The following is a 115,343-nucleotide window of genomic DNA, read 5'->3' on the forward strand; positions in this document are numbered from 1 at the left end:
CCAAAAAGGGACAGGTTTATTTTGGTCGGTTTTATCTGGGAAGATGCTGCTGCGGCTATCTACAGATCTGAAATCTGACTACTGAATAGACTGTCTAACTAAATAGCGAGCGGCACTAACCAGTCCTTTTGCTTGCGCCCGGGAGGGCCGCATATGAAGTTTATCGCGAGTTCCGCACGCAAAGGAAAGCACTTAATGTGCTTTCCATCTTGCGCAGGACTGTAGAGCAGGAAACTTCATATGCGGCCCTCCCGGGCGCAAGCAAAAGGGCGACCCCTGTCCGGAGTCGCCCTTGCGGTGCTGGTTATGTACGGCTGTTACTCGGCGTCGTGGTGGCGGCGGGGCTTGCGGCCTCCGTTGTCACCGGGACGGCGCGGACGGTCGCTGCGCTCGGAGCGCTCGCGACGCGGACGCTCACGACGCTGGAAGTGCTCGCCGTCGCCCTCGGAGGCACCCTCGGCGCGAGCCGGGGCCTCAGGCTTGTCAAGACGATCGAGCGAGATCTTGCCACGGTCGTCGACCTCGATGACGACGACCTTGACCTCGTCGCCCACGTTGAGGACGTCCTCGACCTTCTCCACGCGGCCCTTGGCGACGCGGGAGATGTGGAGCAGGCCGTCCTTACCGGGCAGAAGGTTCACGAAGGCACCGAAGGGCTGGATGGAGACAACGCGACCGGTGTACTCCTCGCCCGGCTCGGGAACCTTGATGATGAGCTTGATGCGCTCGACAGCCTGGTCGACGGACTCGCCGGTGCCGCCGACAAAGACGGTGCCGTCCTCCTGGATGTCGACCGAGGCACCGGTCTCGTCCTGGATGCCGCGGATGACCTTACCACCAGAACCGATAACGTCGCGGATCTTGTCGGTCGGAACCTGGATGGAGACGATGCGCGGAGCGGTGCTGCGCGTGGTGTGGCGCGGCTCGGGGATCACATCGAGCATCTTCTGCAGGATGAAGGCGCGACCCTCCTTGGCCTGCTGCAGGGCGCGGGCCAAGATGTCGAAGGTAAGACCGGTGGCCTTGTTGTCCATCTGCAGGGCGGTGATGCCCTCGGTGGTGCCGGTGACCTTAAAGTCCATGTCGCCCAGGAAGTCCTCGAGACCCTGGATATCGGACAGGACCACGGTCTTGCCCTCCTCCTGGATCAGGCCCATGGCGATACCGGAGACCGGGCGCTTAATAGGCACGCCGCCGTCCATAAGGGCGAGCGTGGAGCCGCAGGTCGAAGCCATCGAAGAGGAGCCGTTGGACTCCATGACCTCGGAGACCACGCGAATAGCGTAGGGGAACTCGTTCTCGTCGGGGAGCACCGGGAGCAGGGCGCGCTCGGCCAGGTTGCCGTGGCCGATCTCGCGGCGCTTGGGGCTGCCCATGCGGCCAGTCTCGCCGGTGCAGAACGGCGGGAAGTTGTAGTGGTGCATATAGCGCTTGCCCTCGGTGGGCTCGATGGTATCCAGACGCTGACCCTCGTTGAGCATACCGAGCGACAGGACGGAAAGCACCTGGGTCTGGCCACGCTGGAACAGACCGGAGCCGTGAACGAGCGGCAGGTAGTTATCCTTCACCATGATGGGGCGAATCTCATCGGCGGCACGGCCGTCGACGCGCTCGCCGGTCTCGACGACCATGGTGCGCATAGCCTTCTTCTCGAGCTTCTTGAGCGCCACGGGGATCTCGCGCTCCCAAGCGGCCTGCTCCTCCTCGGTGAACTCGGCACGGATGGACTCCTTCAGAGCCTCGACCTTACCGATACGGGAGAGCTTGTCGGCATCGCGAAGGGCGGCGGCCATCTCGTCGTAGTGGGCGAAGATGCGCTCCTGGACCCCCTCGACGGGCTGGTCGAGCGGGTACTCCTTCTTGACGATGGCGCCATTGACCTGCTCCCACTCGGCAACGAACTCGTCTTGGGCCTGGCAGAAGGCAGCGAGGGCCTCCTGGCCAAACTTCATAGCGGCGAGCATGTCGTCCTCGGAGATCTCCTCGGCGCCGGCCTCGACCATCGAGATGAAGTCGGCGGATCCGCCCAGCTCCAGGTCCAGATCGGAGTTCTCGCGCTCCTCATAGGTGGGGTTGACGATAAACTCGCCGGTCTCCACGTTGCGGCCGATGCGCACGCAGGCAAGCGGGCCCTCGAAGGGCACGCCGCCGAGCGTCATGGCCAGGGATGCACCCATGACGTTGATGACATCGAAGGGGTTGACCTGGTCGGCGACGAGCGAGGTGGCGACGATGTGTACCTCGTTACGGAAGCCGTCCGGGAAGCTCGGGCGAATCGGACGGTCGATCATGCGGGCCGTGAGCGTGGCCTTCTCGCTGGGACGGCCCTCACGCTTGAGGTAGCCACCCGGGATGCGGCCTGCGGCGTACATCTTCTCGTTGAAGTCGACGGTCAGCGGGAAGAAGTCGTAGTTCTTGCGCTCCTTGGAGACGACCACGGTGTCGAGCATCGTGGTGTCGCCCTGCTTGACAAGACAGGCGCCGGTAGCCTGCTTGGCAAGCTCGCCCGACTCGAAGGTGTAGGTCTTGCCGTACAGCTCAAAGGTCTTGGATACGAGTGTCATTGTTCTCCTTTACCCCACAGGCCCCTTGCCTGCGGGCTTCTCATGTAACGCGGGCCCCCTGCCCCCGCCACGCTTCAGAGCGTGATTGTTCGCGCCCTTACACAAAAAGAGCGCCCCGCTGCGCAGGACGCTCTTAGCATGTACAAATCCTACTGGATGTTGTCGCGGATGCCCAGAGCCTTGATGAGCTCACGGTACTCGACGATGTCGTTCTTCTTGATGTAGGAGAGAAGACGACGACGACGGCCGACGAGCATGAGCAGGCCACGACGGGTGTGGAAGTCCTTCTGGTGGGACTTCATGTGCTCGGTCAGCTCCTTGATGCGCTCGGACAGGATGGCGACCTGAACCTTGGGGTTGCCGGTGTCGACCGGGGTGTTACCGAACTGGGCAGTCAGCTCCGCCTTGCGCTCTTTGGAAACAGTCATTGTTTCACCTTTCGTTTTGCGTCGCCATCGGGCGACTCCATTCGCCTCGGACTGGGAAGCCGCCGGTGGAGCGAACATCCAAGGTCGAGGTACCAACAGGTCGGTATGTTACCACAAGCGGCGCGCGCCTGCGCATCATCACCGACCCAACATGAATTCCATCGCACGGAGCCGCTGATCGGTGTGCGTGGCGGCCCAAACATGCGAAAGCCCCAGCAAAAACGTAGCCGTATGCGGATCGATCAGCTCGTCCATAAGGGCATCGAATGTCATGGACATCAGAGCGCGCAGCCATGCGACCTCGCCGACCGATACCAACTCGGCGCCAGGCACGCTCGAGGCGCACGACCCGCACAGAAGCCCGCCGGCCTGGGCCGAGAAATGCGAGAGCATGGGATCGCCGCACGAGACGCATGCCGAGAAATCGGGGCGGTAACCAACGTGCGACAGCAGTTTAAAGACAAAGGCTGCCACGAGCAGGTCCATATGTGCCGAGTCGAGCCCGCAGCCGACAAGCGTGAGCGCCCGCTGCGTGATGGCAAAGGTAAATGGATCCTCGGCATCCTCGAAAGAGCACACGCGCGCAACCTCGGCAATCGCGCTGGCGGCACAGATCGTCTCGTAGTCAGGAGCGGCACCGAGTGGCGCCTCCATAAGCTCCGCCTGAGAAACCACGTCAAGCGAGCGACCACGCGCGAGCAGCATATCGACGGTACAGAAAAGCTCACAGCGGGCCGCAAGGCGACCGCCGGGCTTACGCGCGCCCTTAGCCACGGCACGCACCTGCCGTCCCCGTTCGTCGAGCATGGTCAAGATCAGGTCGGTTTCCTTGAGCTTCGTCTTGTCGAGGACGAGCACCTTTGTGCGATATGTGCGAGAGCCTGCCATGAACGCCGAGGCTTAATCTTCGGCATTGTAGCCAAAGCGGCGGATCTGTGCCTCGTCATCGCGCCAGCCGGCCTTGACCTTCACGTCGAGCTCCAAAAAGACCTGCGTGCCAAAGATACGCTCAAGGTCGCGACGGGCATCGATGCCGATATGCTTAATCATCTCGCCGCCCTTGCCGATGATGATGCCCTTCTGCCCCTCGCGCTCGACGTAAATCGTGGCGTGCACGCGCAGCACCTTCTTAGTCTGCTCGAGCGCGTCACAGATGACGCCCACGGAGTGGGGGATCTCGTCGCGGGTGCGACGCAGAACCTTCTCGCGTACAAACTCGGCCACGAGGGTCTCGTCGGACGCGTCGGTGCCCATGTCCTCAGGGAACCAGCGCGGGCCCTCGGGCAAAAAGTGAGCGACGGTCTCGATAAACGCATCGACGTTGAAGTTCTTGACCGACGACGTCACGATCTCGTCGTCATATTCCATGAGCTCGTGAGCGGCCTTGAGCTGTTCCATAACCTGGGCGGGATCGGCCTCGTCGGCCTTCGTAAGCACCAGGACCTTTTTGGAACGGGCGCTCTTGACACGCTCGGCAACCCAGGCGTCTCCCCTGCCGATGGGTTTGGTGGCGTCGATCAGAAACGCGACGACGTCTACGTCATTGAGCTCAAACAGGGCGCTCTTGTTGAGCTCGGATCCCAGGCCGTCCTTGGGCTTGTGGATACCCGGAGTGTCAACGAAGACCAGCTGGTAACCGGGGCGGTTGACCACGGCGCGCATACGGCGGCGGGTCGTCTGGGCCACCGGAGAGGTGATGGCGACCTTCTTGCCGTAACAGGCATTGAGCAGCGTGGACTTGCCGGCGTTGGGGCGACCGACCAGGGCCACAAAGCCGCTGCGGAAACCGGGTTCCACGTCGCCAAAGCCCACGAGGCTCTCATCCTCGTCGCACAGGGCATCGAGTTCCTCGTCGCTCATACCCTCAAACGGATCGAACTCCTCGACCTCGTCAAACAAATCGGCACCTTCAGCCTCGTCCAGGACCTCGTCATCCAAAACTCCATCGGTAGGCTGCATATTGTCGGACATGGGAATCCCTTTCTAAATAAAGTCGAGCGCGTGGGCAAAGACAAGCAAGCCAACGATCGCGGCTGTAATGGAAAGAACGTATACAGAGGCAGCGGCGATATCCTTCGCGCGCTTGGCCAGCGGATGCAGCTCCTGGGTCGCCAGGTCCACAATCGCCTCCATGGCGGTATTGCACAACTCGCCGTGAATCACCAGGCCACAGCAGATGATGACCGTAGCCCACTCGGCAATATCGAGCCCCACGATGCAGCCGGCAATGACGGTGCACACGCCCGCCACGAGCATGACCTTAATGTTGCGCTCGGTCTTGACGGCAGTGACGAAGCCCTCCATCGCGTATGAGAACGACTTTAAAAAGGACGGATGGTCCTTGTTCGATCCGGGAATCATAGACGGCTCCTAGTCGTGGGCATGATTGGTTATGGGGCCGACGTGGACGAGTTTGGGGTCCTCGCCGCGCTCAAGCGCCAGGTCGCGCAGGATGGCATCCTCGCGGGCCTCCATGACCTCGGCCTCATCGTCCTCGATGTGGTCGTAACCCAGCAGGTGCAGCATTCCGTGCACGAGCATCAGTCGGCACTCATCGGCGGGGCTGTTGCCAAAGCCGGGGGCCTGGCGGGCAATAACCTGCGGGGCCAGGATAATATCGCCGAGCTCGAGCGTCTCGTCGGCGGGAATGTCCTCGTCAAAGGCCGAGTCACATTCAAACGAGAGCACGTCGGTCGTGCGATCGATGCCGCGCCACTCGTGGTTGAGCTCGTGCATCTCGTCCTCATCGACATACGAAAGGGAAATCTCGACCTCACGCTCAACACCCTCGGCGGCAAGCACAACTGAGCAGATGTGCTCCACCTCCTGGGCATCGAGCAGCGTATCGAGCTCGGCATCGTTGCTGATCAATACACTCAACGGGACTCCTTTCGATCGTGTGCGCGCTGCTCACGCGCATCGTCGTATGCATCATAGGCCTCAACAATACGGCCCACCAGGGCATGGCGCACCACATCGGCGCGCTCCAGGTGAGAAAACGCCACATCGTCGACGCGACCCAGAATCCTTTCGGCATCGGCAAGACCGCCGCGACGACCCACCAGGTCACGCTGGCTCAGGTCGCCGGTAATCACAAACTTGGAATTAAAACCTAGACGCGTCAGGAACATCTTCATCTGCTCGGGCGTCGTGTTTTGCGCCTCATCGAGCACCACAAAGGCATCACTCAGCGTTCGACCGCGCATGTAGGCGAGCGGCGCGATCTCGATCACGCCACGCTCCATAAGCTCATCGGTGCGTTCGCGATCCATCATGTCAAAGAGGGCATCATAGAGCGGGCGCATATACGGGTCGATCTTTTCCTCGAGGGTACCGGGCAAAAAGCCCAGGTTCTCCCCCGCCTCGACAACCGGGCGCGTCAGGATCAGGCGGCCCACCTCATGGCGCTTGAGCGCGGCAACGGCGAGCGCCATGGCCAGATAGGTTTTACCGGTACCGGCGGGACCGAGGCCAAACGTGATGGTGGAAGAGCGGATGGCATCCACATAGCGCTTTTGACCGAGCGTCTTGGGGCGGATAACGCGACCGCGGTACGATAGCAGCACATCATCGCGAAGCGATGTGGCCTCATGCTCGCCGTCGCGCAAGACGGCCAGGCAACGCGAGACATCGTCGGAAGAAAGGGTACGGCCGGCCGCCGCCTCGCGAAAAGCATGTTCGAAAAAGCGCGCCACGAGCTCGACCTCGTCCGGGTCACCGCTCACGGCGATGCTATCGCCACGGGCGACCACATGGGCGCGAACCAAGCTCTCGAGCGCACGAAGGACGCCGTCGCCGGCGCCCAAAACGCGCGAGGGATCAATCCCCTCGGGAACGGTAAGTCTAATCTTCGAGGCTTCCATGAACCTCCCTGCGTGCATGGACCAAGCCGGAATCATCGACTCCGATGATAGCAACATCGAGCAGGCACGGGGCTGTGAGTCCACAGGTATCATCAAGACGGGCATGATGGAACGAGCCAAGCGTCAAATTATCACCGTACTCAAGCACGGCGCGCTCGACGGTACCCACGCGACGGCGGGCATCGGCAACCGCGAGCTCCTGAGCCGCCGCGCGCATGCGACGGCTGCGCTCGGCCATGACCTCAGGCGGTACCTGGTCGGGCATGTCGGCGGCGAGGGTGCCGGGGCGCTTGCTATAGCGAAACACGTGCATGCGCGAAAAGCCCACGCGACGGCACAGCGCCAGCGACTCCTCGAACTCCTCGTCCGTCTCGCCAGGAAAACCGACGATAACGTCGCACGAAAGTGCGGCCTGTGGCAGGTTCGCACGGATCATGCGCACCGTATCCTCAAAGGCCTCGGCACTATAGGGACGGCCCATGCGATGCAGCGTCGCCGTGCAGCCAGACTGCACGGGCAGGTGCAAAAACGGGGCGATACGCTGCGGATAGCGCGCCATAACCTTAAGCAGGCGCTCAGAGATATCCATGGGCTCGACCGAGGAAATGCGCACATGCGCAATAGTCGTGCGCTCCATAATGGCCTCGAGCAGCTCATCGATTTCGACATGCTCGTCGGTCGCGCTCTTGCCGTCATAGGCACCCAGATTCACGCCGGTCAACACGACCTCGGGCACGCCGGCCTCCTGGGCCTCGCGAACTTGCTCGAGCACGGACTCGACGGGCACGGAGCGCTCGGGGCCGCGTGCCTTCCACACAATGCAATAGGTGCAGCGATGGTTGCAGCCGTCCTGAATCTTCACGCCCAGGCGAGAGCGACCGAGCGCATCGACAACCTCGCCATCACTGCAGGCGGGAACGCTATCGGACTCAACGCCCAACACCTCGCAGACACGTTCGGCGACATCGATCTTGGACGGCTCGGCGATCACGCGGTCGGATAGCTCCAGCAGCTCCTCGGGATGCAGGTTGACCACGCAGCCGGTCACGACCACATAGGGCTCGTTTTGATGGGCCAGCGCATGGCGGACGGCCTTACGGGTCTTGGCCTCGGCCTCGCCCGTAACGGCACAGGTGTTAATGACGATCAAGTCGGCATCCTGGGGCTCCACAATAGCAAAGCCCAGGCGCATAAGATCGGCAGTGATACGGTCAGACTCAACCCGGTTGACACGGCAGCCGAGGTTGACGACGGAAATATGGGGTGCGAGCACGCGGGCTCCTTAATCGAGGATATCGTCGAGGGCACTCTTGATACGGTCGGTCACCGACTTCTTACCGGAAGCGACGTCATCGCCCATCTCATCGGCAAAAGCACGGAGCAGCTCGCGCTGCTTATTGGAAAGATTGGTGGGAACGACCACGCGCAGTTGCACGATCAGGCGGCCACGCGAACCGCCACCGCCAATGCGCGGCATGCCGTAATTATTGACGCTCACGGTGTCGCCGTACTGGGCGCCGGCGGGAACCGTCACCTTAACGACCTCGTCGGGCATAATGCCCTCGACCTCGATCTCGCAGCCGAGCGCAGCCTGTGCAATCGAGATATCGCTCACCAGGTACAAGTCGTCACCGTTGCGCTTAAAGCGCTCATGGTCGGCAACGCGCACGTTGACAATCAAGTCGCCCGAAGGCTCGCCGCGAAGGCCGGCCTCGCCAAAGCCGCTCACACGCAGCTGTCGACCGGTCGAAACGCCGGCGGGAATATCGATGTCGATCTTTTCATGCGAAGGCGTGCGACCCTGACCGTCGCAGGTCTCGCAGGGATGGTCGATAACCGTACCCTCGCCATGGCAGTCGGGGCAAGGCGAGGAAGACTGAACCTGGCCCAGGAACGAACGCTGAACCGTCGTGACGTAGCCCGTACCGTGGCAGCGGCCGCACTGCTTTTCCTGTGCGCCCTCTGCCCTACCGGTGCCATTGCAGTCCTCGCAAGGAGCAAGGCGGTCATAGCTGATAGTCTTTTTGCAGCCGAGCGCCGCCTCCTCGAGCGTCACCGAAAGCGAGATGGCCATGTCACGACCGCGACGACGCTCGCGACGGCCGCGGGCACCACCGCCGGCGCCGCCGCCAAAGAACGACGAGAAAAGGTCGTCCATGCCCATGCCGCCAAAGATGTCGTTAATGTCGACATAGCCAGAGCCACCGGGGCCGTCAGGAGAGCCAAAGCGATCGTAGTTTGCACGCTTCTGCTCATCGGAAAGAACGGAATATGCCTCGTTGAGCTCTTTGAACTTGGCCTCGGCCTCGGGGTCGTCCGAAACGTCCGGGTGTACGGTACGGGCCTTCTTTAGAAACGCGCGCTTAATCGTCCGCGCGTCGGCATCCTTTTCGACGCCAAGTACCTCGTAGTAATCCCTATTTTCCGACACGACCGAATCCTTCCGACTTTCATTATTGTCACAGTGCGTCCTATACCCAAGCTGGGGCGGCCGCAAACAGAGGGTTTGATGTTAGTACATTCCGTACGGCGAAAGCATGGCACGCTGCGAGCAGCTCGCAAACCAAACCGACACGAGTGCAAACATAAATCCGTTGGCAAAACCGTTGGCAAACTGCATCGCGCCGCGTTTCCACCACAGCAGGCTGCGATGAAGCACGCCGTCCGAGAGCACCATGAACAGGCCCATGGCAAACGGAATAAAGCACATCATGGCAAAGGCCGAGAACACGCCCGAGATGGCCGACAGCACCAAAAACGGCGCCACGATGCCCATCAGGTAAAAACCGGTACGGGCCTTGCCTTCCAGGCGCTCGGCCTCGACATGGGCACGGCCGACCAGGTCGCCGCCCGCGGCACCGTTGGTGCCGGCGTGACCCATGCCGCCAATACGAACCTCGTCGCCATCGTGCGTGCCGGCAGGAAACTCAATCGTCTGCTCGGAGGTCACGCGGGTTCGACCGCTGCCACCGCAATCGGGACAGGGGTCGGCGACGACCTTACCGGAACCGCCGCACTCGGGGCAGACCGACTGGAACGTGCCGGCGCCAAACAGGAAGGACAGGTCGACATCGATGTGGCCGCGACCGCCGCAGCTCGGGCAGGTATGCGCATGCTCGGACGAGACGGAGCCCGAGCCGCCACAGTGACCACAGGTATCAAAACGCGTATAGCGGACGGTCTTACGGGCACCGCCCTTGGCCTCCTTGGCGTCGAGCTTGATGTCGACGACCACGTTGGCGCCGTTCTCGGGATTGTAGGCAGCCTGCCCACGACGCTGCTGGCCCCAGGCGCCACCAAAGGGGAAGCCGCCCTCAAAGGGATTGCCATAACCCGTGCTGCCGGCGTAGCCGCCACCATAGGGCGAAGCCGTAGGAGCACCGGCAAAGGGATTGCCCGAGCGCATGGCGTCATAGCGAGCACGCTTCTGCTCGTCCGAAAGCACGGCGTAGGCCTCGGAAACCTCTTTGAACTTTTCCTCGGCATCCGGCTCTTTATTGACGTCCGGATGGAGCTTGCGGGCCTTTTGCTGGAAAGCCTTTTGTATATCACGCGAGGTGGCGTCCTTGGAGACGCCCAGGATCTCGTAGTAATCTTTTTCGTTCATCGTCGCCATGCGCGGCAACCTCCTGCTCACAGCAGCGTATATAATGCGGTCATTCTACCCGAGCGGCCTAAGCTAGACCCCAAAACAGCTCGAACAGCACATTTCCATCGAGCCAACCCAAGTGGGTGGGAGCCAGACGGGCGCGAGTGCGACCTTCGATAACATCTTTCGATGTAACGCGCCCCGCATGCCCTTTAGCATCATCGGACACCCAGGAGGCAAGGCCCAACTCGAGCGCGCGGTCGCAAGCCGCCGCCAGCTCGTCCTCGGGGATAATGTTTGCCGAGCGAACCAACAGGTCAGACCCAACGCCGCGCGTCATGCGACAGGCGAGCATCAAATCCTCGGCTGCTGCCTCGCGCTGCGACAGACACTCGGCATCAAACGTCGTCGCAGCATCGTCGCGCTGTACCAGACGCACGCGATACGCGTCGCCTCGAGCAAGTGCGCCGCAAAACAGCCCGGCCAAGCGAGCGAAGTCCCCAGCATCGAGCATGCCGGCGGCAGAGCGGCCCAGACCCAGGTAACCCTGTCCGGTCCAGTAGGCAATGTTATGGGCGCATTCATGGCCGTCGAGCGCGTAGCTCGCCACCTCATACGGGTGATAGCCGGCGGCACCCAGGAGCTCGCGCGCCACGTCCATGCAGGCGGCCTGAAAATCCTCGTCGGGCTCGAGCGACTCGTCACGGCACGCCATGCGATAGAGGGGCGTCCCCACCTCGAGCGTGAGCGGGTAAACCGACACATGATGCGGAACCGCCGCCAGCACGCCCTCGAGCGTACGCTTCCAACTCGCTGCGGTCTGCCCGGGAAGTCCGCACATAAGGTCGCACGACACGTCAAGCCCAGCGTCCTTGACCGTCGCGATGGCGGCGAGCGCCCGATCGGCATCGTGAATGCGGCCGATGGCGGTAAGTTCGGTGTTATCGAGCGTTTGCACGCCCAGAGAAACGCGTGTGACACCAACCTTGGCAAGCGCAGTAGCAAGCTCGGCGGTCAGCGACTCGGGATTGGCCTCGCAGGTAAACTCAACGGGGGCGCACCACGCACGAATACGCCGCGCCAGCTCCACCAGGCGCTCCCCCGCCAGCGACGGCGTGCCGCCGCCAACATAGACGGTGCGGATCTGGTCGAGGGCCCCAGCCTTGCCAAAAGCATCGAGACGCGCGAACAACTGCTCAAAATAGGAATCGAGCGCGGCATCCAAATCACACGAAGCAAAGCTGCGCGAGTCGAAGTCGCAGTAGCGGCACTTTTGGGCACAGAACGGCACGTGCACGTACAGCGCGGTAACGGCCACCCTTAAGCCTCCAGCGGATGAGGGGGCACCGATTCGCCGGCGGCAAGGGCAGCCTCGCAGGCCACCACATCATGCTCGATCTCATCGACCAGCGCCATAAACTCCTCATACGTGGAGCAGCGCACCACATGGGCACGCCAAGCGGCGGCATGGGGCATGCCTTTTAAGTACCAGCTTGCGTACGTACGGGCACGCGACATGAGCGGCAGGAGCTCATGCGTCAGCGTTAGGTGCTCACGCAGGGCGTCCAGGCGCTCGACAGAGCTGCGCGCCGGCACCGGTGTGCCATCGAGCGCAAGAGCGCGAGCATCGCCAAACACCCACGGGTTCCCGTAGATGCCGCGCGCGATAAACACCGCGCTGGCACCCGAGTTTCGCAGATGCACCGCGGCATCCTCGGCGGTGAACACATCACCCGAACCGATCACGGGAATCTCAACGGCATCTGCGACCTCATCGACGACCGACCAATCGGCCTGGCCGGTGTAGAGCTGCGTGGCGCAACGACCATGCACGGCGACTGCGGCAGCCCCTGCGCCCTCAAGCATCTGGGCAAATGTCGCGGCATTGCGGTCCTCGGCATAAAAGCCTTTGCGAATCTTGACGGTCACGGGCACGTGCGCCGCGCCCACCGTGGCCTCGACGATCTTCTCCGCCAGGTCGGGCGTGCGCATGAGCGCCGAGCCCTCGCCCTTGGTAACAACCTTGCGGGCGGGGCATGCCATATTGATATCGATGAGCGACAGGCGATCGCCAACGCGCTCCTCGACGGCAGCGACGGCGCTCGCAAACTGATCGGGCTTGGAGCCGAAGAGTTGCACGCAAATCTGCTGCTCCTCGTCGGCCGGTAGCACCAGGCGCCAGGTCTTGTTGCTGGCATAGGCAAGGCCCGCCACGCTCACCATCTCGCTGTAGGCAAGGTTGGCACCGCGACGGCGGCACATGATGCGGTAGGCAGGGTCGGTCACGCCCGCCATGGGAGCCATAAGGAACGGCTGCTCGGCATAGGCGCCCAGCAGCCGCTTGCTGTATTCAGAAAGCGCCATAGACCTACTCGTCCACCTTGAGGATCGCCATAAAGGCCTCCTGCGGGACCTCGACCGATCCGATGGCCTTCATGCGCTTCTTGCCCTCTTTCTGCTTCTCGAGCAGCTTGCGCTTACGCGAGATATCGCCGCCGTAGCACTTAGCAAGCACGTCCTTGCGACGCGCCTTGACGGTGGAGCGGGCAATGATCTTATTGCCGATAGCACCCTGGATGGGCACCTCGAACAGCTGACGCGGGATGATCTCCTTAAGCTTGTCGCACAGGCCACGGGCCAGGCCATAGGCCTTGTCCTTGTGGACGATAAACGACAGCGCGTCCACCTCATCGCCCGAAAGCAAGATATCGAGCTTAACGAGCTCGGAGGGACGGTACTCGTTGAACTCGTAGTCGAGCGAGGCATAGCCCTTGGTACGACTCTTGAGCTGGTCAAAGAAGTCCAGGATGAGCTCGGCGAGCGGCATGTCAAAGCGCATCTCGACCGATTTGCTCGTGAGATGGATCATGTCGGTTGTAATGCCACGGTGCTCGATAGCGAGCTGCATGACGGCACCCGTATACTCGGGCGGGCAGATGATCTTAGCCTTGAGGTAGGGTTCCTCGATACGCTCGATGCGCGTGGCCTCGGGAAGATCCTGCGGGCTACGGACATCAATCATCTCTCCGTCAGTCTTGTAGACGTGATAGTCAACCGAGGGGCTCGTGGCAATGAGGTCCAGATTGAACTCGCGCTCCAGGCGTTCCTTGACGACTTCCATGTGCAGCAGGCCCAGGAAGCCCACACGGAAGCCAAAGCCGAGCGCCACCGAGGTCTCGGGCTCCCACACCAACGACGGGTCGTTGACGTGCAGCTTATCGAGCGCGTCACGCAGGTTCTCATAGTCCTTGTTATCGATCGGGAACAGGCCCGTATAGACCATGGGCTTAGCCTCGCGGTAGCCGGGAAGCGGCTCGGGGCAGGGATTCGACGCCCACGTGAGGGTATCGCCCACGCGCACGGCCTCGGGGTCCTTCAGGCCCGTGACCACGTAGCCCACCTCGCCGACCGTCAGCGCATCGACCGGAGTCTCGGCGGGACGCTTGACGCCCACGCCATCGACCAAAAAGTCGCCCTTTGCCTGCATCATGCGCAGGGTATCGCCCTTTTTGATGGAACCGTCAAAGATGCGCACCGTGGCGACGACGCCGCGATACTCGTCGAAATACGAATCCAGGATGAGTGCCTTGAGCGGCGCGTTCGCATCGCCCTTGGGCGGAGAGATCAAAAAGACAATGGACTCCAGCAGATCGTGGATGCCCTCGCCGGTCTTGCCCGAGACACACACAGCATCATCGGCAGGGATCGCCAAGTCATCCTCGATCTCGGTCTTGACCTCATCGGGATGGGCCGAGGGCAGGTCGATCTTGTTGATGGCCGGCACAATGTCCAGATTGGCGTTCATGGCGAGCGTCGCGTTGGAGACGGTCTGCGCTTCGACGCCCTGCGTAGCGTCGACGACGAGTACCGCACCCTCGCAAGCAGCCAGCGAACGCGAGACCTCGTAGGTGAAGTCCACGTGGCCCGGCGTATCGATCAGATTGAACTGATACGTCTCACCATCGTCGGCGTCATAGGAAACGCGGACGGCATTGGACTTGATCGTAATGCCGCGCTCGCGCTCGATATCCATGGTGTCGAGCAGCTGCGACTCCATGTCGCGCTCGTCGACGGTATGGGTGAGCTCGAGGATGCGGTCGCTGATCGTGGACTTGCCATGGTCAATGTGCGCAACGATCGAGAAGTTGCGGATGTGGGAAATGTCAATTGAAGTATTCATGCGGACTATCTTACCCGAGCGGTACAAAAAATGGAGCCTGTTCCATAAAACAGGCTCCATTTATGCGCGTAATCTGTGTGGTGTGAAATTTACAACTTAGGCGTTGATGCTGTTCACGAGCTTGGCAAGACCGGACTTGCGGTTGGAAGCCTGGTTCTTGTGGATAACATGCTTGGCAGCAGCCATGTCGAGACGCTTGGTGACGGTCTTGAGGGCAGCCTGGGCCTTCTCGGCGTCGCCCTCGGCGACGGCGGACTGGACGTGCTTGGTCAGCGTCTTGAGCTCGGACTTGACAGCCTTGTTACGCATGCGAGCTGCCTCATTGGTGCGGATACGCTTCTTCTGAGACTTGATGTTTGCCACTTCTGGAGTTCCTTTCGAGTTCCTTGCAAAAAATGTATGACACCTCTGAGACACGGTGAGGTCATGCAAGCGCCTACTATAGCACGCTCCCCCTCAAAGGGATAGAACGAATTTGTCAAATAGGCAGGTATCATCACGATTTTCTCAAGATGTTCGTAATCCAGAGCAAAAGCGCGGTCTCCGAATCGGCCGAACCCTTGAGCGCGAGCTCCACATCGACGGCACCCTCGAGCGCGGCAACGAGCTCGGTCATCGAAAAACGACGTGCCCAGGTCAGGTGATTCTTAACCTGCCAGGACTGGAGCTTGAGCGTCGCGGCAAGCTCGCGACCCTGTCCACGTGCATCGAGCGCCTTGGCGACGATCAGCTCGCGAATGCGTCCGCACAGCAGCGTGTAGGTCCACACATAGCTCTTGGCGGGCAGCAGCCCAAAGAGCTCAAGCGAGCGACGCATATCACGAGCCGAAACCGCATTGAGAAAGTCCCAGGGCTGGACTTCGGCCGTGCGCACGATCCAGCGCTCCACATCGGCAAGCTCAATTTGGGGAGCCTCGACCATCTGGGCAAGCTTGGCCAAGTCGTTATCGAGCATGCGGGTGTTCTCGCCCGAGCGCGAAACGAGCTCCTCGGCGGCGGCCGTCGAGATGGACTTTCCATGCTGCGTCGCCATCTGCTGCACGCGGCGCGGGAGCTCCCAGCGCTTGGTGCCCGAACAGTCGATCACGGCCTTCTTGTCAATCTTGGCGATCGCCTTGTAGAGGCGCGTGTTCTTGGCGAGTGAATCGGCTATGACAAGGCAAACCGTCGTCGGGCTGGGACTCGCCAGATACTCGACAAGCGGCTCGGAGATCGCTTTGGCGAGTTTTGAGCAGCCGTCAAGAATTACCAGGCGAAACTCACTGCCCATGGGAAAGGTATTGAGCGAGCCAATGATCGACTCGATATCGGGGTCTTTGGTCATGTCGCGTTCATCGAGGTTGAACTCAACCATACCCGACTTTTCCAAGCGAGCTTTCATACGCGAGACGGCGTGGTCGCGCTTGACCCCATCGGTACCAACGATCAGATATGCCGGCAGCAGACCGGTTTCGGGCATTGCGCTCCCCTCTCGCAGACTCTCGAATTCGTACTGTGCCATTTTAGCCCAGGGGCCAGCCGCGCGCCAACGATGTCATCACGGTCGCTGGCATCTCATCGCAAAGCCATTCGCAGTCGGCGCGACGGTAATGTCGCCGTGTTCGATGGTGCACGCGAACACACCACCCGCTTCCTTCACGGCATCGACGCAGGCATCGGACGGATGGCCGTATCGATTCCCCTCGCCCGCGCTCGCAAGGGAAAGCTCGGGCTTCAGGACGTCCAGCAACTCACCATCGACTGAAACCTTGGAGCCGTGATGCCCAAGTTTAAGGACATCGATATCCCCCACCTCCTGCACGAATTCCCGTTCTTGGTCGAGCTCGGCATCACCGGTGAGGAGCATGCGCAGGCCCTTGCCTTCCTGAACATAAGAGAGCAGCAGGACAAGGGAGTCCTCATTTCCCTCGCCATCCACGGACTCGAATGGCCACATCACGTGGGCGCAAAATGAGCCGATGTCGACCGTATCCCCACGGCGCACCTGCCGATACTCCACGCCAGGTCGGTTCAATACCTCGGCAGGAGCATCCTCCAGCGCATCCGCCGCCACGGCAATCGTTCCGACCGAAAACTGTTCGAGCACGGCAGGCAGACCACCCCAGTGGTCCTCATCCCAATGCGTCACAAAGACGGCATCGATATGGTGCACGTTATTGCGGACCAACGCCGCCACCACGCGCTCGTCGAGTCCGCAATCGACGAGTGCTACTGCGCCGCCCTGGCGGATAAGAATCGCATCGGCCTGGCCCACATCGAGCACCGTCACCGAAGGCGGAGCGAATCGATCCCAGTAGACGTACGGAATCGCAGCCAAGAGCACAAGGCATGCAAGCCCCACCGCCATAGGACGCGCACGGGGACGCGGCCACCGGACAAGCAGAACCGCCAGCAAACACGGCACTAGGTAAATCCACATGCTATCGGGCGGCACGCTCACGGATGCACCCGGCACGGCGGCAAACAGCTGCTCGAAGAACAGCGCGCAACGGGCGGCAATCATGGGCACAACGAGCGCCCAAGTCCGCAACGGTCCCACGAGCGAAAAGGGAACCAGCACGATGGACACAGCAAGCAGTACGCTCACCACCGGACCGATGACCGCATTTGCCAGCGGAGCAATGAGCGAGAACGTACCGAAGGCAGGAATGGTAATGGGAAATGTCGCCAACTGCGAGCACAGCGTGACGGAAAGCATGCTGGCAACGCCCGATGGCACGCCCAGCTCACCCAAAGCGAAGGTCGCATAGGGGCAAAAGCACAGAATGGCTAAGACGCTGGCACATGAAAGCTGAAAGCCCATCTCGAACAGCACCGTCGGCCGCAGTAGCACAAAGATGGACATGGTAACAAAGAGTGCCGATGCGCCGTGCCGGCGACGCCCCGCGCCGTTTACGACAAGCGTCGCGAACACCATGCAGCACGCGCGCACGGCAGAGGGAGACGCGCCCGTAAAGGTAGCGTAGCCCACAAGCGTTATCGCCAGTATCGCCCGCTGAAGACCACGTGAGCACCGAGTCTTTTGCAATAAACCCTCGATTAAAAACCCCACGATAGCCAAATGGCTGCCCGAGACGGCGATAAGATGCGCCGTTCCCGTCACCGAAAACCAGTCGCCCGCCGGCTGGGCGCGCAGCTCGGCCGAACGACCGCAGACGACACCGGCTATGAGCGCACGCGCCGGGTCGGTCGCAGGCGCGATAGACGCAAGCAGCCCATTTCGCAGTCGAAGCAGCGGCTCCGGAGAGCCCTCATCGACCGACACAATCCGAACGGCTTTAACCTTGCGCGCCTCGCCTCGAAGCACGCGTGAGCGCCCATACGCATCGTTCTCAAAGCGCGAAATTCGACCGATAGCACGTACATGCGAACCGGCGTCGAGCTCGCGATCACACGACAGCCGCACCTGACCCAAACGCTTTTCGCCCGCATACGCATCGCAGGCATAGGAGTACGCACCGTCACTGATGGACGGGTCGCCGTGCACAACAAACTCGAGACTGCTCGCAGCCCGATTATCCAGTGCGCTCGAAGCACGCAGTGTCCCGATCGCCCAACCCGCGGACACGACCGCCCCCGCCAAGAAGCCAAGGCCCGCGGCATAAAGCCATCGTCTCCACCGCACAAGGCGCATACAGGACCGAGCCAATACGATACAAGCCGCAGCCGCAACGGGAATGGCCATAAGCGACGCGACGGGCGCTGCCCGCTCTCCCAACAGCAAATCAGCCGCCATGTTAAGTACCAAGCCACAGCTCACACACAAGCCGGCACAAAGCGCCATCGTCCACGGCATCAATGGTCGTGGTGGCATCACTTGCTCGCGCTCGGTCGCACTCATACGCAGATGCAATCTTTGATTTTGGCAAGCTTCTTCTCGCCGATTCCCGACACACGCATCAGATCGTCAACCGAGGCAAAAGCACCGTTCTTTGTCCGCTCATCGATAATCGACTGGGCCATGGAGGGACCGATGCCCGAGAGCGTCTGTAGCTCTTCTGCGCTTGCCGTATTGATGTTTACTAGGCCTGTTGCGCCACTCACGCCCGATGATGCGGAAGCCCCACCATCAACACCGGCTTCCGCAATGGACGCCTGCTGCCCCCCTATCGTTGGAACGTGAATCTTCTGTCCATCGACGACCTTAGATGCCCGATTGAGCCCCGTAACGTCTGCCTCGGGCGCCAGCCCGCCGGCGGCATCAATCGCCTGAGCCACCCGCGCGCCGTCCTTGAGACGATATACGCCGGGCGACACAACGGCGCCATCGACATCGACATAGACCTCTGCCGCGGCAGAAGCCTTAGTCGAAGAACCTTCGGATGTCTTTCCGCTCGAGGTATCACCGGATCCCGGCTCCACCAACGAGCCCGAACCGTCAGTGCGCTCAAACGACACGCCACCGGCACCGCCGCCAAGGTTCGCCATCGCCAGTCCACTCGCCATCGCAATGACGACCAGTATCGCCATCACCACTGCCTTATGACCGAACAGCTTGTCCGCCAAGCGGTCCATCCGTTTGACTCGTTCGTGTTGTTCGCGCTGCGCCATAGCAAAACCTCCCAACACCATCGTGTCAGGAAAGGAGCTCCGCAACAGCCACGCTCCAAAACCGGTTTTAGCGGTCAAACCAAAAACCAACCAAAACCTTGCACAAATCTGTCCATTTATTCAGACATACGTCAGCAAATGAACACTTAGCCGCAAAATACCCAGATACCAAAAGACCGACGATGCAGGCGCATCGTCGGTCTATACACAAATTTACTCGTGATCTTGGTAAATCTCACGCGGAGCAAGCTCCGAATGTTTGCGTTTTAAGGTCTTAGGGGCCTTATACGTGTTGCTCTCGAAGTCGATGTACTCGGTCTGCTTGAGCAGGCGCTCGATCATCTCCTCATGATCGAGCAACTCCCAGGCCTCATGCACGGCATCGAGCTTAGCGTGCGTCTCGGGACGGCGCGGCATAAACAGCGTGCAGCAGTCGGGAGCGGCCTCAGTCGAGATATCGAACGTACCGATCTCCTCGGCACGCGCGATGATCTCCTGCTTGTCCGAACCGATGAGCGGACGGAACACGGGAATCTTCACGGCCTCGTTGACGGCCATGATGTTCTCAAGCGTTTGGGAGGCAACCTGCCCAAGCGATTCGCCCGTAACGATGGCCTTGGCGCCCTCGATGTGCGCAATGCGCTCGGCAACCGAATACATAATGCGACGATACATGATCACACGCAGGTTGCTGGGGCAGGTGACCGAAATCTCACGCTGGCAGTCGCCAAACGGAACCACGTACAGACGACCGATCTGGACACCCGGCTCAAGCGCACGGATGATGTCCTGCACCAAATACTCGCTCGTATCGGGCGTCTGCGGACGACCGGAGAAATGCACCGGCACGCACACCGCGCCGCGACGCGCGAGCATCCAGGTCGCCACCGGAGAATCGATACCCGACGACAGCAGCGTCACGACCTTGCCGGCAGAACCCACCGGCAGACCGCCCACGCCGCGCTCGGAGCGCGCGTACACATAAACGCTACCCTGGACCACCAGTACGTGCACCATCACATCGGGGTCGTGCATTTGAACCTTTTTATCGGGGAAGGCCTCACACAGCACCTCGCCAACCTGTCGATTGATATCGATCGAGGTGAGCTCATAGTCAGTATTGGAGCGCTTGGCGTGCACCTTAAACGAATCGAAGGAACCAAACTCGCGCAGCGCCTTCACAGCGGCGGCGCAGTACTCCTGCGGGTCGCGGTTGGTGTGATACGCCAGGGAAACACGGGCAACGCCGGGGACGGTGCGAATGACACGCGCCGCCTCGTCGGCCTGATGCTCGTTAAAGGTCACGAGGATATAACCGGAAATTCGAGACACGGCGTTCACGGAAAAGGCGGCCAAGGCCGCCTTGATGTTATCCATGAGGATATGCTCAAAATGTGCGCGGTTCTTGCCCTTCAGTCCAACCTCGTGATAGTGGACCAGGCAGACGCGAGCTGCCATTTAGGCTTCAGCAACCTTGTGGCCGAGCGCCTTCTCGTAACGGGCCTCGTCGTAAGAGATGTCGCCGTCGACAATCTCGTCCATAGCCATCGAGATGGTATCGGCACCGGAAAGCCCGATGGTGATGTCATCGACATCCTGGACGGCAAGCACGCGGTTGTGCTGGCCACGCAGCATGCTATTGATGTCGCAGGCGCGCTTGGAGGCAAGCGAAGCGAGCAGGAAGCGGTTGTGATCGGTCTTCTCCAGAAGATCGTCAATGCAAGGCTTTACAACGGACACGGACCTCAGATCCTTTCATGCATATCGAGAACGCGAACGAGCTCATCGGTCGCGCGGTCGAGATCGTCATTCACCACGACGTCGTCGTAGCGGTCGGCAAGGGCAAGCTCATCGGCGGCGTTTGCCATACGCAGCTCAATCGTCTCGGGCGTCTCGGTACCGCGACCGACTAGACGCTCGCGGAGCACCTCAAGCGAAGGCGGCTTGATAAAGATCAGCACGGCCTCGGGGAAACGCTCCTTCACCTGCAGGGCGCCCTGGACATCGATCTCCAAAATCAGAGACGAGCCCGAGGCGAGCTTGGATGTGACCTCGCTCACCAACGTGCCGTAGCAGTTACCGTGGACCTCGGCCCACTCAACAAACTCACCGTTTGCCACGCGGCGGTCGAACTCCTCGCGCGTCAGAAAAAAGTAGTTGACGCCGTCGACCTCACCTTTGCGTGGTGCTCGCGTGGTAGCCGAAACCGTCAGACCCAGGTTCGAGCGGCGCTCGCGCACACGAGTGACGAGCGTACCCTTGCCTGCGCCTGACGGTCCAGAAATCACAAAGAGCTTGGAATCCTGAGCGCTCACTTATTTGGTCAGCTGCTCGAGGAGCTGCTCGCGCTGACGGACACCGAGGCCCTGGACGCGACGAGTAGCGGAGATACCGAGCTCCTCCATGATCTTGGCGGCCTTGGCCTTGCCATAACCGGGGAGAGACTCGATGAGGGTGGAAACCTTCATGCGGGAAGCGATGGGGTCATCGGAGTTGAGCACGGACTCGAGGGACTTCTCGCCCTTCTTGATCTGCTCGCGAAGCTCAGCGCGGGCGTGACGTGCGGCAGCAGCCTTCTCAAGAGCCTGCTTGCGCTGCTCGTCGGTAAGCTGAGGGAGTGCCATTCGTACCTCCAAATAGTTGGGTTATATCTGATTCAATAATTGGCATTTTAGCACGTAGAACGTACAAAATGCCTAATCGCGGCTCCATAGGTTAGACGATACCCGCAAAAAGTGCAATATACTGCGCCCAAAGTTAAGCCCCTGACCTGCGATTCCACACAAAGGATGGGAAAGTTTACGCAGGCACAGGGGCTATTTTGTGCTAATGAGACCCAAAAGTGGTGACTTAGGGGAATCTTTTACGCAACGTTTTCGACCAGCTCGGCGACGATGGCGTCAAAGGCGGCAACCGGATCGTCGGCACCGGTGATGGGACGGCCCACCACAATGTGGCTTGCGCCACGCTCGATAGCCTGGGAAGGCGTCGCCACGCGGGACTGGTCACCAAGGGCGGCACCCACCGAACGCACACCCGGAGTCACGATCAGGGCATCAGGACCCAGCAGCTCACGCATGTCGTGAGCCTCCATCGGTGAGCACACGATGCCATCGATGCCGTTGGCCTGAGCAAGCTTTGCCAAGCGGGCGGCCTCCTCGGCCACGGGAGACTCGACGCCGATCTCGCTCAAAGTATCCTGATTCATGCTCGTGAGCACGGTGATGGCGACGAGCTTGGCGCGGTCCTCACGCGCCTCCTCGGCACCCTCGCGGCAGGCAGCGAGCATAGCACCCGAGCCCAGGCCGTGGACCGAAAGCAGGTCGGCACCGGCAAGCGAGGCCGAGCGGGCAGCGCCGCGCACCTGATGCGGAATGTCATGGAACTTAAGGTCGAGGAAGACCTTAAAGCCAAGGTCCTTAAAGGTCTTGACGATCTGGGGACCCTCAGCGTAATAGAGCGTCATGCCGACCTTGAGCCAGGCGGCATGGCCCGAAAGCTCGTGGGCGAGCTCGAGCGCGCGCTCACGGTCGCAGTCGAGGGCGACGATAACACGGTCGCGGGCATCATTCTCTAGCATTCGAAAGCACCCACCAGCTCGTTGATGTCCTTTACGCCCTGGGACTCGGCCCAGGCCTCGAGCTCATGCGCGATCTTAAGCGAAGCGCACGGATCGACGAAGTTGGCCATGCCGACCGACACGCAGGTGGCGCCGGCCAGGATAAACTCAGCCGCATCCTCGCCAGTCATGACACCGCCGACACCGTTGATGGGGATATCGACGGCCTGGGCAACCTCCCAGACCATGCGCACGGCGATGTGGTGGCACAGCGGGCCCGAAAGGCCGCCCTTGGGCTTGGCCACGCGAGACTTGCGGGTATGGACGTCGATGGCCATGCCCTGGATGGAGTTGATGACCGAAAGGCCGTCGGCGCCGGCAGCCTCGAGGGCCTTGGCGATCTCGGCGACGTTGACCGGCGCCATCTTCACGAACAGCGGCTTATCGGTCACCTTGCGGCAAGCAGCCATAACGGAAGAGGCGCCCTCGGGCGTGGAGCCCATGGCGGCACCGCCGGCGGCGATATTAGGGCAGCTCACGTTGATCTCGTAGCCGGCAGCCCAGGGGCACAGCTCGACATACATCTCGAGTGCGCGGACAAACTCGTCAACGGAGTGCCCGGCAACCTGGCAAATGACCTGGCAACCGTCCTTGGACAGCTGCTCGAGCCACGGGCCGGACTCACGGGCAAAGGCGGCGACACCGGGGTTCTGCAGTCCCACGGAGTTGATCATACCGCCAGGAATCTCGGCCATGCGAGGCGCAGGGTTGCCCGGCCAGGGTTCGGCGGCACAGCCCTTGGTGGTAATGGCGCCCAGCTGGGAAACATCGAAGAAATTCTGGAACTGCCAACCGTAGCCAAAGGTACCGGCTGCGGTGTTGATGGGGTTCTGCATCTTGACGCCGCCGAAATCGACGGCCATGTTAACGGTACCCACTAGAAGACCACCACCTTGGAAGCATCGAACACGGGGCCGCACATGCAAGCACCCTTCATACCGTCGACCGTCTCGACATTGCAGGTGTTGCAGGCGCCAAAGCCACAGCTCATCATGCGCTCGAGGGACACCTCGCAGTACGCACCGGCCTCGGCGGCAGCGGCGGCGACTTTCTTCATCATGACAGCGGGGCCGCAGCTGGCGATGTAGTCGTAGCCGCCCTCGCCAAGCAGCTCAGCGGCAGGATCGGTGCAAAAACCGTGCGTGCCGAGCGAGCCGTCGTCGGTGCACACGTTGACCGTATCGCACAGCGCGCGGAACTCATCGACTCCCACGGCCTTGGACGCGGTGCCAAAGCCCAGGCACACGTCGACGGCCACACCCTGCTCGACGAGCATGCCGGCAAGGCACAGCACGGGCGGAACACCGATGCCGCCCGCAACGAGCAGCGCCTTCCTGGTGCCCTCGGGAACAAGCCAGCCGCGGCCGCCAGGGCCCAGCAGGTTAGAAGTGGAACCGGGGGCCATCTGCGACAGACGGCGGGTGTCGTCGCCCACGACGGCGTACCACAGCTCGACGGTGCCGGCCTGGGCGTCGGCGCGATAGAAGCTCAGGGGCACGCGAAGCAGCGAAGAGGCATCGCCGGGCACGGCGATGTTCACAAACTGACCGGGCTTGAGCGCACTTGCAAGCTTGGGGGCCGAGATTACGAGCGAGAAGATGCCCTCGGCGATCTCCTTGTTCGAGACGACCTCGAAGTCGTGCATGCGTGCAGTGGAAGGTGTGGGCATAGACGCTCCAATCCCCCATGCGGTTGCATGGTTCAGGCGAACAGAAAGCGCGGCACCGCAAGGGCGCCGCGCACAAAAGCGATAAGGCTATGCTAGCAGATGCAGCCGTCGGCGAGCGTCTGCTTGCCGCCGACAAACACATCGGTGGCACGACCGGTGAGCGTGCGGCCGGCAAAACCGGAATTCTCGGCACGCGACTCGTAGCCATCCTCGCCGACCGTCCAGGTGGCAGACGCGTCGAAGACAGTCAGGTCGGCAACGGAGCCCGCCTTGACCTGAACCTGGTCGAGGCCCAGGATCTCACGAGGCTTGATGGCCATGAGCTCGACCATGCGACCCATGCTCATCTTGCCCGTGTTGACCAGCTCGGTGAGCACGAGCGACAGCGAAGTCTCGAGGCCGATCATGCCGAAGGGCGCCAGCTCGAACTCGCGGGCCTTCTCCCACGGAGTATGGGGAGCGTGATCGGTGACGATAGCGTCGACGGTACCGTCGATGACGCCCTGACGGATAGCCTCGGCGTCCTCGTCGGTACGCAGCGGCGGGTTGACCTTGAGCGAGGTGTTGTAGGTCTCGTCCAGGTCGTTCTCGGTCAGGAACATGTGGTGCGGCGTGGCCTCGCAGGTGACCTGCACGCCAGCTGCCTTACCGGCACGCACGAGCTCCAGGCCATGGGCGGTGGAGATGTGCTGGATGTGCAGCTTGGCACCGGTCAGCTTGGCGATCTCGATGTCGCGGGCGATCTGGAGCTCCTCGCCGGCAGCCGGCCAGCCCTCGAGAGCCAGACGGGTCGAGACCTTGCCCTCGTTGATCTGGCCGTGGCCGACCAGGTCCTCGTCCTGGCAGTGGCTCATAAAGACCTTGCCGAACATCTTGCCGTAGTCCATGCAGCGACGGAGCATGCCCGCGCCCTGCACGCCACGACCGTCGTCAGTGAAGGCGACGGCGCCGTGGGCGACCATATCGCCCATCTCGGACATGGCCTCGCCCTTAAGACCGCGGGTCATGGCTCCCGACGGATAGACGCGGCAGTGGCCGACCTCGGCAGCGCGGGACTTGACGAACTCCACGACGGTGCCGTTATCGGTGACGGGATCGGTGTTGGGCATGGCGCACACGCCGGTAAAGCCGCCCTTGGCAGCTGCACGGGTGCCGCTCTCGATGTCCTCTTTGACCTCGTAGCCGGGCTCGCGAAGGTGAACGTGCATATCCACCAGGCCGGGGACGAGATATTTGCCGGAAAGGTCGCGGACCTCGGCTCCCTCGACGGCGAGATTCTCGCCGACCTCGGCGATCTTATCGCCGTCAATCAGGACGTCAACGACACCGTCAAGCTCGACGGACGGGTCGACGACGTGGGCATTCTTAAGAAGCAAGGCCATTATCGGCACCTCCAAGCAGCAGATACAGGATAGCCATACGCACGCAGATACCGGCGTAGACCTGCTCCAGGATGACGGAGCGTTGCGGGTGGTCGGCCATATAGGAGTCGAACTCGACGCCGCGGTTGATGGGGCCCGGGTGACAGATGATCGCGTCGGGCTTCATGAGCTTCTCGCGGTCCTTGGTCAGGCCGAAGAGCTTGTGGTACTCACGAATGGTCGGGAACGGAGCGCCCTCGAGGCGCTCCTGCTGCACGCGCAGCATGTAGACGACGTCCAGCTCGGGGAGTACCGAATCGAGGTCGCTCGTCACGTGGTCGCAGCCCAGGACCTCGGGCGCCGGCGGCAGCAGCGTGCCGGGGGCGACGGCGTAGGTCTCGCAGCCCATGATCTTAAGGGCGGGGATCAGCGAGCCGCAGACGCGGGAGTGCGCGATATCGCCGACGACGGCGGCCTTAAGACCGTGGAAGTCGCCCTTGTGCTCCCAGATGGTGTACAGGTCGAGCAGGGCCTGCGTGGGATGGTTGTGCTTGCCGTCGCCGGCGCAGATGACGCTCGCGGGCGAGTTCTGCGTGACGATGTAGGGAGCACCGGCGTGCTTATCGCGAACGACGATGCAATCAATCTTGTAGGCGTTGAGGGTCTCGACGGTGTCGACGAGGCTCTCGCCCTTGACCGTGGAGGTCGAGGAGCCGCCAAAGTTGAGGCTGTCGGCCGAAAGACGCTTCTCGGCGAGCTCGAAGGAGCTGCGGGTGCGCGTCGAAGGCTCGTTGAACATGTTGACGATGGTCTTGCCCTTGAGCGTGGGGACCTTCTTGATCGCACGCTCATTGACCTCGGAGAACGCCTTGGCGGTCTCGAGGATGAGCTTGATGTCCTCTTCGGAGTACTCGGTAATGTCGATCAGGTGCTTATGGTTGAACGCCACGGTACTACTCACCTCCCAGCGGCGCGGAGCCCACGTGGGAACCCGGCGCGACGTCGTTAATCTCGACGGCGGTGTGGCCGTCGACTTCCTTCATATATAGGTGCACGTTCTCCTCATGCGACGAGGGAACGTTCTTGCCGACAAAGTCCGGCGAGATGGGGAGCTCACGGTGACCGCGGTCAACGAGAACTGCCAGCTCGATGCGGCTCGGACGGCCCAGGTCCATGACGGCATCCAGAGCGGCGCGGATAGTACGGCCCGTATACAGGATGTCGTCCACCAGCACGACGCGCTTGCCGTCGACGCTGAAGGGAATGTTGGTAGCGTGGATCGCGGGAGCGAAATTGGTCGCATAGTCATCGCGGTAGAAGCTGATGTCCAGGCTGCCGAGCGGAACGTCGACGCCCTCGATCTCCTTGATCTCCTCGGCGAGCTTCTTTGCCAGAAGGTCGCCGCGCGTGACGATGCCGACCAGAGCGAGGTCTTCACAGCCCTCGTTGCGCTCGAGAATCTCGTGCGCGATACGGGTCATCGCTCGATTGACGGCGGTCTCGTCCATGATGACCGCCTTGGGGGAAGTCGTGCCCATCGATCTCCTTCCTCACATGTCTTGACTGCTGACACAGTCAAAAAAAAATAGATGCCCGACCGCTTAAAGCGGACCAGACACCCACAGGAAGGGCTGCTCTTTGGCAGCTATGTAATTCCATGTGGGTATCTCGTACCCCTTTAATGGTCAAGGGATAGTGTAGCCAACCTCGAGCTTAATTGCGAGCATAAATACAGGGCAATCCGTAAACGGGCGCAGGTGCTCCATAAACCTATATATATTTGTGGGACGAGCTTGAAAACGCACGCACGAGCTGGCATAATCCCCTCTGCTGCACGCAAATCGGATCTACGTCCAGGGCCGTGGCGTGAGCACTATCGCCAAAAGAGGAATATCTCTGTGTAGATTACGCACAGGGAGCTGCTTCTGTGCTATAGTTCAGGCTTGTTTGTTAACGCGACATGTTCGTTTGTCGCCCAAGGAGGGTCAGTTATGTCCAAAGTTTGCGAAGTTTGCGGTAAGCACCCCGTTGCCGGTCGCTCCATCAGCCACTCTCACCGCGTCACCAACCGTAAGTTCCGCCCCAACATCCAGCGCGTCTACGTCGTCGTCGATGGTCACCGTCGCAAGATGAACGTTTGCTCCACCTGCCTCAAGTCTGGCAAGGTTGCGCGCTCCTAAATAAGGTCTTACCAACAAGTACCTCGGACTCTCCGGGTCAAAGACCTCGCGTTCACATAGAACTTACCAAAGGCGCCCTCCCCTAAGGAGGGCGCCTTTTGCACTCATTGGGGACAGACTTACATGAGTGTTTGCAGATGTCAAAGGAATCATAGCCTAGCTGATATGCCTTAAAGCTTGACCAACGGTACGTCTCGAGTGAGTCGATTGCACTTTTCACAGGATTGAGATGGATATAATCGAGAAGCTGCACCGCCTGCGTGTCCGACTCAACAGCGACCCGCGAATAGCGATTATCAAACAGATGCCCCGTTCTCCCCGTTTTCCCATTGAAATACTTGTTTTAGTCTGTCCCTAATGAGCGGGGCGATGCACTGGCAGATAGTTTTAGTTAAAACGCTTCAGTATATTGAAGCGTTTTAGTATGCCTTTTACGGGAATCTTGCCGTTCGCCGAATATTTTCTTGCTATCATGCAAGTCGTAGGGTAAATCTCCGATCGCAAGGAGACACAAATGGTGAAAAAGTCACCGGAAAACACTACTCCCGCAATTGTGGACAACGTAGAGGCGCTTGAGGCTAAGCTCGCTCAGATGCGAGAGGCCCAGGCGCTTTTTGCTACGTACACGCAGGAGCAGGTCGACAAGATCTTCTATGAGGCCGCCATGGCCGCCAACAAGGCTCGTATCCCGTTGGCGAAGATGGCCATCGAGGAGACCGGCCGCGGCGTTCTTGAGGACAAGGTCATCAAGAACCACTACGCCGCAGAGTACATCTACAACGCTTACAAGAACACCAAGACCTGTGGCGTTCTGGAGCGCGACGAGGCTTACGGCATCACCAAGATCGCCGAGCCCATCGGCATCGTGGGCGCCGTCATCCCGACGACCAACCCCACCTCCACCGCGATCTTCAAGACGCTGATCAGCCTGAAGACCCGCAACGGCATCATCATCTCCCCGCACCCGGCAGCCGCCAAGTGCACCATCGCCGCCGCCAAGCTCGTGCTTGACGCCGCCGTCAAGGCCGGCGCCCCCGAGGGCATCATCGGCTGGGTCGATGTCCCCTCCATCGAGCTGACCAACATGGTCATGCGCGACGTCGACATCATCCTCGCCACCGGTGGCCCGGGCATGGTCAAGGCCGCCTACTCCTCGGGCAAGCCCGCCCTGGGCGTTGGCGCCGGTAACACCCCGGTCATCATCGACGACACCGCCGACGTGCTGCTCGCCGTCAACTCCATCATCCACTCCAAGACCTTCGACAACGGCATGATCTGCGCTTCCGAGCAGTCCGTGACCGTCATCGACACCATCTATGACCAGGTCAAAGCCGAGTTCCAGAAGCGCGGCTGCTACTTCGTCAAGCAGGGTGCCGAGATGGAGGCCCTGCGTGCCGCCATGTTCAAGAACGGCGCTCTCGATCACCGCATTCCCGGCATGGCTGCCGCCAAGATCGCCGAGCTCGCCGGCATCGAGGTTCCTGCCAAGACCAAGATCCTGATCGCCGAGGTCACCTCCACCGACCCCGCCAAGGAGGAGTTCTCCCACGAGAAGCTCTCCCCGGTCCTGGCCATGTATCACGCCAAGGACTTCCAGGAGGCCGTCGACAAGGCCGAGCACCTGGTGCTCGCCGGTGGCCCGGGCCACACCGCCTCTCTGTACGTGCACCCCGCCCAGGCCGAGAAGATCAGCCTGTTCGAGCACGTCATGAAGGCCTGCCGTATCGTCATCAACACCCCGTCCTCGCACGGCGGCATCGGTGATCTGTACAACTTTGGCATGAAGCCGTCTCTGACCCTGGGCTGCGGCTCCTGGGGCGGCAACTCCGTCTCCGAGAACGTTGGGGTGAAGCACTTGATCAACGTTAAGACTGTGGCCGAGCGCCGTGAGAACATGCTGTGGTTCCGCGCTCCCGAGAAGGTCTACTTCAAGAAGGGTTCCACGCCCGTCGCTCTCGACGAGCTCGGTACCGTCATGGGCAAGAAGCGCGCCTTCATCGTCACCGACCAGTTCCTCTTCAAGAATGGCAACACCCGCGCCATCGAGGCCAAGCTCGACGAGATGGGCATCGCCCACGACTGCTTCTACGACGTCGAGCCCGATCCGTCGCTGCAGTGCGCACGTCGCGGCGCCAAGCAGATGGCTCTCTTTGAGCCGGACGTCATCATCGCCGTCGGCGGTGGCTCCGCTATGGACGCCGGCAAGATCATGTGGATGATGTACGAGCACCCCGAGTGCAAGTTTGAGGACATGGCCATGGACTTCATGGACATCCGCAAGCGTATCTTCACTTTCCCCGAGATGGGCAAGAAGGCCTACTTCGTCGCCGTCCCGACCTCTTCGGGTACCGGCTCCGAGTGCACGCCGTTCGCCATCATCACCGACAAGGAGACCGGCATCAAGTGGCCGCTCGCCGACTACGCGCTGCTCCCCAACATGGCTATCGTCGACGCCGACAACTGCATGACCGCCCCGCGCGGCCTGACCGCTGCCTCCGGCATCGACGTCATGACCCACGCCATCGAGTCCTACGTCTCCATCATGGCTTCCGACTACACCAAGGGCCTCTCCGAGCGCGCTGCCAAGCTCGTCTTCGAGAACCTGCCCTCCAGCTTCACGAACGGCGCCAAGGACCCGCACGCCCGCGAGGAGATGCACAACGCCTCCTGCATGGCCGGTATGGCCTTCGCCAACGCCTTCCTGGGCCTCAACCACTCCATGGCCCACAAGCTCGGCGCTTTCCATCACCTGCCCCACGGCATCGCCAACGCCGTCATCCTGACCCGCGTTATGCGCTACAACGCCGCCGAGGCTCCCGTCAAGATGGGTACCTTCTCTCAGTATCCTTACCCCAACGCGCTGCACAACTACGCCGAGATGGCCAAGTACTGCGGCATTGAGGGCAAGGACGACAAGGAGGTCTTCGAGAACTTCATCACGAAGCTCGAGGAACTCAAGGACTTCATCGGCGTCAAGAAGACCATCGCCGACTACGGTGTCGACGAGCAGTACTTCCTCGACACCCTCGACGAGATGACCGAGCAGGCATTCAACGACCAGTGCACCGGCGCTAACCCGCGCTACCCGCTCATGAGCGAGATCAAGGAGCTCTATCTGGACGCCTACTACGGCCGCGAGCCTCAGGATTACGCCGTCTGCTAGTTCTAGCACGGTTTTTAACGGCGGGGGTGCACGGGTGTTTCACACACCCCCGCCGTCGCTTCTATCGCATCGTTGAAAGGATGCAACCATGCTGCTACCCGATTCCAAGACCGAGCTCGTCCGCCGTGGCAACAAGGTCGTTTACGACCTGGGCGACAAGATCGTCAAGGTCTTTAACGAGACCAAGCCCGTCTCCGACGTGTTCAACGAGGCTTTGAATCTTGCCCGCATCAATGAGTGCGGCATCCGCAGCCCCAAGGCTCTCGAGGTTTCCCAGCTCGAGAACGCCAACGGCTGGGCGCTCGTGACCGAGAAGGTCCCGGGTACCACCCTTGCCGAGAAGATGACTGCCGAGCCCCAGCGCTTCGGTGAGTACCTCGAGATGTTCGTCGACCTCCAGATCGAGATCCACGGCTACACCTCCCCGCTGCTCAACCGTCAGCGCGACAAGTTCGCCCGCATGATCGACAGCCTTGATCAGCTCAATGCCACCACGCGCTACAACCTTCAGGAGCGCTTGGACGGCATGACCAAGGAGTTCAAGGTCTGCCACGGCGATTTCAACCCCTCCAACGTCATCGTCGGCGATGACGGCCAGCTGTACGTCTGCGACTGGGCACACGCCACCCAGGGCTCCCCTGCTGCCGACGTTGCCACCACCTACCTGCTCTTTGCCCTCAACAGCAAGGATCAGGCCGAGGCCTACCTGGAGCTCTACTGCGACCGCGCCGACATGCCCATGCAGGTCGTGCGTCAGTGGACGAGCATCGTAGCCGCTTCCGAGCTCGCTCGTAAGCGCAACGTGAACGATGAGTTCCTTAAGAACTGGATCGACGTCGTCGATTATCAGTAATATCTGAGCGATTTATTTCGCATCGGAGGCACAAAGAGAACCCCGCAGCTCACATGGGCTGTGGGGTTTTCCTTTTAGCGATTGAGCACGCCGAGAAGACAAAAGGACGGCCCCGCATCTCCCCTATCTGGAGAAATGCGGGGCCGTCCCGTATATCGAACTACAAGCGAAATCGCCAATTAACGGCGTGCCGCCTTCACAAGCTTGGAAACCTTGGCAACGACCTCGTCGATCGCCACGTCCTCGCGCTCGCCCGTGGCACGGTCCTTGAGCTCGACGGTGCCGTTCTTAAGGCCACGCTTGCCGAGCACCACCTGATACGGGAAGCCCATAAGGTCGTTGTCGGCAAACTTAAAGCCGGGACGCTCATCGCGATCGTCGACGACGACCTCGATACCCTCGCTGCACAGGCCATCAACGATCTGCTCGCAGACAGAAGCGCACTCCTCCTTCTTGGGGTCGAGCGGAATCACCGCAACCTCGTACGGGGCAACGGAGACCGGCCAAACGATGCCGTGCTCGTCGTTGTGCTGCTCCACGACGGCAGCGAGCGAGCGAGACACGCCAACGCCGTAGCAACCCATGATAAGCGGCTTCTCCTTGCCGTCCTCGTCCATAAAGGTGGCACCCATGGCCTCGGAGTACTTGGTGCCCAGCTGGAAGACCTGGGAAACCTCGATGCCGCGGGCAGCAGAGAGCGGCTTGCCGCAGTGCGGACAGGGATCGCCGGCAACGACAGTAACCAGGTCGGCCCACTCATCGACGGTAAAGTCGCGATCGGGGCAGGCACCGGTAAAGTGATAGTCGACCTCGTTGGCACCGCAGGCCCACTGCCTGGACTCGCGCAGGCTCTCGTCGCACACCAGACGGATGCCCTCGGGCAGGTTGACCGGTCCGATAAAGCCCTTGTGCAGCCCGTTCGCCTGAAGCTCCTCGTCGGTCATCATGCGATAGCCCTTGCCAAAGACATGCTCGGCCTTGCAGTCATTGAGCTCGTGGTCGCCCGGGACAATGGCAGCGACCGGCTTGCCCTCGGCGTCGATCAACGCCAGCGACTTGCGCGTACCGTTCTCGGGGAAGCCGAAAAACTTGGCGACGGCCTCGATGGTGCCCATACCCGGAGTCTCGACCTTGGTAAGCGTGCCGTCGCCGGGGCCCTCGGTCACAACGACCTTGGTGCTTGCAGCCTCGTCATCGGCAGCAAAGCCGCAATCGTCGCAGTAGACGAGCGAGGCCTCGCCGGCGTCGGCCAGAGCCATGTACTCGACAGAGGTGTCGCCGCCGATCTCGCCAGAGTCGGCGACAACGGGCAGAGCCTTGATGTAGCAGCGCTCGCAGATGTTGGCGTAGGCCTGCTTCATCTTGTCATACTCCTCCTGCAGGCTCTCCTGCGTGGCAGAGAAGCTGTAGGCGTCCTTCATGATGAACTCGCGACCGCGCATCAGGCCAAAGCGGGGACGGAACTCATCGCGGAACTTGTCCTGAATGTGGTACAGGTTGACGGGCAGCTGCTTATAGGAGCGCAGCTCGTTGCGCACCAGGGCCGTGACGGTTTCCTCATGCGTGGGGCCCAGCACAAACTCGCGACCATGACGGTCGTCAAAGCGCACGAGCTCCTTGCCATAGGCATCGATGCGGCCGGACTCACGCCACAGCTCGGCATCGACCATAATGGGCATCATGAGCTCCTGGGCGCCGGCGGCGTCCATCTCGTCGCGCACGATGTTCTCGATCTTACGAATCGAGCGCCAAGCGAGCGGCAGATAGGAATAGAGACCGGCGGCCTCCTTGCGGATCATACCGGCACGAAGCAGCAGACGATGGCTTGCAAGCTCGGCGTCGGCCGGATCCTCTTTGAGCGTCGGCGCATAGAGCTTAGACATATACATTGCTCGGGTCATTTATTTCTCCTCAATTAGTTTGTCGACCTCGGCCATAAGCGCGTCGACAATTTGATCCTCAGCTACTTTACCAATGATCTGGCCATGCGAAAAGAGCAGGGCCAGACCACGTCCGCAAGCAACGCCCAGGTCGGCATCGGAAGCCTCACCGGGGCCATTAACGGCACATCCCATGACGGCAATCGAGAGCGGCGCGGTATAGTTCTTAAGCCGCTCGGTTACTTCCTCGGCGATAGGAATCAGGTTAACCTGACAGCGGGCGCACGTAGGGCACGAGACAATCTCGGGGCCGCGGCGACGCAGGCCCAACGACTGCAAAATTCCCCAGGCGACCGGCGGCTCCTCAACCGGATCGGCCGTGAGCGAGACGCGCATGGTGTCACCGATACCCTCAGACAGCAGGATACCAAGACCCACTGAGCTCTTGATGGTGCCCTGCAGCTTGGTACCTGCCTCAGTTACGCCCAGGTGAAGCGGAACGTGGGGAATCTCACGCGACAGGGCTCGATAGGTATCGAGCGTCGTCTGCACGCTATGGGCCTTGGCCGAAAGCACAATGTTCTTAAAGCCGCGGTCCTCAAAGTGCCGCACAAAGCGCTCGCTAGACATCACGAGCTTCTCGGGCTGCGTGAGGTCTTCGCGCTCGGCGATATCCTGCTCAAGCGAGCCCGCGTTCACGCCAATGCGAATCGCGCACCCAGCAGCGCCCGCGGCATCGATCACGGCATCGACCTTGGCCCAATCGCCAATGTTGCCGGGATTGATGCGGAGCTTGGCGGCACCGGCCTCAACGGCACCAATGGCGAGCTTATGGTTAAAGTGGATATCAGCGACGATCGGCACCGGGGACTCAGCACAGATGGTACGAAAGCCCTCGAGCGCGGCCTCGGTGGGTACACTCACGCGCACGATATCGCAGCCCGCCTGCGCCAACGCGCGAACCTGCCCAAGCGTTGCCTGGGCATCGGCGGTATCAGTGCAGGTCATAGACTGGACCACGACCGGCGCGCCGCCGCCGATCTGCACGCCGCCCACATGCACGGGGCGCGTCAGCTCGCGCGGCAAAGGATGGGATAAAGACAATCCAAACACTCCCCTACAGAATAAAACGAAGGATGTCGGAACGAAGCATATAGACAAACAGCAGTGCAAAGAGCGCGATGCCGACATAGCTGACGATTGTCTGCACTTTGAGCGGCAGCTCGCGGCCCGCAATCTTTTGAATGATCTCGATGACCAGCTTGCCGCCATCGAGTGGTGGGATGGGCAGCAGGTTCATAAAGCCAAGCGAGAACGAAATGAGGGCGGCAAACGAAAGGAACGTGGCAGGGCCGGCAGCAGCGGCCTGTGAGGACATAACGCTAATACCCACGATCGAAGAAGACTGATCGAGAATCTCCATCGTATGCTGCGGCTGGAGCAGGCGCATCACGCCATCCGCTGTCTGCACGACATAGGAGAACGACAGGCGAGCCGACGTGATGGGGTCTAAACGGACCACCTGCGTAGAGGCATACACACCTAGGCGCTCGTCCTCTTTGAGCGCAACCGTGGTCGAATGCTGCTTGCCGTCACGCTCGTACTCGATGGCGATATCGTCCTTACCGGCAGCCTTGCCGATGGCATCGTAGACATCCATCCAAGTGGAACATGAGACACCGTCAACCGAAAGGATCGCGTCACCGCCCTCGATACCCGCCTTGGCGGCAATAGACCCCTCGTCAACCTGACCGATCACGTTGGTATCCATCGGCACGGTGACACCCGCAATGGAATAGATGCTCATAAGGAGCAAAAAACCCGTCAAGATATTGACGATAATGCCCGCGAGCAGCATAAAGGCGCGCTTGAGAAAGCCTTGGCCAAGATAGGTGTGCGAGCGCTCTTGCGCAAGGAACTCGGCCTCGCCGCACGGCAGCTCCCACACATCGCCCTCGGCAGTCGCATGTTCGCGATCGAAACGGCGACCATCAAAGGTGGTATAGCCTGCCTTGTCTCGCGGCAACGTCTGATATTTGGTGGGATAGTAGCTCGGCGAGGGCTTCTCCCCTTCCTCATACCAGGGCGCGATGGAGCCCCAGCCCAGCAAAAGGGCGCATGCCTCGAGCACATCCTCCTCGGAAAGCTCGAGCTCGACAGCAAGGTCGGCCACGGTCACGCGACCATGACGATAGATAGCCGCGAGCACGCGGTCGGCGCACGAAACATCGGTCGGATCCATACCGCAGATGGCAGCGTAGCCACCCAGCAGCAGCGGGGTCACGCCAAACTTGGTTCCAATGCGACGCGACGTGTAATGGATGTCAAAGCGGCACGGCAGACCCAAAAAGAACTCGGTCACACGGACGCCGCAGGCGCGCGCCGCCAAAAAGTGGCCGCCCTCGTGCAAAAACACGAGGACGGAAAGCATCAGCAGGCCCCAAAAGACCGATGAGAGAACGCTCAGAACAGTATCCATAAAACGAAAAAGCAATCCTTATGGGTTAGGAACGGGTTGCGGCGAGCACCTGCGCAGCCTTTTCACGCGCCCACGCATCGATGTCGCGAAGCTGCTCAAACGAATCGACCACCTGCATATCGTGGGCGTCCATGCAGGATTCCACAATGCGATCGATATCGGTAAAGCTGCAGCCATCGTGCAGGAAGGCATCGACGGCGACCTCGTTGGCGGCATTGAGCACGCACGGCATGGTGCCACCCGTCTTGCCGGCACGCTCGGCCAGTGCCAGACAGCGGAAGGTATCCATGTCGGCAGCATCAAACGTGAGCTGCCCCAGCTCGCGGAAATCGATACGAGGCGCCGGAGTATCCCAACGCTCGGGATACGAGAACGCGAACTGGATGGGAATACGCATGTCGGATGCACCGAGATGCGCCATCACGGAGCCGTCGGCGAACTCGACCATAGAGTGAATCTTGGACTGACGCTGCACGACCACGTTAATGAAATCGAGGTCGCAGTTAAACAGATGCATGGCCTCAATGCGCTCCAGGCCCTTGTTCATGAGGGTGGCGGAGTCAATGGTGATCTTGGCACCCATGGCCCACGTGGGATGCGCGAGGGCATCGGCACGCGTCACGCGATCGAGCTCGTCGCGCGTGCGGCCAAAGAACGGACCGCCCGAGCAGGTGAGCCAAATGCAGTGGGCCTCGCGCGGGTTCTCCCCCAGATAGCACTGGTAGATGGCGGAATGCTCAGAGTCGACCGGAATAAGCTGGCCCGGTTGCGCCAACGGCATAAGCAAGTCGCCACCGACGACAAGGGACTCCTTGTTGGCAAGGGCAAGGCGCTTATTCGAGGTCAAGGCCGCATGGCTCGCCTCGAGACCGGCGGCGCCCACAATAGCGACGAGCACACAGTCGACATCGTCGCGACGCGCGAGCTCGCAAACCGCCTGCGCGCCAACGCCGAGCTGTGTGCCCTCGGGCAACTCCTGCAGCACGGCGTCATCGCCATGAGCGACATCGGCAACGGCAACCGCCGGAACCGAGAACTCGCGGGCAGCGGCAACGAGCTCCGAGGTGCTGGAATTAACGGACAGCGCCGTCACCTGCAGGCGATCGGCATGCTGGCGGCACACATCGAGCGCCTGGGTGCCGATAGAGCCCGTACAACCCAGGATGGCAACGCGAAGGCGTCCATCGGGGCCATACGTCGTCTGGAAGGACATTACAGCACGCCTCCGATCATCAGCAACAGCTGTGCGGTGATGCAACCGAAGATAAGCGAATCGCTACGATCGAGCATTCCGCCGTGGCCCGGGATAAGGTTGCCGGAATCCTTGACGCCCACACCGCGCTTGATGCGCGACTCGATAAGGTCGCCGATAACGCCCAGAATGGACACGACCACGCCGCATAGCAGCGCATAGGGCAGGCTGAGCTTGTAGAAGTGCGTCGCCCACAGGATGAGCCAAATCAAAACCGAGCCCAAGATGCCGCCGGCAAACCCCTCCCAGCTCTTTTTGGGGGAGATCTTGGGAACCATCTTGTGCTTGCCGATACGGCTGCCCACGATGTAGGCAAACGAATCGGAGACCCAAAGGGACGCGCAAACGCCCACTGAAAGCAGGGCGCCGGCAAAACCGGGCACGGCATCGCGCAGCAGCACGATAGCCGACAGCATAAAGCCAGTGTAGATGGGACCCATGAGCGTCACGGCCACATCAGAGATGCGGGTACGCGGCGACCAGACATACCAAATGCCCACAGCGAGCATCAAGGCAAAAAGCAGGGCATTCAGCAACATCGAATCGCCCAACGCCGACAGCGGAAAGAGTACGGCGGCAGCGATACCCATGCGTTCGTTAGCCATCTTGCCATCGAGCCTTGTCATACGGAAAAACTCATAGCAGCACAGACCGCTCATGACAGAAACAAAGATGGCCGTGGGCACGATACCCAAAACCAGGCACAGGATAAAGACAACGGCGTAGACGATACCGGCGGCGGCACGGGTAATAAAGCCCGCCAGCCACGAACCGGTGCCGCTCTTCGCTGCAGGCGCTCCCGCAGTGGCAGCCTTGCGCGCAGGCGCCGCGGAAACTGGCGTCTTGGGAGCAGATGCCTTGGGACGATCGGACACGATTAAGCCTCCTCGGTCTTGCTCAGTCCACCAAACCTACGGTCACGGCCCTGATAGGCCAAAATGGCGTCGACAAGGCCCCAACGATCAAAGTCGGGCCAATAGGTATCGGTGATGTAGAATTCGGAATAAGCCACCTGCCACAGCAGATAGTTCGAAAGGCGCAGCTCACCAGAGGTGCGAATCACAAGTTCGGGATCGGGAAGACCGGCGGTATAGAGGTGGGAAGCCACCATGTCGTCATCAATTGCGGCAGGATCGATCTTACCGGCGGCAGCGTCGGATGCGATCTGACGGACAGCGCGGGTAATCTCGGCACGCGCGCCGTAGTTGACGGCAAGCGCCAGCGTCATACCGGTGTGATCGGCGCACTCGGCAAGACCGCGCTCAAAAACGTCGCGAGTCTTCTTGGGCAGCGCGGAAATGTCACCCAAAAAGACTACGCGCACATTTTCGCGCTTCAGAAGCGGCAGCTCGTCGATAAACGTCTTGGCAAACAGGTGCATCAGAACGTTGACTTCGTGCTGCGGTCGATTCCAGTTTTCGGTCGAAAATGCATAGGCCGAAAGCACGTCGACGCCCAGGCGCACGCAGGCGGTAATGATCTCGCGCAGCGAGACGATACCCGCCTTGTGGCCCTCGGTGCGTGCAAGACCGCGCGACGTGGCCCAACGACCGTTGCCGTCCATGATGCACGAGATATGGTGCGGAATGTTATTGAGGTCAAGGTCGGAAAAACCGACGCCCGCAGGGGCGTCGGCAAAGTACTCGACCAGTTTATGCTCGTCGTATTGCACCTTAGATCTCCATGACCTCGGCTTCTTTTTCCTTCAGAAGCTCCTCGACCTTGGCGACATATTCATCGGTATGCTTCTGGACCTTGGCCTGCTCGCGACGTACGTCGTCCTCGGTGAGCTCCTCATCGCGCTCGAGCTTGTTGTTGAAGTCGCGACGGATGTTACGGATAGACACCTTGGCCTGCTCGGCGTACTCGCGGCACTCCTTGACGAGCTCGCGACGGCGCTCCTCAGTGGGAGCCGGGAACGGAAGACGAACGACGGTGCCATCGGAGTTGGGGGTAATACCCAGATCGGAAGCGCCGATGGCCTTGACGATAGCATTGATGAGCGCCTTATCCCACGGCTCGATGAGCAGCATGTGAGCCTCGGGGGTCTTGACGGCGGCAACCTGCGTGACCGGCGTGGGGACACCGTAATAATCGACGGTGATGTCGGACAGAATGTTGGCGTTGGCACGACCGGTACGGACCTTGGAGAAGTTATGCTTGAGGGACTCGAGCGACTTGTCCATATGGGCGGTGATGTTCTCTGCCATGCTTAATCCTCCTGATAGACGAGCGTGCCGACGGGCTCACCCGCGAGCGCGCGCTTGACGGTGTCCTCGCCATCGATGTTGAGGACCAAAATAGGCATACGGTTATCCTGGCACAGGGCCGTAGCTGTGGAATCCATAACCTGCAGACCGCGAACGAGAACCTCGTGATAGGTAATCTTGTCAAAACGGACGGCATCGGCGCACTTGACGGGATCCTTGTCGTAGATGCCGTCAACCTTGGTGGCTTTAATCAGAATCTCGGCGCCGATCTCGCACGCACGAAGAGCCGCGGCGGTGTCGGTCGTAAAGTACGGATTGCCCGAACCGGCGGCAAAAATAACGACGTTGCCCTTGGAAAGGTGGTTGATGGCGCGACGGCGAATATAGGGCTCGCAGATCTCGTTCATCTGGATAGCGCTCATCACACGGCAAGGAACGTCGTTATGCTCGAAAGCATCCTGCAGGGCGAGCGCGTTCATAACGGTCGCGAGCATGCCCATGTAGTCGGCCTGAGCACGCTCCATGCCACCGGCAGCGCCTGCCATGCCGCGGAAAATATTGCCGCCGCCGACAACGACGCCGACCTCATGGCCAACGGCGAGCAGCTCCTTGACCTGCTTGGCAAGATGATCGGTAACCTTGGGGTCGATGCCATATTGGCCGTCGCCCATCAGCGCTTCGCCGGAAAGCTTCAGAAGCACGCGTTTATATCGGATGTCGGACAAAGCGATCCTCCTTTAGATTGAACTCTCAACATTCTATCAAAGGCACTAAGAAGAGCCATGAAAAAGCAGGCTGTGAGTAAAACCCACAGCCTGCTCATTACCAGCTACAAGAGCTTATTTACTCGCCACGGACCAGACGGTCAAAGGCAACGACGGTAATGGTGTCGCCGAGCTCCTTGGAGACTTGCTCAGCGTACTTCTTGATGGTGAGGGAGCTGTCCTTGATGAACTCCTGCTCGGTGAGCACGGACTGCTTGTAGAACTTCTCCAGACGGCCGACAGCCATCTTCTCCTGAATGGCCTCGGGCTTACCGGACTCGGCAGCCTGAGCCATGTAGATCTGCTTCTCGTGCTCGACGGTCTCGGCCGGGACCTGATCGCGGGTAGCGCAGATCGGGGCGACGGCGGCAACCTGAAGAGCAACGTCGTGAGCGAAGGTCTTGAAGGACTCAGCCTGAGCGGTCTCAGCCTTCTCGAAGGCAAACTCGACGAGGACGCCGATCTTACCACCCATGTGGATGTAAGAAGCGAGCGCGCCGTTCTCGGCCTTGCGGGCGGCGAAACGGGAGATCTTCATGTTCTCGCCCATGATGTGAATCATCTCGGTGAGCTCGGAGGAAACGGTCTCCTCGCCCATCGGCTTCTCGAGCAGAGCGTCGACGTCAGCAGGCTCGGTGGTAGCGACAACCTCAGCGACCTTGGAAGCAAAGCCGGTGAACTTGGCGTTGGAGCCAACGAAGTCGGTCTCGCAGGAGAGCTCGAGCAGAGCGCCGGTCTTGCCATCCTCGGAGACGAACGCGGCGACAGCGCCCTCGTTGGTCTCACGACCAGCCTTCTTGGCAGCCTTGGCAAGGCCGTTCTTACGCAGAACGTCGACAGCGGCGTCCATGTCGCCGTCAGCCTCGACGAGAGCCTTCTTGCACTCCATCATCGGGGAGTCGGTCATCTCGCGGAGCTGCTTGACCATAGCGGCGGTAATCTGGGCCATTGTGGTTCCTTTCAAAGAGATGAAAAAGAATTAACTAAGACTGATTTACTCGGCCTTGGGCTCAGCGGCCATCTCGGCCTCGGAGACCTGCTCCTTGCCGGAGCCAGCGAGGCAGGCGTCAGCCATGAGCTCGCACATAAGGGTGACAGCGGAGATAGCGTCATCGTTGCAGGGGATGCCGTACTCGACCTCGTCGGGATCGGAGTTGGTGTCGATCAGGGCGACGACGGGGATGTTCAGGCGCTGGGCCTCCTTGATGGCGTTCTCCTCGCGCTTGGTGTCGATGACGAAGAGAGCCTGGGGCAGGCCCTTCATGTCGCGGGCGCCACCGAGGTTGGTCTGGAGCTTGGTGAGCTCCTTGCCGAGCACAGCCTGCTCCTTCTTGGGGAGCACTGCCATGCGGCCGTCCTCGACCATGGCCTCGAGCTCCTCCATGCGGTTGATGCGGGAGCGGATGGTGACGAAGTTGGTCAGCATGCCGCCGAGCCAACGCTGATTGATGTAGGGCATGTTGGCGCGCTCAGCAGCGTTCTTGACGGCCTCCTGAGCCTGCTTCTTGGTGCCGACGAACAGCACGTTGCCACCCTTGGCGACGTTCTTGACGAAGGTGTAGGCCTGGTCGGCGTCGAGGATGGTCTGCTTGAGGTCGAGGATGTAGATGCCGTTGCGCTCACCGAAGATGAACGGCTTCATCTTGGGGTTCCAGCGACGGGTCTGGTGACCGAAGTGGCAGCCGGCCTCGAGCAGGGTGCGGATATTAATCTTGGTAGCCATGTTAAACCTCCTGTGGTTTGCCTCCGCGCGGGGTCATCCTCCAAAACCAACCCGGACATGTGCTACCAAAGCCCGGGCACCACGGTATGAAGTAGCCGCGCGTGCGTGATAAAAACCTGTTGCCGTGAAGCAACCCGATGAATGATAGCAGGAATGCATCTTCCTGCCAACCCGCAATCAAAACCACACACCTGAGTGCGGCGCAGGACGTCCCAGCCACTATTCGCCGCGGGGATGGGCTTGAGCCACGGCCCGCTTAAGCCGATCGGGCGTGAGATGCGTGTAGATCTGCGTCGTGGACAGGCTCGCATGACCCAGCAGCTCTTGAACCGAGCGCAGGTCCGCACCGCCCTCGAGCAAGTCGGTCGCAAAGGTATGGCGCATCGCATGCGGGGCGATGTCGGCCGGAATGCCGGCGAGCGTCGCCAGCGTATGGAACCGCCGCCGAAGCATGGCAGCGCTCATGCGATTGCCGCGCGCCGATATAAGCAGCGGATGCGGCCCGGTAGCGGGGTCACGGCGCTTTGCCCGAGCGAGCAACTCCGGCCTCCCCTCCTCAATATAGAGGCGCGTCGCCTCGAGCGCACGACGATACAGAGGGACGATACGTTCTTTGCTCCCCTTGCCCCACAGGCGCAGCGTGCATTCGGACCAAGAGATGGACTCCACATTGAGTGCTGCGAGCTCAGAGATACGGGCGCCGGATGCATAGAGCAGTTCGAGCATCGCCGCATCGCGCAGTCCCGCGGGAGTTGAGGTATCGGGGGCTTTGAGGAGCGCCTCCACCTGTTGGTTCGTCAGCACACCGGGCAGATCGCGCGGGAGCTTGGGCGAGGAAATTGCCGAGACCGCATCGCCCTCCACGACCCCCTCGGCAGCCATCCATCGATAGAGCGATCGGATAGCCGACAGATGCGCCGCAAGCGTTCGGGGAGCAACCTGCTCACGCGAAAGCTCGGCAAGATAGCGACGAATGGTGCGCACGTCGGCAGCGAAAGCATCGATATCCTCGCGCTCGCACCAGGCAGCAAAGCGCTCCAGCCTCGAGCCATAGGCCGTCACCGTGTTGGGAGAAAGTCCCTCGACACGTGCGATATAGGCGATAAACGAGTCGACGGTGTCGTACAGGTCAAAGGCTATGAACGGTCGCCTCCAAACAGATCGGGGCGAGTTGCCAGATAGGCATCAAGAGCCTCGAGCGCACGGTCCGCATAGGCCTGGTAGCGGTCGCGCTTACTGCGGCGCTTGCCGTCCTCGAGCGGCGGCACCAAGCCAAAGTTGACGTGCATGGGCTGATAGCCCACCGTTGCCGGATCGGTCGCATAGCCCACGAGCGCGCCCAGGGCGCCCACGCGCGGCAGCTCGACGCCCGCGGCACCGATAGCCTCGGCATAGGTGTTGAGCGCCGCGAGCAGACCGGTCGCCACGGCCTCCATATAGCCCTCGGTGCCGGTGATCTGACCGGCCAGGCGCACGCCGGTACCGGGCACGGCAAAGGTGCCATCGAGCACGTGCGGGGCGTCGACAAAGGTATTGCGGTGCATGACACCGTAGCGGAAGAACTCAGCGTTCTCCAGGCCCGGCACCATATGGAAGACGCGCTTCTGCTCGCCAAAGGTCAAGTTGGTCTGGAAGCCCACCAGGTTATAGGCGGTCTTCTCCTTATTCTCGGCACGCAGCTGAATCGCCGCCCAGGGACGACGACCGGTTCGCGGATCGGTGAGGCCGACAGGCTTCATGGCGCCAAAGCGAATGGCGTCCTTGCCGGTGCGCGCAACTTCCTCGGCAGGCTGGCAGGCCTGGAACAGATCGCCGCCCTCAAAGTCCTTGAGCACCACGCGGTCGGCCGTGGTAAGCGCCTCGATAAAGGCCTCGTACTCCTCCTTATTGAGCGGAGCGTTGAGATAGTCGCCGCTCCCCTGCTCCTCGTAGCGCGACTGCGAGAACAGCACGTCCATATCGAGCGTGGAGGCATCGACGATCGGCGCCGCGGCATCGAAGAACGCAAGGGCGTCGCCACCGACGAGCTTCATGACCTCTTCGCTCAGCGCCGGCGAGCACAAGGGGCCGGCGGCAATGACCACGTGACCTTCGGGAATCTGCGTGACCTCGCCGTGAATGATCTCGATATTGGGACGGGCGGCAACCTCGGCCTCGACAAACTCGGAAAACTTGACGCGGTCGACCGCCAAGGCGCCACCGGCGGGAACAGCCGCGCGATGGGCGCAATCGAGCAGGACTGAACCCATGCGCTCAAGCTCGGCCTTCAGCAATCCAGCCGCGGAATCCGGACGGGTCGACTTAAACGAATTGGAACAGACGAGCTCTGCCAGGTGATCGGTATGGTGGGCCGGGGAGCTAACCTGGGGGCGCATCTCGCACAGCCTTACGGCGAACCCGCGATCTGCCAGCTGAATCGCGCACTCCGAACCCGCCAGACCGCCACCGATAACCGTCACCTGATCAAACAGCATCTGCAAACACCTTTCTAATTGACATGTTTTCCATTGTGACCGAAGGGTGTCTGAGCGTGAAGGGCAAACTTGGAGGGCGCATACCTTCCATCCATCATGCGCTCGATAAGACCATCGAGCTCAAGCGAACCCAGGAGTTTGAGTACGCCGACGGCATCGAGCGAGACGAGCGCCGCGATGTCGTCGACCTTGAGCGGAGAGGCTATGAGCGCATGCATCACGGTCTGCTGTGTTTGATCCAGGTCGGCAATGCCGGGAGCATCGGGGCGCGAGTAGCGCAGGGTGCCGTAGATGCGTGAAATAGCCATCTCGATAGATTCCTCGTCGATGATGCAGCAGGCACCGTTCGCAATGAGGTAATTCGTGCCACGCGACTCGGGCGATAGGATCGACCCTGGCACGGCAAGAAGTTCTCGCCCCAAATCCATAGCAGCCTCGGCTGTAGAAAACGTCCCGGAAGGCATACCCGCCTCGGATACAAAGAGGGCTTGCGACAGGGCCGCGATTACGCGATTGCGGCGCGGAAAGGCAAACTTGCGCGGACCCATGCCCCACGGAGAGATCGACACGACCGCGCCACCCGTATCGAGCGTGCGCGTAATAAGCCCCGCGCTCGAACGCGGGTAGACCACGTCGGCGCCCGTCCCCAGCACCACGACGTGTTTGCCGCCGGCATTGACCGCAGCCCAACCCGAGGCCTGGTCACAACCGACCGCGCCGCCCGAAACTACCGTCACGCCCGCCTCGACCGCAACCTTTGCCGCAAGCTCTGCCACGGCAAGACCATACGGAGAGGCCTTGCGCGCGCCGATGATGGAGAGCGCGGGCGTCGAAAGCACCTCGGGGTTGCCGCGCACATAGAGTGTCTGGGGTACATCAGAAAGCTCCAAAACGGTCTCGGGATACAACGCGTCACCTGGATGCAGCTCGAAGGTCCCCTCGGCCATCATTGGTCCCTCCTTCCCTGGTACATCGCCGCCTCGAGCACGTGGTCCTGCGTCACTTGCTCGCTCTCGGCGACGTCGGCGATGGTACGCGCGATACGCACCAGGCGCACGATGCCGCGGCCCGTGAGATGCGTGCGCTTCGACAGGCCGAGCACACACCTTTCCGCCGCATCATCGAGCTCAAAGGTCGAAACGACGCCGTCAATGGACCGTGTCTCGTCATCCTCGGCCTCGGCATCAGCATCGTCCATACGGGATTCGCGCCAAGCGCGAAAAGCGCGACCGCGCACAACGTAGTCACGTAACTCAGCTGACGACATACCCTCCGCGCCCTCGATAATCACCTGAGGGTCGGGACGGGTCACATCGATCATCATGTCGATACGGTCGGCCAAAGGACCGCGCAGTTTAGACCGATAGCGCTCGACCATCGCCGCCGAGCAGCGACACGGTACCTCACGATCGCCCAAAAAGCCGCAGGGGCAGGGATTGCTCGCAGCCAGCAGCTGAAAGCGCGACGGGAAGGTAAAAGCCCCGTCGACGCGTACGATCCTGACGTAGCCGCGTTCGATGGGCTGACGCAGCGTCTGCAGCACACCCGTGGGAAACTCAGCAAGCTCGTCCAAAAAGAGCACGCCGCCATGAGCAAGGCTGATCTCACCCGGGTGCACCGGGCGCCCACCGCCGATAAGACCTGCGGTCGAAATACTGTGATGGGGACTGCGGAAGGGCCGGTGCCCTGCCAACAAGCCATCAATGTTCTCACCCAAAACCGAATGGATGCACAGCGCCTCCTGTTGATCCTCAACGGAAAGCTCGGGCAGGATGCCGGTCATACGACGCGCGAGCATCGTCTTGCCCGATCCCGGGGACCCGATCATGAGCAAGCCGAGTTCTCCTGCCGCCGCAAGCGCCATGCCGCGCTTGGCGACCTCCTGCCCCAGTACGTCGGCATAGTCGAGCTCGGGCTCAAAGGTCGCCTCGAGCACTTCAGAATCCAAGTAGTGCCGCGCGGCATCGCCCATGCCATGGGCAAGCTGAGACAAATGATCGATGAATCCACAATCCACGCCCGCAAGCGGCACATGCTGATCGGACCTGCCGGCGATAAAGGACAGCCCCATATCACGCGCCAATAGCTGAAACGCCACCTCGCCCTTGACAGGAAGCACCGTACCGTCCAAGCCAAGCTCACCAGCGATAAGACAACGATCGAGGTTGTCGCGGGGAATCTGACCATCGGCCGCCAATACCGCGATGGCGATGGGCAGATCAAAGCCGCTACCGGTCTTGCGAATATCGCCGGGCGCCAGATTGACCGTAATGCCCGAGCGCGGGATCTCGAACCCGGCGGAGCGCATCGCACAGCGAATACGACCGCGTGACTCCATCACCTCCATACTCGGAATGCCGAGCATCTGAATGCCCGGAACGCCGCCGGCAAGCGAGACCTCGACCGTGACGGGAATCGCCTCGACGCCGCGGATGCAGGCCGCGTGAACGGCAAACGTCTCGAACGCCATCACGACACCTGCCAATCGAACGCATTGTACTGATGCTCGATCTCGGCGATATGCCCGCCGCGGATGGTGACGCCCACGGCATCGAAGCGAATCGCCTTGAGTGGATAATGTTCCATGAGGTAGCAACTTGCGATGCGGCGGTAGCGGCGTTGCTTTTGGGCGTCCACGGCCTCCTCGGGAAAGACCCGCGTGCTGCAATCCAGTGCGACGCGTCTGGTCTTGACCTCGGCCATCACCACGACATCGTCGAGCTCATCGAGCAGCACCAGATCGGCCTCGCCCTCGGTGCAACGATAACCCTGCTCCAGCAAGGTGTAGCCGCGCTCGTTAAAGTAGTCGATGGTGATCAGCTCGCCCAGCATGCCCAGCTCGCGGGGACTGAGTCCCTTGATAAACTCGGGCGTCATCGCCCCGCAGTCGAGCTCGCCGTTTTCCCAACGCTCCTTGAGCTGCTGCGTCTTGCTCTTTTTGCTTGCGGCACTCATGGGGTCTCCTTTCCCGCACGCTGCATTGCCCCGATGATGAGGGCACCTTTCATGCGGGTAAGTACCGGAAGCAAACCAAAAGCTGACCAAATGCCGTCAAAAAACGGGCCGTACGCAGCAATGGTGTTGCATACGGCCCGCTACCAGCAGGTTTATAAAACCCCTGAGGTCCCTGTCTCCACAATTGACCTAGAAAAGGCGCTCAGTCTGCAGAAAGTTTCCGCAAAAGCTCACGCGGTGCAGCGGACAAAGTCCATGTTTGCGAATGGCCTCGATGTGCTCGGGGCTTGCGTAGCCTTTCGATTCGGCCAAATGGTACTCGGGATACTCGGCATCGTACTCGACCATCATCTCGTCACGCGTGACCTTGGCCATGATGGACGCCGCGGCGATACAGGCGATCTTGGCATCGCCCTTCACCACGTCGCGCTCGTTGGGAACGGCGCCCAAGGGGTTACCGTCCATAAGCACGCAATCGGGCTCGAGCCCCGTATCGGCCACGGCGCCCGCGACAGTGGCTCGAATGGCGCGGGCCATGCCCATCTCATCGATATCCTTAGGCGCGATATGGCAAAAACCAATTGCCGTCGCCACCTCGGCAATCTTCACTGAGAGCAACTCGCGGCGCGCCGGCGTGAGCTTTTTGGAATCGTTGATGCCCCAGACGCGCGGCTCCATAGGAAGGCAGACGGCGCATACCGTCAAAGGACCGGCCACCGATCCGCGACCCACCTCGTCGACGCCCACGACCAAACCATCACCGCCGAGCTCATGCATAAGCTGATACATGCCGTTGACGCGCTCGCGCTCGGCAAGCTCCTTGGCATGACGCTTAAGGGCACGCTCGCAAGCCTTGATCACCTGCTGGCGCGGATCCTCGCGATAATGCTCCACGAGGGCGGGAATCTCCTCGAACGTGGCGCTCGCCAACTCACCGGCAACCTGCGATGCCGAAACCGAGCTCGTCATGTTGGCCATACCAGGCCCTCCTTGCATGCAAATCAGATAAAAAGAAGGGCCACCCGAAGGTGACCCTTGTGTCCAAACGAGTGGACAGACGCTGCGATCTTCTTAGCGCTTCTCGGGGATGCGAGCAGCCTTGCCCACCTTGTCGCGGAGGTAGTACAGCTTGGCGCGACGGACGCGACCATGGCGAACGACCTCGAGCTTGGCGATCTTGGGGCTGTGAAGCGGGAAGGTACGCTCAACACCGACACCGAAGGACATCTTGCGGACGGTGAAGGTCTCGCGGGCACCGGCGCCGGCCATGCGGATGACGTCGCCCTGGAAAACCTGGATGCGCTCGCGGTCGCCTTCCTTAATGCGGTAGTGAACCTTGACGTTGTCGGCGACGCGAACCTGAGGAATGTCCTCGCGGATCTGCTGACGCTCGATTGCGCGGATGTAATCCATGTGCAATTCCTTACTCTTCTAGAGGTGCCGTACCACCTTGGCCGGCACGTAGTTGAACAAACGTATTCGAGTATACACGCGCGGGTTTCTGCTGCAAGAACAATTTTTTGCGCAGACAAAAAGACAAAACCCGCACATGATAACCGCCCGCTTCACGAATGAGACGGGCGGTATGAAGGGGGGGCTACGCTAGGCGTCTAAACGCTAAACGCTAGGCGGAACGCTTGGCCTCGAGCTTGGCCTGGGCGGCAGCTAGGCGCGCGAGGGGCACGCGGTAGGGCGAGCAGGACACATAGTCCACGTCGGCCACGTTAAACAGGCCCTTGATGGACTTGGGGTCGCCGCCGTGTTCGCCGCACACGCCAAAGTGCATGTCGGGATTGGTGGCGCGGCCCTTCTCGACGGCCAAGCGCACGAGCTCCAGCACCGCCGTGTCGATGGTCTCGAAGGGGTTGTCCTTCAGGATCTTCTTGTGCAGGTACAGCGGAATGAACTTGGCCTCGGCATCGTCGCGGGAGAAGCCGAAGGTCGTCTGGGTGAGGTCGTTGGTGCCAAAGCAGAAGAAATCTGCGTGATGGGCGATCTCGTCGGCGACCATGCAGGCGCGCGGCAGCTCGAGCATCGTGCCCACGGGAATGTTGAGCTCGACACCTTCCTCGGAGGAAACCTCGGCGATGGCACGCTCAATGACCTCGCGGGTCTGGACATGCTCTGCCGTGATGGAAACGAGCGGAACCATGATCTCGGGGCGTGGGTCGACACCATCCTTGATAAGGCGGGCAGCAGCCGTGGCCACGGCGCGGACCTGCATGAGCGGCAGATCGCCAAAGACGACGGACAGGCGCACGCCGCGCAAGCCCAGCATGGGGTTGGACTCGACCATGCCGTCAATGCGACGTAGGCGGGCGCGCAGGGCAGTGAGCTCCTCCTCGGGAGCGCCGGCGGCCTCCTTCTTGGTGATGGCGACCTCGAGCTCGCGAGGATTATCCAGGAACTCGTGCAGCGGCGGATCAAGCAGGCGAACGACCACATCGCGACCGGACATGGTCTTGAACATGGCTAGGAAGTCCTCGGTCTGGACCTTGAGCAGGTCGGCCAGGGCCTGCTGCTTCACGGCCTCGTCGTCGGACAGGATGAAGCTCTGGATGATGTTCTTACGATCGCCCAGGAACATGTGCTCGGTGCGGCACAGGCCGATGGCCTCGGCGCCAAACTCGAGGGCGAGTGCGGCATCCTCAGGGTTGTCGGCGTTGACGCGCACATGGTTGGCGTGGCCACAGGTCTCGTCCAGGCGAATCTCGTCGGCCCAGGACAGGATGGTGTCCAGATCGCCGGTGAGTTCAGCGGAGACCAAATCGACAGCGCCATCGACGACGATGCCCTGGGTACCGTCGATGGAGATGACATCGCCCTCGTGCAGTACGCGGTCGCTGCCATCGATGTGCACGACCTTCTCGGCGGCGTCGATGTGGAAGCGCTCGACACCGCAGACGCAGGGTGTACCCATGCCGCGGGCGATAACGGCCGCGTGGCTCGTCTTGCCACCATGGCTGGTGAGGATGCCCTCGGCAGCGACCATGCCCTTCAGATCGTCGGGGTTGGTCTCCCAGCGAACCAGGATAACCTTGTGACCCTCGTTGGCGCGCGCGACGGCGTCATCGCTCGAGAACACAACCTCGCCCACGGCGGCACCGGGGCTGGCGTTAAGGCCGGTAGCAAGTGCCTCATACTTCTTGGAGGCATCGAACTGCGGGTGCAGGAGCTGATCGAGCTGTGCGGGGTCGATGCGCCCCACGGCTTCCTCGCGCGTGATCAGGCCCTCCTCGACCATCTCGATGGCGATGCGCAGGGCGGCCGTGGCGGTACGCTTGCCCACGCGGGTCTGGAGCATCCAGAGCTTGCCCTGTTCGATGGTGAACTCGATATCGCACATATCGCGATAATGATCCTCGAGGGTCAGGAACACGCGCTCGAGCTCCTCACCTGCAGACTCGAGGCCCGGGGTGGTCTTGAGGTCGGCGATGGGCTCGGTATTGCGGATGCCGGCGACGACGTCCTCGCCCTGGGCGTTAACCAGAAAGTCGCCGTAAAACTCCTTGGTGCCGTCGGCCGGGTTGCGCGTGAAGGCGACGCCGGTCGCGGAGGTCTCGCCCTTATTGCCAAAGGCCATAGCCTGAACGTTGACGGCGGTGCCGAGTTCGTCGGAGATACCATGCTGCTTGCGGTAGATGCAGGCGCGCTCGTTCATCCAGCTGCCAAAGACGGCCTGGATGGCAAGACGCAGCTGGAGCTCCGGGTCGTGCGGGAAGACGGGCTTGCCGTCAGCGACCTCGAGCTCGGGGTACAGGGCGGCCTCGACGTTGTCGGAGAAGATCCCCTTGAAGGTCTCGACGAGCCCCTGCAGGTCCTCGGCCGAAAGCTCGGAATCGACGCGAACGCCGGCGACCAAGCGTGCCTGGGTCAGAGCGTTCTCGAACAGGTCGGCGTCGACGCCCATGACGACGTTGGAGAACATCTGGATAAAGCGGCGGTAGCTATCCCAGGCAAAACGCGGGTTTTGCGTCTGGGCGATAAGGCCCTGAACGGAATCGTCATTGAGGCCCAGGTTGAGGACTGTGTCCATCATACCGGGCATGGAGAACGGAGCGCCCGAGCGAACCGACACGAGCAGCGGGTCGGAGGCGTCGCCGAGCTTCTTGCCACAACGGGCCTCGAGGTCCGCCTCGGCGGCAACGATCTCATCGAGTGCGCCCTCGGGCCACACGTTGCCGGCACCGGAGTACTCGACACAAGTCTGGCAGGTAATGGTAAAGCCACCGGGAACCGGCAGGCCGATGCGGCTCATCTCGGCAAGGTTTGCGCCTTTGCCGCCAAGCACGAAGTTCATGGACTTGTCGCCCTCGGTGACACAGGTGCCCTGGGCGTCGGTTCCAAAACGGTAAACCCTCTTGCAATCGCTCACGATACTTCCCCTTCCATGCGCTTACGCGCACGACCGTGGTAACGAATCGACCCGCCGGATGCGGGCCGTGAGGGAACTATACGGCGGGTTTTGGGCAGGCTTGAGCAGAGGGTGCGCGGTTTGGTAAACGTGCTAAAACTAGCGGTAAACGGTAGGTAAAGTTGGTTACCTTATGAAGATACCACTACAAGAAGAATGCAGGTCAGATGCGATGTTTTTGCTAAATCGCTTTATCAATTCAGGCTATTTAGCCACTCCGATGATTTTTCTGGGACGGGGATTAAAAAATCATTGAGTACCTAATGATTTTTTAATCCCCGTCCCAGAAAAATCGTCACAGAAAGGACTACTGCTGTTGAGCGCGGCGGGCGGCACGGCGGGCTCTTGCCTCTTGAATCTCTTCGAGATGAGCAATGATCTCGGCAGCGCTTTCCTCGATGGCTTTGCCGTCGGTACGCACTACAAAGCAGCCCAGGCGTTTCATGAGCGCGCGGGCTTCCGCAAGCTCACTACGCACGCTCTCGGGCTCGGCATAGGAGCCTGCGACGGCGCGGGCGTAGTCGTCGCCCAAGCGGCTATCGCGAATCTCGGAAATCACATCGACGGTCGAAATCAAGCCGAACAGGCGCATCGGGTCAACCTCGTAAATCGACTTGGGCGGCTCCATGCCATGCGCCAGTGGGACATTGGCGACCTTGTAGCCCTGATAGGCTAAATACATCGACAGCGGCGTCTTGGATGTACGCGACACACCCAGCAGCACGATATCGGCACCCGACAGATCGTCGCAACCACGACCGTCATCGTGCTCAACGAAATACTCCATGGCCTCGATACGATGGAAATAGCGGTCATCGGTCTTGTGAATCACGCCCGCAACGCACTTGGGCGGCACACCGATGAGCGACGACAGCACGGCAAGCGTCGGGCCGATCAGGTCGACCGAACGGATATGCAGCATACCCAGGTAATCGAGCACGCGGGCGCGAAGCGCCGGATCGACAATGGTATGGAACACGGCGACATCGCGATGGTCGGCATCGACGCGCGGCCCCACAAATGACTTGACCTGCTCCACCGAGGTCACCTTGGGCAGGCGCAAGAGACGAAAAGCCCCTTCATCAAATTGCCCGGACGCCGCAAGCACCACCTCACAAGCGGTATCGCCGAGCGAATCGGAGATAACGATAACGGTGGGACGAGCGGTGACCGGGCAATCCATGCGGGGCTCCTTTTGCGCTTATGCGCAGGCTGGCTTACTTTTTGCGGGCAAGCTCACCGATGTTGGCGATGCCGGAGAAAACGGCCTCGAAGCGGTTGAGCAGCTTAAGGCGATTATCGCGAAGCTGCTCGTCCTTGTCCATGACCATGACCTCGTCGAAGAAGCGGTCGATGGGGGCACGCAGGGCGGCGAGGGCAGCAAATGCGGCCGGGTAGTCCTCGGCAGCAAGGGCGGCATCGACAGCGGTCTGAGCAGCCTCGGAGGCGTCGGCGAGCGCGAGTTCGGCCTCGCCCATCAGGGCGCGGTCGTACTCCGCACCCAGCTCGGGCTTCGAGATATGCGCGGCACGGGCATAGGCGGTCGCCAGGTTGTCGAACGTCTCAGCGTCGTTCTTGCGGGCCTCGTCGAGGGCGGCGCAGCGGGCGAAGAAGACGGACGGGGCGATGATGTGCACCGCGGAGACGGCGGCGACGGTATCGGCCGGAATCTTTTCGTCGCGGGCCATGCTCACCAGGCGGCCATGGAAGAAGTCACGAACCTGCTGGGCGACCTCGGCGGCGTCGAACTCAATGCCCTGCTCACTGTAGAGTTCGAGGGCAAAGTCGATGAGCGACGTGGGGTCGATCGGCAGACGGTCGCGCAGGATGTTGATAATGCCGATAGCGGCACGACGCAGCGCGTAGGGGTCGGAGGAGCCGGTCGGGGGCTCGCCGATGGCAAAGATACCGGCGATGGTATCGAGCTTGTCGGCGCAGGCCACGATGCAGCCAGCGGTGCCCTCGGGCAGCTCGTCACCGGCAAAGCGAGGACGATAGTGATCGCGAATAGCATGGGCGACCTCGTCGTTCTCCCCCATCGCGGTCGCGTAATAACCGCCCATCACGCCCTGCTGGCTCGTGAACTCGACGACGGCGTTGGACACCAGGTCTGCCTTGCACAGGTGTGCGGCGCGAGCAGCGTCGGCGGCAAGATGGGCGCCCAGGTGAGCCTCGCGGGCGATAGCGAGCGCGAGCTGCTCGATGCGCTCGGACTTGGCGAGCACGCTACCGAGCTTCTCCTGGAAGGCAACCTTGGACAGACGCTCACGGAACTCGTCGAGGGAGATCTTCAGGTCCTCCTCGTAGAAGAACTTAGCGTCGTCCAGACGGGCGCGCACGACGCGCTCGTTACCGTCGATCACTCGCTCGGCGTTCTCGAGCTTGCTGTTGGAAACGACCACGAACTCACGCGTCAGCTTGCCCTCGCCGTCATAGATCGGGAAGTAGCGCTGGTTGGTGAGCATGGACTCGCAGATAATCTCGTGCGGGACCTTGAGGAACTCCTCGTCGAAAGTACCGACGAGCACCGTCGGCCACTCGCAGAGGTTAATGACCTCCTCAAAGACCTTCTTGGGCGTATCGACATGGCAGCCGGGGCGAGCGGCCTCGACCTCGGCGATTCCGGCGAGAATCGCCTCGCGACGGCGCTCGGCAGAAAGCACGCCGGCATCCTCGAGCACCTGCTCGTAAACAGCGGGGCTGGCGACCACATGGTCACCGGGGCCAAGCACGCGATGGCCACGCGTGGTGTTGCCACTCGTCACGTCGGCAAACGACACGGGCACAACGTCCTCGCCCAGAAGGCAGCAGATCCAACGGACCGGGCGCACGAAGGTGGCGTGCTCGTGACCCCAGCGCTGAGAGCGGTAGTTGGGCCACTGCAGGCCGGCGATGGTCTTCTCGCACAGAGCGGTCAGAATCGGCGTAGCCGGTGCGGAAGGAATATTCTTCTCGGCAAAGACGTACTCGCGGCCGTCGGTGTCCTCGCGACAGACCAGATCCTCGGCAGCCACACCACACTTGCGGGCAAAGCCCTGGGCGGCCTTAGTGGCGTTACCGTCAGCGTCGAACGCGATGTTGGCCGCGGGGCCGCGCTTAACCTCGTGGACCTCGTCGGTCGCAGTGGCGACATTGGCCACGAGCGCAGCCAGGCGACGCGGGCTCGAAATCACACGGACCTCGCCGTGGGCCAGGCCAGCATCGTCTAAACCCTTGGCGATCATGGTGCCAAGCTGCTTGACGGCATTGTTCAGCGGCGCGGAGGGCATTTCCTCCGTACCGATCTCAAACAGGAAATCCTTAGCGTCTGCCATGGCTTACGCCACCTCGCCTTCCTGGTCGGCATTCTCGTTCACTCCGGCGACCTCGGCCATGTAGGCCTCGCAGCACGCCTTGGCGACGGCGCGGACGCGCAGGATGTAGTTGGCACGCTCGACCGCGGACAGGGCGCCGCGGGCATCGAGCAGATTGAAAGCGTGGCTGCACTTCATGACGCAGTCGTATGCGGGCAGCGGCAGCTTGCGCTCCAGGCAGGAATGGCACTCGGCCTCGTAGTCGTCAAACTTCTGACGCATCATCTCGACGTTGGCAACCTCAAAGTTATAGGCACTGAACTCGCGCTCGTTCTCGAGGAACACGTCGCCGTAAGTCATGGGCGTACCGTCGGGCAGGTAGCTCCACACTAGGTCGTAAACGGAGTTGACGCCCTGGGCGTACATGGCGATACGCTCCAGGCCATAGGTGATCTCGACGGGCACGGGGTCGACCTCGATACCGCCCACCTGCTGGAAGTATGTAAACTGCGTGACCTCCATACCGTTAAGCCAGACCTCCCAGCCAAGGCCCCAGGCGCCCAAGGTCGGGCTCTCCCAGTCGTCCTCGACAAAGCGGACGTCATGGTCGTTGGGGTCCAGGCCAATGGCGGCCAGCGAACCCAGGTAGAGCTCCTGGGCGTTGACCGGCGACGGCTTGATGAGCACCTGGAACTGATAGTAGTGCTGCATGCGGTTAGGGTTCTCGCCGTAGCGGCCGTCGGCGGGACGGCGGCAAGGCTGAGCATAGCAGGTGCGCCACTCGGCGGGACCGAGCGAGCGCAGTGTGGTCGCGGTGTGGAAGGTACCGGCACCGACCTCGGAGTCATAGGGCTGCATAATAACGCAGCCCTGCTCGCCCCAGTACTGCTGGAGGCGCAGGATGATGTCTTGGAAGGAAAGCGATGAAGCGTTCATGCCTCTAATATCCCCTCGTCGAAACGATTACACGGTTAGGTACTGTACTATAGCGGTTTTTAGTCGATAGCGCCCAGACGGTTAAGCGGCCAGTAACGCACGAGCGCCACGGCGATCAAATCAGAGCGATCAACGGGACCAAAGTAGCGTGAGTCGGCTGAGTTCTCGCGGTTGTCGCCCATCACCCACACGCAGCCGTCGGGGACGGTGTAGGGATAGCTCACCTGGGCGGCGGGCGCCTGGACCGAAAGCGGCCAGCTCATGCCGGTCGTATAGTCCTCATCGAGCGCCTGGCCGTCGACGACGACCTTGCCGTCCTGAAGGTCGACCGTCTGACCGGCCGTGGCGATGACGCGCTTTACCAGCACGTCATGCTCGGACGTGGCATCGGGATTATGGAACACCACGATATCACCCTGTTTGACGGGCTGACCGAGCTCGAGGCTCACCTTTTGTGCCAGGATCTGGTCGCCAATCTCGATCGTGTCCTCCATGGAGCCGGTGGGTACCACAAAGGGCTCGACCACAAAGGTGCGGATCAAGAAGGTGGCGGCGAGCGCGATAAGAATGACTAAAATCCACTCCAGAGCACCACGTAAAGTGAAAACGGACCTTTCGCCAAAATCATGTTCGAGGTGAACCCGTTGACGCCCTTTATCATCCACCATTCTATTCACCCCTTCCGGAAAGCAAATCTTGCGCGTATGCGCGCTCCTGGGGCGTAAGCCGCGCCGTCTCGATCAGGTCGGGACGCCAGCGGCAGGTGCGCTCGATGGCATTCTTACGGCGCCAGGCGTCAACCTTGGCATGGTCGCCGCTCACGAGCACCGGCGGCACGCCCTCGCCGTTGAACTCGGCGGGGCGGGTGTACTGCGCGTACTCGAGCAGGCCTCCGTCCTCGGCGGTCGAGAACGACTCGTCCACGTTGCTCATCTCGTCACCAAGGGCGCCGGGGATCAGGCGTACGACGGCATCGGCAACGACCATAGCGGGAAGCTCGCCGCCCGTGAGCACGTAATCGCCGATCGACAGGCGCTCGTCGGCATACGCATAGGCACGCTCGTCGACACCTTCGTAACGGCTGCACACAAACAGCAGGCGCTCGCTTTTGAGCAGGCGCTCGGCCACATGCTGCATAAAAGGCTCGCCGCACGGGGTGAAGAACACCACCGTCGGCTTGGGGCCCTCCGCGCTAATGGCCTCGATGGCCTCGGCGATAGGCTCGACCTTCATGAGCATGCCCTGCCCGCCGCCGTACGGCTCGTCATCGACGGTACGATGGCGGTCGTGCGTCCAGTCGCGCAGGTTATACGCCTTAAAATCAAAAAGGCCGGCCTTGCGGGCGCGGCCCAAAATCGATGTGGACATGACGGGCTCAAACATCTCGGGAAAGACCGAAAGGGTCTCAATCAGCATGTAGTCCTCCCTACTTGTCCATATCGATCAGGCCGTCCATAACGTGGACGGAAATTGTTCCTGTGTCGGGAAGATCGAGCACAACCTGCTCGATCACGGGAATCAGTACCTCGCCGTACCGATCGCCCTCGACAACCCAAACATCGTTAGCGGGCGTCGACATGATCTCGACGATCGTACCGAGTGAACCGAAGCGCTCGTCGACCACCTCGCGACCCATCAGGTCGGAATAGGCGGCGTCGAGTGAATCGAGCTCAAAATCGTCACGATTTGCCAACACATAGCATCCCGTGATGCCCTCGGCGGCCGTCAAGTCGTCAATGCCCTCAAACGAGACCAGATCGCCATCGCCCGTATCGGTGACGGACACGACCGTGCAAAAGCGGTCGCGCTTGAGCGCCGGCGGCGTCAGGGCGACGCGCATACCCGGCTCTAATACAGAAGGAAGCCCCCGCAGCGGCTGCGCGAGGACCTCCCCCTTCCTTCCGTGCGGCTTGACCACACGGGCGATGTTTTTGTACTGGGACCTCAAGGTCCTAGCCCAGAACCTCTACCTCGACAGCAGTGTCGAGGCGAGCGGCCAGTGCACGGGCGAGCGTGCGAATGGCCTTGATGGTACGGCCACGACGGCCGATGACCTTAGCGACGTCATCCTCGGCGACCGAAACCTCAATCGTGGAGGCGTCGTCACCATCGATGACCTCAAGGCTCACGGAATCCGGGTCGTCGACGATCTGAACAACGAGATATTCGACGAGATCGGCGATGCGATCTGAGAGCATTGCCTCACCCTCGAGCTGTGCAGCGTCAACCTCAGGCACGATTTACTCCTCGGCGCCCTCAGCGGCCTCAGCGGCAGCCTTAGCGGCCTCGGCCTCTTTGGCGAGCTGCTTCTTGGACTTCTTGACGACGGTCTCGGTCTTCTCGCCCTCGTTGGCGGCCTTGACCAGAGCGGCGACGGCGTCGGTGAGCTGAGCGCCCTTGGACTGCCAGTCGGCGATCTTCTCGAGGTCGAGGTTGATGGTCTTGGGGGCGGTCATCGGGTTGTAGCGGCCAACCTCCTCGATGATACGACCGTCACGCGGGGCGCGGGAATCGGCGACGACGACACGGTAGTACGGACGCTTCTTAGCGCCGTGACGAGCAAGGCGAATCTTGACTGCCAAAGGAAACTCCTCCAACCAAGCAGCTTTAGGCTGCAACTACAAACAAACAGTTGAACATAATACGCCATCGACGCGGGCAGGTGAAGTCCGTGAGACCAACTTCTTCGGTGTAGTCGAGGGCAAATCCATATCTTAGACAAGAATTCGGGATTTGCAAGCACATACACGCACCCCACATGAGCTGCGCGGTATACTCATGACATGGAAAGACGCGAACATACATACGGTTATGAGGATGCCATGGGCGTCACGCCGCCTCCCTGGACGGGTCCGGCGGTGGGCCTGATGGACCTCGATGCGTTTTTTGCGAGCGTGGAGATGCTCGATCATCCCGAATGGCGCGGAAAGCCGCTCATCGTGGGCGGAGACGCCGATTCCCGCGGCGTTGTGTCCACCTGTTCTTACGAGGCACGTCGCTTTGGCGTGCACTCCGCCATGCCCTCAGCCGAGGCACGGCGCTTGTGCCCGCAAGCCATTTGGACGCACGGGCACTTTGATCGCTATCGCGAGGTGAGCGCGCAGGTCATGGCGATTCTTGCCGAGGAGACGCCGCGCGTTGAGCGCGTATCGATCGACGAAGCCTTTATCGATATCACACCGGGTCGCTTTGCGCCCGAGGACCCGCTGCTGGTTGCACGGCGTATAAGCGACCGCGTGGCAGCGCTGGGAGTGACGTGCTCCATTGGCGTAGGCTGCAACAAGACGGTCGCAAAGATCGCAAGCGAGCGGGATAAGCCGTTTGGGCTGACCATCGTGCGCCCCGGAACCGAGCAGCGCTTTTTGGCCGCGCTGCCGGTATCTGCCATGAGCGGCATCGGGCGCTCGGCCGAGGAGCGACTGCGCCGCATGCGCATCTACACGCTCGGCGAGCTATCACGTGCACCGGAATCCACCTTGGCCTCTATTTTTGGCGTCAACGGCGAACGTATGCGTCAGCGTGCGCTGGGACTTGAAATCTCCGAAGTCACGAGTCTCGATGAAGAGCGCAAGATCAAGTCGGTCAGCAATGAACGCACCTTTGCGAAAGATTTAACTGAGCGCGGAGACATCGAAGCGGCGATTGCACTGTTGGGCGAGTCAGTTGGACGCCGCCTGCGCCGTCAGGGACTGACGGGCGGCACGGTAACGCTCAAGCTCAAGTATTCGTATGGCAGCGGGCGTACGGCACAGCGCCGGCTGCCTCATCCGACCGACGATGAGAACATCTTTGTGGCGGTTGCGCTCGAACTGCTCGACAACATCTGGCAGGAAGGCATGCATGTGCGTCTGGCGGGTATCGGGATGAGCGACTTTGACCATCAGGGCGGCATCCAGACCGACCTGTTCTGCGAAGTCGACGACCGCGGAGCCCAATCCAGCGACCGACGCGACCTCTCGGTTGCTATCGACGCCGTCCGAGACAAGTTCGGCGACACCGCCCTATCCTTCGGCCGCCAATCCCGCTTCAACGATTAACCGCCTTTGGGCAAAAAGAAAGCCGGGCAGGTACGGAAAACCGCAACTGCCCGGCAAAATGCGCGAGGCTAACTAAAAGCCCCGTATCAAATGAGCCACTAGAGGAGGTCGAGGGGGAGCTGGGGGGCGTCTCCCCAGAGTTTCTCGAGGCGGTAGAAGTCGCGGGCTTCGGGAGTGAAGACGTGAACGACGACCGAGCCGTAGTCCATGAGCATCCAGGTCTTCTGCTCGCGGCCCTCGATGGAGAACGGATGCTCGCCGCAAGCCTCGGCAACCTTCTCCTCGATCTCGTCGACAATCGAATCGACCTGGCGGTTGTTGGTACCGGTGGCAAGCACAAAGTAGTCGCACACGTCGGAAAGCTCGGTCAGGTTGAGCACCTGCACGTCCTCGCCCTTCTTGTCGTAGGCGGCCTGCGCGGCGGCGCGGGCGACATCCTCGGCGGCGACACCGCTCGCGGACAGCGAGGCGGCGGTGCGGTCGGACGTGGCAACGAAACTCTTATGCTCCACACCTTCAAGAATCTGCTCGTCAGTCATGGTCTCGTCGGCCATGGAATACCTCTTTCTAGACACACCCGAGCTAGCGCAGCTGGGCGTAATGGTTGTAAATCGTAATAGCCGTGGGATAAAGATAGCGCCCGGACTGGATCACATAGACCAGACCCTGCGCAAAACAGGAGAAGAACAACTCGTCGAGCGAGGACTTCCCCACCATCTTGCGCAGCGCATGGGCATAGTCGCCGTGACGGTTGGGCTCGATGGCATCTGCCACAAAGACCACCATATCGAGCGGCGTCATGTCGCAGGCACCCACGGTGTGACGGTCGACAGCCTGGAAAACGGCCGGTGACAGCTCGGGAAAAAGCTGCGGAAGCTCATAGGCGGCAACAGGGCCATGCAAAAGCGGCGTCGCGGCGGAAGGAGAGCCGGCAACCTTGATGCCATAGTGAAGCGCGCGGGCCACGAGCTCGTCATCGGAAAGAACCTTGTCCCAGTCGTGAATTAAGCCGGCGGCAGCCGCATCAAAGCGGTCAACGCCGTAGACCTCGGCCAGATGAAGTGCGGTCTCGGCAACACCCAGCGAATGCACATAGCGCTTGCGCTTATCTTTCATGCGAACATCGAGCAGCTCTTGAATGCGCTTGAGCAGCGCGCGCTCATCGCCCTCAAACTGATCCTCTACCGACAACGTAGCCCCCATCACTCAAAATCTTCTTGGCCCAAATCGGCATATAGCCTGCGCTTGCGAATGTAGCCGAGCACGGACTCGCTCGTAAGATAGCGCACGCTCATGCCGCGGGCAACTCGCTTACGAATGTTCGTCGAGCTGATCGCCAGCGCCGGAATCTGAATATAGCGCACGTCGAACGGCAGCCCCGACTCTTTGATTCGGGCACGCGCCGTATCGATATCAAAGCCCGGTCGCGTCGCCGCAATAAAGGTAGCAAGCTCAGCGATTCGTTCGGCATCATGCCAGGTCACAATATCGATAATCGCATCGGCGCCCGTAATAAAGTAGAGCTTTACCTGCGGCGGGTAAAAGTCGCGAAGGGCATGAAGCGTATCGGCCGTATAGGTCACGCCCGGACGGTCGATCTCGAAACGGCTCGCCAAAAAAGCCGGATTCGCGGCGGTGGCGAGAACCGTCATGGCATAACGGTCCTCAGCAGGCGTCACCGGTTTGTCGAGTTTAAAGGCAGGAGAGCCGGCCGGCATAAAGAGCACAGCGTCCAAGTCGAGCGACTCGCGCGCCTGCTCGGCAGTCACCAAGTGCCCGTAATGAATCGGGTCGAAGGTGCCGCCCATAATGCCAAGCCGAAACTCTTTGCCCTCTTTTATGGGCAGCTCGGGCAAACCGATTCCACCGCGCAGCGACATGGCTTACTCGCCCTCCGAGGTCTCGGCATCGTCCGCGGCATCCGCCGCATCGACAACCTCGACGCCCTCATCCGGAGCATCGGTCACGTCAAGGGCCTCAACGGCAACGTCCTCGCCAGCGTCCTCGAGCTCCTCGTACTCCGAGAAGTCCTCGGCGCCCTCAAAGTCAAAGGCGCGCTGGCAAATGCGGACCTCGTCGCCCGCACGGCAGCCGGCCTTCTCGAGCGCGTCGTCAACACCCATGCGCGCAAACTTGTGCTGCAGGTAGATGACGGCTTCCTCGTTTTCCCAGTCGGTCTGGATAACCATGCGCTCGATGGCGCGACCGACCACGCGGAAGGCACCGGGCTCTTCCTGAACAATGCGGAAACGCTTCTCGCGCTGCAGGCGACGGCGCTCCCACTCCTCGTCGCGAAGATCGACCGGCTCATCGGAGACCGCCAGCTCGGCGCGCAGCTTAGCCACCTGCTCGCCCACGGCAAGCATCAGCGTGTTGAGGCCGGCGCCCGTCACGGCGGACACGGCAAAGAACATATGTCCATCGTCGAGCGCGGCGCGCTTAAGGTCGGCAATCTTGTCGGCCGTGCCCGGCGCATCGCACTTGTTGGCGACGACGATCTGCGGACGCTCCGAAAGCTCGGCGCCATACTGCTCGAGCTCACGGTTGATGATGCGGTAATCCTCAACCGGGTCGCGATCCTCAAAACCGCCCGTCATGTCGACGACATGCATGATGAGCGCCGTACGCTCGATGTGGCGCAGGAACTGGTGGCCCAAGCCCTTGCCCTCGCTCGCGCCCTCGATGAGGCCGGGGACGTCGGCAACGACATAGGAGTACTCGCCGGCACGCACCATACCCAGGTTGGGCACGAGCGTGGTAAACGGATAGTCGGCGATCTTGGGTCGGGCGGCACTCATGCGCGCGATAAGCGAGGACTTGCCCACCGAGGGGAAGCCCACGAGCGCGGCATCAGCCATGAGCTTCATCTCGAGCTCAATCCAGTGCTCCTCGGCCGGCTCGCCCAGCTGGGCGAATGCGGGCGCGCGGCGCACCGACGTCACAAAGTGCGTATTGCCCAGACCGCCGGCACCGCCGGGCGCCACAACGACGCGCTCGCCATCATGCACCAAGTCGGCAATCTCGAACATCGGGGTCTGCCTCTCGGGGTCGAGCTCGCGCACCACGGTACCCATGGGAACCTTGAGAATAAGGTCCTCGCCGCTCTTACCGTTACGACGGGCACCCTGCCCGTGCGTGCCGCGCTCGGCGCGGAAGTGATGCTTAAAGCGGTAATCGATCAGCGAAGACAGCTGAGCATCGGCCTGGATGACGACATTGCCGCCACGACCGCCGTCGCCGCCATCGGGGCCGCCCTTGGGGACAAATGCCTCGCGCCTAAACGACATGCATCCGGCTCCGCCGTCGCCGCCGCACACGTTAATGCGGCTGATATCGGTGAACTGTGACAACAGAATCGCCTCCTACAAAAAGAGGGAGACCCTTGAATCCTAAAACTCAAGTGCCTCCCACATATGTGCTCTATGAAGGGTGAATTACGCGTTCGCGAGCGGGCGTACGCTGACCCTGTGCTTGATACCCTTGTGGAACTCAACGGTACCGTCGACCAGCGCGAACAGCGTGTCGTCCTTGCCACGGCCAACGTTCTCACCCGGGTGGATGTGCGTGCCGTGCTGACGGACGAGAATCGTGCCCGTGGTTACCGTCTGGCCGGCATAGCGCTTCGTGCCAAGGCGCTGACCGCGGGAGTCACGGCCATTACGGGAGGAACCGAGTCCTTTTTTGTGTGCCATTGTGTATACCTACTCTTTCGTTACGAGTGTAATCTACTCGGCGACGGGAGCCTCGGCAACAGCCTCGGCCTCTGCCTTGACAGCCTTCTTGGCGCGGGACGTAGCCTGGACCTTCACGATCTTCAGCTTGGTGAGCTGCTGACGGTGACCCTTCAGACGACGATAGCGCTTACGCTTGTGGAACTTGAAGACCAGCTGCTTCTCGCCCTTGAACTGCTCAACGATCTGAGCGGTAACCTTGGCCTTGGCCAGCTTGTCGGGATCGGTGACGATCTTTTTACCATCGTTGAGGAAGATGACCGGCAGGGTGACCTTGTCGCCCTCATTGCCCTCGATCTTCTCGACGGTGATGACATCGTCGGTGGCGACCTTGTACTGCTTGCCGCCCGTGTTAACGATTGCGTACATGTTTACTTGCCCTTCATGCATCAGTTAGTGCAACAGCCGAATATAGTAGCAGGCGAAAATACCCCCGTCAACGAGTATGTGGAGCAAATCCACAAGTTCGCACAGGTATGGGGCTGACGAGTCGGCCCTCGTCGTCCTCGCATGCTTGATTCTGACGCTCGACATCGTAGGAGCAGATGGTCACGAGGTCTTGCATTCCGGTGGAAACAATAGGTGCATCCACGCCCGGGGTCAAGCCCTGCAACAAAACATCAGCAGCGGAAAGCAAAATTTCCGGACGCATGGAGCCCTCGTTGTCGGCATGGGTGTCGAGCATGAGCACCAAATGGTCAGGGCGCTCCCCCGCCGTGAGCTCATAGCCCACGAGCGTGTGATCCAAATCCAAGCGCTTGCTCTTTTTGCCGCGCGCGTAGTCGATGCCATGGTCCGCGCGCAGCGTGTCGATCGCACGACGCACCTCGTCGGCGCTTACGGGCGCCTCGGGATCCAAGTGCAGGTCGATGCGATACGACAGACGCGTGAGCTGCGCCGTCAACGCCGGCGTGCGCACGTCGATGTACGCCGCCTCGATGGGCGCCAGATCGGCCGGAGACGCCGCAGCCAGGCGCCCAAACGCCTCGTCGAGCGCCACGAACTCGGTCATAAACAGGTCATACCACTCGCAGATCGACGACGTACCCACCGGTAGCGCCGAAGAGAAGCCCACGCGCATGTGCGGAGAGAAGCCCTGCGTGACGGCATAGGGAAGTCCCGCACGGCGCACGATGCGCTCAATGGTATGGATTACTTCGAGATGTCCCAGGTACTTAAGGCGATCGCGCTTGCCATAGCGAACACGAAGTCTAAAGAGTGTGGGGTTGTCGGTCAGGCGCTCACTCATGCGCGATCACCCATCAATACATTCTTGGCGTGGAGCGTGGGGCAGATTCCGCAGCCGGTGCACGACGTGCGGGTGCAGTCGGGAGTCGTGACACCCTCGAGCGAGCGACGGTACTCGCGCTCGAGGAAGCCGCGCGTGCAGCCGGGGCTCACATGCTCCCACGGCAGACGCCAGTCCAACTCGTAGGGCAGGTGCACGAGCTCATTGAGGTCGATGCCGTTTTTGGCAGCAGCCTCCTTCCAGTTATCGAGCGAGAAATGCTCTACCCAGGCGTCAAAGCGAGACCCCGAGCGCCAAGCATCGATGATGACGGGCGTCATGTCACGACCGGCGCGGGAGAGCGCGGCCTCGATGAGCGAGGTCTCGGCATCGTGGTAATGCACGCGGACGGCACGGTTGCGAACGCTCGTGATGAGCAGCTTCTGGCGACGCTTGACGTCGTCGTAGTCGAGCTGCGGGCACCACTGGAACGGCGTGGCAGCCTTGGGGATAAAGACCGAAACCGAGATGGACACCGAGATCGAGCCGCGACGAGCCTTGGGCACCACGGAACGACCAAGCTCCAGCACATGATCGGCCAGATTGGCGATGGCCACGATGTCCTCGTCGCGCTCGCCGGGAAGGCCCATCATAAAGTAGAGCTTCATGCGGTTCCAGCCGGCCTCGAAGGCCGCCTTGGCCGCACGGTCCAGGTCCTCCTCGGTCACGTTCTTGTTAATGATGTCGCGCATGCGCTGGCTGCCGGCCTCGGGCGCGAACGTCAGGCCGCCCTTCTTTTCGCCGGCGACCGACTCGGCCATATCCACGCCAAACGAATCCAAGCGCTGCGACGGAATAGACACGCGAATACCCGTATCCTCCAGGCGACGGTTGAGCCTGCCGAGCACGTCACGAATGCAGGAGTGGTCGGTCGTGGAGAGCGAGGTCAGCGACACCTCGTCATAGCCGGTCTTTTCCAGACCCTGAATCACCGACGAGACGATCTGGTCGGCCGAACGCTCGCGCACCGGGCGATACGTCATGCCGGCCTGGCAAAAACGACAGCCGCGAGCGCAGCCGCGCAGAATCTCGATAGACAGGCGGTCGTGAACCAGCTGCGCATAGGGCACGCACGACTGCGACAGCGGATTCGTGGCGCCGAAATCCTCGACGACGCGCTTGTAGACCACGGCCGGAGCATCCTTGCCCTCGCGCGGCACGGTGTAGCCATGCGGCGAGCAGGGCTCGTCGTGACGAATCTCATAGAGCGACGGCACGTAGTTGCCGGCAATGGATGCAAGCTGCTCAACAATCTGCGCGCGCGGGACTCCTTCGTCGCGCAGGCGCCGATGCAGCTGGCAGGTCTCGAGCAGCGATTCCTCGCCCTCGCCGATGAGGATGGCATCGAAGAAGGCCGCGTACGGCTCGGGGTTGTACACCGAGGGGCCGCCGGCGATGATGATGGGGTCGTCTTCACCTCGGTCGGCCGCTAACAGCGGAATGCCAGCGAGATCGAGTGCCTCGAGGAAGTTCGTCACCGCCATCTCGTGCGGCACATGCAGACCGACGATATCAAACGAAGCAACGGGGGCAGCACCTTCGAGCGACAGCAGCGGAATGCCCGCCTCGCGCATGGCATCACCCATATCGGGCCACGGCACATAGCCACGCTCGCAGGAGATGCCCTCGGCCTGGTTAAGGATGTTGTAGAGGATGGCGATGCCCTGGTTGGGCAAACCAACCTCGTACACATCCGGGTAGATCAGGCAGCAACGGTAGTCGGCATCGGCCTTGGAAAGCGTGCCCCACTCGTGATCGATATAGCGGCTCGGCTTTTCGACCTTGGCGAGCAGCGGCTCAATTAAATGAAAGCAGTCTTGATACGGAACGCGCAACAGAAAACCCCTAAGCAGCGAGATCGGATGCGTCTTGGTAGGACGCCATAGGACGGGTAGCGCCCGCGACCGTGGTCACCAGATCGCGAACGCGGGAGAACGTGGCAGTGACCACCTCGTTGGCACGGCTGTAGTCGACATCGCGCTCGTAGAGCGAAACAAGCGCACGGCCCATGCCATAGGTGCCCGCGGCAGCAGTGAGCGCCTTAACGGCAAACCCAATATGCGGCGTCTGCTTGACGAGCGCGCGGGTGACCGCGCGGATCACAAGACCGCCGGCAAGCACGCCCGCGACCTCGTAGCCGCGCTCAGGCTTAATGCCGCGTCCAAAGACGGCAGCGAGCTCAAAGAGCATGCCCACCTGCGCCAGCGCCATAACGGGATAATCGGCGCCCGGCAAAAACACCAGCGCACCGGTCGCCATATTGGTGAGCGCGCACGAGGTGATGATACGATTAGCTGCCGCGATGCGCATAAAGGCAAAGTTCGCCGCAAAAGCCGTCTCCTTGTCCGTACGATCGAGAATCCAGCGGGCAAGCGTCTCGAGCAGATACGTCTTATCGGTTGCCGCCACCACGCCGAGCATGGGCGTGGACTCCTCGATAAACGGCACCTCCACAGCAGACTCGGCAAGCACGCACACGGGCGCGCCGGCGATCACGAGCTCCTGCACGGCACTCTCCAGGCGGTCGGAACCACACGAGAGCACCAGTACCACATCGGTATCGGTCTTTGGAGCAATTCGCTCCTCCCCCAGACGCTCGACGCGCACAATGCCCGAGGTCGTCTGCGGCACAAAGGCGTCACGCACCGTCTCAGCAAGAAAGCGCGAGGCGGACGAATCCAGATAGACCGAGACGCGCACCGGCGTATCGGAATCCTTCTTAACGGACGCGCCCATCTTAAAAGCGCGGGTCAGCTTATCTACGGGAATTTTCATAGCAAACCCCTCCAGCGGTTACGCGGCGCCCGAACGATGCCGCCATATGGATTGTACGATACCCACCGTCAGCAGCTGAATCATCATCGAAGACGAACCGAAGCTAATAAACGGTAGCGGAATACCGGTAATCGGCATCATGCCGATGCACATGCCGATGTTTTCGAAGGTCTGGAACGCCCACATGCCAACGATGCCCACACACGATAGGCGCAAGAACAGCGACTCACACTTAAAGGCGACGCGAATCGTCGAAAAGATCAGCAGCACGTAGAGGCATAGGAGCAAAAAGGAACCGCAAAAGCCAAAGGTCTCGGACAGGAAGGCGAAGACGAAGTCGGTGTGGAACTCAGGCAGAAAGCCGCCGGCCGACTGCGTCGCATGGCCCAAACCCTTACCAAAGAAGCCGCCCGAGCCAACGGCGATAAGCGACTGCTGCAGGTTGTAGGCATCGTCCGAATCGGCATTATCGGGGTCGATAAAGACCGTCAGACGGTTCATCTGATACTGCTTGATGAGCACATCGTGGCCGAGCAACGAATCAAAGACCGAATCGAGCGCCAGGACGAGGGCCACCAGGCCCACGAGCAGGGCCAGGGTCGACAGCACCCATTCGCGGCGTGCACCGCTCATGCAGATGACGATGGCGCCCGAGACCAGCACGACCAGGCCCGAGCCCAAGTCGCCCATGGCGACGACGGCCAAAAACGGAATGGACAGCATGCCGCAGAGCTTGACGTAGTCGCGAACGGTATCGATGCGACCGTTATACTGCGAGCCAAGCGTGGCGATAAAGAAGATGGTGATGAGCTTGGCAAGCTCAACCGGCTGGAATGTCAAGCCGATACCGGGAATCTTGATCCAGCCCGTCATGCCCAGACCGCCCGTATAGGACAGGCCCGGAATCTTGGGCGAGAAGATCACAATAAGGTCAATGACGAGCAGCGCCGTCGAGAAGTTAGAGATGCCGCGCAGATCGGTACGCCAGACGAGCACCGCAAGCACCGCGCCAATGCCAATGCCCAGCAGGTGGCGCGAGAATGAGGCGTCGGCCTTAAACTGTGACGCCGACCAAATAATGATGGCGCCATAGGCAACGAGCGCGACGGTAGCCAGCAGCACACCGATATGCACCTTTTGGCGAAACGTACCGCGCGAGGCCGAAAGTTGCTTGTTGACGCGGTCCAGGCTGCTGCGAGAGCCGGTCTTGGTTGAACGGAACAGATCCGCCGGAGAAAAATCCATCGCAACCTCCTATCGAACCGAAGAATCGCCCGAGGCCGAAGAGGTATCGGGCTCGTCATAAATCGCGCCGAGCACGTCGCGCACGACATGCATCGCGGTATCTGAGCCACCGCCGCCCTGCTCCAGGACAGTAGCGATGACATACTTGGGATCATCGGCCGGCGCATAGGCGCAGAACCACGCGTATTCGTCCTCGCCGCTTTTCTCGCCCGTGCCCGACTTGCCGTATACCTGCGGCGTCAGGGTGCCAAAGTGAGCCGCCAGGGACGTCGATGCCGTGTAAATCACGTCGTGTATGCCGTTGCGAACAAGAGCCAAATCCGAATCGCTGTTGATCTTGGCCTCCAGGCGCTTCTTCTTGCCTTTGCCGTTGTACTTATAGGCATCGCCGTCGCCATCGCGCGACACGGCAGACAAAAACACGTGAGGCACGTACTGCTTACCGCCGTTGGCAAGGCCCATGTAGGCGCATGCCATCTGCAGAGGCGTCACCAAAATGTCGCCCTGGCCGATGGCAATGTTGGTCATATCGCCGGCATTCCACTTGCGGTCCTCGGCAGAGGCGTCGGTAAAGTACGACTCTTTCCACTCGGCATCGGGAATACGGCCCGCGCCCTCACTCGGCAAATCGATACCGCAGGTCTTGCCTAGGCCCCAGCGACGAAAGACCTCCTGCAGGCCCTCGGAATGTTGCTCGTCATAAAAGAACGCCTTGCCCATATCGTAGAAGACGGGGTCGCACGAGTTGGCAATACCCGACTGCAGCGTCATGGTGCCGTGTCCAGACGTCAGCCAGCAGCGCTTGCCCCAAGCCTTGCCCAAGCCCGTCCAATAGCCCGTGCAGTTGGTTGTCTGCGTTGAAGTGTAGGTTCCAAACTCAAGACCGGCCAGTGCCGAGAGCGGCTTGATGGTCGAGGCCGACATGTACTGTCCGCTAATGGCGCGGTTGAGCAGCGGGTGCGAACCCTTGTCATCATTGAGCTCGGTCCACACGTCATTTGAGACGCCGCCGATAAAGACGGACGGATCGAACTTGGGCTCGCTCGCCATGCCCAGGATCTCACCATTGTTGGGATCGAGGCACACCACAGCGCCGTTGCCGGCATTGCTGTAGCCGGTGGTCTTGGCAAGCTCGATGGCGCTCGCCAGCGCCGTCTCACAGGCCTGTTGGATCTTAAGGTCGAGCGTGAGCTTAATGTCGGAGCCGGCCTTGGCGGGCACGGCGCCGGCCTGACCGGTCACATTGCCCGAGGCATCGACCTTGACGGTCTGCTCGCCACGAATACCCTGCAGCAGGTTTTCGTAGTAGCTCTCAACACCCGCCTGGCCCACGATATCGCCCGACTGGTACGTAATCTTGCCAGCAGAAGCATCATCATCGCCAGAGGTTTTCTTATTCTGGGCCTCGAGCTGCTCGGAGGTAATGGTGCCGGTATAGCCCAAAATGTGACAGGCCGTCTCGCCGTACGGGTACTGGCGCTCGGTACGCTCGGCAATCTTGACGCCCGGGAACTCGCCTGCGTGCTCCTTGATATAGGCAACCGTGGAACGACGGACGTCCGTCGCGATGGTATGCAGGCTCTGGGCGCCCTCGGAATTGTCCTGAATATTGCGCAGAACCGCCACGTAGGGCATACCGAGCACGTTGGCAAGATGGCGAACCAGAACCTCATCCTCGGCAAGGTCGCGGTAAGCCACGACAGCAAGTGAGGGACGGTTCTGGACAAGTGCCACGCCATTGCGGTCGAGAATGCGGCCGCGCACAGCGGGTGTGGTAACGGTGCGCGTCTGATTGCTATTAGCCTGCTTTTCGTAATAGTCCGACGAGACCATCTGCATGCCCCACAGCTTGACGGCAAGCGCCGCGAACATCGCGCCCACACCCGTGGTGAGGATGGAGAAGCGGCCCTTAAAGGCGGTCGCCGCGGTATTGCCCTCGCCCTCGGTGGCGCGCGGGGCCGTTCCATGCTGCGTATCGTAGGTAAAACGGGAATCGCCGCGACGCATGATGACCAGCGCGACCACGATGGCCACAACCAGCACGATACCGGCGATAATAACCGTCATCTGGGAAGACATCTACGAGCCTCCCCTATTTGAGCTTACGGGTCTTGGGCTTAAAGCGCATGCCCGTCTGGCGTCCGCCACGTGCGGAGAATCCATAACCGGACTGCGGCACGACGCCGGACATCAAAAACGGAATGGCAACCAAACCCGTCAGGATCGAAGACGGCAGCGCATGGCCGAAGATCGCCACGACAAAGCTCGTCTCCAAACCCATAAACAGCAAGATGATGCTGTAGATCACATTAATGACGAGCGCGAAGGCACCCACCGTGATGCCGCGCGCACTCGGGGTACCGCCCGTCTGACCGGCGGCGCTATGCACCAGGGCAAAAGAACCCACGGTCAGCAGGAGCGACATAACGCCCACCGGCACGGCAGCGGAAAGGTCATAGAACAAGCCGCTGCAAAAACCGCACACGACGGCACGGGTCGGGTCGCCCGAGAACACGCTTATGCACACCAGGATAATCATAAAGTTGACGCGACCGCCCGCAATGGAGATCTGCGGTGCCAGGCCTGCCTGCAGCAGCACGCACACGATGGCGGCGATTACAAACGTACGGGAGCTCATCCCCTGCTCGTGTAGATCCATGGACATGCCCCCTACTCGCTCGAGCCGGAATCGGTCGTCTCGGACGTGTCGGAACCGTCATCCGAGCTCTCGTCCTTCGTCTTGGTCGCAGCATCGCGCGACGTTCCCTGCGGCGTGCTATTAGCGGTGCTCACGTCCTCATCCGAGGCCGACTGTTCGTCGGTCAGCGAGGTGATGACCAGCACTTCCTCGTTGTTCTCGGCCGTCGTCTGGGCGCGCACCACAATGGTGTAGTACACGTCGTTTGCGGATTTTTCAACCGACGAGACGGTGCCGAGCGGTAGACCCTTGGGGAACACACCGCCAATGCCCGAGGTCACGATGATGTCGCCAACCTTAACATCGGAGTCGACGCTCACGTACTCAAGACGCAGCGTGCCGTCAGCCTGACCCTGCAGCATACCCTGGGCGCGCGTGTCCTGCACCATGGCGGATACGCCGGAGTTCTCGTCGCCAATCAGGCGCACGGTAGAGGTCTTGGCCGATACCTCGATAATCTGGCCGATAACACCGGCAGAACTCGTCACGGGCATGTTGATGGTAAGCCCGTCGGCAGAGCCCTTGTCGATGGTAACGGTCGAGGTCCAGGCATCGCCGGAGGCACCAACGATACGAGCAGCGGTCGATTTGAGGTTATAGGTCGACTGCAGGCCGACCAGCCCCTCCAGACGCTCGGCGGTCTTTTGAGCCTCGGAGAGCTCAGCAACCTTAGAGGTCAGTTCCTCGTTTTGCTTCTTAAGCTCGTCAAGCGTGTCCTGCGACGCCGTAAGGTTAGAGAACACGTTACCGATCGCATTGAAGGGAGCCGCCACAGCCGAGCCCACAAAGCGCACCGGCGAGGTAATCGTCGTCACGCCCGAGCGCACGGCATGAATCGGTCCTGCCTCGCCCTCGCGGATGTAAAACGTGAGCAGCAACACCGAAATCAGGCTGAAAACAATCAACGGGCGCATACCCGTTGATTGTCGCTTGGTATTCAGATTTGTGGAGAAACCCGAAGATCGTGCCAAATGGAATCCACCTTTTGGAAATTAAGCATTGGTCTGGACGAAGCCGCCATCAAACGCATTGGCCTCGAGCACGCGGGCACAGCCGTTAACGACGTTATCGAGCGCCGTGGGGCTGACGTTGACCGAAACACCGGTCTCATCGCGCAGGCGCACGTCGAGACCGCGCAGCAGCGCGCCGCCACCGGTCAGCAAAATGCCGTAGTACATAAGGTCCGAGGCAAGATCGGGAGGCGTAGCGTCGAGTGCGTCCTTGACGGCCTTGGCCATCTCGTCGAGCGGCTTGTTGAGCGCGCGACGAATCTCCTCGCTCTCGATGCGCACGGTCTTGGGCAGACCGGTGATCACGTCGCGGCCGTTGACCTCGACGTCGAGCTCGTCCTTGAGCGGCACGGCGGAACCGACCTTGATCTTGATGTCCTCTGCCGTACGCTCGCCGATGGCCAGGTTGTAGGCATCACGAACGTGCGTGAGGATGGCCTGATCGAACTCGTCGCCGGCAATACGAATGGACTGCGAGACGACGATGCCGCCCATAGCGATAACGGCGACCTCGGTGGTACCGCCGCCGATGTCGATGACCATGGAGCCGGTGGGTTCCTCGACGGGCAGGTCGGCGCCGATAGCGGCTGCCATAGGCTCTTCAATCAGATAGGCCTGGCGGGCACCGGCCTGGATCGTGGCCTCAAAGACAGCGCGCTTCTCAACCGACGTGACACCGGAGGGAACGCAGACGACAACACGCGGACGCGGAGTCCACGGATAGCGCTTCTCGGACGCCTTATCGATAAAGTAGCGAAGCATGGCCTCGGTAACATCGAAGTCGGCGATGACGCCGTCCTTCAGGGGACGAACAGCCACGATGTTGCCGGGCGTACGGCCGAGCATGCGCTTTGCCTCGATACCGACCGCCAAGATGCGCTCGTCGTTCTTGTCGATGGCGACAACAGAGGGCTCACGAATGACGATGCCCTTGCCGCGCACGGAGACAAGCGTATTTGCGGTGCCGAGGTCGATGGCAAGATCGCCCGCATAGCTACCGAAGAACATATCCATCAAAGAAAACAACGCAACTCCTGATGTGTTGGATGATTGCTGGAAAACTACTAGCCCATCATACTAGCGCAAGCCCGGCACCTCACTTGCGGTGAAGCGCCGGGCAAAGCTAAATCCCATAAGGTCACTACTGGTTGTCAGCAGCCGAGAAATCCATATCGAGCGAAGAAACGGCCCAGCCGATATGGTTGTCGGAGCGCACGAATTTGACGGTGTACTCCTGCTCGCCGCCCTTGGACAGCGATGCCTTCACCTTGGCGGTCGTCTCGGTCATGGACTGATCCATGCCCTCGACGGACACGGTGGCACCCTGCGGAATCGAGGAGATGATCATCGACTTAGCGTCCTCGGACAGGCTCGAGGCCAGGCAAGACTCGGCCTTTGCGGCGTCACCGTCGCCGGCAGCCTGGAACAGATCGGTAACGACAGACTCCTGAGACGGGAAGCCAAAGCCGCGCGTGTAGGCAAAGCCCAGACCGCCCGCGGCGATCAAAATAAGCAGAAGCAGCACGATAAAGACTTTGAGACCCGTGTGGCGATGGCGACGACGGACCTTGGCCTGCTTACGATCCTGACGATCCTGCTGGACCATCTCGGACTCGGACAGCGTAAAGAAGCCGGTGTCCGAGGGATCAGGCATAAACTGACCGGTCGCGCCCGTAGGATCGAGCGGATCGACGGCAGGAGCGTCCATCGCGGGCGCCGGAGCCGTGGCCATAGCCGTCTGGGCAGACAGCGCGGCAAGCGAATCCTGCACGCGGGCAAGCTCATCGGCCTGCTCGGAGGTGAGCTGGTAGATGCCATCGGCAGTAGCGGCATTAAAGGCGTCGAGTGCGTCGGAGGGACGGCCGGCGGCAGAAAGCGCCTGACCCATGCCGGCGTTGAGCGCACGCGTGTCGTCGCGGGGGCCGGCAAAGTCGATAGCCGTGCGGTAAGTCTCCACGGCATCCGCCGGACGGCCGAGCTTAATGAAGCAACGACCGAGCTCGCCGAGTGCGGCGGCAGGAGCCGGATTGGCGCCGTCGATGGCAGCCTGACGGAAGGCGGTTCCCGCGTTGGCATAGTCGCCCGACTGGAACAGCGCATTGCCCAGGCCCAGATAGGCCTTGAACGGCGTGGCATAGGAAGCATCCTGCGTAGCGGCAGAGAAAGCCTGGGCGGCCGTCGTGTAGTCGCCCACGGCGGCGAGCGCCTTGCCGCGGTTGGTGAGCAGCGCGCCGCGCTTGCCGTAGGTGCCGTCGTTGAGGGCGGCGGCATAGGCCTCGGCAGCCTCGGCATACATGCCCAGGTGCATCAAGGCGTTGCCACGAAGGTGATCGGCCTCGCCCATAATCTCATCGGGAGTCTTTGCCGCCCCAAGCATCTGGGCTGCAGCAGAAAAATCACCCGCGCGGTAAGCGGCGCGGCCCTGTTGGATCAGCTGGCTATTCAAGAAAGTCCCCTTTACTCGTGAACAATCTCGACATGGACGATCTCGTCGCCGGCACGCAGCTGCGAAATCACATCGAGACCCTCGACCGTGGTACCAAAGACGGTGTAACCAGAATCGAGGTTATGCTGGGCACCCAGGCAGAAGTAGAACTGCGAACCCGCGGAATCGGGATCCATGGAGCGTGCCATGGCAAGGGCGCCATCGACATGGCTGTTGCGCGGATTGGTGGCAAACTCGCCCTTGATGCAGTAGCCGGGGCCACCGGTACCGGGCATGCCGTCGGGGCCCTCAAGACCGGCAGCGACGTCGGCGCCGGACATGTCGCGGGTATTGGGGTCGCCGCCCTGGATAACAAAACCGGGCACATAGCGATGGAACTTAAGGCCATCATAGAAGCCCATCGTGGAAAGCTCGCAGAAGTTCGCGACATGAATGGGAGCGCCCTCGCCGTCAAACTTGACCTTGATGGTACCCTTCGACGTCTCGATTACGGCGCACTCGTCACCGACAAGCTGATACTCGGGCGTGTAGAGCTCTTTCTTAAAACCAAACATGTGGTTCCTTCCTCGTGCGTTTAAAGCATATTTGTACGAATTGTAGCAATAAGCACGGGCTTACATCAATTGCGCACGTAGGTTATGCCGACTATGGCGAACTAATTTTAGGAACGCTGCTGCGGCTTCCAGGAACCCACATTGGCGTCGTACTGGTTCAGCGCGCTGTTGCCACCCTGCGCGATGGGCGCCAGGATCTCGCTTTGGTGGGAACTCATCGACTCGCCATCGGGAATGGCCAGCGAGATATCCCAGCTCTGGCAGATCACGTCAACGCGCTCATACATCCACTCGGCAAGCTGCTTTAAGTGGGCGATGTCATCCGCATAGACCGTATCGTCCTGGTACTTAAGGTTGTTAAGCTCATCTTGCGTCTTTTTGATCTGGTCGCGCAGGGCGTAGGCACTCTGCGACAGCTCCTGACGGGTGGACAGCGGCGTTCGGAGATAGCCGTTGTTAAAGGAATCGATGACCTCGCCGATCTGGTCCTCGTCAGCGTAGGACACGATGGTCTGATACAGACCGTCGAGCCTGGTATAGAGCTGATCATCGGTGAGCACGGTTTCTTCCTGGACCACCTCCGCAGAATCGTCTTGCTTGGTATCGTCCTCAGTGGCCTCGCCCTTTTGGCGCGTGGGGAAGGTGGTCTGTGCAGCTTGGCCAAACTGGTCGTAGAAGCCGGGCATAACACCCATGGGATCGGTCGTCACGAACCAATAGGCACCGCCGCAAACGACGGCAAGGACCGCGATTACGATAAGCGGCTTGGGAATATGACGCTTGTGCTTGTGATAGGCGTCCTCGTCGGGGTGCACCTTGCGCTTGGGTTTTTGAGCATCGTCATGCAGGGAAACGGGCATGGGAATATCGACCTTGGGGATACCGAAATCCTTATCGAAAGCTGGCAGCACGCAGGTCTCATTGGGGTCGGCGGCGTCCGAAAGCACCGCAGCGGCAGAGGCCGGCGCATGCGGCACCTCGGTATCGATCTGCTCTTGCGTTAGGCGCGGAAAGCCCGCCGTGCGGCCCGCTGCCAGGTCGGATGCGGCCGCGTCCTCGGAGAGGATACCCGGAGCGGGGCGTCCGCATTTGGGGCACGTGCGATCATGCGGAGAAAGACGGGCACCGCAGCCCTCACAGAACACGAACTCGGTGTGCTCCGGACCATCGCCCGGACCCACATAGGCGTTGCAGTAGGGGCAGAACGAGGCGCCGTCCTCGATAGTCTTAAGGCAATGCGGGCAGATCACGGCATCCTCTTTTCGAAGCAATTCAAACAATCGATGTTAGAGCATAACATCGCCACGGCCCCACAGGAGCAAGGCACCAATTCAACATCGCCAGGGCGCGTAGTTATTTCTTCTTTTTGCTTGGCATCGAGACTTTGATGCCTTGGGCGGACTTGGTCACGCGGGAGCGCTTGACTCCGGTACTCTTCTTTTTCTTGGGCTGGGCCTGGACCACGCCCTCGAGTGCGCGGGCCTCGGCCTCACGAACGGTGCGAGCTTCGCGGCGCTGCGCCATGTCGGCGGCGACGCGCTTGGCAAAACGCTCGGCCGTCGAACCCGTCGAGCTCACCTTGCCGCCACCGCGACCCAAGCGGACGCGCACACCGCGGCCAAAACCAGTTGCGGCATGACGACGACGCGGCTTGAGCGAATCCATCATCGTGGCGAGCTTAAAGAACACCGAGCAGGTGATGACCACGATGACAGCCAAGATAACCATCTGGCCCATCAACAGGTTGGCAATAGACAGCAGCTTCGGGAATCCGATAACGCCCGTCAGGATGCCGGCAACTACAAACACAAAGAGCGCCACACGTAAGGGCGTGAGGGGCTGCGAGATACGCCAGATCAGGCTGACACTCGCCGCGCACGACGTAAGTAGGCACATCGTAGACAGCGTGAGCTGGTTAAAGCCGAACACGCGCGCCACAAAGATATCGAGCGCCGCGGCCAAAATGACCGCAAGCGACGCCGGCAGTGCCCGCTTGAGCACGTTCGTCAGGAACGACCCCTTCACGCGAGCATTGTTGGGCTCCAGGCCCAACACAAAGCCCGGCGCGCCGATGCAGAAGAAGTTGATGAGCGTCATCTGAATCGGCTCGAAAGGGTACGGCGGCAGTGCGATGCACAGCGCCGCCAGGCCCATCGAGAACAGCGTCTTGGTCAAGAACAGCGAAGCCGAACGCTGCAGGTTGTTGATGGAGCGACGGCCCTCGGCCACCACGGCGGGCATCGAGGCAAAGTCGTTGTCGACGAGCACGATCTCGGCCACGTTGCGCGCGGCATCGGAGCCGGCCGCCATGGCGACGGAGCAGTCGGCCTCCTTGAGCGCCAGCACGTCGTTGACGCCGTCGCCCGTCATGGCCACGGTGTGCTCGCGGCGCTTGAGTGCCTGCACGAGCTCGCGCTTCTGCTGCGGGGTCACACGACCAAAAACATGGTAGCGGTCCACTGCGGCATCGAGCTTGGCCGGCGTATCGAGCGTCGTGGCGTCCACATAAGCGTCCGCCCCCGGCACGCCCACCACGCGCGCGATCGACGACACCGTACGCGGGTCGTCGCCACTGATCACGTTAAGGGTCACGCCCTGCTCGTTAAAGTAGCCGATGGTCTCGGCCGCCGAGGTACGAATCTCGTCGCGGATGGTCACAAAGCCCACGGGCTCGGCCTCGCCCACCATATCGCCATCGGGCGTAAAGCCGTCCACGCGCGCCACCACGAGCACGCGGCAGGTATCGGCAAGCTCGGCGACACGGTTCTCGACCTGGGCAAACGCACGATCAGAGAGCACAAACTGCGCCGCACCCATCACATAGGAGCCCTGCGCAAACGAGGCACCACTCCACTTTTTGGAGGACGAGAACGGAATGACCGACAGCGGCTCAGACACCTCGACCGGGCGATCGGCGTAATAGTTGAGCAGCGCCTGGCAGGTCTCGTTGGCATCCGCAGAGGTCGCGCGGGCAACATTGGCAAGCGCAAAGTCGAGCACCGTGGTATCGACGGGGACAGACGCCTCGCTCTCCCCCGCGTTCAAGCCAACGCCCTCAACCGGCAGCGGATACGTGCCCTCGACCTCCATGCGGCCCGACGTGATGGTACCCGTCTTGTCCAGGCACAGCACGTCGACGCGGGCGAGCGTCTCGATGCAGTAGAGCTGCTGTGCCAGCACCTTGCGGCGGGCCAGGCGCACCGTGGCGATGGCGAGCACCGACGAGGTCAGCAGCACCAGGCCTTGCGGGATCATGCCCAGCAGGGCGCCCACCGTGGACAGTAGCGCCGACGAAGGTACATGACCAGCCAACAGCTCGGAAAAGCACCACGAAAGCGCGCTATCGCCTGGAGTTCCCGCGGCATCCCACAGCTCGCTCACACTCGAGGCAAACAACGCCAAACCGAGCGGGATCATGATGATGCTCGCAAAGCGCACGATGGCGTTAAGCGCGTTCATGATCTCGGAATTGACCTTTTTGACGTACTTCGCCTCGTTATTAATTTTGGCCACGTAGTTGTCGGCGCCGACATGGATCACGCGGGCGCGCAGCAAGCCCGAGTCGATAAAGCTGCCGCTCATGAGCTCGGAGCCGGGCTGCTTTTTGATGAGATCGCTCTCGCCCGTCAGCAGGCTCTCATTCACGAGCGCCTCGCCCGAAACCACCACGGCGTCAGCGGGAATCTGGTCGCCACGCCCCAGGCGGATGATGTCGTCGAGCACGATCTGATCCAGGTCGAGCTCAACCTCGGAGCCGTCGCGCACCGCGATGGCCTTCTTGGAGGTCAGCAGCGTGAGCTTATCGACCATCTTCTTGGAACGCATGGACTGAATGACGCCAATAGCGGTATTGAGGAACACCACGAACAGGAACGTCAGATTCTTAAACGAACCGGTCAAAATGACCAGGAACGCCAAGATCACGTTGATCAAATTGAACAGCGTGCAGAGGTTCTCGATGATGAGCTCTTTGACCGACTTGGTCTTGAGCTCCATGTTGCGGTTGATCTTACCGGCGGCGATGCGCTCCTCGATCTCGGCGGTCGAGAGTCCGCGCTCGATATCCGTTGCTGCCATACCACGTCCCATCACGTCGCGTCGGTATAAGAAAAACCGCCCGGACCATGCGAGGTTCGGACGGTCTCACGTTCGATGGTGCCCCATGTTGGATTCGAACCAACGGCCTTCTGCTCCGGAGGCAGACGCTCTAATCCCCTGAGCTAATAGGGCCAACGTTTGGCATTATACCCAAGTGCACCACGGGCTATCAAAAAAAGAAAAAGCTTTGCAATTCCGGGGAAGACGCGGCTCAACGGCCCACTTTAGAAGGCAAAAGCGAGTCAGATAGTATAAACTCTCATGCACCATATGTACACGGCTCGCGATGCGGGCCGTTTTTGCAAGGGCTATCCATCGAGGTGAGAGGCACACCATGATTGCAATTTTAAAAGAGAGCGCCAGCGACGAGGCCGTCAGCCATATCGTCAGCTGGATTGAGAAAAAGGGCCTGAAGACCGATGTCTCGCGCGGCGAGAATGAGACGATCATCGGCCTGGTGGGCGATACGACCAAGATCGACCCGTTCCTGCTCGAGTCCATGGATGTCGTCGAGCGCGTGCAGCGCGTCTCCGAGCCGTTCAAGCGCGCCAACCGCAAGTTCCACCCCGAGGACTCCGTCATCGACTGCGGCCACGGCGTCAAGATCGGCGGCGATCAGTTCCAGGTCATCGCCGGCCCGTGCTCCGTCGAGGGCGAGAACCTCATCCGCATCGCCCGCCGCGTGAAGGCCGCCGGTGCCACGATGCTGCGCGGCGGTGCCTACAAGCCCCGCACTTCCCCGTACGCCTACCAGGGCATGGGCCCCGCCGGTCTGGACCTGCTGTGCGAGGCGTCTGCCGAGCTCGACATGCCGATCGTCACCGAGATCATGGACCCGCGCGACGTGCAGGTCTTCCTGGACAAGAAAATCGACGTCATGCAGATCGGCGCCCGCAACGCCCAGAACTTCCCTCTGCTCAAAGAGGTCGGCAAGACCAAGACTCCGATCTTGCTTAAGCGCGGCATGTCCGGCACGATCGATGAGCTGCTCATGGCCGCCGAGTACATCATGAGCGAGGGCAACGACAACGTCATCCTGTGCGAGCGCGGCATCCGCACCTTCGAGACCCGTACTCGCAACACATTCGACCTCAACGCCGTGCCGGTGCTGCACCACCTGTCGCACCTGCCCGTCGTCGCCGACCCCAGCCACGCCACCGGCTACACCCGCTACGTTGAGCCCATGGCGCTTGCCGCGACCGCCTGCGGCGCCAACGGCCTGGAGATCGAGGTCCACGACGAGCCGAGCCGCGCCTGGTCCGACGGCGCCCAGGCCCTCACCCCCGATCAGTTCGACGACACCATGCGCCGCATCCGAGCCATCCGCGAGGTCGTCTGCCAAGAGACCATGGAGTAGCCCATGGGTACCGTGAGAAACGCGCGCGTTAACCAGGGCGGCCCCAAGTGCGCCGGCATCGTCGGCCTTGGCCTCATCGGCGGCAGCTTTGCCCGCGGCTATGCGCAGGCGGGCGTCCGCGTGCTGGCCTGGGATCCCGATGACGATGTCATGACGGCTGCCAGCATGGGCACCGTTGCCGGCGAGCTCAACGACGAGACGCTCGGCGAATGCGACATCATCGTCCTGGCTTGCTACCCCGAAGCCTGCATCGAGTGGCTCGAGGCGCACGCCCAGGCGCTCGCCGACGCCACCGATACCGAGGCCATCATGGGCCCCGTGGTAATTGACACGGTGGGCGTCAAGGGTATCGTGTGCGAGCGCGCCTTTGAGCTTGCCCGCGAGCACGGCTTTTACTTTGTGGGCGCGCACCCCATGGCGGGCACGCAGTACTCGGGCTATGCACACTCCCGCGCCGACCTGTTCCAGGGCGCCCCGCTGGTGCTCGTACCGCCCGCGGTGGACGATGCGCTCAAGCTGGAGCTTTTGGGCCAGGTGCGCGAGATGGTGCGCCCCTTGGGCTTTGGCAAGTTCAGCGTGACCAGCGCCGCCGAGCACGACCGTGTCATCGCCTTCACGAGCCAGCTTGCGCACGTGGTATCCAACGCCTACGTCAAAAGCCCCACTGCCCAGGTCCACCACGGCTTTTCGGCCGGTAGCTACCGCGATCTCACCCGCGTGGCGCACCTCAACCCGCAAATGTGGTCCGAGCTCATGATCGACGACGCCGATGCGCTCGCCTTCGAGATCGACCATCTGATTGAATCGCTCGGCGCCTACAGCCGCGCCCTTAAGGAACGCGACCAGCGCTATCTGGAGAATCTCCTTGCCGAGGGCGATCGCATCAAGCGCGCACTCGACGACGAGGCCTCCCACTAGACAACCCATCACGCCAGGTCGAAAGGACCGAAGCTTATGGCGATTACCATCGATATCGACACTGCACGCCCCTATCAGGTGCATGTTGGCACGTTTTTGCTGGAGCAGGCGGGGCCGCTCGTGCGCGCCACCGCCGGCGGCACCAAGGCCGTCATCGTGACGGACACCAACGTGGGCCCGCTCTACCAGATGCCCGTTAAGCAGAGCCTGGAGGCGTCAGGCTACGAGGTGAGCATCTGCACCTTCGAGGCCGGCGAGGCCCATAAGCGCGCCGAGACCTACGTTGCCATTTTGGAGTTTGTGGCCGAGCACGAGCTTTCGCGCTCCGACGTGATCGCGGCACTCGGCGGCGGCGTCGTGGGCGACGTGGCGGGCTTTGTGGCCGCCACCTACATGCGCGGCTGCAAGTTTGTGCAGGTCCCCACGAGCCTGCTCGCCATGGTTGATTCGTCGGTGGGCGGAAAGACGGCCATCGACCTCGCTGCCGGCAAGAACTTGGCCGGCGCCTTTTGGCAGCCGAGCGTGGTCATTGCCGACGTGGGGTGCCTGGCCACCCTCACGCCCGAGCAGTTCGCCGACGGCTGCGGCGAGGTCGTCAAGCACGCCGTAATCGCCGACCCGGAGCTTTTCGCCGAGCTGGAGAAGACCCCGCTCACGCTGGAGCTGCTCAACCGCGACGTGGCCCGCGTAGCGCTCATAATCGCCCGCAATATCGACATCAAGCGCGCCGTGGTCGTCGCCGACGAGCGCGAGACCAACCAGCGCAAGCTGCTTAACTTTGGACACAGCGCCGGGCACGCCGTCGAGGCCTGCGAGCACTTTGAGCTCGGACACGGCAACTGCGTTTCAATCGGCATGGGCATCATCACGCGCGCCGCGGCCCTGCACGGCGTCTGCGATGCTGCACTGCCCGGTCGTATTGAGGAACTCTGCGCCCGCCATGGCCTCACGACCCGCTGCGACCTAGATGCCGATACCGTCTTTGCCGAGGCGCTCCACGACAAGAAGCGCGCGGGCGACACCATCGATCTAGTGATTCCGCACGGCATTGGCCGCTGCAGCATCGACCGCACACCGCTTTCCACTTTCCACGAACTCATTGCCGAGGGCCTCGGCCAGAAGGGAGACGCATCCGCATGCTAGCCCGCATCACCCCGTCCCCACTCAAGGGCACCGTTCCCGCCATCGCGTCCAAGTCGATGGCGCATCGCCTCATCATCTGCGCCGCGCTCGCCAACGGCGAGACACACGTCACCTGCAACACCACCTGTGCCGACATCGAGGCTACGGTGCGCTGCCTTACGGCACTCGGTGCCCGCATCGAGACCGTCGAGGACGGCTTCCAGGTCCACCCCACCATGAAGAGTGTTGAGTTTGGCCTGCTCAAGGCCCTTGCCGGCGGCACGCTTGACTGCGGTGAAAGCGGCTCCACGCTCCGCTTTATGCTGCCTGTCGCCTGCGCGCTGGGTGCAGAAGCAACTTTTGTGGGTCAGGGGCGCTTGGGCGCCCGCCCGCTCTCCCCGCTCTCGGACGAGATCATCGCCGCCGGCTGCGACCTACAGGGTCTGGGCGGTTTTCCGCTCAAGACGAGCGGCCGCATGCGCCCGGGCACCTTTGTGCTTCCGGGCAACGTGAGCTCGCAGTACATCTCGGGCCTGCTGCTGGCAGCCCCGCTGCTGGCCCAGCCCTCCTGCGTGCAGGTGACCGGGCTCATCGAGAGCCGCCCCTACATCAACCTGACGATACAGGCCATGAAGGCCTTTGGCGTCGAGGTCAACGTCGAGCGCATTCCGGCCAAGGACGGCCAGCCCGAGGTCACGAACTTCCGCGTGAGCAGTGGCTCGTACCGCACGCCCGGCAGCGTGGCCGTCGAGGGCGACTGGTCCAACGCCGCCTTTTGGCTGTGCGCCGGCGCCATCGGTACCGACCCAATCACCGTCGAGGGCGTGTCGCTAAGCTCCGCACAGGGCGACCGTAACGTGCTTGCCGCGCTTTCGCGCTTTGGCGCCCGCATCGTGCGCTCCACCAACGCCGCCACCGTGCAGTCCGACAAGCTCGCCGGCTTTGAGATGAGTGCCCACGACATTCCGGACCTGGTGCCCGTCATCTCGGCCGTGGCCTCGCTGGCACAGGGCCGCACCTTTATCCGCGATTGTGCCCGTCTGCGCATCAAGGAATCCGACCGCTTGGTCACCACCACCCGCGAGCTCACCGCGCTGGGCGCGCAGGTGCGCATTGCCGGCGACGACCTCATCATCAAGGGCGTCGACGCCTTTACCGGCGGCGAGGTCGATTCGCACAACGACCATCGCATCGCCATGATGGCCGCTATCGCCGCGAGCCGCGCCACCGGCGAGGTCGTGATCCACGGTGCCGATGCCGTCAACAAGTCCTATCCCGATTTCTTCGACCACTACCGCCTGCTGGGCGGCAAGGTCACACTCGAGGAGGAATAGCATGTCCTCGACCTTTGGCAACGTCTTGCACTTAAGCATCTTCGGCCAGTCGCACTCCCCCGCCATCGGCTGCTCCCTCGATGGCATCCCGGCGGGCATCGCTGTTGACCAGGAGCGGCTGCAGGCCTTCCTTGACCGTCGTGCCCCCGGTCGCGACGAGACCGCGACCAAACGCCGCGAGGCCGACGCCGCGCATATCATCGCCGGTGTGGTCGATGGACATACCACGGGAGCACCCATCGCCGCGATTATCGAGAACACCAACACGCGTTCAAAGGACTATTCCGAGCTGCGCCGCAAGCCCCGCCCCGGACACGCGGATTTTCCGGCGCGCGTGAAGTATCACAACATGCACGATGTCGCTGGTGGCGGGCATTTCTCCGGCCGCCTAACGGCACCCCTGTGCATCGCCGGCGGGATCGCGCTGCAGGCGCTCGAGGCCCGCGGCATTCAGGTCATGGCGCACGTCGCGCAGATCGGCGGCATCTCCGACCTGCCCATGGACGACATGGTCTATCGCGAGGCCGACCGCAAGGCGATCCTTACGAACGACCTTCCCTGCATTGACGCCGCCGCAGCCGGCCGCATGCGCGAGGAGATTCTGGCCACGCGCGACGAACTCGACAGCATCGGCGGCATCGTGGAGTGTGGCATCTATGGGCTTCCCGCGGGCATTGGCGATCCCATGTTCGACGGCATAGAGAACCGCATCGCTCAGATCGCGTTTGGCATTCCCGCAGTTAAGGGCGTGGAGTTTGGCATGGGCTTTGCCGTGGCGGCTATGCGCGGCAGCGAGAACAACGATCCTTATCGTATCGATGCCGAGACGGGCGAGATCGAGGTCGAGTCCAACAACGCCGGCGGCATCCTGGGCGGCATTTCCACGGGCGCGCCCGTCATGTGGCGCATGGCCGTAAAGCCCACGCCCTCCATTGGCCGCGAGCAGCAGACGGTGGACATGGACGCTATGGAAAATGCCGAGCTCTCGGTCCACGGCCGCCACGATCCCTGCATCGTCCCGCGCGCCGTCCCCGTAGCCGAAGCAGCCGCAGCGCTAGCTATCTGGGACGCCCTCCTCGAGGACGCAGGCCAGCGCTAGCCCACCCTGGGGTAGTTAATTTGGGACGGGGCTTTTTTAGCTACCCCATGTGCCAGTTGATATTTGCCCTGGCACCCATCGATTCGTCGACAGCCAAAGGGTAGCTAAAAAAGCCCCGTCCCAAATTAACTACCCCAGGCAACGATTCACGAAAGGGGCCTCCATGGACCTTGCTGACATCCGCCAGGCCATCGACGGCATCGACACCACGCTCCTCAACAGCTTTATCGAGCGCATGGACATTGCCACCGAGGTCGCCAAGTCAAAAATCGAGATGGGCAAGGCCGTCTTCGACCCCGCCCGCGAGCGCTCCAAGCTCAATAACCTCGCCAGTCGCGCACCCGAGCGCTACGAGGCTCAGACCATCACCCTGTTCCGCCTCCTCATGAGCATGAGCAAAGCCCAGCAGCAGCGCTACATCAACGAGCTCAAGGGCATCACGGTGTCGCAAAAAGCCCACGCCACGGCCGTAGCCTTCGATACGCCTTTCCCTCAAACGGCCTCCGTTGCCTGCCAGGGCGTGGAAGGCGCCTACAGCCAAATCGCCGCGTGCAAGCTCTTCGACGTACCCGATATTGCGTTTTTCGAGACCTTCGAGGGCGTCATGCGTGCCGTGCGCGACGGCTTCTGCGAGTTTGGCGTGCTACCCATCGAAAACTCCACCGCCGGTTCGGTCAACGCCGTCTACGACCTGCTCGCACAATTCGACTTCCATATCGTGCGCTCGCTGCGCCTCAAGATCGACCATAACCTGCTCGTCAAGCCCGGCACCAAGCTCGCGGACATACGCGAGGTCTACAGCCACGGCCAGGCCATTGCCCAATGCGCCGGCTTTATCGAGGCGCACGACCTGCACGCCACCAAGTACCCCAACACGGCCATGTCGGCCGAGATGGTCGCCAGCTCCGAACGCACCGATGTTGCCGCGATCGCCTCGCGCAGCTGTGCGGCACTCTACGGACTGGAGGTGCTGGAACCCAACATCCAGGACTCGGACAACAACTATACGCGTTTTGTCGTCATCAGTCGCGAGCCGCGCGTCTACCCCGGCGCCAACCGTACCTCGCTCATGATCAACACAGCCAACGAGCCGGGCGCCCTTTACCGCGTACTCGAGCGCTTCTATGCGCTCAACATCAACCTCATTAAGCTCGAAAGCCGTCCCATCCCCGGGCACGACTTTGAGTTTATGTTCTACTTTGACCTGGACTGCCCCTTTGGTAGCAAGGCCCTCGACGACCTGCTCGATTCCATCGACGACGTGTGCGAGAGCTTCACCTACTTTGGCAGCTACACGGAGGTGCTCTAGATGACCGATGCCGCCGCAACCCGCCCCTACGGCGTGCTGGGCCGCGTGCTGGGCCACAGCTACACCCCAACCATCTACAAGGAGCTCGCGGGACTCGAGTACGTGCGATTTGAGCGCGAGCCCGAGGATCTTGAGGCCTTTATGACGGGCGACGAATGGGAGGGCACCAACGTGACCATCCCCTACAAGCGCGTTGTCATGGAATACCTGGACGAGCTGAGTCCGCTGGCCGAGCGCATGGGCAACGTCAACACCATCACACGCCTGCCTGACGGCCGTCTACGTGGCGACAACACCGACTACTTTGGTTTTCAGTGTCTAGTCGAGGAGTTAGGCGTAGAGGTTGCCGGCAAGAAGGCCCTCGTGCTCGGTGCCACCGGCGGCGCCGGCACCACGGCAAGTATGGTGCTGGGCGACCTGGGCGCGATCGTGGTACCCGTAGGACGCGCGAGCGAGGTCAACTACGACAACATCTCCCAGCAATCCGATGCCGCGTTGCTCGTCAACTGCACGCCTGCCGGCATGTTCCCCCACTGCCCCGACGCGCCTTGCACGCTCGAGGGCCTCGACGCGCTCGAGGGCATCATCGATATCGTCTACAACCCCGCCCGCACGGGCCTAATGCTCGAAGCCGAGCGCCGCGGCATCCCCTGCATCGGCGGCCTGCTCATGCTTGTGGCCCAGGCGGCACAGGCTGTTGAGCGCTACACCGGCCAAGTCACCCCGCGCGAGCGCATCCTGGACGTAACGGAGCGCCTGTCCCGCCGCGAGCAGAACATCGCCCTGATTGGCATGCCGGGTTCGGGCAAGACCCGCGTGGGCGAGCAGATTGCCCTGCTCACGGGTCGCGAGCACATTGACCTGGACCGCGCACTCGAGAATCGCCTGGGTATGCCCTGCGCCGACTTTATCATCGAGCGCGGCGAGGCGGCCTTCCGCGAGCAGGAGACGGCGACGCTGGCCGACATCTCCAAGCGCAGCGGCCTGGTGCTTTCCACGGGCGGCGGCGTGGTCACGCGAGACGAGAACTACCCGCTGCTGCACCAGAACAGTCAGATCGTGATGCTCAACCGTAAGCTTGACGAACTCGCCCACAAGGGACGCCCCATCACCGCCCGCGAAGGCATCGATAAGCTGGCCAAGCAGCGCATGCCACGCTACCGCGCCTGGGCCGACTACATCATCGACTCACGCGATTGCGCCGCCAACACCGCCCAAGCCCTCCTCGACACCCTCCCACCCGCTCTCTAACCAAAACCACCACAAAGGGGACAGGCACCTTTGTGGTGGTTTTCCAACCGCAAAGGAAGCAACCATGAAAGCACTCGTCATCAACGGCCCCAACCTCAACATGCTCGGCATTCGCGAGCCGGGCATCTATGGCAGCGACAACTACGACCGCTTAGTGCAGATCTGCCAGGAAGCGGGCACCGCACAGGGCTTCGACGAGGTCGAGGTCTTCCAATCTAACCACGAGGGCGGCATCGTCGACAAGATCCAGCAGGCCTACGGCAAGGTCGACGGCATCGTCATCAACCCGGCAGCCTACACGCACACCAGCGTGGCAATCCTTGACGCCCTCAAGGCCGTCGCCATCCCTGCCGTCGAGGTGCACATCAGCGCCGTAGAGACGCGCGAGGACTTCCGCCAGGTGAGCTACGCACGCCTAGCCTGCTTCGCCACCATCACCGGCGAAGGCCTCCAAGGCTACGCACACGCGATGGAGCTGCTGAAAGAGTATCTGCTACACTAATCCATGGGACTAAATAATCAGGTTTGTTTGTCCCAAAGCTTAAGTAGCTGTCCAATTGACATACAAAGGAGCATATCCATGTCCCAGTACGATTACCTAGTCGTCGGCGCCGGCCTCTCTGGCGCCGTCTTCGCCAACGCCGCCAAGCGCGCCGGCAAGTCGGTCCTGGTCATCGATCGCCGCGATCACATCGCCGGCAACATCTACACCGAGGACGTCGAGGGCATCCAGGTCCACCGCTACGGCGCGCATATCTTCCACACCTCCATGAAGGACGTCTGGGACTACGTCAACCGCTTCGCCGAGTTCAACAATTATGTCAACTCGCCGGTCGCCAACTTCCGCGGCAGCATGTACAACATGCCCTTCAACATGAACACCTTCGCCAAGATGTGGCCGGGCGTCGTCACGCCAGCAGACGCCAAGGCCAAGATTGCCGAGCAGGTGGCCGCCGAGAACATCGGAGAGCCGCAGAACCTCGAGGAGCAGGCGCTGTCGCTCGTCGGCCGCGACATCTTCGAGACACTCGTGAAGGGCTACACCGAGAAGCAGTGGGGCCGTGATTGCAAGGACCTGCCCGCAAGCATCATCAAGCGCCTCCCCTGCCGCTTCACCTACGACAACAACTACTTCAACGACCGCTACCAAGGCATCCCCATGGGCGGCTACACCAAGATGGTCGCCAACATGCTCGAGGGCGTCGAGGTGCGCTGCGGCGTGGAGTACAAGGAGCTGGCCGCCGCCGAGCCCGACATCGCCGCCAAGACGATCTACTGCGGCCCCATCGACGCGTTCTACGACTTCAAGCTGGGCACGCTCGAGTACCGCAGCCTGCGCTTTGAGACCGAGACGCTCGACGAGCAGGACCACCAGGGCGTTGCCGTGGTCAACTACACCGAGCGCGAGGTCCCCTACACGCGCATCATCGAGCACAAGCACTTCGAGTTCGGCACGCAGGAGAAGACCGTCATCACGCGCGAGTACCCGGCGGACTGGAAGCCCGGCGACGAGCCCTACTACCCCATCAACGACGCCAGGAACGAGGCCCTGTACAGGCAGTACGAGGAGCTGGCGGCGCAGGAGGGCGACGTGGTCTTCGCCGGTCGCCTGGGCGGCTACAAGTACTACGACATGGACAAGGCCATCGCCGCCGCCTTTGAGCTCGTCCGCAACGAGCTGGGCGTGGAGCCGACTGAGGCGTAAGAGCCCAACAGCCAAAGGCTGATAGCCATTCTGAAATGTAGAAAGTCCGGTGCAGCATCGCTGCATCGGACTTATTGTTGAGGGAGCACTGCACGCGCACGCGTCCCAAAAAGCAAAGACCCGGCACAATAACCGGGTCTTCAAAAACTCTCTGGTGCTCCATGGCGGATTCGAACCGTCGACCTTGGGATTAGAAGTCCCCTGCTCTATCCAACTGAGCTAATGGAGCATAAAAGCCGCACGTCCAAGCGGGTACAAGTTCGCGCGACTAAAAGATTATAACCTACTTGAACTGGTCGTGGTATGCCTTGCAGACCTCATCCACGGGACCATCCATACGCAAGTCGCCCTTCTCAATCCAAACAGCACGCTGGCAAATGCGCTCAACCTGCTCCATGGAGTGAGAAACGAACAAGACCGTGACGTCACCACTCTCGATAAAGTGCTGAATGCGACGCTCACACTTCTGCTGGAAAAAGACATCGCCAACAGAAAGCGTCTCATCGACGATCAGGATATCGGGCTCGGTAATCGTGGCGATAGCAAAGGCAATGCGCGCGACCATACCCGAAGAGAAGTTCTTCAAGGGCATGTCAACAAAGTCTTTGAGCTCAGCAAACTCGATGATCTCGTCAAAGCTAGCGTCAATAAACTCCTTGGTGTATCCAAGGAGCGCACCGTTCAGATAGATATTCTCACGTGCGGTAAGCTCCGGGTCAAAGCCGGCACCGAGCTCAATCAGTGGCGCGATATTGCCGTGGACCTTAACCTCGCCTTCGCTGGGCTCCAAAACGCCAGCGATGATCTTGAGCATCGTAGACTTACCGGAACCGTTAGTACCAACAAGACCAACGACCTCGCCGCGATGCACATCAAACGAAATGTGCTTAAGTGCACGGAACTCCTCAAAGAACAGCTCGTGCTTGGCGAGCTTAATAAAATACTCCTTGAGGTTTGTCAGGGACTCGGACGCCATGTTGAAAATCATGGTAACGTCTTTAACCTCAACAGCAAGGGGCTGCTTGCTGTAATCAATAGCAGATTCAGTCATAAACAGCACTCCTTAGATGTAGAGAATAAACTTGTGCTCGGTCTTATGAAATACGGTATAGCCAATAGCAAGAGCAAGAACAGCCCAGGCAACACATAAGCCGAACGTAAGCGCAGAAGGCACGGTATTGAACAGGAAGATATCACGCATAAACTGGAGATAGTTGTACATGGGATTCAAGACCACCAGCACCTGGATCCAATGTGCCATTTGGCTGATGTAATCGGTCGTCCAGAAAATAGGCGTCAGATACATCCAGGCCGTGATAACAACGGTCCACAGGTGCATAACGTCGCGGAAAAAGACCGCCAGCGCCGACAACATCATGCCCAAGCCCATGCAGAAGCACATAAGCAACAGCAGGCAAACCGGCAGCAGAATTAAATGCCAGGTAGGGACAACACGGAAAAAGAGCATAACAAGGGCGACGGCAACCAAAGAGAAGGAAAAGTTGACAAGAGAAAACAGCACCTTCTGCACCGGAAACACCCAGCGATGGACCTTAACCTTCTTGAGCAGAGAAGACGCCCAAATGATGGACATGAGCGCCTGGTTCGTCGACTCGGACATGACAGAGAACGTAATGTTACCGACAATCAGATATAACGGATACATTTCAGGCGCAATTGACCCATTGCGGCTCTGGCCAAAAATCGTCGAAAACACGATCGACATAACAACCATCATCAGCAGCGGGTTAAGCACGGACCATGCCACGCCCAAAACACTGCGACGATATTTGATTTTAAAATCTTTGGTGACAAGCTGCTTAAGAATGAACTTGTCCTTTTCAAAATCATTTTTAGCGTGAGAGGCCGGTTTAGCCACCGCTTTCTGACTCTCTACATTGTCAGCCACGGACCATCTCCTTGTCTCGTAAAACATAACAGTGGAAAGTATAGCCCTCCCACGTTGACGATAACCCACCGCAACAAATCTGGAGAACTAACCCATATCTAATCAAAGGGGCAGGCGATAGGTATACTTTCGACCAGATGAGTCATTAAAGGAGGTCCTACATGGACTATTCGAATACCGCCGTCATAATCCCCTGTTACAACGAAGCGCTGACGATTGGCAAAGTTGTCGACGATTTTCATCGAGAGCTGCCCGGTGCAATTGTCTACGTTTACGATAACAACTCGTCCGATGGCACTTCGCAAATCGCAAAGCAACACGGGGCAACAGTGCGCCACGAGCCCAGGCAGGGCAAAGGCAACGTGTGCCGCCAAATGTTCCGTGATGTCGATGCCGAATGCTACTTGATGGTCGACGGCGACGATACCTACCCCGCCGAAGCTGCCAAGTCACTCTGCAATCCCATCCTTAACGGCGAAGCAGATATGACCGTTGGCGATCGCCTGTCAAACGGCACCTATGCCGAAGAGAATAAACGAGCCTTTCACGGCTTTGGCAACAACCTTGTTCGCGCCATGATCAAGTGGATTTACGGCTACAGCTTTGACGACGTGATGACCGGCTACCGAGCCATGAGCAAGCCCTTCGTCAAGACCTTCCCCGTCTTGAGCGAGGGCTTCCAGATCGAAACCGAGCTCTCCATCCACGCCGTCGACCACCGCTGGCGCATTCAAGACGTGCCGGTGGAGTATCGAGATCGACCCGCCGGCTCCGAATCAAAACTCAACACGGTAAGCGACGGCATCAAGGTCATCGCAATGATTGGCACGCTCTTTAAAGACTATCGTCCGCTCAAGTTCTTCAGTCTTATCGCGATCATCTTTGCCATCATAGGGCTCGCTCTCGGTATACCAATCGTCGCAGAGTACTTCCAGACCGGATTAGTCCCTCGCTTCCCCACCGCAATGCTCGCCGTCTCGTTTATGTTCCTATGCGGGCTAAGCCTGGCAACGGGGCTTATCCTCGACTCGGTTGCGAAAGTTGAACGAAAGCAATGGGAGCTACAGGTATATAAGACGCACAAAACAAAAGGTGAGTGAATCCAATGAGCACAAGCAAACGTCTTACAAACTGGGACCTCCTAAGAGCCCTATCGATGTTTTTGGTTGTTGTCGTCCACATTGCACCACAACTGGGCAGCTTTAGAAACATCAACGCGAGTCCAATAGCAAGCACGGCTGCCATTATCTGTGATCCAATTTTCTTCTGCCTGTCTGGCTATTTCGCATTTAAGCCACTTAAGAAAAGTTACAAGGATTACCTATTCGATAAGGCCCTGTCTCTATTGCTACCCATCTTCGTATATGCCGGACTATTGTACGCATTCAAAACTGCCACCGGCTCATTACAGGATACGAACTATATACGATATACAAGCGACCTGGTTCAAGGCGGTTGGTGGTTTGTCCCGGCACTCATACCTTTCATTTTGGTAGCACCGATACTATCGAAAATGTTTGATGCGCTCGATGATCGTACCTGCAAAATAGCCTTATTCGTAACCCTAGGAATTTATGCGTGGGGCGGGCTATCATGCGTTACAAAGTCCTTGCTCATCAACTCTCAGCATATAACCCTTGCGGCTGCCATAAGTATGTTTCAGCGCTTTATACCCATATCGCTACTCGGAGGAACGTATTTTACGTTCTTTTGTATGGGATATTTCATTAAACGCGTCAGCCCGTTACTGGACATAAGAGAAGTTCGCCTAATTAAGGTTGCCGGCATTCTATTCTTTATCCTAGACATTATTAGCGCGTATTTCGGATTCGAACGAGCGGACCCAAGTTATAACTGGATGGTTACAACTGTTGCCGTATTTATTGCTATAGACAGGCTTAAAATCTCTTCGGATGTATTATCTAAAGCCATTGAATGGTCTGCGAAAAGGTCTTACTCAATCTATCTCCTTCAGTACACAACGATTGAATTCGCCATCAATATTGTCTATGCCACCGCTTTGAATGGTGGATATGCGACGCTAGCTTGGCCGTTACGGCTGCTCACCTGGCTACTCGCGACGGCGTTGGCATATGGATTGGCGTTAGCGATAGCATCGTTGGTCGACACATTGATCATTGGGCCCATTCAGTCAAAAATCAGGCAGCACCGGCTGAAATTCTAAGATAGATAAATAAGAAGAGGCCCGGACTCAGTCTGGGCCTCTTCTTATTTAAGTCCCAAGTACTCTTCCCAGAACTCTCGTGAAGTCATATACGGCATGGAATCTTTCCATGCTCCTCTAACGCTCTTGCCTTCTTTACGATAGCGCTTCATCAGTTCGTGCTCTCGGCGCCGAATGCTCTTAAATCGTACTCGATCCATCGTGCGAACCGACCCCTGCTCGCGGGTCGGATCAAGAAAGACCAGCGTCTTGCAACGCGTCGAGTTGCCCTCAAGCGTACAACTGCCATTCTTAACTACATAGCCGGGCTTACCGCGCAACAGCGCATCGGGAAGATAGTGCTTGTCGTAAGGAATAGATCTCCAGTACTTCATAAACTTCGAAGGATGGGATTCCAGATTAACATTAGCGAGCACTTGCTCCGTAACCCCGGCCTTGCGAAGAAGCTCTGGATCCATTTCGGAAACAGGAATCAGCCTTTCGTTTAACTTACCCTTGCCGATCATCGTCGCGGCGCCATCAAGCTTCTGGAGATACTCAGGGCCACGCAGATAATCCTCAAAGCCATCAAGAATAAACTCGGCAGCCTGATAGTCCATATCGCGCAAGTTCTGACGTACCCCTCGCTGAATACGAAGGACAAACATCTTCTCATCAGCACAATCATCGAGAGCAATCATGGCAAAGAAGTTACGGAAGTACTGGTAGCAATCAACCGAAGCGCGGAAACGCCCCTCAAAGCTTGCATGCCACACGCAAATGCAATTCATGGTCATGTAGACAGGCTTATTGCGCATGCCAAACTCAACGTCGTCGCAGCGAATAAAGAAAGGCATGGGAAGGCCGTTCTTTTCGATAGCCTTCACCGGAATGCAGCTATACCACCAGGCTCCGTAAGCCTGGTCAACCTCGACGTTTGTACGTTCGTTTTCGAGGATATCGGACAGCTTGCCGACATTCAGATCTTCTTTTACTCGACGATAGGCACCGGTGGTCGCCACATACGAGACATCCTCAAACTGACGAGTTGGGTCCTCCATCGAAAGCATGGCACCGTTAATAAAGGCATCCTTATATTTGCCCCTAGCAAGAGAGAGCAGGTTAAACGCACGAATCAAACTCTCGGGCATGATAGAGACATCGTCATCCATCAAAATGATATGGGTGAACTGACTAGGAGCTTCAGTGGCCGCCATCATTCCACGTGCGAATCCTCCCGAACCGCCCGTATTGGGATTCGGAAGCACGGTGACTAGCTCATCGGAAAGTGATGCAGAATCGAGCGTCTGGCCATTGTCGACGATAAACATGTGGAAGTGGTCACGAATCGGACCGTCCTCTTTAGAGATGCCGGTTTTAACGAGTTCAATGTTTGGAAGAATATATCGTTCATTCTTAAATGTAGTAGTAGAAAGAGCAAGATTGATCTGGTTAATTGAGTCCTCAGGAACATCAGCCAGATAAGAGGCGTTCAAGAGGTCTACGGAATAGCCCTCATCACTCTCAATCCTAAAACCGATCAAGTCGTAACCGGTTGTATCGATATCAATATCGAGAACGCAAGGATCAACTTCATCGCCATCAAAAGGATTCGATTTAAGCTCGACAGGATTCAGCTCGCTAGATCTCACTCCATGAACGACAACCCGGCCCCTGCCAAATAAAGCCATATGCAAGACGACGCCGTCAACAGACGCATACTGACGCCATTTGCCAGCAGATAAGCCATTCACATACGTCAGAAAGTCAACGTGTCCATTGACATGAAGTGAATGAATGTCGTCATCATACGAAGCATCACCAGAGAGCACGCGATAGTAGAGTTCGGGAAAATCCTTTGCATGCTTTTCAACTTTAAGTACAACATTCGCAAGTTTAAACTGCATTTCAAATACCTTAATCAAAGCCGTTGTAACTACTAATTACATTCGTCGACAAACTTTGCCATCGCGGAGCGAACATCAGGATCAGACAAAACATCCTTTGCAAAATGATCATGCCCGCAGATGTCCATAGGCATGTAAGGCCATCCAGGATAACAGGCGTCAGCGACCTTTTCCGCTTTCGCAGGAACCGAAAAAGAGAAACCGCCAAACGGATGCTTTCTTACGGGAAGAATATCGTTGCGATCCCAAATTATTTTTCGCTTAGGGGCATCAAAAACGTTATCAATCGCGTATGCAAAATCGCCATGAGGCTCATCGGTCAACAAACCAAGTGCATGAGCCTTTTCGTTAAACGAATCGAATACGCTCTGGACAAGATCAATCTCCGCAAAAGAAACAACTGTTCTCTGAGCTTCCAAGTCAACATCCCCGCACTGCACGCTAAGACCGCTGTCGGGATGAACCATCCAAGGATTATCTTTCCAAAAACTAAACTCACGTTCATTATTGTCAAAGAAATCCATAAGCTCAATTCTAAGTTGCCTAAGCTGATCGTTCGCGCGCTTGGAATTCTCGGCCGCCCGGTCGTAAATCGAAATGTCCACAAAACAAGGTATAAGCGAATTAGTTGAACAAAAGCGAACTTGACGGCACTTTACAAACCAGTCATATACGAGAGTGATTTGAAATTCAGGGTCGTCTTTTAAAGCGGCAGTGAGCTTATCCACATCGGACCTAAGCATGCAGATATCAATATCGTCGTCCCAAGGAATAAAACCCGATCGAGACAAGGTGCCAACAAGAGAACCATAAGAAAGCCAGTATTGAATATTATTGGCAGCACAAATCGCGTCTAGCTTACTCATCAACGCTTCGTTTGCCTGCTGCATCAATCGAATATCACCCTCGGCGTCGGGTAATGCATCAAAGATTTTGCAACGGAGCTCAAAAGGGGTGAGATCGGGGTACGCACGTCGCGCTAGCAATTCAAAGCGAAGGCTCATTTGTTCTGACAGACTTTGTTGGCGTTGCTTGAGCAATTCAATTTCTGGAAATAGCCGAGTATCAAATTTGTAATTGATATTCATATTGATACCGTTATCGGCCTGCTCAATACGGGCAAAAACCTCGTCAAAACGACGGTCCATATCCTCATGCATAGCATGCAACGATCGGGATGAGCCAGGGAGGATCTTTTTAATAGTAGAAAGCAAGGACATGGCTTAACCTTCGCAACGACAAACAATGAACGAAGCACAATTACTCATATGATACAAAAGAATGAGTGGGTCCCACCTTGAAACCCACTCACATGAAGACTACTCCGACGCCTCTTCCAAATACTGTTTCCAGAAATCGATCGAAGTAAAGACATCTCTATACGAAGCGTATTCGGCATAAATCTTATCTTTGTTACGCTTGAATTCCTTCTCGGCTTTACGAAAACGACTCCAAACCTCTTTGAATCGCTTCTTATCCATATGTCTAATGATGCCCTTTTTATTAGGCATATCTACCACAATAAGCGTGTCAACATCCCTGATTTTACCTGCGGGATAAACCCATCCCGCAGCATCAATAACAGCAACCTTGCCCCTACGCTTCGCTGAATCGTTAACGAAACGGTGACCATTAATGGTCAGATAATCCTTAAATGCCTGGAGCCTAGACCTGTCACCCCCAAGGCTCAAATTGCCAAAAGTCAGTTGCGTCAAGTCGACACCCAATTCTATTGCCTGAGGGACGAGCTGCTCGATGGGAATCAACTGTTCCCTTTCACGATTTGCCGCCATAAAACGGGATTCAGCGACAGGATGAGAAATCCACTCGGGACCTCTTAAAAAATCTTCAAGGCCCTTTACGGCGAGGAGCGCGTCATCGTAGTCAAATTTCTTCAAGTCGAGTTCGACTTCTCGACGAATCTCATAAAGAAAATCAGAGAGAGGCGCAGCGCCAGTTGTCGCCTGACTGATTAGCGTATTTCGGCTTACCTGATAACGCTCCACGGCAGCACTATACTTAAACTTAAAGGAATTATGCCAAACGCAAATACCATTCATGGACATGAACTTGGGCTTGCAGCGAAGCGCGTACTCGGCGTCATCCGAACGAACAAATAAAGGCAAAGGCAGCCCCTCGCGCTCAATCGTTGCGGTAGGTATAACGCAATACCACCAGCCAGCATACTGTTGGGCAGTGTCCTCATAAAGGCCAGTTGGGGCCTTATATATCTCGGTCTCAACGACATCATGAAGTGAGGTCATATAGCCTGCAGGCTTAAGGGGAGAAAAAGTTCCCTTAGCAGTAAAGAACCCTAAATCCTCGGTACGCAAATTGGGCTCTTCCAAGCTCATCATGGCACCCGATAAAAAGGCCTCAGCATATTCTTCTTTGAGAAGAGAGAGCAGGTTGAAAGTGCGGATAAAACTCTCGGGAAGAACCTCGACATCATCGTCCATCAGAAGAACATGAGTCGCTTTAGGATTCTGCTCAAGTGACTCAATCATCCCCCGAGCAAAACCACCAGACCCGCCAACATTAGGATTTGGATGAACAGTAACACGCGATGAATCCAAGTTTGCACTATTCAGCGAACAGCCATTATCAATAATGTGTACGTGGAAATGATCAGCAATCTCTTCATCAGAATCAATAATGTTCTTTTGTAAAAGAGATACGTTACGGACAATATAGTCTTCTTTTTTAAACGTAGTAGTTGCAAGCGCTAGCTCAACTGGATGAATATCCAGTTCTTCACAATCGCAATAATAATACGCATTCCGAATATTAACAGGGCCTTCAGTACTGATATTAAAAGCGTGCAGAATCTCTCCCTCACAAAGGGAGAGTTCGATTTCAGCTGCACTCCATTCATCGGATCGTTGCAAACTAACCGCAGAGCCATCAATTGTAGAAGGAATCCAAGAATAATTATTTGCATACGTCTGCTGAAGCGTTAAGGCGGAGCCGCAATACTCGATATGAAGATAAAACGCCTTTGCAGTAGTGTATTTTCGCCACTTATAAATGGATAGCGCATTAAAATATGTTGTGAAATCAACATTGGTCGATTTCATGATTTCAATAGCGTCATTCGAAGTTGGAATAACAAGACCCTCCGTTGCCCTATAGCAAAGCAATGGATACTGCAGCATCGCATCAGATCCGTTAAAAATCAAATTTGCAAGTTTAAAATGCATTGAAAACCATCCAAAAAATTCCTGGTGCAACTTGGCAAAATGGCATAAATGCCCATGGCATTGTTTGCATTCTCACTGATTTTAAGAATGCAAACAATGTACTAAAGGCATCTAATCAAAATGAAGTTTTAGCTCTTCCTCCCAGTCGGGCATTCGGAAGCCGACCGACTCGAGCCTGGACAGGTCGAGCGCGGAGTGGACCGGGCGCGGTGCGATGGGGCCCTCGGCGTTCGCGTAGTAGTCGGCGGTCGAAACCGGAACTACCTTCTCCCCATTGCCGTTGGCGGCCTCGAAGACGGCGCGGGCGATGTCGGCCCAGGACTTCACGGCACCGGAGCCGGTGCAGTTGTAGGTGCCGTAGGGCGCATGGGTCCCCAGCACGTGGAAGATGGCAGCCGCCATGTCGCGCGTGAAGGTCAGGCGGCCCAGCTGGTCGTCGACGACCGTGACCTGCGCGAGCCCGTCCTCGGGGTCGGCGACGCGGTCGGACAGCCCCCTCATGGTCTTGACGAAGTTGTGCCCCTCGCCGACGACCCAGGAGCTGCGCATGATGTAGTGGCGCGGGCACCCCGCCACGGCGATGTCGCCGGCGGCCTTGGTCTGGCCGTAGACGGACAGCGGGCTGAACGGCTCGTTCTCGGTATGGACCTCGGCCGTGCCGTCGAAGACGTAGTCGGAGGACACGTGCACGAGCGTGATGCCGTGCCCGGCGCAGGCGCGGGCGAGAAGGGCGGGGCCGGTCGCGTTGGCCTTCCAGGCGGCCGCGCGGCCCTCGGGGGTCTCGGCCCTGTCGACCGCCGTGTAGGCGCCGCAGTTGATCACGGTGCCGTAGAGCGACCAGTCGTACTGCGCGTAGGCGTCCGGGTCGGACATGTCGAAGGTGTCGATGTCGCAGAAGTCGAAGTCCTTCGCCACGCCGCGCTCCTCGGCCAGCGCGCGGACCGCATGCCCCAGCTGGCCGTTGCAGCCGGTGACGAGCGTCCTCTTGGGCGCCATGGGGACGACGTCCCTGAGCATCGGGTGGTTCAGGTCCGCCTCGGAGACGGTCGCCTCCTCCAGCGGGATGGGCCACTCGATGGCGAGCTCGGGGTCGGCGAGGTTCACGAAGGTGTAGGTCTTCTTGAGCTCCAGGGACCAGTGGGCGTCCACCAGGTAGGTGTAGGCGGTGCCGTCCTCCAGGGCCTGGAAGGAGTTGCCCACGCCGCGCGGGACGTAGATGGCCCTGGACGGGTCCAGGGTGCAGGTGAACACCTTGCCGAAGGTCTCGCTGCCCTCGCGAAGGTCGACCCAGGCGCCGAAGACGCTGCCTCGCGCCACGGAGATGAACTTGTCCCAGGGCTCCGCGTGGATGCCGCGGGTGACGCCGCGGCTGTCGTTGTAGGAGATGTTGTTCTGGACGACCCTGAGGTCCGGGATGCCCAGGGCGCACATCTTGGCGCGCTGCCAGTTCTCCTTGAACCAGCCGCGCGAGTCGCCGTGGACGGCGAGGTCGACGACCTTGAGGCCCCCGATGCCGGTCTCGGTGACGGCGAGGTCCTTCTCGAATGCGATGTCTGCCATAGATCTATCCCCTCCTACTGGCCCTGCGCGCGGTAGCGGGCCTCGGTGGCCTCCTTGGCCGGGCGCCACCAGGACTCGTTGGCGACGTACCAGTCGATCGTCTGCTTCAGGCCCTCGGCGAAGTCAGTGTGCGCCGGCCTCCAGCCGAGCTCGCGCTGCAGCTTCGTGCTGTCGATGGCGTAGCGGCGGTCGTGGCCGGGGCGGTCGGCGACCCAGTCGAAGTCCTCGGGGTCGCGCCCCATGGCCTCCAGGATCATGCGCAGCACGGTGATGTTGTCCTTCTCGCCATTTGCGCCGATGAGGTAGGTCTCCCCCATCTCGCCCTTCGTGAGGATGTCCCAGACGGCCGAGGAGTGGTCCTCGGTGTGGATCCAGTCGCGGACGTTCTCGCCCTTCCCGTAGAGCTTGGGGCGCACGCCGTCGACGATGTTGGTGATCTGCCTGGGGATGAACTTCTCCACGTGCTGGTAGGGGCCGTAGTTGTTGGAGCAGTTGGAGATAGTGGTGCGAAGGCCGTAGGTGCGGGTCCATGCGCGCACGAGCATGTCGGAGGAAGCCTTGGTGCTCGAGTACGGGGAGGACGGCCTGTACGGCGTCTCCTCGGTGAACTTGGCCGGGTCGTCGAGCGCCAGGTCGCCGTAGACCTCGTCGGTGGAGACGTGGTGGTAGCGGACGCCGTATTTGCGGACGGCCTCCAGCAGGCGGAAGGTGCCCTCGACGTTGGTGCGCAGGAAGGGCTCGGGGTCGGCGATGGAGTTGTCGTTGTGGCTCTCGGCGGCGTAGTGCACGATCGCGTCGTGGCCCGGTACAAGCCTGTCCAGCAGCTCGGCGTCGCAGATGTCGCCCACGACGAGCTCGACGCGGTCCGCAGGCAGCCCGGCGATGTTCTCGGGGTTGCCGGCGTAGGTCAGCTTGTCCAGGACGGTAACGTGCACGTCGGGGTGGTTGTTGACCACGTAGTGCACGAAGTTGCTGCCGATGAAGCCGCAACCGCCCGTGACGATGATGTTCTTAGGTTCAAAGATCTCAGACATGAGGGGTTACTCCTAGTACTCGCGCGGGCTGTTGACGATCTCGCCGGCGGCGACCTTCCTCAGGTGCTGGCCGTAGACCGACTTGCCGTAGGCCTTGGCTGCCCCCTCCAGCCCGGCGGTCGTGATCCAGCCGTTCTCCCAGGCGATCTCCTCGGGGACGGACACGGGCAGGTCCTGGGAGTGCTCCACGGCGCGGACGAACTCCGCCGCCTCGTGGAGGCTCTCCATGGTGCCGGTGTCCAGCCACGCGTAGCCGCGGCCGAGGGTGACCACGGACAGCGTCCCCTCCTCCAGGTACATCTGGTTGAGCGTGGTGATCTCCAGCTCGCCGCGGGCCGAGGGCCTGACCTCGTGGGCCTTGGCGGCGACGTCGCCCGGGTAGAAGTACAGTCCGGTGACGGCGTAGGAGCTCTTGGGCTCGGCGGGCTTCTCCTCGATGGAGACGGCACGGCCCTCGCGGTCGAACTCCACGACGCCGAAGCGCTCGGGGTCGTCCACGTGGTAGCCGAAGACCGTGGCCCTACCGGACTCGGCGTTCTGCACGGCGCGCGTCAGGTGGCGCGACAGGCCGTTGCCGTAGAAGATGTTGTCGCCGAGCACCAGGGCGCACGGCTCGCCGGCGATGAACTCCTCGCCGATGGTGAAGGCCTGGGCCAGGCCGTCCGGGCTCGGCTGCTCGGCGTAGGACAGGTTCACGCCGTAGCGCGAGCCGTCCCCGAGCAGGCGCTCGAAGTTGGGCAGGTCGGTCGGCGTGGAGATGACCAGGATGTCCCGGATGCCCGCCAGCATGAGGGTGCTAAGCGGGTAGTAGATCATGGGCTTGTCGTAGACCGGAAGCAGCTGCTTGGAGGTCACGAGCGTGAGCGGGTACAGGCGCGTGCCGGACCCGCCGGCGAGGATGATGCCTTTCATTCAATCACTTCCAAAGTCAGTGAACGGAAAAATAAATCCGTTTAGCAATGTTCCTGATTGAGAGCGACAATTTACGAGCGGTTAAATCAACCGACGATATATTGATACCATCGAGTGAACAGATTGCTCGCACAAAATCAAACTCATCGCGTTTCAATTGCTCTTTTTTATCCTTAAAAAGTGAGTTCGTAGTAGATTCGTTGCACACTCTAAAATAGGAATAAATTGAGTCTAGATAGCAGACATCACCATTAAGTGATAGACGAATCCAATACTCCCAATCAGGGGAGTAACACAAAGAATCATTAAAGGGTCCAACCTTTTGCCAGCAATCTCTACGAAACATGACATTAGAAGGCTCTCCATAGATATTATGAGTTCGAAATGTCTTGCGGGCAAAATCAGAGCCTTTTAAAACCATATCCCGTTTAAAAGGTCTCCTCTTCATTGTAATGGCACCATTCGAGTCAATAACACATGAAGCGCTGAAGCAGAGGGAGCACTTTGGATTAGCATCCAGTGCTGCAACCTCAGACTCAAGAGCCCCGGGTAACAAAATATCATCCTGAAAGAGGAAATGAATATACTCGCCAGAAGAATTCTCAATGGCATTATTCCAGTTTCCAACAAGACCGAGATTACTGGAGTTCCTAAATACCTTAATTCGAGAATCCGTTAGCTTGGAAACAATCTCAAATGTTCCATCAGTTGACTGATCATCGAAAATTAATAATTCGAAATCGCGGAAAGACTGGCTTAACACCGAATCAATTGCCTTCAAAATGTACTTAGCACCATTAAAACAAGGCATCAACACACTAACTTTAGGCATCCTTGTCCTCCTTATCGGACAAAAATTCCTCAATAAAATAGCGAGGACGATGCTTCGTCTCCATATAAGTCTTTCCAACGTACTCGCCGATGACACCCAAAGCCAAAAGTTGAAGTCCGCCAAGACACCAAATTGACATAATGATGCTTGTCCAGCCAACTTGTACATCGCCAATAAAATGACCAATTAAAAGATATACAAGTGCAAATAAACTAAAAATAGAAATGATTAAACCGGTGAGAGTAATTATCCTAATCGGTTTAGTACTAAAAGACGTTATACCTTCAAAAGCAAATGACAACATTTTACCGAGCGTGTATTTAGATTCGCCGGCAAACCGTTTCCCTCGCGAATAATACACGCAGCAAGATTTGAAACCAACTAAAGGAACCAAACCACGAAGAAATAGATTAACCTCACGGAATTGAGACAATGCAAGAACAGCACGCTTGGACATCAATCTATAGTCAGCATGGTTATAAACAGCATCGACACCCAACGAAGACTGTAAGCGATAAAAAGATTGTGCGGTAAAACGTTTTAGAAAGGAATCACTAGAACGATCATTTCGTACACCATATACAACTTCATAGCCTTCGCGAGCTCTTGAAACCATTTCATCAAGCGCATTGATATCATCTTGTAAATCAGCGTCCATCGATGCTATTAAATCAGCAAACTCCGCTGCCTTGTGTAACCCAGAAAGTAAAGCCTTCTGATGGCCACAATTCCTAGAGAGCTTAAGTCCACAGAATAAGGAATTAGATTGATGAAGACTTTCGATGATCTCCCAAGTCTTATCGGATGACCCATCGTCAACTAACAAAACCTTACTGTTCGCATTAATCTGAGACAATTTTACTAAAGTGGAAAACTTCTCAAAAAGCCTTTTAGAGGTTTCCCGCAAAACGCTCTCCTCGTTATAACAAGGAACCACGAGATAGAGAATCGGCAATATGTCCATCTTTGTCATGCAAGCACCCATCACTTAAATGCCCAATACTTACTTAAAATATAATTAAGAGGATAAGTTACAAACAAGTTAAGCAGTGGACCAAGAATAGAAGAAATTCCAAGCACACTAACCCAAAAGTACAAAAGGATGTTGTTGATAATCAATCCAGTAAAAGCACTCGAAGCAAGCAGCTTGGAAAAACTTGAAATAAGTGAACTCAAATCCGATCTCTCATTATCAAAAACAAATTTATTGTTCCAATAGAAGGAATTGATGACACCAGCAAAATATGAAACTATATTGGCGACAATATAGTTCACTCCAATAAAAAGGAGTGCCGCGTAGACTAAGTAAGAAACGATTGTATTTGAAAGTCCAACAATCGAAAACTTCAGAAATTGAATCACCGAATCTCGTTTCATTAAAGACCCTTTTCCCACTGTTATCTATAAAGGACATAAACAAAACAAGAGGTTCCATCATCGATTTGAGTATATCCGGGCAGTTTTTTAAAACCACTATATCCTAGTTCATCTTTCAGTTGAGAAAGAACCTCTTCTTCGCAGTCGTGATTATTCATGTAAACAACCAGATCATCAGAATCAATATAATTTCTATCGCAAAAACTGCTAATAGCTTTCTGATCAGGAATCAGCGCATGAATGCGAGACAATTTGGCAACTTCTAATAGCTTCGCAGTGAGCTGATAGTAATCATAAGAGACAAAGAGCCCCGTTGAACCCGCGTACTTCTCTACTGCGGCTTCATTGTCAGCAGATTTCGGATATAAATACAAAGCATTGGAAGAAAAGAAAACAGAATCTGCAGCAATAATTGCGCAAACAAATACAACAGAAACTAAAATAGTGCCCCGAAAATTGAAATCAGTATTATTTCTATAGCGAATTTGCAAATATCTAAATAGATACAAGAACATTCCAAATCCAAATAACAGTAATCCTGGATATGCTAAGCATATGTATCTTGACGAAGTAAAAGGAGATACATAGCAAGCTGTGACGTAAAAAACAAGGGATGAATTAAATAATAAAACTATATAAATCGACTCAGGATGCTCACGATTAATTTTTTTATTCCATAGCAAGTAGAAACAAAGGGCAATTGACAAACAGAAGCTGGCAATCAAAAGAAGCCTTGATCCGAAGAACAAATCAACGGACGACGAACCTAGAAATTGCCAAATTCGTCTAAGTAATACCATTACCCCTGATTGCGATGAGGCCGATTCGACATAATGATTCCCAAACATGTTGCTTAATGCTGGAGGAAATATGATAAATGACAGACAAACCGATAAGACAATCGTGACTCCATATTTAAAGGAGAACATCCACCCTTTTCTTGCCCAAAAATAAATAGTAAAAAAACAGGAAACAAAAAAGAGATAAATATAGAAATAGAAGTGAGTTAAAAACCCCAATAAAGAAATAACAAATAGGCGGAAATAAACCGATCGATTGGCGAAAGCAACATTAAACATATCGTATAACGCATCAAGAAATGCTAGGGCAAGTGTCACCAATAACAGATACATTCGAATGTAGGTCACTAGATTTAACGCTATGGGACTGAAAGCCCAAAGTGCCATTAAAATTAGAGCGACTGGCTTACTCTGAAACACTTTGTAAGAAAGCTTAAATAAAAATACTAAACTGAGTGAATAGAAACATAGATTAGGAACCAAGCCAAACCATTTGCTAAATTCATTCGGAAACAGTGAGCAAACGGTATGAATAATGAAAAAATAGAGAGGAGGATGTGCGTCATTACTCAGATTATATAAAACCGAATCAAACCGAAACACATGCCCTGTATCAACTGTCAAATAAGACTGAATGAACGTAGGATCCATCCAGTTGGCATCCATATTGTTTTCCCAAAAAATATGTGGAAAATAAAAACTATTCGAGAGGCCGAAAGTCCACAGCTCGTCAACATGAAACCCTGTTTTCAAATTGCAATAATAAATTGCGACTAATAACGCAGCCACAAACATTACAGCAAATAAAACGCCATAAGACTTGCATCGTTTTGCACATGAATTCATAAACGATTCCCTACAATTAATTAGTAGCTAAACTAAAGGAGTTTACGAAAAATCATAAACTCCTTCAAGATTAAACTAATACAGTTGGACTAAACCACTGAATTACTGCAATAGCGGATAGATGATAGACTTACATCACTTACTATTTATCAACCAACTTAACCTCAAACGCTTCCATATGCAGGGCTTCTCCAGTCGTACCTGCGCACTCGCCCGATTTAACCCAATCGAGCCAACACTTGCCCTGCACATGCGCCCTATAAACAACGTCATAATGCTTGGAGAGATCACCCGTAAGCTTAATTTCTACAGCTTCAATAGAAAGAGACTTACCCGTGGTGCCGGCCAGCTTGCCGTTCTTGACCCACTTTTGCCAGCCGATATTCTGAACGTGAGCTCGATACTCGATGTTACCGGAATACCCAAGGTCGGGCTTGCTAATCGTCAACGCCTCAATAGCAAGATTTCGACCAGTTGTGCCCGCCGTCATGCCCTCATAAACAGGTTCCTGCCAACCAAGGTTTGAAACATGAGCCTTAATCGAAAACGTTCTCTGAATCGAGGGCTGATTCGTATCCCCTGGAGCAGGCGAACCCTTTTCAACCAAAACGACCTGGTATGCCTCGAGCCTCAAGCCAAACCCAGTCGTTCCGGCAACCTGATCATTGCAGGCCCAACCAAGCCAGCCCTTGTCCTGAACATGAGCACGATAGTAAACGTCATAACGATTAGCCATCTCACCAGTAAGTCGAATTTGAATAGCCTGGACAGACTTGCTCTGACCCGTAGAACCGGAAACTTCTCCCTCTTTCACATAATCTTGCCAACCGTAATCGGAAACATGCGCCCTGTACTCCAAGCTGCCATCGTAGGGAGCATTCTGCAGGTTGAGAGTAATAGCCTCGACAGCTTTGGACTGACCAACGGTGCCAGAAACATTTCCGCCCTTGCAAGCCGACTGCCAGCCGTCATTCGAAACATGCGAAGTTGCCAAAACATCAAGCGAGCCTCGTGACACCTTGACGACGTCGTAGCCCGACTCGCCCTTCTTGAAATAAGTTAGAGCTCCACTATTATGCGAATAGATAGCAAAGTCGTAATTGGCCGTAGCAAGTATGGAATCCGAAAACTCCACGAGATAACAGGAGTCACCTTGCTTGCAAAGGGACCTGATAGCCTCGTCTGAGTCCTCAGTAATAGGCGAAGCAAACCAATCCATAATCGAATAATCGATAGCAGCGCCGGGCTTCAACGCTTCGGACTTCGTTGAATTCCAAAGTCCACCAGCAGCATCGGCGCTGGCCGAGTTATACGTACTAGACCCATATCCAGACAGACCGATCTCCGGATTAAAGAAGAGAATCAGCTCTGCAGCAACGGAAGAATCGACATCGGTAATGCCCAGACGGTCAAGCTGTTCCTGCTTTTGGGGATACATGCCCGTCGGCGTGTTTGGATGCCCCTTGTAATAATACAAATAGTCATCGCCATAAATAACCTCGGTCAAGTTGGCATAGTCGTCAAAATTCTGCTCGTAAGTAACATACGTTCCAAGCAGCATCATTACCTTTTTGCCCTGCTGAGTAGCCGCATCAAAATAACCATCGTTAAAGTTGTACAGAGCCTTAAACGCTTGGACCGTGTCCTCTCCCCTATTCTGCAGGCTCGTAAGCATGCTCGAAACGTTCATCTTCTTAACGTTAGGATCGGATGCGATCTTATTCGCAAAGGCATTATCGTCACCGCTCGTAAACAGATTGGTTCGAGTCATCCACCACTGAGTGCCAGGCTCAATACTCAGCACAGCATACATAGAATCCCAGTGATCGTGATAATCGCTATACGACTTTGACACCTCACCGGTTTCGTATTCCTTATTCTTGGCAGCATTCCATAAAGCAATCAGTTCCGCTTGCTTAGAATCTGGATCCTTTACGTCGAAGGCCTCGTTGGTAAAGACATACGTGGCGGATCCATCGGACAACAGCCGAATGGAGTATTGGCCAGTGGGAATCTTATTGGCGTAAATCATCCTATGGATCAACGAGCAGGTGATGTCATTGATATACAGATTGAACTTTGCCTTGGGGTTGATCTTGAAGAGAGCAGCGACATAATCCGCAAACGCCTGATAGCTTGAACTAGAAGCATTCTCATCATGAGTCAAATACGGAAGGCCATACATCCCGGATGGAAGCGAGCTCCAGTTATAGGCATTTGGACGATCGAGCATTACGATTGACGGAATGGTCGTTCCAGCAGAAGAGGTGCTGATGTCCCAGAAAGATAGCGAATAGAGAACAACGGGGAAAGAAGCACTCAAAGGGGCAAGGTTGTATTCACTCGCAGAAATGCCGATTGGCTGATGGTCCTCATGAACGATGTTTCCGTTCTTCAAATACTGCAACGTAACGTCAAACGGACCATAATCGTTAAATTCAATTTCGCTGGAGCTGGAATCCAAATCTCCGAGTGCAATCGTACTTGAAACGGAACGGGTGACCTTCCCTCCATACGACATGGAGCCCGCCACCCTTATCGAATCAGCGATGCCGAGTCGTTTTATATCCTCAACGTGCGGAATATTCAGGGTCACTTTAGTCGTCTCCCCAACCTGAGAAAGAGAGCAATTAAAGACATACGGGACATAGGCACCAGCGGTATCACCGGGCGCCGCATCACCCTTCTTTACAATGACGATCTGTATTGCTTCAACGGCATAGGACCAACCGGTGGTTCCCGCAGTCGACCCATTTGAGGCCCAACCAAGCCAACCGAAATTAGAAGCATGAACGCGATAATACAGGTCATAAGAAGCCGACCTGTCACCCGTCAGCTTGAGCTCGACAGCTTCAATCTGAAGGCCCTTCCCCGTTGTGCCGGAGACGGCTCCATTAGAAACCCAATCCTGCCAGCCTTCATTTTGCACATGCGAGCGGTATTCGATACCAAGGTCTTCTGAATTAGGAAGAGAAACTCTGAGCGCCTCAAGCCTACGAGACTGGCCCGTTGTGCCAGAGATCGAACCATTCGATGTAAACGTCGACTCCCAACCAATGCCAGAAATATGAGATTTATAGCTGACATCCGGGATCTCCTCTTTGGACTCCACGGCAGCATCGATCGAAGGCGCTGATTCATCGGCTACAACAGCAGTTTGATCCGAAGAGTCTGATTGGGCCTCTGGAACGGATTCATATTCGTTGGTACCAACATTTGAATCCGCCCAACAAGCCAAAGGGCTCAATAGCAGCATCGACATGAAGCAGGAAATCAGAACAACAAATGCTCTAAATTGCCTTTTCAAGAGAATCGCCTCCTAGATAGACAGCCGTCAATAACCATACTATCGAGAGTTAGCTTCATTAATGTCACCAATTAGGTGAACGAAGAAAAAGGAGCCCATCCAAAGGCAAGGGCCCTTTCCCGTTGCCAAGACAACGGCAACAGGAAAGGGCCCGCTAACAAACTCTCAGCGTCTACGGGAATAACTAGTAGATTACCACCTTGGTAGCAAGAGGCACGTTATCCCAAATCCATTTAGCGCGATCAATGGGCAAACGCACGCAGCCTTGTGAAATATGCAATCCCATCCGGCTGTCCATGGGATTAAAAGTTCCCTGGTAGTACGGTATTGAATGAAACAGATAGTCCCCGTAAAACTGCGTATAGTAGTAGCAGGTATACCCATGTCCAAACGAGTGACCCTTGCCGGTGACGGTATACTCACCCGTAGGCGTTGGAGTACTAGGGACACCAGTAGAGCAAACCCAGTATTGAGCATAACTCCACGACCCGCGCTGTCCACGAAAAACTCCAAGGCGGCATGCTTGCCTGTCAACCATAATGAGCCAGCTTGAATTGCTCGAATATCTATTAGCTCGATTAAGCATGGCTATCATATCGGCAGGTAGTAAGGGCTGATCGGTAAACGGGCGCCCAGTAGGACCGGGAGCACCAGCGCCTTTGGGAACAACCTTCACTTGAACCGATCGACTCTGCAGCCTATCGTAGATGTGCCCGCAGGCTGCCCGTTTGAAGCCCAATCGAGCCATCCGAAGTCTTGGCAATATGCTCGATACCAAACATCAAAGTAGTTCGATAAATCACCGGTCAACCTGATCTTAAGAGCCTCGGTACGCTTTGCGCGGCCTACCGTGCCAGCGACATTCCCATTGGAAGCCCAGCCTTGCCAACCCACATCCTGCACATGAGCGGAGTACTCAATACCGCCCGATACGCTACTGGAGACATTTAGCTTCAGCGCCTCAATCGCAAGTGATCTGTCAGTCGTACCCGCAACACCGCCATTACCAACAGGATTCATCCAGCCAAGTGTGGCGACATGCACCTGGAGCGTCAGAGCTGGCGTCGAGATAAATGCGGGCTTAGACGACGTGCCAGGATCCCCGCCATTCGCCACAAGCTTAATTTGAACAGCTTCTATCTGGATATTAAGCCCGGTAGTTCCAGCGGAATCGCCGTTTTTGGCCCAACCCAACCAGCCATAACCAGCCGAATGAACTCGATAGTAAATGTCATATTGATTCGCGAGGGAACCATTTAAGCGCAGCTCAAGAGCCTGAATGGCCAATCCTTGTCCAACGGTCCCAACATAACCGGCAGATCGCCATTCCTGCCAACCAATATTGGCAACATGTGCTCTTGCCTCAATTTGAGAATCGTCATCCACACCGGACAACGACACGTTTAAAGCTTGAAGCGAAAGCGATTTTCCCGTTGTGCCGGCATCTTGCCCATCTAAAACAGATGGAGACCACCCACGGTTAGCCGAATGAGCCTGATATACAACGTGGGCGCAATCGGCGGAAGCATCAGAAACAAATGCTCCGTCCGTTATCCCGGGAGCGCCGGCGCCTTTACCGACAATCCTTACTTCGACAGCCTTAAGGAATGAACCCGATATCGTTGCCCCCGCATCCGAGCCATTGCACGCCCAACCAAGCCATCCTTTTTTGGAATCAAAACAGCGATACCAAACGTCATAGGCTTTAGACAAATCTCCAGTAAGAGTCAATCTCACCGCCTTTAAAACACGCCCATCGTTTTTAGAGTTAAGCGCAGCACCGTCAGAAACAGCACCACTCCATCCGCCAAATTCAAAGAAGCCGAAATAGTCAATTGAGCCTAAAATCTCTTGATTATCAAACGAGATAGAGAGCGAGGTTAAAGGTTCAGAGCCGTTCTCAGAGCCCAATAAGATTGATTTGCCTTGTACGGAGCCCAGGCTTTTTCCGTTAAGACCGAGCGAGCTCCCGCTTAGAACATCCGTTGCCCCAATGAAATGGTTCAACGTATCGCCGGGAGCAGATCCGCTTTTTTCGACCAATAAAATCTGAACACCCTGAATGGCGGCACCCTTCCCCACCGAGCCCGCAGGAGACCCGTTAGACGTCCAGCCCAGCCATCCTCCCAATTTGGAAGCATACACACGGTACCAAATGCCATAAGTTGCAGAAATCTCGCCGTTCAGCTTAAACTGAACGGCCTCAATGGATCGAGACTGCCCGGTCGTGCCAATGACGCCTGAAGACCAGTCTTGCCAACCAATGCCAGAGACATGCGCGCGAGAGGAAATAGAGCCTCCGTGACCATACCAATTAACACCAAGCGACAGTGCCTCAATTGCATTTCTTGAGTCAATGACCCCCGATGTCTTTCCGTCCGCGACAGCACCCATCCATCCGACATTAGAGACATGAGATCGATAGGAAACGGTAGGCGGTTCCTGAGAATGATCCCTAAAGGCATCGCCACGCGCTGGCGCATCTTGAGCATATTTTGGAAGCACCTTAATCTGAATAGCTTCGATCTGGTAAGCATAGCCCTGTGTTCCAGCAGGTTCACCATTTGAGGCCCAGCCAAGCCAACCAACATTTGCAGAATGAACGCGATACCAAATGTCATACGAATCAGAAAGACTGCCCGACAAGGATAGCTTGATTGCCTCGATGGCTCGCGACTGTCCAACTGTTCCAGAAGCCCGCCCGTTGCCAACCGGCTGAAGCTCCCATCCGATCCCGGAAATGTGTGATTGGACCGAAATGCTGTCATTCCCCAAAGGGCTGCCATCCTGTGAAAGCAGATTGATCTTGAGGGCTTCGACGCGCTTTGCACGACCTGTAGTGCCGGCAGTCATTCCATTTGAAACGGGAGCTTGCCAGCCAATATCCTGCACATGAGTCTGGTATGAAACAGAGCCAAATACAGTGGATACATCATTTTCGGGTTTCGCCGAATCAGTTGCATTGGAGGTAGACTCGCTAGAAACGGATGAGGAAGAGTCATCGTCTGACACAGTCGGCTGCTCGACTTCAGCCCCCTGTTGTTCGTTACTTAAGACGGGGCCCTCGTCTTTCGAGCTGCTGGCAGCACCGTCGGAATAATCAGTAGCCTCCGGCTGCACCTGTAAGGTATCAGCCCAGACAGAAAGGGGCGTCAGAAGACATTGGAGGATTAGTAATGGCGTCATTGCCGTTGCTAGCAACCGTTGCGTCTTTTTCATTCGACTCCCCCATCACTCGACCATCTTTAGCATCATTATTTACCGTTTCGGCAATTGCTTAAATACCGAAAACGTGAATGGCACTTAAATAGAAACGAACGGACCGTTGCAAAACGACCCGTTCGTTTAAGTCAGAGTATCTGTTAGAACCTGTGTGAAGACACGAATTACGATCAGCTATGCAAGCGGCACGTTGTCATACCAGCCCCATTTTGGCTTGTATGAGGTGGAATAATAATCCAACCAATACGCCATATCGAGTGTCCTAATCTGACCGACGTTATCCATTACCTGATTATTGCCGATATAAAGACAAACGTGACCGTAAATGCTGCCCATGCGTGTATGCGTATGCGAAGGAACGGCAATGACCATTCCGACTTTCAGCTGAGAATAATCGGTGTATTTGCAATAATCCCAGTAGTAATCGCAGGCATCCGTATGGACGTTCCTAAATCCGGCACGCTCGTAGATATCTGCAATCCACTCGGAGCACAATCCCGGACCAGGAGACGGTACCTGTCGGGCAAGATCTACAATCTTCTTCTGCATGGGATTTGCAAACGCGGAAGGTTGCCCAAGCAAACACGGCGAAACGGTGCTTCCGGGGGCATTGGCGCCCTTCCTTGTAAGGCGAACTTGGACAGCTTGGACATGCGTTCCATAACCAGTGCTACCGGCAACTGTACCATTTCTAGTCCAACCAAGCCAGCCGACGTTATCGACATGGACCCTATACCAGACATCGAAATAAGTTGCCAAGTCACCTGACAGGGAGACTTTAATTGCTTCAACCGAATTGGACTCAGTAGCAGACGACAGTTGATCCCCGTTTGACTTACCAGAAGTCCAACCTACATTCGAAAGATGCAGTTGATAATTAATCCCGCCGGCAACAGATGAACAAGTTTTAGCCGAAAACCCGGTGATGGGAATTCCCTGACCAGTTGTACCGGACATCTCTCCGGCCGAGACAGAATTCTGCCAAGCACCTTTAACCTGAGAGGAATACGTCAACGTAGGTATTTCAAGATGGGAATATCCCGACGTATCAGGATGAGAAGCGCCCTTCTTAATGAGCTTAATCTGAACAGCCTCGAGGGAACAGGACATACCGGTAGTACCGGCCTCCCCGCCGTCCTTGGCCCAGGCCATCCAGCCGATGTTGGAGGCGTGGACGCGGTAGTAGACGTCGTAGTCCTTCGCGAGGGAGCCCGTGAGCCTCAGGCGCACGGCCTCGACGGCACGGCCCTGGCCGGTGGTTCCGCCCTCGGAGGCCGAGGGGGTGTCCCAGCCCTGCCAGCCGATGCCCGAGACATGGGCATCGATCTGGACGGAAGAGCCGTCCGAGTAGTCGGAGCTGTCGAGCGAGAGCTTGAGGTCCTCGAGGGCGAGGCCGCGGCCGGTGGTGCCGGCGGTCGCCCCGTCGGACACAGCGCCCTGCCAGCCCACGTTGGAGACGTGGGCCCGATAGGTCAGGGACATGGGCTTCTTCTTGAAGGCGTAGTCGACGTTGGCGCCGTCGGAAGAGGGGGCGGCGTCGCCCTTCTTGACCAGCCTGATCTGGACGGCCTCGACGCTCCTGCCGAAGCCCGTGGTGCCGGCCTCCCCGCCGTCCTTGGCCCAGGCCATCCAGCCGATGTTGGAGGCGTGGACGCGGTAGTAGACGTCGTAGTCCTTCGCGAGGGAGCCCGTGAGCCTCAGGCGCACGGCCTCGACGGCACGGCCCTGGCCGGTGGTTCCGCCCTCGGAGGCCGAGGGGGTGTCCCAGCCCTGCCAGCCGATGCCCGAGACATGGGCATCGATCTGGACGGAAGAGCCGTCCGAGTAGTCGGAGCTGTCGAGCGAGAGCTTGAGGTCCTCGAGGGCGAGGCCGCGGCCGGTGGTGCCGGCGGTCGC

The 115,343-nt window shown here is 58.9% G+C and carries 101 protein-coding genes, 2 tRNA genes and 1 pseudogene (1 of these 104 cut by a window edge); 15 read left to right on the forward strand and 89 right to left on the reverse strand.

What is annotated here, in order from left to right:
• Positions 1-317: 317 nt before the first annotated feature.
• The 27 genes from DW661_RS01725 to pyrR all read right to left on the reverse strand — a co-directional run bounded on the left by DW661_RS01725 (position 318) and on the right by pyrR (position 27,362).
• Positions 318-2,564 carry a polyribonucleotide nucleotidyltransferase gene (locus tag DW661_RS01725; RefSeq protein WP_118934322.1) on the reverse strand — a complete coding sequence of 749 codons (2,247 nt, stop codon included), beginning with the start codon at positions 2,562-2,564 and terminating at the stop codon, positions 318-320.
• 149 nt (positions 2,565-2,713) lie between these two features.
• Complete coding sequence (gene rpsO, locus DW661_RS01730) at positions 2,714-2,992, reverse strand: 30S ribosomal protein S15 (protein WP_035138510.1); 279 nt, start codon at positions 2,990-2,992, stop codon at positions 2,714-2,716.
• Between the two features lie 138 nt (positions 2,993-3,130).
• Positions 3,131-3,880: a DNA repair protein RecO gene (gene recO, locus DW661_RS01735; RefSeq protein WP_118934324.1), complete on the reverse strand. Its 750-nt coding sequence runs from the start codon at positions 3,878-3,880 to the stop codon at positions 3,131-3,133.
• Positions 3,881-3,892: 12 nt separating this feature from the next.
• Complete coding sequence (gene era, locus DW661_RS01740; protein WP_233547432.1) at positions 3,893-4,963, reverse strand: GTPase Era; 1,071 nt, start codon at positions 4,961-4,963, stop codon at positions 3,893-3,895.
• Between the two features lie 12 nt (positions 4,964-4,975).
• Positions 4,976-5,353, reverse strand: coding sequence for a diacylglycerol kinase family protein (locus DW661_RS01745; protein WP_022094706.1), 378 nt, complete (start codon positions 5,351-5,353; stop codon positions 4,976-4,978).
• Between the two features lie 9 nt (positions 5,354-5,362).
• Positions 5,363-5,872, reverse strand: coding sequence for an rRNA maturation RNase YbeY (ybeY, locus tag DW661_RS01750; protein ID WP_117637259.1), 510 nt, complete (start codon positions 5,870-5,872; stop codon positions 5,363-5,365).
• Entirely contained in the window at positions 5,869-6,855 is a 987-nt protein-coding gene (locus DW661_RS01755; RefSeq protein WP_118205721.1) for a PhoH family protein, read from the reverse strand. The genes ybeY and DW661_RS01755 overlap by 4 nt, the downstream gene beginning before the upstream one ends.
• Positions 6,836-8,128: a MiaB/RimO family radical SAM methylthiotransferase gene (locus DW661_RS01760; protein WP_118934327.1), complete on the reverse strand. Its 1,293-nt coding sequence runs from the start codon at positions 8,126-8,128 to the stop codon at positions 6,836-6,838. The genes DW661_RS01755 and DW661_RS01760 overlap by 20 nt, the downstream gene beginning before the upstream one ends.
• 9 nt (positions 8,129-8,137) lie before the next feature.
• Entirely contained in the window at positions 8,138-9,286 is a 1,149-nt protein-coding gene (dnaJ, locus tag DW661_RS01765; RefSeq protein ID WP_117766629.1) for a molecular chaperone DnaJ, read from the reverse strand.
• 81 nt (positions 9,287-9,367) lie between these two features.
• The gene (locus DW661_RS01770; protein WP_187365004.1) at positions 9,368-10,471 is read right to left on the reverse strand and encodes a DnaJ domain-containing protein; all 1,104 of its coding nucleotides are present in this window, start codon (positions 10,469-10,471) and stop codon (positions 9,368-9,370) included.
• 58 nt (positions 10,472-10,529) lie between these two features.
• Entirely contained in the window at positions 10,530-11,762 is a 1,233-nt protein-coding gene (gene hemW / locus DW661_RS01775) for a radical SAM family heme chaperone HemW (RefSeq protein ID WP_118205723.1), read from the reverse strand.
• A gap of 2 nt (positions 11,763-11,764) precedes the next feature.
• Positions 11,765-12,808 (reverse strand): tRNA dihydrouridine synthase DusB, encoded by a 1,044-nt coding sequence (dusB, locus tag DW661_RS01780; protein ID WP_118094253.1) that lies wholly within the window; start codon positions 12,806-12,808, stop codon positions 11,765-11,767.
• 4 nt (positions 12,809-12,812) lie between these two features.
• Positions 12,813-14,624 (reverse strand): translation elongation factor 4, encoded by a 1,812-nt coding sequence (gene lepA, locus DW661_RS01785; protein WP_117770326.1) that lies wholly within the window; start codon positions 14,622-14,624, stop codon positions 12,813-12,815.
• Between the two features lie 96 nt (positions 14,625-14,720).
• Complete coding sequence (rpsT, locus tag DW661_RS01790; protein WP_022094714.1) at positions 14,721-14,987, reverse strand: 30S ribosomal protein S20; 267 nt, start codon at positions 14,985-14,987, stop codon at positions 14,721-14,723.
• 133 nt (positions 14,988-15,120) lie between these two features.
• Positions 15,121-16,083: a DNA polymerase III subunit delta gene (gene holA, locus DW661_RS01795; RefSeq protein WP_199584825.1), complete on the reverse strand. Its 963-nt coding sequence runs from the start codon at positions 16,081-16,083 to the stop codon at positions 15,121-15,123.
• 78 nt (positions 16,084-16,161) lie between these two features.
• Complete coding sequence (locus DW661_RS01800; protein WP_158568400.1) at positions 16,162-18,192, reverse strand: DNA internalization-related competence protein ComEC/Rec2; 2,031 nt, start codon at positions 18,190-18,192, stop codon at positions 16,162-16,164.
• 269 nt (positions 18,193-18,461) lie between these two features.
• A complete protein-coding gene (locus DW661_RS01805) occupies positions 18,462-19,139 on the reverse strand; it encodes a ComEA family DNA-binding protein (RefSeq protein ID WP_158568401.1) in 678 nt (225 codons plus the stop codon).
• A 249-nt stretch (positions 19,140-19,388) separates the two neighbouring features.
• Positions 19,389-20,633, reverse strand: a complete 1,245-nt coding sequence (gene thiI / locus DW661_RS01810) for a tRNA uracil 4-sulfurtransferase ThiI (RefSeq protein WP_117776224.1) — start codon at positions 20,631-20,633, stop codon at positions 19,389-19,391.
• Positions 20,634-20,915 carry a DNA-directed RNA polymerase subunit omega gene (locus tag DW661_RS01815; RefSeq protein WP_035138532.1) on the reverse strand — a complete coding sequence of 94 codons (282 nt, stop codon included), beginning with the start codon at positions 20,913-20,915 and terminating at the stop codon, positions 20,634-20,636. It abuts the gene before it with no gap.
• 5 nt (positions 20,916-20,920) lie between these two features.
• Positions 20,921-21,490 (reverse strand): guanylate kinase, encoded by a 570-nt coding sequence (gene gmk, locus DW661_RS01820; RefSeq protein ID WP_099431806.1) that lies wholly within the window; start codon positions 21,488-21,490, stop codon positions 20,921-20,923.
• Entirely contained in the window at positions 21,491-21,799 is a 309-nt protein-coding gene (gene mihF / locus DW661_RS01825; protein ID WP_006236130.1) for an integration host factor, actinobacterial type, read from the reverse strand. It lies immediately after the preceding gene.
• Positions 21,800-22,038: 239 nt separating this feature from the next.
• Positions 22,039-22,755, reverse strand: a complete 717-nt coding sequence (pyrF, locus tag DW661_RS01830; protein WP_117776223.1) for an orotidine-5'-phosphate decarboxylase — start codon at positions 22,753-22,755, stop codon at positions 22,039-22,041.
• Positions 22,749-23,657: a dihydroorotate dehydrogenase gene (locus DW661_RS01835; RefSeq protein ID WP_006236128.1), complete on the reverse strand. Its 909-nt coding sequence runs from the start codon at positions 23,655-23,657 to the stop codon at positions 22,749-22,751. Before DW661_RS01835 ends, pyrF begins: the two co-directional genes overlap by 7 nt.
• A 14-nt stretch (positions 23,658-23,671) precedes the next feature.
• The gene (locus DW661_RS01840; protein ID WP_118934409.1) at positions 23,672-24,439 is read right to left on the reverse strand and encodes a dihydroorotate dehydrogenase electron transfer subunit; all 768 of its coding nucleotides are present in this window, start codon (positions 24,437-24,439) and stop codon (positions 23,672-23,674) included.
• 116 nt (positions 24,440-24,555) lie between these two features.
• Positions 24,556-25,845 (reverse strand): dihydroorotase, encoded by a 1,290-nt coding sequence (locus DW661_RS01845; RefSeq protein WP_117639911.1) that lies wholly within the window; start codon positions 25,843-25,845, stop codon positions 24,556-24,558.
• Positions 25,829-26,773: an aspartate carbamoyltransferase catalytic subunit gene (locus DW661_RS01850; RefSeq protein WP_117776222.1), complete on the reverse strand. Its 945-nt coding sequence runs from the start codon at positions 26,771-26,773 to the stop codon at positions 25,829-25,831. Before DW661_RS01850 ends, DW661_RS01845 begins: the two co-directional genes overlap by 17 nt.
• 4 nt (positions 26,774-26,777) lie before the next feature.
• Positions 26,778-27,362 carry a bifunctional pyr operon transcriptional regulator/uracil phosphoribosyltransferase PyrR gene (gene pyrR, locus DW661_RS01855; protein ID WP_006236123.1) on the reverse strand — a complete coding sequence of 195 codons (585 nt, stop codon included), beginning with the start codon at positions 27,360-27,362 and terminating at the stop codon, positions 26,778-26,780.
• A 453-nt stretch (positions 27,363-27,815) separates the two neighbouring features.
• Between pyrR and rpmB the strand changes: the two genes are divergently transcribed.
• The 3 genes from rpmB to DW661_RS01870 all read left to right on the forward strand — a co-directional run bounded on the left by rpmB (position 27,816) and on the right by DW661_RS01870 (position 32,020).
• Complete coding sequence (gene rpmB, locus DW661_RS01860) at positions 27,816-28,004, forward strand: 50S ribosomal protein L28 (protein ID WP_022094725.1); 189 nt, start codon at positions 27,816-27,818, stop codon at positions 28,002-28,004.
• Between the two features lie 514 nt (positions 28,005-28,518).
• Positions 28,519-31,167 carry a bifunctional acetaldehyde-CoA/alcohol dehydrogenase gene (adhE, locus tag DW661_RS01865; RefSeq protein WP_117776221.1) on the forward strand — a complete coding sequence of 883 codons (2,649 nt, stop codon included), beginning with the start codon at positions 28,519-28,521 and terminating at the stop codon, positions 31,165-31,167.
• 88 nt (positions 31,168-31,255) lie between these two features.
• Positions 31,256-32,020, forward strand: coding sequence for an aminoglycoside phosphotransferase family protein (locus tag DW661_RS01870; protein ID WP_006236119.1), 765 nt, complete (start codon positions 31,256-31,258; stop codon positions 32,018-32,020).
• 179 nt (positions 32,021-32,199) lie between these two features.
• Here the strand turns inward: DW661_RS01870 and DW661_RS01875 are convergent, their stop codons facing one another.
• From DW661_RS01875 to rpsP, 26 genes are all read right to left on the reverse strand, one after another.
• The gene (locus DW661_RS01875) at positions 32,200-33,921 is read right to left on the reverse strand and encodes a proline--tRNA ligase (RefSeq protein WP_233547433.1); all 1,722 of its coding nucleotides are present in this window, start codon (positions 33,919-33,921) and stop codon (positions 32,200-32,202) included.
• Positions 33,922-35,004, reverse strand: a complete 1,083-nt coding sequence (ispG, locus tag DW661_RS01880; RefSeq protein ID WP_118934335.1) for a flavodoxin-dependent (E)-4-hydroxy-3-methylbut-2-enyl-diphosphate synthase — start codon at positions 35,002-35,004, stop codon at positions 33,922-33,924.
• Positions 35,005-35,017: 13 nt separating this feature from the next.
• A complete protein-coding gene (locus DW661_RS01885) occupies positions 35,018-36,379 on the reverse strand; it encodes an RIP metalloprotease (RefSeq protein ID WP_117564266.1) in 1,362 nt (453 codons plus the stop codon).
• A gap of 25 nt (positions 36,380-36,404) precedes the next feature.
• Entirely contained in the window at positions 36,405-37,592 is a 1,188-nt protein-coding gene (gene dxr / locus DW661_RS01890) for a 1-deoxy-D-xylulose-5-phosphate reductoisomerase (RefSeq protein ID WP_117564265.1), read from the reverse strand.
• On the reverse strand, positions 37,592-38,506 hold the full coding sequence (locus DW661_RS01895; protein WP_233502344.1) for a phosphatidate cytidylyltransferase: 915 nt from the start codon (positions 38,504-38,506) through the stop codon (positions 37,592-37,594). The genes dxr and DW661_RS01895 overlap by 1 nt, the downstream gene beginning before the upstream one ends.
• 2 nt (positions 38,507-38,508) lie before the next feature.
• A complete protein-coding gene (locus tag DW661_RS01900) occupies positions 38,509-39,303 on the reverse strand; it encodes an isoprenyl transferase (RefSeq protein ID WP_118934337.1) in 795 nt (264 codons plus the stop codon).
• Between the two features lies 1 nt (position 39,304).
• Positions 39,305-39,841: a ribosome recycling factor gene (gene frr, locus DW661_RS01905; RefSeq protein WP_006236112.1), complete on the reverse strand. Its 537-nt coding sequence runs from the start codon at positions 39,839-39,841 to the stop codon at positions 39,305-39,307.
• Between the two features lie 2 nt (positions 39,842-39,843).
• On the reverse strand, positions 39,844-40,566 hold the full coding sequence (gene pyrH, locus DW661_RS01910; RefSeq protein WP_040359955.1) for a UMP kinase: 723 nt from the start codon (positions 40,564-40,566) through the stop codon (positions 39,844-39,846).
• 118 nt (positions 40,567-40,684) lie between these two features.
• On the reverse strand, positions 40,685-41,554 hold the full coding sequence (gene tsf / locus DW661_RS01915; RefSeq protein ID WP_022094736.1) for a translation elongation factor Ts: 870 nt from the start codon (positions 41,552-41,554) through the stop codon (positions 40,685-40,687).
• Positions 41,555-41,599: 45 nt separating this feature from the next.
• Positions 41,600-42,328, reverse strand: coding sequence for a 30S ribosomal protein S2 (gene rpsB / locus DW661_RS01920; RefSeq protein WP_006236109.1), 729 nt, complete (start codon positions 42,326-42,328; stop codon positions 41,600-41,602).
• 219 nt (positions 42,329-42,547) lie between these two features.
• Complete coding sequence (locus DW661_RS01925; protein ID WP_118934340.1) at positions 42,548-43,468, reverse strand: tyrosine recombinase; 921 nt, start codon at positions 43,466-43,468, stop codon at positions 42,548-42,550.
• On the reverse strand, positions 43,465-44,802 hold the full coding sequence (gene trmFO / locus DW661_RS01930) for a methylenetetrahydrofolate--tRNA-(uracil(54)-C(5))-methyltransferase (FADH(2)-oxidizing) TrmFO (RefSeq protein WP_117766657.1): 1,338 nt from the start codon (positions 44,800-44,802) through the stop codon (positions 43,465-43,467). Before trmFO ends, DW661_RS01925 begins: the two co-directional genes overlap by 4 nt.
• Positions 44,803-44,816: 14 nt before the next feature.
• Complete coding sequence (locus tag DW661_RS01935; protein ID WP_370448133.1) at positions 44,817-45,752, reverse strand: DNA-processing protein DprA; 936 nt, start codon at positions 45,750-45,752, stop codon at positions 44,817-44,819.
• Complete coding sequence (locus DW661_RS01940; RefSeq protein ID WP_118934342.1) at positions 45,749-47,272, reverse strand: YifB family Mg chelatase-like AAA ATPase; 1,524 nt, start codon at positions 47,270-47,272, stop codon at positions 45,749-45,751. The genes DW661_RS01935 and DW661_RS01940 overlap by 4 nt, the downstream gene beginning before the upstream one ends.
• A complete protein-coding gene (locus DW661_RS01945) occupies positions 47,272-47,757 on the reverse strand; it encodes a YraN family protein (protein ID WP_035138570.1) in 486 nt (161 codons plus the stop codon). Before DW661_RS01945 ends, DW661_RS01940 begins: the two co-directional genes overlap by 1 nt.
• Positions 47,758-47,946: 189 nt before the next feature.
• Positions 47,947-48,735 (reverse strand): ribonuclease HII, encoded by a 789-nt coding sequence (locus tag DW661_RS01950; protein ID WP_118934344.1) that lies wholly within the window; start codon positions 48,733-48,735, stop codon positions 47,947-47,949.
• 93 nt (positions 48,736-48,828) lie between these two features.
• Complete coding sequence (gene rplS, locus DW661_RS01955) at positions 48,829-49,170, reverse strand: 50S ribosomal protein L19 (RefSeq protein ID WP_006236098.1); 342 nt, start codon at positions 49,168-49,170, stop codon at positions 48,829-48,831.
• A gap of 211 nt (positions 49,171-49,381) precedes the next feature.
• Positions 49,382-52,132: a pyruvate, phosphate dikinase gene (gene ppdK, locus DW661_RS01960; protein ID WP_118934346.1), complete on the reverse strand. Its 2,751-nt coding sequence runs from the start codon at positions 52,130-52,132 to the stop codon at positions 49,382-49,384.
• 346 nt (positions 52,133-52,478) lie between these two features.
• Positions 52,479-53,354 (reverse strand): pyruvate, water dikinase regulatory protein, encoded by an 876-nt coding sequence (locus tag DW661_RS01965; RefSeq protein WP_117637236.1) that lies wholly within the window; start codon positions 53,352-53,354, stop codon positions 52,479-52,481.
• 34 nt (positions 53,355-53,388) lie between these two features.
• Positions 53,389-55,485, reverse strand: coding sequence for a glycine--tRNA ligase subunit beta (gene glyS / locus DW661_RS01970; RefSeq protein WP_118934347.1), 2,097 nt, complete (start codon positions 55,483-55,485; stop codon positions 53,389-53,391).
• 3 nt (positions 55,486-55,488) lie between these two features.
• The gene (locus DW661_RS01975; RefSeq protein ID WP_006236091.1) at positions 55,489-56,400 is read right to left on the reverse strand and encodes a glycine--tRNA ligase subunit alpha; all 912 of its coding nucleotides are present in this window, start codon (positions 56,398-56,400) and stop codon (positions 55,489-55,491) included.
• Between the two features lie 59 nt (positions 56,401-56,459).
• The gene (gene lepB / locus DW661_RS01980) at positions 56,460-57,068 is read right to left on the reverse strand and encodes a signal peptidase I (RefSeq protein WP_233547434.1); all 609 of its coding nucleotides are present in this window, start codon (positions 57,066-57,068) and stop codon (positions 56,460-56,462) included.
• A 1-nt stretch (position 57,069) separates the two neighbouring features.
• A complete protein-coding gene (gene trmD / locus DW661_RS01985) occupies positions 57,070-57,816 on the reverse strand; it encodes a tRNA (guanosine(37)-N1)-methyltransferase TrmD (RefSeq protein ID WP_118238090.1) in 747 nt (248 codons plus the stop codon).
• Positions 57,817-57,826: 10 nt separating this feature from the next.
• Positions 57,827-58,348: a ribosome maturation factor RimM gene (rimM, locus tag DW661_RS01990; protein ID WP_089573449.1), complete on the reverse strand. Its 522-nt coding sequence runs from the start codon at positions 58,346-58,348 to the stop codon at positions 57,827-57,829.
• Between the two features lie 4 nt (positions 58,349-58,352).
• The gene (locus DW661_RS01995; protein WP_171021534.1) at positions 58,353-58,598 is read right to left on the reverse strand and encodes a KH domain-containing protein; all 246 of its coding nucleotides are present in this window, start codon (positions 58,596-58,598) and stop codon (positions 58,353-58,355) included.
• A 42-nt stretch (positions 58,599-58,640) separates the two neighbouring features.
• Positions 58,641-58,982: a 30S ribosomal protein S16 gene (gene rpsP, locus DW661_RS02000; RefSeq protein WP_022094749.1), complete on the reverse strand. Its 342-nt coding sequence runs from the start codon at positions 58,980-58,982 to the stop codon at positions 58,641-58,643.
• Between the two features lie 201 nt (positions 58,983-59,183).
• On the opposite strand from rpsP, the gene dinB reads away from it, so the two are divergent.
• The gene (dinB, locus tag DW661_RS02005; protein ID WP_199584826.1) at positions 59,184-60,437 is read left to right on the forward strand and encodes a DNA polymerase IV; all 1,254 of its coding nucleotides are present in this window, start codon (positions 59,184-59,186) and stop codon (positions 60,435-60,437) included.
• Between the two features lie 98 nt (positions 60,438-60,535).
• Here dinB and rsfS read toward each other — a convergent pair whose 3' ends face one another.
• The 19 genes from rsfS to DW661_RS02100 all read right to left on the reverse strand — a co-directional run bounded on the left by rsfS (position 60,536) and on the right by DW661_RS02100 (position 80,414).
• Positions 60,536-60,991: a ribosome silencing factor gene (rsfS, locus tag DW661_RS02010; protein ID WP_118934351.1), complete on the reverse strand. Its 456-nt coding sequence runs from the start codon at positions 60,989-60,991 to the stop codon at positions 60,536-60,538.
• A 28-nt stretch (positions 60,992-61,019) separates the two neighbouring features.
• Entirely contained in the window at positions 61,020-61,553 is a 534-nt protein-coding gene (yqeK, locus tag DW661_RS02015) for a bis(5'-nucleosyl)-tetraphosphatase (symmetrical) YqeK (protein ID WP_197736885.1), read from the reverse strand.
• An 86-nt stretch (positions 61,554-61,639) separates the two neighbouring features.
• A complete protein-coding gene (gene nadD / locus DW661_RS02020; RefSeq protein ID WP_117637231.1) occupies positions 61,640-62,317 on the reverse strand; it encodes a nicotinate-nucleotide adenylyltransferase in 678 nt (225 codons plus the stop codon).
• 3 nt (positions 62,318-62,320) lie between these two features.
• Positions 62,321-63,787, reverse strand: a complete 1,467-nt coding sequence (obgE, locus tag DW661_RS02025; RefSeq protein ID WP_199584827.1) for a GTPase ObgE — start codon at positions 63,785-63,787, stop codon at positions 62,321-62,323.
• Between the two features lie 84 nt (positions 63,788-63,871).
• Positions 63,872-64,129: a 50S ribosomal protein L27 gene (gene rpmA, locus DW661_RS02030; RefSeq protein ID WP_006236075.1), complete on the reverse strand. Its 258-nt coding sequence runs from the start codon at positions 64,127-64,129 to the stop codon at positions 63,872-63,874.
• Between the two features lie 33 nt (positions 64,130-64,162).
• Positions 64,163-64,537, reverse strand: a complete 375-nt coding sequence (gene rplU / locus DW661_RS02035; protein WP_035138585.1) for a 50S ribosomal protein L21 — start codon at positions 64,535-64,537, stop codon at positions 64,163-64,165.
• 67 nt (positions 64,538-64,604) lie between these two features.
• Positions 64,605-65,417 carry a TIGR03936 family radical SAM-associated protein gene (locus DW661_RS02040; RefSeq protein ID WP_117757141.1) on the reverse strand — a complete coding sequence of 271 codons (813 nt, stop codon included), beginning with the start codon at positions 65,415-65,417 and terminating at the stop codon, positions 64,605-64,607.
• Positions 65,414-67,291, reverse strand: coding sequence for a TIGR03960 family B12-binding radical SAM protein (locus DW661_RS02045; protein ID WP_118934355.1), 1,878 nt, complete (start codon positions 67,289-67,291; stop codon positions 65,414-65,416). The genes DW661_RS02040 and DW661_RS02045 overlap by 4 nt, the downstream gene beginning before the upstream one ends.
• A gap of 10 nt (positions 67,292-67,301) precedes the next feature.
• Positions 67,302-68,231, reverse strand: coding sequence for a YcjF family protein (locus tag DW661_RS02050; RefSeq protein ID WP_006236071.1), 930 nt, complete (start codon positions 68,229-68,231; stop codon positions 67,302-67,304).
• Between the two features lie 18 nt (positions 68,232-68,249).
• On the reverse strand, positions 68,250-69,476 hold the full coding sequence (locus DW661_RS02055; RefSeq protein WP_055249988.1) for an FtsW/RodA/SpoVE family cell cycle protein: 1,227 nt from the start codon (positions 69,474-69,476) through the stop codon (positions 68,250-68,252).
• A 9-nt stretch (positions 69,477-69,485) separates the two neighbouring features.
• A complete protein-coding gene (mrdA, locus tag DW661_RS02060; RefSeq protein WP_118934357.1) occupies positions 69,486-71,555 on the reverse strand; it encodes a penicillin-binding protein 2 in 2,070 nt (689 codons plus the stop codon).
• A 13-nt stretch (positions 71,556-71,568) separates the two neighbouring features.
• A complete protein-coding gene (locus tag DW661_RS02065) occupies positions 71,569-72,135 on the reverse strand; it encodes a hypothetical protein (protein WP_117635284.1) in 567 nt (188 codons plus the stop codon).
• An 11-nt stretch (positions 72,136-72,146) separates the two neighbouring features.
• A complete protein-coding gene (gene mreC / locus DW661_RS02070; RefSeq protein ID WP_117635285.1) occupies positions 72,147-73,088 on the reverse strand; it encodes a rod shape-determining protein MreC in 942 nt (313 codons plus the stop codon).
• Between the two features lie 78 nt (positions 73,089-73,166).
• Positions 73,167-74,198, reverse strand: coding sequence for a rod shape-determining protein (locus DW661_RS02075; protein ID WP_006236061.1), 1,032 nt, complete (start codon positions 74,196-74,198; stop codon positions 73,167-73,169).
• Between the two features lie 127 nt (positions 74,199-74,325).
• Positions 74,326-75,630 (reverse strand): tetratricopeptide repeat protein, encoded by a 1,305-nt coding sequence (locus tag DW661_RS02080; protein WP_233502548.1) that lies wholly within the window; start codon positions 75,628-75,630, stop codon positions 74,326-74,328.
• An 11-nt stretch (positions 75,631-75,641) separates the two neighbouring features.
• Positions 75,642-76,184, reverse strand: a complete 543-nt coding sequence (locus DW661_RS02085) for a peptidylprolyl isomerase (protein ID WP_055249980.1) — start codon at positions 76,182-76,184, stop codon at positions 75,642-75,644.
• Positions 76,185-76,291: 107 nt separating this feature from the next.
• Positions 76,292-77,434 carry a zinc ribbon domain-containing protein gene (locus DW661_RS02090; RefSeq protein ID WP_158564348.1) on the reverse strand — a complete coding sequence of 381 codons (1,143 nt, stop codon included), beginning with the start codon at positions 77,432-77,434 and terminating at the stop codon, positions 76,292-76,294.
• 103 nt (positions 77,435-77,537) lie between these two features.
• A complete protein-coding gene (locus DW661_RS02095; RefSeq protein ID WP_118934359.1) occupies positions 77,538-80,261 on the reverse strand; it encodes an HAD-IC family P-type ATPase in 2,724 nt (907 codons plus the stop codon).
• 76 nt (positions 80,262-80,337) lie between these two features.
• Positions 80,338-80,414 (reverse strand) — tRNA-Arg (locus DW661_RS02100).
• A gap of 202 nt (positions 80,415-80,616) precedes the next feature.
• Here DW661_RS02100 and aroF point away from each other — a divergent pair.
• From aroF to glf, 9 genes are all read left to right on the forward strand, one after another.
• Entirely contained in the window at positions 80,617-81,639 is a 1,023-nt protein-coding gene (gene aroF / locus DW661_RS02105) for a 3-deoxy-7-phosphoheptulonate synthase (protein ID WP_117786071.1), read from the forward strand.
• A 3-nt stretch (positions 81,640-81,642) separates the two neighbouring features.
• Positions 81,643-82,557 carry a prephenate dehydrogenase/arogenate dehydrogenase family protein gene (locus DW661_RS02110; RefSeq protein WP_118934361.1) on the forward strand — a complete coding sequence of 305 codons (915 nt, stop codon included), beginning with the start codon at positions 81,643-81,645 and terminating at the stop codon, positions 82,555-82,557.
• A gap of 36 nt (positions 82,558-82,593) precedes the next feature.
• A complete protein-coding gene (aroB, locus tag DW661_RS02115) occupies positions 82,594-83,700 on the forward strand; it encodes a 3-dehydroquinate synthase (protein WP_118934363.1) in 1,107 nt (368 codons plus the stop codon).
• Entirely contained in the window at positions 83,694-85,013 is a 1,320-nt protein-coding gene (aroA, locus tag DW661_RS02120) for a 3-phosphoshikimate 1-carboxyvinyltransferase (RefSeq protein WP_118934365.1), read from the forward strand. Before aroB ends, aroA begins: the two co-directional genes overlap by 7 nt.
• A gap of 1 nt (position 85,014) precedes the next feature.
• Positions 85,015-86,112, forward strand: coding sequence for a chorismate synthase (gene aroC, locus DW661_RS02125; RefSeq protein WP_118934367.1), 1,098 nt, complete (start codon positions 85,015-85,017; stop codon positions 86,110-86,112).
• Positions 86,113-86,275: 163 nt separating this feature from the next.
• The gene (gene pheA / locus DW661_RS02130) at positions 86,276-87,421 is read left to right on the forward strand and encodes a prephenate dehydratase (protein WP_118934369.1); all 1,146 of its coding nucleotides are present in this window, start codon (positions 86,276-86,278) and stop codon (positions 87,419-87,421) included.
• Positions 87,422-88,672, forward strand: a complete 1,251-nt coding sequence (locus DW661_RS02135; RefSeq protein ID WP_118934371.1) for a shikimate kinase — start codon at positions 87,422-87,424, stop codon at positions 88,670-88,672.
• A gap of 64 nt (positions 88,673-88,736) precedes the next feature.
• Positions 88,737-89,174 carry a type II 3-dehydroquinate dehydratase gene (gene aroQ, locus DW661_RS02140; protein WP_118934373.1) on the forward strand — a complete coding sequence of 146 codons (438 nt, stop codon included), beginning with the start codon at positions 88,737-88,739 and terminating at the stop codon, positions 89,172-89,174.
• A gap of 78 nt (positions 89,175-89,252) precedes the next feature.
• Positions 89,253-90,377 carry a UDP-galactopyranose mutase gene (glf, locus tag DW661_RS02145; RefSeq protein ID WP_118934375.1) on the forward strand — a complete coding sequence of 375 codons (1,125 nt, stop codon included), beginning with the start codon at positions 89,253-89,255 and terminating at the stop codon, positions 90,375-90,377.
• 152 nt (positions 90,378-90,529) lie between these two features.
• Here glf and DW661_RS02150 read toward each other — a convergent pair.
• The 3 genes from DW661_RS02150 to DW661_RS02160 all read right to left on the reverse strand — a co-directional run bounded on the left by DW661_RS02150 (position 90,530) and on the right by DW661_RS02160 (position 92,286).
• A tRNA-Arg gene (locus DW661_RS02150) sits at positions 90,530-90,606 on the reverse strand.
• A 54-nt stretch (positions 90,607-90,660) separates the two neighbouring features.
• On the reverse strand, positions 90,661-91,428 hold the full coding sequence (locus DW661_RS02155) for an ABC transporter ATP-binding protein (RefSeq protein ID WP_117776189.1): 768 nt from the start codon (positions 91,426-91,428) through the stop codon (positions 90,661-90,663).
• A 12-nt stretch (positions 91,429-91,440) separates the two neighbouring features.
• The gene (locus tag DW661_RS02160) at positions 91,441-92,286 is read right to left on the reverse strand and encodes an ABC transporter permease (protein WP_233547435.1); all 846 of its coding nucleotides are present in this window, start codon (positions 92,284-92,286) and stop codon (positions 91,441-91,443) included.
• A 161-nt stretch (positions 92,287-92,447) separates the two neighbouring features.
• Here DW661_RS02160 and DW661_RS02165 point away from each other — a divergent pair, with 161 nt between their 5' ends.
• Entirely contained in the window at positions 92,448-93,386 is a 939-nt protein-coding gene (locus DW661_RS02165; protein WP_117776187.1) for a glycosyltransferase family 2 protein, read from the forward strand.
• A gap of 5 nt (positions 93,387-93,391) precedes the next feature.
• Positions 93,392-94,471, forward strand: a complete 1,080-nt coding sequence (locus DW661_RS02170; protein WP_118934379.1) for an acyltransferase — start codon at positions 93,392-93,394, stop codon at positions 94,469-94,471.
• 44 nt (positions 94,472-94,515) lie between these two features.
• On the opposite strand, the gene DW661_RS02175 is transcribed toward DW661_RS02170, so the two are convergent.
• The 14 genes and pseudogenes from DW661_RS02175 to DW661_RS10205 form a co-directional block, all read right to left on the reverse strand.
• A complete protein-coding gene (locus DW661_RS02175; protein WP_118934381.1) occupies positions 94,516-96,357 on the reverse strand; it encodes a glycosyltransferase in 1,842 nt (613 codons plus the stop codon).
• A 32-nt stretch (positions 96,358-96,389) separates the two neighbouring features.
• Positions 96,390-97,577 (reverse strand): LicD family protein, encoded by a 1,188-nt coding sequence (locus DW661_RS02180; RefSeq protein WP_118934383.1) that lies wholly within the window; start codon positions 97,575-97,577, stop codon positions 96,390-96,392.
• A gap of 99 nt (positions 97,578-97,676) precedes the next feature.
• A complete protein-coding gene (locus DW661_RS02185) occupies positions 97,677-99,557 on the reverse strand; it encodes a glycosyltransferase (protein WP_118934385.1) in 1,881 nt (626 codons plus the stop codon).
• A gap of 111 nt (positions 99,558-99,668) precedes the next feature.
• Positions 99,669-101,117, reverse strand: a complete 1,449-nt coding sequence (locus DW661_RS02190) for a sugar nucleotide-binding protein (protein ID WP_118934388.1) — start codon at positions 101,115-101,117, stop codon at positions 99,669-99,671.
• 14 nt (positions 101,118-101,131) lie between these two features.
• The gene (rfbB, locus tag DW661_RS02195; RefSeq protein ID WP_118934390.1) at positions 101,132-102,151 is read right to left on the reverse strand and encodes a dTDP-glucose 4,6-dehydratase; all 1,020 of its coding nucleotides are present in this window, start codon (positions 102,149-102,151) and stop codon (positions 101,132-101,134) included.
• A 12-nt stretch (positions 102,152-102,163) separates the two neighbouring features.
• Positions 102,164-103,063: a glucose-1-phosphate thymidylyltransferase RfbA gene (gene rfbA / locus DW661_RS02200; RefSeq protein WP_118934391.1), complete on the reverse strand. Its 900-nt coding sequence runs from the start codon at positions 103,061-103,063 to the stop codon at positions 102,164-102,166.
• Between the two features lie 16 nt (positions 103,064-103,079).
• Entirely contained in the window at positions 103,080-103,895 is an 816-nt protein-coding gene (locus DW661_RS02205) for a glycosyltransferase (RefSeq protein WP_117776178.1), read from the reverse strand.
• A complete protein-coding gene (locus DW661_RS02210) occupies positions 103,888-104,868 on the reverse strand; it encodes a glycosyltransferase family 2 protein (RefSeq protein ID WP_117776177.1) in 981 nt (326 codons plus the stop codon). The genes DW661_RS02205 and DW661_RS02210 overlap by 8 nt, the downstream gene beginning before the upstream one ends.
• A gap of 11 nt (positions 104,869-104,879) precedes the next feature.
• Positions 104,880-105,272: a GtrA family protein gene (locus DW661_RS10470; protein ID WP_117776176.1), complete on the reverse strand. Its 393-nt coding sequence runs from the start codon at positions 105,270-105,272 to the stop codon at positions 104,880-104,882.
• Positions 105,273-105,292: 20 nt separating this feature from the next.
• Positions 105,293-106,918, reverse strand: coding sequence for a hypothetical protein (locus DW661_RS10080; protein ID WP_147345858.1), 1,626 nt, complete (start codon positions 106,916-106,918; stop codon positions 105,293-105,295).
• Positions 106,919-107,060: 142 nt separating this feature from the next.
• On the reverse strand, positions 107,061-110,225 hold the full coding sequence (locus DW661_RS02220) for a hypothetical protein (RefSeq protein WP_118934393.1): 3,165 nt from the start codon (positions 110,223-110,225) through the stop codon (positions 107,061-107,063).
• A gap of 184 nt (positions 110,226-110,409) precedes the next feature.
• A complete protein-coding gene (locus DW661_RS10475; RefSeq protein ID WP_118934395.1) occupies positions 110,410-110,973 on the reverse strand; it encodes a L,D-transpeptidase in 564 nt (187 codons plus the stop codon).
• Positions 110,898-113,444, reverse strand: a complete 2,547-nt coding sequence (locus DW661_RS02230) for a hypothetical protein (protein WP_118934397.1) — start codon at positions 113,442-113,444, stop codon at positions 110,898-110,900. The genes DW661_RS10475 and DW661_RS02230 overlap by 76 nt, the downstream gene beginning before the upstream one ends.
• A 177-nt stretch (positions 113,445-113,621) precedes the next feature.
• Positions 113,622-115,343: pseudogene (locus DW661_RS10205) on the reverse strand (hypothetical protein); its annotated part runs 372 nt beyond the window's last position; the annotation flags it as partial.

Source organism: Collinsella sp. AM24-1, from assembly GCF_003470325.1.
GTDB lineage: Bacteria > Actinomycetota > Coriobacteriia > Coriobacteriales > Coriobacteriaceae > Collinsella.

Excerpts from the sequence above, each read along its gene's own strand:
- DW661_RS01725 (WP_118934322.1), bottom strand. The coding sequence starts at position 2,564 with ATGACACTCGTATCCAAGACCTTTGAGCTGTACGGCAAGACCTACACC.
- rpsO (WP_035138510.1), bottom strand. The coding sequence starts at position 2,992 with ATGACTGTTTCCAAAGAGCGCAAGGCGGAGCTGACTGCCCAGTTCGGT.
- recO (WP_118934324.1), bottom strand. The coding sequence starts at position 3,880 with ATGGCAGGCTCTCGCACATATCGCACAAAGGTGCTCGTCCTCGACAAG.
- era (WP_233547432.1), bottom strand. The coding sequence starts at position 4,963 with ATGTCCGACAATATGCAGCCTACCGATGGAGTTTTGGATGACGAGGTC.
- DW661_RS01745 (WP_022094706.1), bottom strand. The coding sequence starts at position 5,353 with ATGATTCCCGGATCGAACAAGGACCATCCGTCCTTTTTAAAGTCGTTC.
- DW661_RS01755 (WP_118205721.1), bottom strand. The coding sequence starts at position 6,855 with ATGGAAGCCTCGAAGATTAGACTTACCGTTCCCGAGGGGATTGATCCC.
- DW661_RS01770 (WP_187365004.1), bottom strand. The coding sequence starts at position 10,471 with ATGGCGACGATGAACGAAAAAGATTACTACGAGATCCTGGGCGTCTCC.
- dusB (WP_118094253.1), bottom strand. The coding sequence starts at position 12,808 with ATGGCGCTTTCTGAATACAGCAAGCGGCTGCTGGGCGCCTATGCCGAG.
- lepA (WP_117770326.1), bottom strand. The coding sequence starts at position 14,624 with ATGAATACTTCAATTGACATTTCCCACATCCGCAACTTCTCGATCGTT.
- holA (WP_199584825.1), bottom strand. The coding sequence starts at position 16,083 with ATGCCCGAAACCGGTCTGCTGCCGGCATATCTGATCGTTGGTACCGAT.
- DW661_RS01805 (WP_158568401.1), bottom strand. The coding sequence starts at position 19,139 with ATGGACCGCTTGGCGGACAAGCTGTTCGGTCATAAGGCAGTGGTGATG.
- thiI (WP_117776224.1), bottom strand. The coding sequence starts at position 20,633 with ATGGCAGCTCGCGTCTGCCTGGTCCACTATCACGAGGTTGGACTGAAG.
- mihF (WP_006236130.1), bottom strand. The coding sequence starts at position 21,799 with ATGGCACTCCCTCAGCTTACCGACGAGCAGCGCAAGCAGGCTCTTGAG.
- pyrF (WP_117776223.1), bottom strand. The coding sequence starts at position 22,755 with ATGCTAGAGAATGATGCCCGCGACCGTGTTATCGTCGCCCTCGACTGC.
- DW661_RS01835 (WP_006236128.1), bottom strand. The coding sequence starts at position 23,657 with ATGGCCGTCGATTTCGGCGGCGTCAAGATGCAGAACCCCATCAACACC.
- DW661_RS01840 (WP_118934409.1), bottom strand. The coding sequence starts at position 24,439 with ATGCACGACTTCGAGGTCGTCTCGAACAAGGAGATCGCCGAGGGCATC.
- DW661_RS01845 (WP_117639911.1), bottom strand. The coding sequence starts at position 25,845 with ATGGCCTTGCTTCTTAAGAATGCCCACGTCGTCGACCCGTCCGTCGAG.
- pyrR (WP_006236123.1), bottom strand. The coding sequence starts at position 27,362 with ATGGGCACGACTTCCCCCAAGGCGGTCATCATGGACGAGACCGCCGTC.
- rpmB (WP_022094725.1), top strand. The coding sequence starts at position 27,816 with ATGTCCAAAGTTTGCGAAGTTTGCGGTAAGCACCCCGTTGCCGGTCGC.
- adhE (WP_117776221.1), top strand. The coding sequence starts at position 28,519 with ATGGTGAAAAAGTCACCGGAAAACACTACTCCCGCAATTGTGGACAAC.
- DW661_RS01870 (WP_006236119.1), top strand. The coding sequence starts at position 31,256 with ATGCTGCTACCCGATTCCAAGACCGAGCTCGTCCGCCGTGGCAACAAG.
- DW661_RS01875 (WP_233547433.1), bottom strand. The coding sequence starts at position 33,921 with ATGACCCGAGCAATGTATATGTCTAAGCTCTATGCGCCGACGCTCAAA.
- DW661_RS01885 (WP_117564266.1), bottom strand. The coding sequence starts at position 36,379 with ATGGATACTGTTCTGAGCGTTCTCTCATCGGTCTTTTGGGGCCTGCTG.
- dxr (WP_117564265.1), bottom strand. The coding sequence starts at position 37,592 with ATGTCCTTCCAGACGACGTATGGCCCCGATGGACGCCTTCGCGTTGCC.
- frr (WP_006236112.1), bottom strand. The coding sequence starts at position 39,841 with ATGGCAGAGAACATCACCGCCCATATGGACAAGTCGCTCGAGTCCCTC.
- tsf (WP_022094736.1), bottom strand. The coding sequence starts at position 41,554 with ATGGCCCAGATTACCGCCGCTATGGTCAAGCAGCTCCGCGAGATGACC.
- rpsB (WP_006236109.1), bottom strand. The coding sequence starts at position 42,328 with ATGGCTACCAAGATTAATATCCGCACCCTGCTCGAGGCCGGCTGCCAC.
- trmFO (WP_117766657.1), bottom strand. The coding sequence starts at position 44,802 with ATGCTGTTTGATCAGGTGACGGTTATCGGTGGCGGTCTGGCGGGTTCG.
- DW661_RS01935 (WP_370448133.1), bottom strand. The coding sequence starts at position 45,752 with ATGATGGCCGAGGGGACCTTCGAGCTGCATCCAGGTGACGCGTTGTAT.
- DW661_RS01940 (WP_118934342.1), bottom strand. The coding sequence starts at position 47,272 with ATGGCGTTCGAGACGTTTGCCGTTCACGCGGCCTGCATCCGCGGCGTC.
- DW661_RS01945 (WP_035138570.1), bottom strand. The coding sequence starts at position 47,757 with ATGAGTGCCGCAAGCAAAAAGAGCAAGACGCAGCAGCTCAAGGAGCGT.
- DW661_RS01950 (WP_118934344.1), bottom strand. The coding sequence starts at position 48,735 with ATGGCCAACATGACGAGCTCGGTTTCGGCATCGCAGGTTGCCGGTGAG.
- rplS (WP_006236098.1), bottom strand. The coding sequence starts at position 49,170 with ATGGATTACATCCGCGCAATCGAGCGTCAGCAGATCCGCGAGGACATT.
- DW661_RS01965 (WP_117637236.1), bottom strand. The coding sequence starts at position 53,354 with ATGGATTGCCCGGTCACCGCTCGTCCCACCGTTATCGTTATCTCCGAT.
- glyS (WP_118934347.1), bottom strand. The coding sequence starts at position 55,485 with ATGGCAGACGCTAAGGATTTCCTGTTTGAGATCGGTACGGAGGAAATG.
- DW661_RS01975 (WP_006236091.1), bottom strand. The coding sequence starts at position 56,400 with ATGAACGCTTCATCGCTTTCCTTCCAAGACATCATCCTGCGCCTCCAG.
- lepB (WP_233547434.1), bottom strand. The coding sequence starts at position 57,068 with ATGGTGGATGATAAAGGGCGTCAACGGGTTCACCTCGAACATGATTTT.
- trmD (WP_118238090.1), bottom strand. The coding sequence starts at position 57,816 with ATGCTGATTGAGACCCTTTCGGTCTTTCCCGAGATGTTTGAGCCCGTC.
- DW661_RS01995 (WP_171021534.1), bottom strand. The coding sequence starts at position 58,598 with ATGCTCTCAGATCGCATCGCCGATCTCGTCGAATATCTCGTTGTTCAG.
- dinB (WP_199584826.1), top strand. The coding sequence starts at position 59,184 with ATGGAAAGACGCGAACATACATACGGTTATGAGGATGCCATGGGCGTC.
- rsfS (WP_118934351.1), bottom strand. The coding sequence starts at position 60,991 with ATGGCCGACGAGACCATGACTGACGAGCAGATTCTTGAAGGTGTGGAG.
- yqeK (WP_197736885.1), bottom strand. The coding sequence starts at position 61,553 with ATGAAAGATAAGCGCAAGCGCTATGTGCATTCGCTGGGTGTTGCCGAG.
- nadD (WP_117637231.1), bottom strand. The coding sequence starts at position 62,317 with ATGTCGCTGCGCGGTGGAATCGGTTTGCCCGAGCTGCCCATAAAAGAG.
- rpmA (WP_006236075.1), bottom strand. The coding sequence starts at position 64,129 with ATGGCACACAAAAAAGGACTCGGTTCCTCCCGTAATGGCCGTGACTCC.
- rplU (WP_035138585.1), bottom strand. The coding sequence starts at position 64,537 with ATGTACGCAATCGTTAACACGGGCGGCAAGCAGTACAAGGTCGCCACC.
- DW661_RS02040 (WP_117757141.1), bottom strand. The coding sequence starts at position 65,417 with ATGAGTGAGCGCCTGACCGACAACCCCACACTCTTTAGACTTCGTGTT.
- DW661_RS02050 (WP_006236071.1), bottom strand. The coding sequence starts at position 68,231 with ATGAAAATTCCCGTAGATAAGCTGACCCGCGCTTTTAAGATGGGCGCG.
- DW661_RS02055 (WP_055249988.1), bottom strand. The coding sequence starts at position 69,476 with ATGGATTTTTCTCCGGCGGATCTGTTCCGTTCAACCAAGACCGGCTCT.
- mrdA (WP_118934357.1), bottom strand. The coding sequence starts at position 71,555 with ATGTCTTCCCAGATGACGGTTATTATCGCCGGTATCGTGCTGGTTGTG.
- DW661_RS02065 (WP_117635284.1), bottom strand. The coding sequence starts at position 72,135 with ATGGATCTACACGAGCAGGGGATGAGCTCCCGTACGTTTGTAATCGCC.
- mreC (WP_117635285.1), bottom strand. The coding sequence starts at position 73,088 with ATGCGCCCGTTGATTGTTTTCAGCCTGATTTCGGTGTTGCTGCTCACG.
- DW661_RS02075 (WP_006236061.1), bottom strand. The coding sequence starts at position 74,198 with ATGGATATGTTCTTCGGTAGCTATGCGGGCGATCTTGCCATCGACCTC.
- DW661_RS02085 (WP_055249980.1), bottom strand. The coding sequence starts at position 76,184 with ATGTTTGGTTTTAAGAAAGAGCTCTACACGCCCGAGTATCAGCTTGTC.
- DW661_RS02095 (WP_118934359.1), bottom strand. The coding sequence starts at position 80,261 with ATGGCAGCAACGGATATCGAGCGCGGACTCTCGACCGCCGAGATCGAG.
- aroF (WP_117786071.1), top strand. The coding sequence starts at position 80,617 with ATGATTGCAATTTTAAAAGAGAGCGCCAGCGACGAGGCCGTCAGCCAT.
- DW661_RS02110 (WP_118934361.1), top strand. The coding sequence starts at position 81,643 with ATGGGTACCGTGAGAAACGCGCGCGTTAACCAGGGCGGCCCCAAGTGC.
- aroB (WP_118934363.1), top strand. The coding sequence starts at position 82,594 with ATGGCGATTACCATCGATATCGACACTGCACGCCCCTATCAGGTGCAT.
- aroA (WP_118934365.1), top strand. The coding sequence starts at position 83,694 with ATGCTAGCCCGCATCACCCCGTCCCCACTCAAGGGCACCGTTCCCGCC.
- aroC (WP_118934367.1), top strand. The coding sequence starts at position 85,015 with ATGTCCTCGACCTTTGGCAACGTCTTGCACTTAAGCATCTTCGGCCAG.
- pheA (WP_118934369.1), top strand. The coding sequence starts at position 86,276 with ATGGACCTTGCTGACATCCGCCAGGCCATCGACGGCATCGACACCACG.
- DW661_RS02135 (WP_118934371.1), top strand. The coding sequence starts at position 87,422 with ATGACCGATGCCGCCGCAACCCGCCCCTACGGCGTGCTGGGCCGCGTG.
- aroQ (WP_118934373.1), top strand. The coding sequence starts at position 88,737 with ATGAAAGCACTCGTCATCAACGGCCCCAACCTCAACATGCTCGGCATT.
- glf (WP_118934375.1), top strand. The coding sequence starts at position 89,253 with ATGTCCCAGTACGATTACCTAGTCGTCGGCGCCGGCCTCTCTGGCGCC.
- DW661_RS02155 (WP_117776189.1), bottom strand. The coding sequence starts at position 91,428 with ATGACTGAATCTGCTATTGATTACAGCAAGCAGCCCCTTGCTGTTGAG.
- DW661_RS02165 (WP_117776187.1), top strand. The coding sequence starts at position 92,448 with ATGGACTATTCGAATACCGCCGTCATAATCCCCTGTTACAACGAAGCG.
- DW661_RS02170 (WP_118934379.1), top strand. The coding sequence starts at position 93,392 with ATGAGCACAAGCAAACGTCTTACAAACTGGGACCTCCTAAGAGCCCTA.
- DW661_RS02175 (WP_118934381.1), bottom strand. The coding sequence starts at position 96,357 with ATGCAGTTTAAACTTGCGAATGTTGTACTTAAAGTTGAAAAGCATGCA.
- DW661_RS02180 (WP_118934383.1), bottom strand. The coding sequence starts at position 97,577 with ATGTCCTTGCTTTCTACTATTAAAAAGATCCTCCCTGGCTCATCCCGA.
- DW661_RS02185 (WP_118934385.1), bottom strand. The coding sequence starts at position 99,557 with ATGCATTTTAAACTTGCAAATTTGATTTTTAACGGATCTGATGCGATG.
- DW661_RS02190 (WP_118934388.1), bottom strand. The coding sequence starts at position 101,117 with ATGGCAGACATCGCATTCGAGAAGGACCTCGCCGTCACCGAGACCGGC.
- rfbB (WP_118934390.1), bottom strand. The coding sequence starts at position 102,151 with ATGTCTGAGATCTTTGAACCTAAGAACATCATCGTCACGGGCGGTTGC.
- rfbA (WP_118934391.1), bottom strand. The coding sequence starts at position 103,063 with ATGAAAGGCATCATCCTCGCCGGCGGGTCCGGCACGCGCCTGTACCCG.
- DW661_RS02205 (WP_117776178.1), bottom strand. The coding sequence starts at position 103,895 with ATGCCTAAAGTTAGTGTGTTGATGCCTTGTTTTAATGGTGCTAAGTAC.
- DW661_RS02210 (WP_117776177.1), bottom strand. The coding sequence starts at position 104,868 with ATGACAAAGATGGACATATTGCCGATTCTCTATCTCGTGGTTCCTTGT.
- DW661_RS10470 (WP_117776176.1), bottom strand. The coding sequence starts at position 105,272 with ATGAAACGAGATTCGGTGATTCAATTTCTGAAGTTTTCGATTGTTGGA.
- DW661_RS10080 (WP_147345858.1), bottom strand. The coding sequence starts at position 106,918 with ATGAATTCATGTGCAAAACGATGCAAGTCTTATGGCGTTTTATTTGCT.
- DW661_RS10475 (WP_118934395.1), bottom strand. The coding sequence starts at position 110,973 with ATGGCTCGATTGGGCTTCAAACGGGCAGCCTGCGGGCACATCTACGAT.
- DW661_RS02230 (WP_118934397.1), bottom strand. The coding sequence starts at position 113,444 with ATGAAAAAGACGCAACGGTTGCTAGCAACGGCAATGACGCCATTACTA.